100 protein-coding genes, 1 tRNA gene and 1 other annotated feature (1 of these 102 running past the window's edge) are annotated in these 115,343 nt (G+C 47.4%); of the genes, 25 read left to right on the forward strand and 76 right to left on the reverse strand.

The annotated features are described in order from the left end of the window. Nucleotides 1-544: 544 nt before the first annotated feature. On the reverse strand, nt 545-1,876 hold the full coding sequence (locus CZ502_RS00110) for a dihydrolipoyl dehydrogenase family protein (RefSeq protein ID WP_083673287.1): 1,332 nt from the start codon (nt 1,874-1,876) through the stop codon (nt 545-547). Between the two features lie 153 nt (nt 1,877-2,029). Beyond that, complete coding sequence (locus CZ502_RS00115) at nt 2,030-2,896, reverse strand: carotenoid biosynthesis protein (protein WP_076459105.1); 867 nt, start codon at nt 2,894-2,896, stop codon at nt 2,030-2,032. Between the two features lie 125 nt (nt 2,897-3,021). Between CZ502_RS00115 and CZ502_RS00120 the strand changes: the two genes are divergently transcribed. Beyond that, a complete protein-coding gene (locus CZ502_RS00120) occupies nt 3,022-3,555 on the forward strand; it encodes a TetR/AcrR family transcriptional regulator (protein ID WP_076459106.1) in 534 nt (177 codons plus the stop codon). A gap of 74 nt (nt 3,556-3,629) precedes the next feature. On the opposite strand, the gene lysS is transcribed toward CZ502_RS00120, so the two are convergent. The 11 genes from lysS to pth form a co-directional block, all read right to left on the reverse strand. Next, the gene (gene lysS / locus CZ502_RS00125) at nt 3,630-5,153 is read right to left on the reverse strand and encodes a lysine--tRNA ligase (RefSeq protein WP_076459107.1); all 1,524 of its coding nucleotides are present in this window, start codon (nt 5,151-5,153) and stop codon (nt 3,630-3,632) included. A gap of 21 nt (nt 5,154-5,174) precedes the next feature. Then, complete coding sequence (gene dusB, locus CZ502_RS00130) at nt 5,175-6,188, reverse strand: tRNA dihydrouridine synthase DusB (protein ID WP_076459108.1); 1,014 nt, start codon at nt 6,186-6,188, stop codon at nt 5,175-5,177. 98 nt (nt 6,189-6,286) lie between these two features. After that, nucleotides 6,287-7,186 (reverse strand): Hsp33 family molecular chaperone HslO, encoded by a 900-nt coding sequence (gene hslO, locus CZ502_RS00135; protein ID WP_076459109.1) that lies wholly within the window; start codon nt 7,184-7,186, stop codon nt 6,287-6,289. Nucleotides 7,187-7,269: 83 nt separating this feature from the next. Beyond that, nucleotides 7,270-9,390, reverse strand: a complete 2,121-nt coding sequence (gene ftsH, locus CZ502_RS00140) for an ATP-dependent zinc metalloprotease FtsH (RefSeq protein ID WP_076459110.1) — start codon at nt 9,388-9,390, stop codon at nt 7,270-7,272. 182 nt (nt 9,391-9,572) lie between these two features. Next, nucleotides 9,573-10,115 carry a hypoxanthine phosphoribosyltransferase gene (gene hpt / locus CZ502_RS00145; RefSeq protein ID WP_076459111.1) on the reverse strand — a complete coding sequence of 181 codons (543 nt, stop codon included), beginning with the start codon at nt 10,113-10,115 and terminating at the stop codon, nt 9,573-9,575. Beyond that, a complete protein-coding gene (gene tilS, locus CZ502_RS00150; RefSeq protein ID WP_076459112.1) occupies nt 10,108-11,502 on the reverse strand; it encodes a tRNA lysidine(34) synthetase TilS in 1,395 nt (464 codons plus the stop codon). Before tilS ends, hpt begins: the two co-directional genes overlap by 8 nt. Next, on the reverse strand, nt 11,502-11,996 hold the full coding sequence (locus tag CZ502_RS00155) for a S1 domain-containing RNA-binding protein (RefSeq protein ID WP_076459113.1): 495 nt from the start codon (nt 11,994-11,996) through the stop codon (nt 11,502-11,504). Before CZ502_RS00155 ends, tilS begins: the two co-directional genes overlap by 1 nt. A 190-nt stretch (nt 11,997-12,186) precedes the next feature. Further along, nucleotides 12,187-12,540: an FtsB family cell division protein gene (locus CZ502_RS00160; RefSeq protein ID WP_076459114.1), complete on the reverse strand. Its 354-nt coding sequence runs from the start codon at nt 12,538-12,540 to the stop codon at nt 12,187-12,189. 97 nt (nt 12,541-12,637) lie between these two features. Then, nucleotides 12,638-12,910 (reverse strand): RNA-binding S4 domain-containing protein, encoded by a 273-nt coding sequence (locus tag CZ502_RS00165; RefSeq protein WP_076459115.1) that lies wholly within the window; start codon nt 12,908-12,910, stop codon nt 12,638-12,640. Next, entirely contained in the window at nt 12,910-16,461 is a 3,552-nt protein-coding gene (gene mfd / locus CZ502_RS00170) for a transcription-repair coupling factor (protein WP_076459116.1), read from the reverse strand. The genes CZ502_RS00165 and mfd overlap by 1 nt, the downstream gene beginning before the upstream one ends. A 22-nt stretch (nt 16,462-16,483) precedes the next feature. Next, the gene (pth, locus tag CZ502_RS00175) at nt 16,484-17,044 is read right to left on the reverse strand and encodes an aminoacyl-tRNA hydrolase (RefSeq protein ID WP_076459117.1); all 561 of its coding nucleotides are present in this window, start codon (nt 17,042-17,044) and stop codon (nt 16,484-16,486) included. A 135-nt stretch (nt 17,045-17,179) separates the two neighbouring features. On the opposite strand from pth, the gene CZ502_RS00180 reads away from it, so the two are divergent. From CZ502_RS00180 to cbpA, 3 genes are all read left to right on the forward strand, one after another. Beyond that, the gene (locus tag CZ502_RS00180; RefSeq protein WP_159434541.1) at nt 17,180-17,611 is read left to right on the forward strand and encodes a MarR family winged helix-turn-helix transcriptional regulator; all 432 of its coding nucleotides are present in this window, start codon (nt 17,180-17,182) and stop codon (nt 17,609-17,611) included. A 71-nt stretch (nt 17,612-17,682) separates the two neighbouring features. Further along, entirely contained in the window at nt 17,683-19,074 is a 1,392-nt protein-coding gene (locus CZ502_RS00185) for a hypothetical protein (RefSeq protein ID WP_076459119.1), read from the forward strand. Between the two features lie 145 nt (nt 19,075-19,219). Next, the gene (cbpA, locus tag CZ502_RS00190) at nt 19,220-19,858 is read left to right on the forward strand and encodes a cyclic di-AMP binding protein CbpA (protein ID WP_076459120.1); all 639 of its coding nucleotides are present in this window, start codon (nt 19,220-19,222) and stop codon (nt 19,856-19,858) included. A 122-nt stretch (nt 19,859-19,980) separates the two neighbouring features. On the opposite strand, the gene codA is transcribed toward cbpA, so the two are convergent. The 5 genes from codA to acpS form a co-directional block, all read right to left on the reverse strand. Continuing rightward, nucleotides 19,981-21,219: a cytosine deaminase gene (gene codA, locus CZ502_RS00195; protein WP_076459121.1), complete on the reverse strand. Its 1,239-nt coding sequence runs from the start codon at nt 21,217-21,219 to the stop codon at nt 19,981-19,983. After that, entirely contained in the window at nt 21,213-22,547 is a 1,335-nt protein-coding gene (locus CZ502_RS00200; protein ID WP_438267727.1) for a cytosine permease, read from the reverse strand. Before CZ502_RS00200 ends, codA begins: the two co-directional genes overlap by 7 nt. 219 nt (nt 22,548-22,766) lie before the next feature. Further along, nucleotides 22,767-23,159 carry a type II toxin-antitoxin system PemK/MazF family toxin gene (locus CZ502_RS00205; protein WP_076459123.1) on the reverse strand — a complete coding sequence of 131 codons (393 nt, stop codon included), beginning with the start codon at nt 23,157-23,159 and terminating at the stop codon, nt 22,767-22,769. Nucleotides 23,160-23,172: 13 nt separating this feature from the next. Then, nucleotides 23,173-24,303, reverse strand: a complete 1,131-nt coding sequence (alr, locus tag CZ502_RS00210) for an alanine racemase (protein WP_076459124.1) — start codon at nt 24,301-24,303, stop codon at nt 23,173-23,175. 3 nt (nt 24,304-24,306) lie between these two features. Then, a complete protein-coding gene (gene acpS, locus CZ502_RS00215; protein ID WP_076459125.1) occupies nt 24,307-24,666 on the reverse strand; it encodes a holo-ACP synthase in 360 nt (119 codons plus the stop codon). A gap of 321 nt (nt 24,667-24,987) precedes the next feature. On the opposite strand from acpS, the gene dltX reads away from it, so the two are divergent. From dltX to dltD, 5 genes are read left to right on the forward strand one after another with little or no spacing between them, the layout of a single operon-like run. Further along, the gene (gene dltX / locus CZ502_RS00220; RefSeq protein WP_076459126.1) at nt 24,988-25,128 is read left to right on the forward strand and encodes a teichoic acid D-Ala incorporation-associated protein DltX; all 141 of its coding nucleotides are present in this window, start codon (nt 24,988-24,990) and stop codon (nt 25,126-25,128) included. Nucleotides 25,129-25,146: 18 nt separating this feature from the next. Further along, nucleotides 25,147-26,673, forward strand: a complete 1,527-nt coding sequence (gene dltA, locus CZ502_RS00225; protein WP_076459127.1) for a D-alanine--poly(phosphoribitol) ligase subunit DltA — start codon at nt 25,147-25,149, stop codon at nt 26,671-26,673. Continuing rightward, nucleotides 26,670-27,887: a D-alanyl-lipoteichoic acid biosynthesis protein DltB gene (gene dltB / locus CZ502_RS00230; RefSeq protein ID WP_076459128.1), complete on the forward strand. Its 1,218-nt coding sequence runs from the start codon at nt 26,670-26,672 to the stop codon at nt 27,885-27,887. Before dltA ends, dltB begins: the two co-directional genes overlap by 4 nt. Nucleotides 27,888-27,908: 21 nt before the next feature. Continuing rightward, complete coding sequence (dltC, locus tag CZ502_RS00235; protein ID WP_076459129.1) at nt 27,909-28,148, forward strand: D-alanine--poly(phosphoribitol) ligase subunit DltC; 240 nt, start codon at nt 27,909-27,911, stop codon at nt 28,146-28,148. After that, entirely contained in the window at nt 28,141-29,433 is a 1,293-nt protein-coding gene (dltD, locus tag CZ502_RS00240) for a D-alanyl-lipoteichoic acid biosynthesis protein DltD (protein ID WP_076459130.1), read from the forward strand. Before dltC ends, dltD begins: the two co-directional genes overlap by 8 nt. A 52-nt stretch (nt 29,434-29,485) precedes the next feature. Here the strand turns inward: dltD and CZ502_RS00245 are convergent, their stop codons facing one another. The 7 genes from CZ502_RS00245 to CZ502_RS00275 form a co-directional block, all read right to left on the reverse strand. Further along, on the reverse strand, nt 29,486-31,465 hold the full coding sequence (locus CZ502_RS00245; RefSeq protein ID WP_076459131.1) for an amidase family protein: 1,980 nt from the start codon (nt 31,463-31,465) through the stop codon (nt 29,486-29,488). Nucleotides 31,466-31,652: 187 nt separating this feature from the next. Then, a complete protein-coding gene (locus tag CZ502_RS00250; protein ID WP_076459132.1) occupies nt 31,653-32,777 on the reverse strand; it encodes a DUF8462 domain-containing protein in 1,125 nt (374 codons plus the stop codon). A 163-nt stretch (nt 32,778-32,940) separates the two neighbouring features. After that, on the reverse strand, nt 32,941-43,749 hold the full coding sequence (locus CZ502_RS10585; RefSeq protein WP_076459133.1) for a DUF1542 domain-containing protein: 10,809 nt from the start codon (nt 43,747-43,749) through the stop codon (nt 32,941-32,943). A 367-nt stretch (nt 43,750-44,116) separates the two neighbouring features. Beyond that, nucleotides 44,117-45,607, reverse strand: a complete 1,491-nt coding sequence (gene cshA, locus CZ502_RS00260; RefSeq protein WP_076459134.1) for a degradosome RNA helicase CshA — start codon at nt 45,605-45,607, stop codon at nt 44,117-44,119. 87 nt (nt 45,608-45,694) lie between these two features. Continuing rightward, a complete protein-coding gene (locus CZ502_RS00265; protein WP_076459135.1) occupies nt 45,695-47,077 on the reverse strand; it encodes a UDP-N-acetylmuramoyl-tripeptide--D-alanyl-D-alanine ligase in 1,383 nt (460 codons plus the stop codon). Nucleotides 47,078-47,277: 200 nt separating this feature from the next. Beyond that, nucleotides 47,278-48,174 (reverse strand): zinc metalloprotease HtpX, encoded by an 897-nt coding sequence (htpX, locus tag CZ502_RS00270; RefSeq protein ID WP_076459136.1) that lies wholly within the window; start codon nt 48,172-48,174, stop codon nt 47,278-47,280. Between the two features lie 2 nt (nt 48,175-48,176). Next, nucleotides 48,177-48,746, reverse strand: coding sequence for a LemA family protein (locus CZ502_RS00275; RefSeq protein ID WP_076459222.1), 570 nt, complete (start codon nt 48,744-48,746; stop codon nt 48,177-48,179). Between the two features lie 138 nt (nt 48,747-48,884). Between CZ502_RS00275 and CZ502_RS00280 the strand changes: the two genes are divergently transcribed. Continuing rightward, complete coding sequence (locus CZ502_RS00280; RefSeq protein ID WP_076459137.1) at nt 48,885-49,346, forward strand: low molecular weight protein-tyrosine-phosphatase; 462 nt, start codon at nt 48,885-48,887, stop codon at nt 49,344-49,346. Between the two features lie 33 nt (nt 49,347-49,379). On the opposite strand, the gene CZ502_RS00285 is transcribed toward CZ502_RS00280, so the two are convergent. The 8 genes from CZ502_RS00285 to CZ502_RS00320 all read right to left on the reverse strand — a co-directional run bounded on the left by CZ502_RS00285 (nt 49,380) and on the right by CZ502_RS00320 (nt 57,130). Beyond that, nucleotides 49,380-50,087, reverse strand: coding sequence for a class A sortase (locus CZ502_RS00285; RefSeq protein WP_076459138.1), 708 nt, complete (start codon nt 50,085-50,087; stop codon nt 49,380-49,382). A gap of 80 nt (nt 50,088-50,167) precedes the next feature. Next, complete coding sequence (locus CZ502_RS00290; protein WP_143457252.1) at nt 50,168-51,046, reverse strand: alpha/beta hydrolase; 879 nt, start codon at nt 51,044-51,046, stop codon at nt 50,168-50,170. Continuing rightward, nucleotides 51,039-52,334: a PTS transporter subunit EIIC gene (locus CZ502_RS00295; protein WP_076459223.1), complete on the reverse strand. Its 1,296-nt coding sequence runs from the start codon at nt 52,332-52,334 to the stop codon at nt 51,039-51,041. Before CZ502_RS00295 ends, CZ502_RS00290 begins: the two co-directional genes overlap by 8 nt. A 98-nt stretch (nt 52,335-52,432) precedes the next feature. Further along, the gene (locus CZ502_RS00300; RefSeq protein ID WP_076459140.1) at nt 52,433-52,678 is read right to left on the reverse strand and encodes a type B 50S ribosomal protein L31; all 246 of its coding nucleotides are present in this window, start codon (nt 52,676-52,678) and stop codon (nt 52,433-52,435) included. A gap of 93 nt (nt 52,679-52,771) precedes the next feature. Next, nucleotides 52,772-54,049, reverse strand: a complete 1,278-nt coding sequence (murA, locus tag CZ502_RS00305) for a UDP-N-acetylglucosamine 1-carboxyvinyltransferase (protein WP_076459141.1) — start codon at nt 54,047-54,049, stop codon at nt 52,772-52,774. A gap of 248 nt (nt 54,050-54,297) precedes the next feature. Then, the gene (pyrG, locus tag CZ502_RS00310) at nt 54,298-55,902 is read right to left on the reverse strand and encodes a CTP synthase (protein ID WP_076459142.1); all 1,605 of its coding nucleotides are present in this window, start codon (nt 55,900-55,902) and stop codon (nt 54,298-54,300) included. Nucleotides 55,903-56,071: 169 nt separating this feature from the next. Beyond that, complete coding sequence (gene rpoE, locus CZ502_RS00315; protein ID WP_200804203.1) at nt 56,072-56,629, reverse strand: DNA-directed RNA polymerase subunit delta; 558 nt, start codon at nt 56,627-56,629, stop codon at nt 56,072-56,074. A gap of 45 nt (nt 56,630-56,674) precedes the next feature. After that, nucleotides 56,675-57,130, reverse strand: coding sequence for a YwiB family protein (locus CZ502_RS00320; protein WP_234982424.1), 456 nt, complete (start codon nt 57,128-57,130; stop codon nt 56,675-56,677). Nucleotides 57,131-57,232: 102 nt separating this feature from the next. Between CZ502_RS00320 and CZ502_RS00325 the strand changes: the two genes are divergently transcribed. The 3 genes from CZ502_RS00325 to yidA are packed head-to-tail and all read left to right on the forward strand — an operon-like array spanning nt 57,233 to nt 60,255. Continuing rightward, nucleotides 57,233-58,060 (forward strand): lipoate--protein ligase family protein, encoded by an 828-nt coding sequence (locus CZ502_RS00325; RefSeq protein ID WP_076459145.1) that lies wholly within the window; start codon nt 57,233-57,235, stop codon nt 58,058-58,060. Nucleotides 58,061-58,062: 2 nt separating this feature from the next. Further along, a complete protein-coding gene (locus tag CZ502_RS00330; protein WP_076459146.1) occupies nt 58,063-59,424 on the forward strand; it encodes an HD domain-containing protein in 1,362 nt (453 codons plus the stop codon). 6 nt (nt 59,425-59,430) lie between these two features. Next, complete coding sequence (yidA, locus tag CZ502_RS00335) at nt 59,431-60,255, forward strand: sugar-phosphatase (protein ID WP_076459147.1); 825 nt, start codon at nt 59,431-59,433, stop codon at nt 60,253-60,255. On the opposite strand, the gene CZ502_RS00340 is transcribed toward yidA, so the two are convergent. From CZ502_RS00340 to trpS, 21 genes are all read right to left on the reverse strand, one after another. Further along, on the reverse strand, nt 60,252-61,124 hold the full coding sequence (locus tag CZ502_RS00340; RefSeq protein ID WP_076459148.1) for a linear amide C-N hydrolase: 873 nt from the start codon (nt 61,122-61,124) through the stop codon (nt 60,252-60,254). The genes yidA and CZ502_RS00340 overlap by 4 nt on opposite strands. A gap of 82 nt (nt 61,125-61,206) precedes the next feature. Next, the gene (locus CZ502_RS00345; protein ID WP_076459149.1) at nt 61,207-61,911 is read right to left on the reverse strand and encodes a hypothetical protein; all 705 of its coding nucleotides are present in this window, start codon (nt 61,909-61,911) and stop codon (nt 61,207-61,209) included. Between the two features lie 142 nt (nt 61,912-62,053). After that, nucleotides 62,054-63,040, reverse strand: coding sequence for a ribose-phosphate diphosphokinase (locus CZ502_RS00350; protein WP_076459150.1), 987 nt, complete (start codon nt 63,038-63,040; stop codon nt 62,054-62,056). A 72-nt stretch (nt 63,041-63,112) separates the two neighbouring features. Further along, on the reverse strand, nt 63,113-64,477 hold the full coding sequence (glmU, locus tag CZ502_RS00355; RefSeq protein WP_076459151.1) for a bifunctional UDP-N-acetylglucosamine diphosphorylase/glucosamine-1-phosphate N-acetyltransferase GlmU: 1,365 nt from the start codon (nt 64,475-64,477) through the stop codon (nt 63,113-63,115). Between the two features lie 2 nt (nt 64,478-64,479). Further along, a complete protein-coding gene (purR, locus tag CZ502_RS00360; RefSeq protein WP_076459152.1) occupies nt 64,480-65,328 on the reverse strand; it encodes a pur operon repressor in 849 nt (282 codons plus the stop codon). Nucleotides 65,329-65,484: 156 nt separating this feature from the next. Beyond that, nucleotides 65,485-66,282: a metal ABC transporter permease gene (locus CZ502_RS00365; protein WP_076459153.1), complete on the reverse strand. Its 798-nt coding sequence runs from the start codon at nt 66,280-66,282 to the stop codon at nt 65,485-65,487. 1 nt (nt 66,283) lies between these two features. Next, complete coding sequence (locus CZ502_RS00370; RefSeq protein WP_076459154.1) at nt 66,284-66,949, reverse strand: ABC transporter ATP-binding protein; 666 nt, start codon at nt 66,947-66,949, stop codon at nt 66,284-66,286. Continuing rightward, nucleotides 66,949-67,866: a metal ABC transporter solute-binding protein, Zn/Mn family gene (locus CZ502_RS00375; protein WP_076459155.1), complete on the reverse strand. Its 918-nt coding sequence runs from the start codon at nt 67,864-67,866 to the stop codon at nt 66,949-66,951. The genes CZ502_RS00370 and CZ502_RS00375 overlap by 1 nt, the downstream gene beginning before the upstream one ends. 154 nt (nt 67,867-68,020) lie before the next feature. Then, entirely contained in the window at nt 68,021-68,872 is an 852-nt protein-coding gene (gene ispE, locus CZ502_RS00380; RefSeq protein ID WP_076459156.1) for a 4-(cytidine 5'-diphospho)-2-C-methyl-D-erythritol kinase, read from the reverse strand. 139 nt (nt 68,873-69,011) lie between these two features. Next, nucleotides 69,012-69,260 (reverse strand): Veg family protein, encoded by a 249-nt coding sequence (locus CZ502_RS00385; RefSeq protein ID WP_076459157.1) that lies wholly within the window; start codon nt 69,258-69,260, stop codon nt 69,012-69,014. Nucleotides 69,261-69,350: 90 nt separating this feature from the next. Next, nucleotides 69,351-70,244 carry a 16S rRNA (adenine(1518)-N(6)/adenine(1519)-N(6))-dimethyltransferase RsmA gene (rsmA, locus tag CZ502_RS00390; protein ID WP_076459158.1) on the reverse strand — a complete coding sequence of 298 codons (894 nt, stop codon included), beginning with the start codon at nt 70,242-70,244 and terminating at the stop codon, nt 69,351-69,353. Beyond that, nucleotides 70,237-70,803, reverse strand: a complete 567-nt coding sequence (gene rnmV, locus CZ502_RS00395) for a ribonuclease M5 (RefSeq protein WP_076459159.1) — start codon at nt 70,801-70,803, stop codon at nt 70,237-70,239. The genes rsmA and rnmV overlap by 8 nt, the downstream gene beginning before the upstream one ends. A gap of 12 nt (nt 70,804-70,815) precedes the next feature. Further along, complete coding sequence (locus tag CZ502_RS00400) at nt 70,816-71,616, reverse strand: TatD family hydrolase (protein ID WP_076459160.1); 801 nt, start codon at nt 71,614-71,616, stop codon at nt 70,816-70,818. Next, on the reverse strand, nt 71,609-73,624 hold the full coding sequence (gene metG, locus CZ502_RS00405) for a methionine--tRNA ligase (protein ID WP_076459161.1): 2,016 nt from the start codon (nt 73,622-73,624) through the stop codon (nt 71,609-71,611). Before metG ends, CZ502_RS00400 begins: the two co-directional genes overlap by 8 nt. Before the next feature lie 77 nt (nt 73,625-73,701). Further along, nucleotides 73,702-74,550 (reverse strand): DUF72 domain-containing protein, encoded by an 849-nt coding sequence (locus CZ502_RS00410; protein ID WP_076459162.1) that lies wholly within the window; start codon nt 74,548-74,550, stop codon nt 73,702-73,704. Between the two features lie 60 nt (nt 74,551-74,610). Next, the gene (locus CZ502_RS00415) at nt 74,611-75,309 is read right to left on the reverse strand and encodes an NAD-dependent protein deacylase (protein WP_076459163.1); all 699 of its coding nucleotides are present in this window, start codon (nt 75,307-75,309) and stop codon (nt 74,611-74,613) included. A gap of 4 nt (nt 75,310-75,313) precedes the next feature. Then, entirely contained in the window at nt 75,314-76,273 is a 960-nt protein-coding gene (locus tag CZ502_RS00420; protein WP_076459164.1) for an IpaB/EvcA family protein, read from the reverse strand. Beyond that, entirely contained in the window at nt 76,266-77,528 is a 1,263-nt protein-coding gene (locus CZ502_RS00425; protein ID WP_076459165.1) for a hydroxymethylglutaryl-CoA reductase, degradative, read from the reverse strand. Before CZ502_RS00425 ends, CZ502_RS00420 begins: the two co-directional genes overlap by 8 nt. Then, on the reverse strand, nt 77,521-78,462 hold the full coding sequence (locus CZ502_RS00430) for a Ppx/GppA family phosphatase (protein WP_076459166.1): 942 nt from the start codon (nt 78,460-78,462) through the stop codon (nt 77,521-77,523). Before CZ502_RS00430 ends, CZ502_RS00425 begins: the two co-directional genes overlap by 8 nt. Before the next feature lie 150 nt (nt 78,463-78,612). After that, nucleotides 78,613-79,482, reverse strand: coding sequence for a hypothetical protein (locus CZ502_RS10825; protein WP_234982425.1), 870 nt, complete (start codon nt 79,480-79,482; stop codon nt 78,613-78,615). A 169-nt stretch (nt 79,483-79,651) separates the two neighbouring features. Next, nucleotides 79,652-80,674 carry a tryptophan--tRNA ligase gene (trpS, locus tag CZ502_RS00440; protein WP_076459167.1) on the reverse strand — a complete coding sequence of 341 codons (1,023 nt, stop codon included), beginning with the start codon at nt 80,672-80,674 and terminating at the stop codon, nt 79,652-79,654. Nucleotides 80,675-80,950: 276 nt separating this feature from the next. Here trpS and CZ502_RS00445 point away from each other — a divergent pair, with 276 nt between their 5' ends. Next, on the forward strand, nt 80,951-81,907 hold the full coding sequence (locus tag CZ502_RS00445) for a DNA-methyltransferase (RefSeq protein WP_076459168.1): 957 nt from the start codon (nt 80,951-80,953) through the stop codon (nt 81,905-81,907). Nucleotides 81,908-81,959: 52 nt separating this feature from the next. On the opposite strand, the gene ndk is transcribed toward CZ502_RS00445, so the two are convergent. The 3 genes from ndk to CZ502_RS00460 form a co-directional block, all read right to left on the reverse strand. Beyond that, a complete protein-coding gene (gene ndk, locus CZ502_RS00450) occupies nt 81,960-82,409 on the reverse strand; it encodes a nucleoside-diphosphate kinase (RefSeq protein ID WP_076459169.1) in 450 nt (149 codons plus the stop codon). 86 nt (nt 82,410-82,495) lie between these two features. After that, complete coding sequence (helD, locus tag CZ502_RS00455) at nt 82,496-84,814, reverse strand: RNA polymerase recycling motor HelD (RefSeq protein ID WP_076459170.1); 2,319 nt, start codon at nt 84,812-84,814, stop codon at nt 82,496-82,498. A gap of 14 nt (nt 84,815-84,828) precedes the next feature. After that, nucleotides 84,829-86,001, reverse strand: a complete 1,173-nt coding sequence (locus CZ502_RS00460; protein WP_076459171.1) for a cation:proton antiporter — start codon at nt 85,999-86,001, stop codon at nt 84,829-84,831. Nucleotides 86,002-86,138: 137 nt separating this feature from the next. Between CZ502_RS00460 and CZ502_RS00465 the strand changes: the two genes are divergently transcribed. Then, on the forward strand, nt 86,139-87,473 hold the full coding sequence (locus tag CZ502_RS00465) for a ClC family H(+)/Cl(-) exchange transporter (protein ID WP_076459172.1): 1,335 nt from the start codon (nt 86,139-86,141) through the stop codon (nt 87,471-87,473). 58 nt (nt 87,474-87,531) lie between these two features. Here the strand turns inward: CZ502_RS00465 and CZ502_RS00470 are convergent. The 3 genes from CZ502_RS00470 to CZ502_RS00480 all read right to left on the reverse strand — a co-directional run bounded on the left by CZ502_RS00470 (nt 87,532) and on the right by CZ502_RS00480 (nt 90,458). Then, nucleotides 87,532-87,605: transfer RNA gene (locus tag CZ502_RS00470), tRNA-Thr, on the reverse strand. 74 nt (nt 87,606-87,679) lie between these two features. Beyond that, entirely contained in the window at nt 87,680-89,020 is a 1,341-nt protein-coding gene (locus tag CZ502_RS00475) for an aspartate aminotransferase family protein (RefSeq protein WP_076459173.1), read from the reverse strand. After that, a complete protein-coding gene (locus CZ502_RS00480) occupies nt 89,004-90,458 on the reverse strand; it encodes an APC family permease (RefSeq protein WP_076459174.1) in 1,455 nt (484 codons plus the stop codon). The genes CZ502_RS00475 and CZ502_RS00480 overlap by 17 nt, the downstream gene beginning before the upstream one ends. A gap of 297 nt (nt 90,459-90,755) precedes the next feature. Between CZ502_RS00480 and nth the strand changes: the two genes are divergently transcribed. Both nth and CZ502_RS00490 read left to right on the forward strand, forming a co-directional pair. Beyond that, nucleotides 90,756-91,397 (forward strand): endonuclease III, encoded by a 642-nt coding sequence (gene nth, locus CZ502_RS00485; RefSeq protein ID WP_076459175.1) that lies wholly within the window; start codon nt 90,756-90,758, stop codon nt 91,395-91,397. A gap of 63 nt (nt 91,398-91,460) precedes the next feature. Beyond that, entirely contained in the window at nt 91,461-91,748 is a 288-nt protein-coding gene (locus CZ502_RS00490) for an FMN-binding protein (protein WP_076459176.1), read from the forward strand. A 22-nt stretch (nt 91,749-91,770) separates the two neighbouring features. Here CZ502_RS00490 and CZ502_RS00495 read toward each other — a convergent pair whose 3' ends face one another. The 5 genes from CZ502_RS00495 to CZ502_RS00515 form a co-directional block, all read right to left on the reverse strand. After that, the gene (locus tag CZ502_RS00495; RefSeq protein WP_076459177.1) at nt 91,771-92,958 is read right to left on the reverse strand and encodes an MFS transporter; all 1,188 of its coding nucleotides are present in this window, start codon (nt 92,956-92,958) and stop codon (nt 91,771-91,773) included. 266 nt (nt 92,959-93,224) lie between these two features. Beyond that, a complete protein-coding gene (locus tag CZ502_RS00500; protein ID WP_076459178.1) occupies nt 93,225-94,157 on the reverse strand; it encodes an L-lactate dehydrogenase in 933 nt (310 codons plus the stop codon). Nucleotides 94,158-94,293: 136 nt separating this feature from the next. Continuing rightward, nucleotides 94,294-94,560: a SemiSWEET family transporter gene (locus CZ502_RS00505; RefSeq protein WP_076459179.1), complete on the reverse strand. Its 267-nt coding sequence runs from the start codon at nt 94,558-94,560 to the stop codon at nt 94,294-94,296. A 19-nt stretch (nt 94,561-94,579) separates the two neighbouring features. After that, the gene (gene scrK, locus CZ502_RS00510; RefSeq protein ID WP_076459180.1) at nt 94,580-95,455 is read right to left on the reverse strand and encodes a fructokinase ScrK; all 876 of its coding nucleotides are present in this window, start codon (nt 95,453-95,455) and stop codon (nt 94,580-94,582) included. Between the two features lie 18 nt (nt 95,456-95,473). Then, the gene (locus tag CZ502_RS00515; protein WP_076459224.1) at nt 95,474-96,832 is read right to left on the reverse strand and encodes a glucose-6-phosphate isomerase; all 1,359 of its coding nucleotides are present in this window, start codon (nt 96,830-96,832) and stop codon (nt 95,474-95,476) included. Between the two features lie 255 nt (nt 96,833-97,087). Between CZ502_RS00515 and CZ502_RS00520 the strand changes: the two genes are divergently transcribed. The 5 genes from CZ502_RS00520 (at nt 97,088) to CZ502_RS00540 (ending at nt 102,272) form a co-directional block, all read left to right on the forward strand. Beyond that, nucleotides 97,088-98,071 (forward strand): LacI family DNA-binding transcriptional regulator, encoded by a 984-nt coding sequence (locus CZ502_RS00520; RefSeq protein ID WP_076459181.1) that lies wholly within the window; start codon nt 97,088-97,090, stop codon nt 98,069-98,071. A 95-nt stretch (nt 98,072-98,166) separates the two neighbouring features. After that, nucleotides 98,167-98,410, forward strand: a binding site (T-box leader). Between the two features lie 86 nt (nt 98,411-98,496). Further along, nucleotides 98,497-99,348 (forward strand): MetQ/NlpA family ABC transporter substrate-binding protein, encoded by an 852-nt coding sequence (locus CZ502_RS00525; RefSeq protein ID WP_076459182.1) that lies wholly within the window; start codon nt 98,497-98,499, stop codon nt 99,346-99,348. A gap of 11 nt (nt 99,349-99,359) precedes the next feature. Continuing rightward, nucleotides 99,360-100,424 carry a methionine ABC transporter ATP-binding protein gene (locus CZ502_RS00530; protein WP_076459183.1) on the forward strand — a complete coding sequence of 355 codons (1,065 nt, stop codon included), beginning with the start codon at nt 99,360-99,362 and terminating at the stop codon, nt 100,422-100,424. Next, the gene (locus tag CZ502_RS00535) at nt 100,399-101,106 is read left to right on the forward strand and encodes a methionine ABC transporter permease (protein WP_076459184.1); all 708 of its coding nucleotides are present in this window, start codon (nt 100,399-100,401) and stop codon (nt 101,104-101,106) included. Before CZ502_RS00530 ends, CZ502_RS00535 begins: the two co-directional genes overlap by 26 nt. A gap of 23 nt (nt 101,107-101,129) precedes the next feature. Continuing rightward, nucleotides 101,130-102,272 (forward strand): ArgE/DapE family deacylase, encoded by a 1,143-nt coding sequence (locus CZ502_RS00540; protein WP_076459185.1) that lies wholly within the window; start codon nt 101,130-101,132, stop codon nt 102,270-102,272. A gap of 108 nt (nt 102,273-102,380) precedes the next feature. On the opposite strand, the gene CZ502_RS00545 is transcribed toward CZ502_RS00540, so the two are convergent. The 6 genes from CZ502_RS00545 to CZ502_RS00570 form a co-directional block, all read right to left on the reverse strand. Further along, nucleotides 102,381-103,154 (reverse strand): (S)-acetoin forming diacetyl reductase, encoded by a 774-nt coding sequence (locus CZ502_RS00545; RefSeq protein WP_076459186.1) that lies wholly within the window; start codon nt 103,152-103,154, stop codon nt 102,381-102,383. Between the two features lie 434 nt (nt 103,155-103,588). After that, the gene (msrB, locus tag CZ502_RS00550) at nt 103,589-104,017 is read right to left on the reverse strand and encodes a peptide-methionine (R)-S-oxide reductase MsrB (protein ID WP_076459187.1); all 429 of its coding nucleotides are present in this window, start codon (nt 104,015-104,017) and stop codon (nt 103,589-103,591) included. A gap of 77 nt (nt 104,018-104,094) precedes the next feature. Beyond that, on the reverse strand, nt 104,095-104,730 hold the full coding sequence (locus tag CZ502_RS00555; protein ID WP_076459188.1) for an ABC transporter permease: 636 nt from the start codon (nt 104,728-104,730) through the stop codon (nt 104,095-104,097). Next, nucleotides 104,723-105,493: an ABC transporter ATP-binding protein gene (locus tag CZ502_RS00560; RefSeq protein ID WP_076459189.1), complete on the reverse strand. Its 771-nt coding sequence runs from the start codon at nt 105,491-105,493 to the stop codon at nt 104,723-104,725. The genes CZ502_RS00555 and CZ502_RS00560 overlap by 8 nt, the downstream gene beginning before the upstream one ends. Next, nucleotides 105,468-106,118, reverse strand: a complete 651-nt coding sequence (locus tag CZ502_RS00565; RefSeq protein WP_076459190.1) for an ABC transporter permease — start codon at nt 106,116-106,118, stop codon at nt 105,468-105,470. The genes CZ502_RS00560 and CZ502_RS00565 overlap by 26 nt, the downstream gene beginning before the upstream one ends. Nucleotides 106,119-106,137: 19 nt before the next feature. Beyond that, entirely contained in the window at nt 106,138-107,034 is an 897-nt protein-coding gene (locus tag CZ502_RS00570) for a glycine betaine ABC transporter substrate-binding protein (RefSeq protein ID WP_076459191.1), read from the reverse strand. Between the two features lie 130 nt (nt 107,035-107,164). Here CZ502_RS00570 and CZ502_RS00575 point away from each other — a divergent pair, with 130 nt between their 5' ends. From CZ502_RS00575 to CZ502_RS00580, 3 genes are all read left to right on the forward strand, one after another. Next, the gene (locus CZ502_RS00575; RefSeq protein WP_076459192.1) at nt 107,165-107,620 is read left to right on the forward strand and encodes an Rrf2 family transcriptional regulator; all 456 of its coding nucleotides are present in this window, start codon (nt 107,165-107,167) and stop codon (nt 107,618-107,620) included. Nucleotides 107,621-107,720: 100 nt separating this feature from the next. After that, nucleotides 107,721-107,852: a hypothetical protein gene (locus CZ502_RS10915; RefSeq protein ID WP_255372227.1), complete on the forward strand. Its 132-nt coding sequence runs from the start codon at nt 107,721-107,723 to the stop codon at nt 107,850-107,852. Between the two features lie 162 nt (nt 107,853-108,014). Continuing rightward, the gene (locus CZ502_RS00580; protein ID WP_076459225.1) at nt 108,015-109,823 is read left to right on the forward strand and encodes a heavy metal translocating P-type ATPase; all 1,809 of its coding nucleotides are present in this window, start codon (nt 108,015-108,017) and stop codon (nt 109,821-109,823) included. A 190-nt stretch (nt 109,824-110,013) separates the two neighbouring features. Here the strand turns inward: CZ502_RS00580 and CZ502_RS00585 are convergent, their stop codons facing one another. The 5 genes from CZ502_RS00585 to CZ502_RS00605 form a co-directional block, all read right to left on the reverse strand. Further along, the gene (locus CZ502_RS00585) at nt 110,014-110,808 is read right to left on the reverse strand and encodes a matrixin family metalloprotease (RefSeq protein WP_076459193.1); all 795 of its coding nucleotides are present in this window, start codon (nt 110,806-110,808) and stop codon (nt 110,014-110,016) included. Between the two features lie 98 nt (nt 110,809-110,906). Beyond that, entirely contained in the window at nt 110,907-111,602 is a 696-nt protein-coding gene (locus CZ502_RS00590; RefSeq protein ID WP_076459194.1) for a 3'-5' exonuclease family protein, read from the reverse strand. Between the two features lie 76 nt (nt 111,603-111,678). After that, nucleotides 111,679-114,528 carry a DEAD/DEAH box helicase gene (locus tag CZ502_RS00595; RefSeq protein ID WP_076459195.1) on the reverse strand — a complete coding sequence of 950 codons (2,850 nt, stop codon included), beginning with the start codon at nt 114,526-114,528 and terminating at the stop codon, nt 111,679-111,681. A gap of 51 nt (nt 114,529-114,579) precedes the next feature. After that, the gene (locus tag CZ502_RS00600; RefSeq protein ID WP_076459196.1) at nt 114,580-115,077 is read right to left on the reverse strand and encodes a phosphatase PAP2 family protein; all 498 of its coding nucleotides are present in this window, start codon (nt 115,075-115,077) and stop codon (nt 114,580-114,582) included. Continuing rightward, nucleotides 115,077-115,343, reverse strand: partial view of an aldo/keto reductase gene (locus CZ502_RS00605; RefSeq protein WP_076459197.1) — the 3' end only. The gene runs 687 nt beyond the window's last position; the window shows 267 of its 954 coding nt (coding positions 688-954); its start codon lies beyond the right edge, outside the window; its stop codon occupies nt 115,077-115,079. Before CZ502_RS00605 ends, CZ502_RS00600 begins: the two co-directional genes overlap by 1 nt.

The following is a 115,343-nucleotide window of genomic DNA, read 5'->3' on the forward strand; positions in this document are numbered from 1 at the left end:
TTCAAATCATAAATGATTGAAGACCCTACACATTTGATTCGTCGAAACTTTGTTCAGTTTTCAAAGGTCTACCTTGTTGGCTGATTAAGTAGCCAATCAACATTTATATTTTATCATAACGTTGATTGGCTTGTCAAGAAGAAATTTTAATTAATTTAGAATTTCTTTTGATTGATAACTCAATCAGCAACTTTATTAGAATATCATATCATCAACTTGATGTCAACAATTAATTTCAATTTTTTATTGATAACTTGTTAACAGCTTAGCGGTCATAACCGCCGTGACAACGTTTATTACTATACAGGCTTAAGCAAAAATAGTCAACACATTTTCTTAATAAATTTGAAATATTTTTGCAACATGAACTTTTTATTGTCTACTACTATTCCATGTTCGTTTGTACTACTCCATTCCTAGTTGATTAACGGTTCAGCCCGGATTAATGTTTGCCTTTACAAAAGCAAAAAGACTAAGCGTTTTGCTCAGTCTTTCAATCTGTCTTAATTAACCAGGATTTTCTCAGGTCCCTGCTGCTCATTTATTACGGTAACAAGCTCCCTACCTTATCACCTAAGGTCGGGTAAATCGCCATCAATTTCTGGCGATATTCTGCGCCGTCAATCGCTAAGCCAATAATTGGCAAGAAGTTATTAATGTCATCAGCTGCATAATCGCCAACTTCACTGGCACCGACTAATTGTTGATCCTTAAACACTAGCGTCAAACTACTAATTTGATCATTTTGCCCAGCATAAAGGCTACTGAATTTAAGTGGGAACGTCTTAACCTGGTACTGCGAATCGTTAACCACCTCGTCAGCATTAACCCCGACCCGGGCAACTTCTGGATAGGTAAAGGCCGCTTGCCCAATTGTTGGGTAGGTGATTGTTTGCTTTGTTTTCCCCAGTAAATAATCAACCAAGTATTGACCTTCGAATTCGGCAACTGGAGTTAACTTAGGTTCTTTTCGACTAACCACATCCCCGATCGCATAAACACCATCGACTGTGGTCATCAAATTACCATCAACTTGAATCCCATGACGATCATACTTAATGGCTGTGTTTTCGAGGCTCAACTTTGCAATATTTGGCCGGCGACCTGTTGCATCAAGGATGTAATCAGTTTTGACTTCACCATGATCTGTCGTTACCACCAAGCCATCTTTTTCTTGGGTTACCTTTTGCGTATTAGTATTAAAGCTGAACTTAATCCCCCGTTGTTTCATTGCCGCCACCAGGGCCTCATCTTCTGCCTTAGTAAATTCTCGCAAAACGCGTTCAGAATGAACAATAATCGTTACTTCAGCGCCAGCAGCGGCCACCAGGGTTGCTAGTTCTAAGCCAACAAAGCCAGCTCCGATAACGGTAATCCGTTTTGGCAGTTCTTTTAACGACAGGACGTCATAACTTGTATGCAAATACTCTTTCCCGGGGATATCTAAAACATTCGGCGTTTGTCCCGTTGCAATGATAATATGGTCTGCTTGATATTGATGACCGTTAACTTCCACCGTTTGATTGTCAATAAACTTTGCATAGCCATCTTCAATATCATGACTCTTCTTAATGATCTCGCGAGTTTCATTTGGCCACGGGTCAAACCGGTTAAGCTTAGTCTGCATCAATGTTTTCCAGTCTAATGTGGCTGGTTGACTAATCCCATGGCCAAGGAGTTGCTGCGATTGTAAAACAGTCCGGGCAGCCCCTTCAAGAAAAATTTTTGGTTCACAACCATAATTAGGACACGTTCCGCCATATTCAAAGCCTTCAATTACCAATACTTGATGGTCGGTTTGGGCTAATAAATTGGCCATCTTATAAGCAGCTGGGCCGGACCCAATCAGAATTTCATCATACTTTTTCATCTTCATCCCTCCAAAGTCGCACATTGTTAAAGTAAGTATAACTTAAATCCCGGATTGAGAATAAAAATTTGCCTTTAGCAAAAAAATGGCCACCAGCATTCACATTTAGAATGTTGATGGTCATTTGCAAAGCAGTCTAAAAACTCCCAACACCTATTTTCAATTAGGAGTATCGCCAACTTTCTCGAATTGCTTATTAATAAGATTTATAATTGCCAAAATAGTAACGAAGAACATTGTAAAAACACAAACAAGTGCGGTCGAACTATAGATCTGGACATTCGTATGCTCCATAAAAGCAGGTGCAATCAATGAAATTCCTTCAATCCCATATATAAATACGGGCTCAAGCCAAAAAGATTTACTAATTTTTTTAGAACTAGTATTTTGGGCAAACTTAGCTAGGTATATTGCAAAAGCTTGCATGAAAAGATAAACAACTAAAAACCACCCTGCATAGTTCGAAAGGGGCACACCAAAATAATTTCCACCATCGTGCCAAATCCATTGGTGATTAATCGTTGATGCTGCTGGGTCCATAACTACATCCCACATCACCATAATAAATGCTGCAATAAACGGAACAAAGAATGTCTGCATGCCTTTTAATTTCTTATCATACTGACCAATTAAAATCGTCGATAAGTTGTAAGACATATACCCCATTCCGAAATACGCAGGCATAATCACAAGCGGCACATTAACTAGCCTTGGTCCAGGCATCGTGTAGTGATAGTGCCCAAATGGAAAACCAGTTGCAATGCTTAATGATTCAAACGTGTTACTAACCAGCCAAGTAATGATAAAAAATATTATCATATTCCGCAAGCCAAATCTTTTATATCCATGAGCAAAAGCCAATACTGCAATAATTAACGCAAAGATTACATGAATGCTTGTCGTTACGCTCTCACTAGTAACATAAAAGAATGATAAGGACAGCAAAAACATCACTGCAATCAATCCCCAGCGGTAATAACCACTCTTATCCTTTGTTGCTAAAGAAACATTCTTTTTATCAGTCATTATTTTCCCCCGTTCCAAAAGTCATTAACTTCCGTTACACTTGTAACGTGGATATAATTATATCAACTGACACATAAAATAAAATGGTCGTCAGCCTTACTGTTACAAAAGGGGGTAAATTGTTTATGAAAAAGATAAAAAATACACAAAACGTTTTAGTCAAAGATTGGATATTTTCGGCACTAATGCTATTAATGCAGAAGAAGCCATTCCAAGAAATCACAATTACTGAAATAACAAATAAAGCTGGCGTATCACGGATGGCATATTATCGCAATTATAAGTCAAAAGAAGACATCATTATCACCTACCTTGACGAACTTTTTGAAGAGTATTCACAAGAACTTCTCGCCCATAAGTCGAATGACCCGTATAAAAATGCAAGATTATTTTTTGCTTATTTTAGGAAGCACGCGATTTTTCTCAAGAATCTGATTAATTCTAACCTTACTTTCCTCATCCTTGAGCGCTTTGATTCATACCTCTACGCGCTTTTTAAAGGGCCATTTTCGTCAAATGCATACTCTCCAGCAGAAGAAAAATATACCATTGCTTATACGGCAGGGGGGATATATAAAATCCTCTTGACATGGGCCAAGGATGGTTTCCATGAAAGTGACGAGAAAATGGCGACAATTATTACTAATCTTCTTCAATAACTTATGTCCATCAAAAAAAGCCACATCCCCTGCAGCAATCGCAGTGATGTGGCTTTTTTATCTCGTAGTCGTAACTACTTCTTCTTGTTCTTCTTCTTTGAATCAGCTTGGTCTTCCTTTTCCGGACGCATGGTTGGGAAGAGGATGACGTCGCGGATTGACTTTGCATCAGTCAGCAACATTACTAAGCGGTCAATCCCAATGCCGAGACCACCCGTTGGCGGCATCCCGTATTCCAGGGCTTGAACGTAATCGAGGTCAACTGGTTCGGCTTCGTCATTCCCGTTAGCCTTTTCCTTTGCTTGCATCTCGAAACGTTCCTTCTGGTCAATTGGGTCATTTAATTCACTAAAGGCGTTAGCTAATTCACTACCGTCAACGTACAATTCGAACCGGTCAGTCATCGCTGGGTTCTCCTTGTTCCGCTTAGCCAGTGGTGACACTTCGACTGGATACTCGTAAACAAAAGTTGGTTGGATCAGCGTATCTTCAACGAATTCTTCAAAGAAGGCGTTTAAAATGTGTCCCTTCGTCCAGTACTGTTCGTATTGAACGTGCTTTTCATCAGCCAACTTCTTTGCATCGTCGTCAGTCATTGATTGGTCGCCAAAGTCAATGCCCGTCTTTTCCTTAACGGCATCAACCATTGTCACCCGCTTAAAGTCGCCACCAAGGTCAATTTCCTTGCCTTGGTAAGTGATCTTCCCATCGTCAGAAACAACCTTGGCGGCCGCCTTAACGATTCCTTCCGTTTCATCCATTACATCACGGAAGTCAAAGTATGCCGCATAGGTTTCCATCGTCGTAAATTCAGGGTTGTGGTGCGGGTCCATCCCCTCATTCCGGAAAATCCGGCCAAGTTCGTATACCCGTTCAAAACCACCAACGATTAACCGCTTCAAGTACAGTTCAGTGGCAATCCGCAGGTACATATCAATATCCAAGGCATTGTGGTGGGTAATAAATGGCCGTGCATTGGCACCACCGGCCTGGGTATTTAAGATTGGGGTCTCAACTTCAGTAAAGTCATGGTCATCCATGTATTGACGAACAGCCTTGATGATCGCCGTCCGCTGGTGGAACCGCTTGAAGCTCTCTGGGTTAGAAATTAGGTCAAGATAACGCTGCCGGTAGATGGTCTCTGGGTCAGTAACCCCGTCCCACTTGTTTGGCAATGGCCGTAATGCCTTGGATAAGAAGGTAATCTTGTGGGCCCGGACGGTTAATTCACCGGTATCAGTCTTGATAACATCCCCTTCGATTCCCAGGAAGTCACCGATGTCGGCACGCTTAAAGACGTGGTATGGTTCGTCCCCCACCATGTCCTTTCGCGCGTACACTTGGATCTTCCCAGTCCGGTCAACAAAGTCCGCAAAGCCCGCCTTACCGCTGCTCCGCTTTCTCGTCATCCGGCCGGCAATAACTACCATGGCACCCTTTTCGTTTAATTCTTCCTTATCAAACTGGTCAAATTCGTCGTGTAATTGTTGCGCCAGGTGGTCCCGCTTAAACCGGCGACCAAAGGGTTCAATCCCTGCTTCCTTTAGCTCTTCCATCTTTTCGCGACGAACGCGCATCTGATCTAATTCTTGTGACACTTAACTTTTCCTCCTCGTTATCTAGGCTTCTTGCTTCCGTGCTGCCCGCTTGGCTTCACGTTCAGCAGTTTCTTCAGCAAAACGGTCAAAAATCTCATTCATCTCATCGAGCGTCTCCGCTTCAACCAGGGCAACCTTGGTCCGCGCTGCCCGTGGAATCCCCTTGATGTAGTATGTCGACAAACCACGGAATTCGCGGACACCAACGTATTCACCCTTCAAATCGACTAAGCGGTTAAGGTGGTCTTTAGCCATCTTAATCTTTTGCTCAGGGGTGGCCTCTGGCAAGAGTTCACCGGTTTCCAGGTAATGCTCGGTCCGGGTAAGCATCCACGGGTTCCCCATGGCGGCCCGGCCGATCATTGCGGCGGTCGCTCCAGTCATTTCTAATACTTCTTTAGCGTCTTCTGGCGTCCGGATATCCCCATTTGCCATGAACGGAATCTTTAGTTGACCTGCTACTTCTTTTAGTATATTCCAATCAGCGTGTCCCGTATACATCTGTTTTCTGGTCCGGCCGTGCATCGCAATTGCACTGGCCCCTGCCCGTTCAGCAGCGAGGGCATTTTCAACGGCATAGATGTGCTTGTCATCCCAACCAGTCCGCATCTTAACGGTCACCGGCTTCTTTACGGCATCCGTCACGTATGACACCATCTCATAGACTTTATTCGGGTCAAGCAGCCACCGGGCACCAGCATCGGTCTTCACAACCTTATTTACCGGGCAGCCCATGTTGATGTCAATCACGTCTGCCGCGGTGTGTTCATCAACGTACTTTGCGGCTTCGACCAAGGTCTCCTTCGTGCCCCCAAAGATTTGAATCCCCATCGGGTGTTCACTTGGGTCGACATCCATCATGTTTAGCGTCCGCTGGTTGTGGTACATAATTCCCCGGTCAGAAATCATCTCACAAACAACGTAACCAGCGCCAAATTTTTTGCAGATAACCCGAAAGGCAGAGTTCGTCACCCCGGCCATCGGAGCGACGACAACTTGGTTCGGAATTTCAATGTTACCGATCTTCCACTTCATTTTTTCACCTCATTAATTACTTGAAAAGCTGTGCTGGCCGTCCAACTTCTCGTTTTAACTCACCTATCATAGCATATCAAACCGCAAAGCACCAAAGACTAGTTCTGATTATCGGTCATTTCCGCATAAATCTTTTTCAGCTCATCCTCGTTAAATTCATACTTCTTCCCACAGAACTGACAAACCGTTTCCGCATGGTGGTCTTCTTCAATGATCTTCTTCATATCATCCTTGGCAATACTTGCGAGGGCGTGGGCAAAGCGTTCCTTTGAGCAATCACAGGCGTAGCGAACGGGCATCGTCTCCAGGATCTTTAAGTCATCCCCGAAAATCTTCTTTAAGATGTCTTCTGGTGTGTCCCCGTCGCGAAGCATCTCGGATACTAATGGTAAGCCCGCCAGTGTCTTTTCGAGCTTGCTAATTTCTTCATCGCTTGCGCCCGGCATAACCTGGATCATAAAACCACCCGCCACATCAATGCTTTCATCCGGGTTGACAAAAACGGACAGTCCCACTGCTGATGGAATTTGTTCTGACTGGGCAAGGTAGTAAGTAAAGTCATCCCCTAGTTCACCAGAAACCAGGTTAACTTCACCAGTGTACGGGGTCTTGTCACCAGGTGCCATCTTGGTAACGGCGAGGGTCCCCTTCTTCCCAATTGCCCCCGAAACGTCAATCTTCCCCTTATCATTAGCCGGTAAGGAAACGTGGGGGTTACCCATGTAGCCCTTTACCGTTCCCTGGGCAGTCCCGTCAGCAATGATAAAGCCAACCGGGCCATCCCCTTGAATCTTGACCGTCATCCCGGCTTCCCCCTGAAGGCCAGCCGTTGCTAATAAGATCGTCCCGACCAGGGTCCGCCCAAGCGCCGCCGATGATGCACTCCAGGTGTCATGAATCTCGTGGGCCTCTTCTACTAGCCGGGTTGCGTTAACCGCGTATGCCCGGAACTTACCATCCTTGGTCATACTCTTTACTAAATAGTCTGTTGATTGCATTTGTTCTTCCTCCTTAATTTGTCCTAACGAAAAGACGGAAGATCCGCCACCCATAGGTTTTGTCCCTTCCGTCTTTAATCAACTTATTCTTGGTGATCAGACTTATCTGGATCATCAGTCGATTGTGAATTGTTTGCACCGTCATTATTGTCCGCAGGGGAATCATGCTTTTCTTCAAGCTCGTTTTCCTTTGCTTCATCATGACGTTCATTTTCCAACCGTTCAAGTTCACGCTTTGATTCTTCGAATGTTTGGGCACGTGCCTCTTCATCTTCAGCAGCAACATCCTTATCAGGAATCTTTCCAGTCTTGTAAATACTGATAATTTGCTTTTCATCAAGCGTTTCGTACTTGAGCAATGCTTCCGCAATCAGCTTGTGTTGTTCACGGTGGGTCTCGATAATGTGTAAGGCAGTCTCATGCCCTTCCATCAAGATCCGGCGAACTTCTTCGTCAACCAGTGCGGCAGTCTTTTCAGAGTAAGGTGATTGGTCGAAGCCTTGACCAGTAAATACCTGGCCAGAACTTTGCAGTTCAACTGGCCCAATCTTGTCACTCATCCCATACTGGGTAACCATTGACCGGGCAATCTGAGTTGCCTGTTCAAAGTCATTAGAAGCACCTGAAGATTGGGACTTAAAGATAATCTCTTCAGCCGCACGACCACCCATCAAACCGGCAATCTGTTCTTCAGCATTCTTCTTTGACATCAGCATCTGGTCTTCCCGTGGCAACATGATTGCGTAACCACCGGCACGACCACGTGGCACAATCGTTACCTTGTGAACGACCCGGGCATCATTTAAGACTAACCCGACGATGGTGTGACCGGCTTCGTGGTAAGCAACCGTCTTCCGTTCTTGTTCGGATTGAACCCGGTTGTGCTTAGCAGGACCGGCAATGACACGGTCTTCAGCTTCATCAAGGTCCGCAGCGTCGATCTCAGACTTGTTACGCCGCGCGGCTAATAATGCGGCTTCGTTTAAGAGGTTGGCTAAGTCAGCACCGACAAAGCCCGGTGTTTGCTTAGCAATCTCCTTCAAGTCAACGTCACTTGCCATTGGCTTGTTCTTTGCGTGAACACGAAGGATCGCTTCACGGCCCTTAACATCTGGCCGGCCAACCAAGATCTTCCGGTCAAACCGTCCTGGCCGCAGTAAGGCTGGGTCCAAGACATCGGAACGGTTAGTAGCGGCCATCACGATGACCCCTTCATCACCTTGGAACCCGTCCATTTCAACCAGCAACTGATTCAGCGTTTGCTCACGTTCATCGTGGCCACCGCCCATGCCGTTTCCACGGCGCCGACCAACGGCATCAATTTCATCGATGAAGATAATCGCTGGTGCAGCCTTCTTGGCTTGTTCGAATAAGTCACGAACCCGGCTGGCACCAACACCGACGAACATCTCAACGAAGTCCGAACCAGAAATGGAGAAGAATGGCACACCAGATTCACCAGCAACGGCCTTGGCAAGCAAGGTCTTACCAGTACCTGGAGGACCCTCGAGCAAGACCCCTGATGGAATCTTTGCCCCCAGCTTAGTAAACTTCTTTGGATTCTTCAGAAATTCAACAACTTCGACAAGCTCTTGTTTTTCTTCTTCTTCACCAGCAACGTCGGAGAAACGAACCTTGTTCTTCTTGGCATCGGCCGGCTTGGCCTTTGTCTTCCCAAAGCTCATCACGCCACGACCGCCGCCACCTTGGCCAGCTTGACCCATCATCATATAAAAGAAGAAGATCAAGATAACCAGTGGCAAGACGGTGAGCAGTAAGTTAACCCAAATGCTGTTAGATTCTTCAGCCCGGGTCGATACCTTGACATCATGCTTATTAGCATATTTTTCAAGCTGACCAACAGTTACATCGCTTGCCAAAACAGAGCTTTGGAACTGGGTAACCTTACCGCTTCGTTGTGTAGCAAGAGCAAAACTATTATTGGCGGTGTCACTATTATTCTTTTGTGGCTTCCGGTATGTACCAGTAACCTTGTAAACACCACCGTTAGGTTGAAGTTGAACACTCTTAACTTTATTACTCTTCAATTCGGAGATAAACTCGCTTTGCGAAACTGTCTTACTTTGTCCCGTCGATGGATTACCACCGAAGAAGAAGTAGGCAATTCCCATAATGCACAAGAACATCACGGCGTAGAAGAGAACGTTATGAGTAAAATTGTTTCTTTTACGATTGTTGTTCATAACAACCTCCTATCTACCAACAACGATATTGTAGTTGTAGTCATTATCATAGCATACATGACAATCATTGACCATTAATTAAAAGCAAGAAATTAATGGTCACAACTTTAAGTAGCCAATAAAATTTATGATATGTTTTAGCGCTAACTATTGCAATAAATATGGCTCACTTTTGCAAAATTTTAATCGTTTTCATAAACTGATGGCTTTAAGATGCCGACGTACGGCAAATTACGGTAGTAACCCTTGTAGTCAAGACCGTAGCCCACCAAGAATTCATTTGGAACCTTGAAGCCGTAGTAATCAACCTCAACGTCGTATTCCCGTCCCTCTGGCTTATCAAGTAAGGAAACAGTCTTGACGCTCTTAGCTCCCCGTTCCTTTAATAAGTCAATCAAGTAACTCAACGTGTGCCCACTGTCGACAATATCTTCCATAATTAAGATATTGCGGTCCTTGACGTCCTTATTAAGGTCATGGATGAGCTTTAACTTACCGGTCGATTCTGTACCACCAAAGTAAGTGGAGACGTCGATAAAGTCTAATTGCGCCATGATATCCATCTTTTCAATCATGTCAACCGTAAATAAAATTGCTCCTGACAGGACTGAAATGATGATTGGCCGCTTATCCTTATATTCCTCCGTAAGTTGACTGGCAAGGCGGTCAATCGCCTCTGCAATATCCTGCTCACTGTATAACACACGCTCAATGTCGTTATTCATGCTTTTTCTCCTCTTCATCCTTGATTCCGATTACCACTGGCCGCCATTGTTGACGAAAGTCTTGCGGACGCGCAAACCAGCTCCACTTGCGGCCAAGCAGCCATACTACTTCGCCACGGGCATCGACTAATACCAGTTGCCGCTCCCGTGCTTGCTGGGAAACTTTTTGGTCGATCAACACCCGTTTAACCCGTTGATGGCCCCCGCCCTTTAACCGCAAACGGTCAGCTGGTTGCCAGCGGCGAAGGGTCAACGGCAACTGATCTGGTGAAAGCCACATCGCCATCACCTCTTCATCATCCGTAAAGAAACTTTCCCGGGTCGCAACGGCTAGTTTTCTTGTGTCACTAATGCGGTACCATTGTTCCAATTCTATCACATGGGGCTGAAACTTTTGTAGCTCCTGCGGTAATTTCTTATGATCTTTTACCAGGCAATACTGATAGTCCTTTACCAGGGTAAAATTCCCCGGTAATTCAACGGCCTGTTGCGGTGTTTGCTCGTTTACCAACAGCTGGAGGATCGCAGTCAGTTGACGATCTTTTAGGTCATAAACTCGCTGGCGGTTTAGCCATCGTTCGAGGAGTGGGCGCTGCGCTGGTTCAGGAGCGGCAAGGAACGGCAAGATTTTCAGCCGGTGATTACGGTCAACCACCTGACTGAGCTGGTGGCTGATTGCTTCTTCTTGCCATGCTAGTAGTTCTGTCAGCTGGCGGTGGTAGTTAGCTAAATGTTCACGGACGCGGGGATTTTCCTTTTCTAATAGCGGAAGGATCTCGTGCCGAAATCGATTACGTTGCACATCTAGCTCATGGTTAGTTTCATCTTCATACCATTTTAGCTGGCGGGTAGTCGCATACTCTTGCAATTGCTCCTTGCTAAACGGCAAGAGTGGACGGACAAGCTCGCCCGTGGCAAAAGGACGGCGGTCGCTGATCCCCACCAATTGGGAAAGGTCGCCGCCCCGGGTCATTTTCATCAGCATTGTCTCTGCCAGGTCATTTTGGTGGTGGGCGGTCGCTAGAAACTGCGCACGTTGATCAGCCATCACTGCCGCAAAAAAGCGGTAGCGGAACTGCCGGGCAGCATTTTCAACCCCGTGCTGTGGGTGCGTAGCTTGCGGCCAATGTTTTACCACCAGTGGAAGATGGTGGACGGTACAATACTGCCTAATGTAGTGCTCTTCCTCATCACTTTGTGCCCGCAGCTCATGGTTTACATGGGCGACAACTAACTGCGGCCGTTGGTGGTCAGGCACGGACTGCAACAGGTCAAGCAACACCATCGAGTCGACCCCGGTTGAAACCGCCACGACCAGCTTGTCATGGGAATTAAAAAAGCGACTCCTCTCAAGGTGCCGCTCAAATTGCTTTTGTAATGTCAGCATTAGCTACGCCGGCCGCCACGGCCACCGCGCTTACCATCTGTCTGCCGCTTCAAGGTTGATAAGCGTGATTCACTCTCTTTTAGGTATCCTGCTAACATGTCGTTAAAGTCTTCGTGTTGCTTCGTGTTACGGTGGTGGCCACCGTTAAAGCCGCCACGGAAGTTGTCACGGTGACCGCGGAAGTTATTATTCCGGTCATGGTGAAAGCCGTGGTGGTTATTATTATCCCGATGATTGTCGTGGTGATCTTGGTGTTCATGAGGAGCAGCAGCTTTGATCGATAGAGCAATCTTGCCATCATCACCAATCCGCGTCACTTTTGCCGTAACTTCATCCCCGACTGATAACACATCATGAACGTCCTTGATGTACTTGTCGGAAATCTGACTGATGTGTACTAATCCCGTTTGATCATCATCCAAATCAACGAACGCACCAAAATTGGTGATTCCTGAAACCTTACCTGAAACCTTTGCTCCAACTTCAATTGCCATGAAACTTATTGATCCTCCTCGAACCATCTTAAATATTTTGTACTTGAGTATACCATAACTTGCTTTCCGGACAAGCATGGAAATGCGATAAATTAGGTTAAAAAATAAGGGCTGGCCTTGCAGCACAGCCTCCTATTAATTTTAACATTTAAATCCGCCGGTCCTCCACTAAAAGTGGCTTTTTGCCCTGCTAGTTTAAATTATAAATTGTCTCGCCCTTCTTAGAGTAATTGTACTTTGCACGAATCACTTGTTGAACGTAGTCCGGATTATGAAGCATTTTAATCTCATGCTCCAACTGTTCATTCTTTTCTTTTTGCTTTGTTAATTGCGCCTGTGCTTGATTAATATTGCCATTAATATCCGCCAATGTCCGCTTGCTTTGGAAAATTTGGATGCCAAAAATGAGGAACACAACTAAAAAGACGGCAACGATTCGCTTGCATCGCCGCTTATGAACCTGCCGTCTCTTATTGCGGTCACCAGTAACCTGCCGGGCATAGGGGGTATCCAATTGTGAAACTTTATCAGACTGCGCTTTCATCTGACATTCCCCTCCATCCTTAACTTATCACGCTTTAAGTATAGCAAGTTGCCGCAAACAATGTCTAGCTAATTATTAACTTTTTTCATAAAAAAGATTATAGCTGATCAAATGACTCCGCGTAGCTTTCATCGAGGATTTCGTACATGTCCTCTGCTTCACTCTTCTTGGTCGTCTCAACGATCCGGTTGATCTTAACCGTCTCCGTCTTATTACCAAACTTTATCGTCAACGTGTCGCCAACACCAACCCGGCTAGAGGACTTTGCTGGCTGGTCATTAATTAGGATCCGCCCCTGGTCAGCAATCTCCTTTGCAACTGATCGACGCTTAATAATCCGTGACACTTTTAAAAACTTATCAAGTCTCATTATTCTGTTACTCCTTTTTTGTCCTGTTTCTCATCATCACTCTGGATAACTTCCCCCAGTGCCGTCACAAATTGCAATAGCTGGTGGAGCCAGTCATCCGTGGTCATCTTCGGTTGGATAACCAGTCGGATGGTCAGGCGACGGTCATCGTCACCAATCGTTGCCTTAAAGCGGGTCTTTGCGAGTTCCTTAATGATTTCCGGTGCCTTAATCAGCCGGCTCGCCCGTTCGTTAAAGACAATGTTGATGTTGTCGCGTTGTCGCTTGATTTCATTCATCATTGCCAAGTCCGCATGGTTCTTCAACTGACTAACTAGCAAGAGGGTGCCGACTGCTGCGGGGTAATCACCAAAGCGGTCAATCATGTCACCCTGGATATCGATCAACTCGTCATCCGTCTTCGCCTGACGAATACTCTTATACAGTTCAATCTTTTGCCGCTGGTCACTGACATAGTCATCAGGGAGATAGGCTTCAACCCCCAGTTCTACTTCGGTATCAGAGTGGATTGTCTGCTTCTTCCCCTGCTTTTTCGCAACGGCATCGCTAAGCATTGCCGAATAGAGGTCGTAACCGACGGAATCAATGAAGCCGTGCTGCTGTTTGCCAAGCAAGTTTCCCGCACCACGAATAGCAAGGTCGCGCATCGCAATTTTAAAACCGGATCCCAGCTCGGTAAAGTCACGAATTGCGGCCAACCGCTTTTCACCAAGTTCCGTCAGTACCTTATTGGGCTGGTACATGAAGTAGGCATATGCCACCCGGTTGCTCCGCCCGATCCGTCCCCGAATCTGGTAAAGCTGGGCCAAGCCCATCCGGTCGGCATTTTCCACAAAGAGGGTATTGGCATTAGGAATGTCAACCCCGGTTTCGATAATCGAGGTCGTCACTAAGACGTCATAATTCCCCTGGATAAACTCGTACAGGACCGTCTCCAACTCGTTTTCACTCATCTGCCCATTGATATAGGCAATCCGGGCTTCTGGAACCAGCTCTTGCAACTGGGCGACTGTCTCTTCAATATCGTAGACCCGGTTGTGGAGGTAGTACACCTGCCCACCCCGTTGGATCTCTCGCAGGATCCCATCCCGGATTGCCGCACTATTTTGTTCCATCACATAAGTCTGGATTGGGTAACGCCCAGCTGGCGGCGTCTCCAACACTGATAAGTCCCGGACGCCCAGCATCGACATGTGGAGTGTCCGGGGGATTGGCGTCGCCGTCAGCGTCAAAACATCAACGTTGTTTTTCAGCTGCTTTAGTTTTTCCTTATGCTTAACCCCAAAACGCTGCTCTTCGTCGACAATCAAGAGGCCGAGGTCCTTGAATTGAACATCCTTGGACAAAATCCGGTGGGTACCGACAACAACATCGACCGTCCCGTCAGCCAGTCCCTGCTCGGTTTCTTTCAATTCTTTATTTGTCTTAAACCGCGACATTAAGCTGATTGTAATTGGAAAGCCCTCAAATCGCCGTTGCAGGGTATCGTAGTGTTGCTGGGCAAGGACGGTTGTGGGCACCAGGAAGGCGACCTGCTTGCCACCAGCGACGGCCTTGAAAATCGCCCGCATGGCAACCTCAGTCTTCCCGTAGCCGACATCACCGACTAGCAAACGGTCCATCGGCTTGGCCTTTTCCATGTCTTCCTTAATTTCTTTAATACTGCGCAACTGGTCCCGGGTCTCACTATACGGAAAGTTAGCGTCAAATTGCTTTTGCAAGTAGTCATCGTGGGGGAAGGCATAACCCTTTTCCGCCTCCCGCTTCGCATAGAGGTCGACTAGCTCGTCCGCGATGTCTTCAATCTTCGACGAGACCCGCCGCTTGGTCTTAGCCCACTCATTGCCACCTAGTTTATTGATCCGGGGCGTCTTTGATTCTGAAGACACATACTTCTGGACCAGGTTTAACTGGGTAACCGGAACGAAAATCTGGGCGTTGTTGCGGTAGTTGATGATCATGTAATCCTGGTGGACACCATCAACTTCCATCGTCTTAATCCCGCTGAAAATTCCAATTCCGTGGTTGACGTGGACGACGTAATCCCCTGGCTTCAGGTCCGTATAGCTCTTTAACCGCTCAGCATTTGCCAGCTTCTGCGCCCGGTGGTGAACTTTTTTGACCTGCTTAAACATCTCTCCTTCAGTAATCACCACGATCCCCGCCAATGGCATCTCAAAACCATTATTGAGGTTGGCCGCAACTATCTGCACGATATTCGGTTTTAGGTTTGGCAATTCAGTCTCCGTTACCGGAATTGAAAAGTCCGCCAGGGTATTAGCGATTTGTTTCCGCCGTTCTGGACTGTTAGCCATGAGCACAACCGTCTGTCCCTGGTCAGTCCACCGCTGGAGTTCTGTTTTTAATAACGGCATCTGCCCGAAGAAGCGCTGCATCGTCCGGCTATTTAAATCGGTAATCCGCGCAAGCTTTAGGTTGCCCATCCCCTTTTTAAACAGGGCCCCGTACAACTGGGCATGGCTATCGGCCTTAATGAACTTGCTGACGTCATTGCTCAGTTCTGGCAAGCTAGTCCGCTGGTGGTGGGCGACCTTGTCCTTAAACCAGCCGCTGTCTTCTTCTTGCATCTGCTTAGCGGTCTGCTTAATCCGAGTTAGGTCGTCAAAAAAGGCCGCCCCTCCTGCTGGCAGGTAATCAAAGAGCGAGTGCTTACTAGGGTACACAAGGTCACTAAACTCAAGCAGGTCATTGGTCAGTTGCTGATTTTTGAGCGCATTGATCAGCGGTTCAAAGCGGTTCGCTAACTGCTGGTTAATATCCTCATCATTTTCGTCAAGTTGGCCCTGTAATTCCGTGTATTCCTGTTGCAAGGCCGTTAGTACCCGGGGAAAGTCAGCTGCTGGCAGGATAAAGTCCGTTGCTGGTAAGATCTGGGCCTCTTCGATATTGTCAATACTCCGCTGGGTACTAGCATCGAAGTAGCGCAAGGAGTCTACTTCGGTGTCAAAAAGGTCGATCCGCACCGGATTATCCGTGTTCAGTGCATAGATATCAATGATTGACCCCCGGATTGCAAAGTCGCCGGGCCGTAAAACCATCTTTTGCAGCTGGTAACCCATCGCGCTAAGCTGTGCCCGCATTTTTTCCGGGTCAAGTTCACTACCGGTCTTGACCGTCAGTGAAGCCCGGGCAAAGTCTGCTGGCGAAACCACATTGCGCCGCAAGCCCGCCGTCGAAGCGACCACGATCGCCGGCTGCTGGTTGACGAGGGCATTGAGGGCCAGCACCCGTTGCAAGCGGTAGTTTGGTGAACTAGTCGCCACTTCTGCTGCCAGGACTTCTTCAACCGGAAACTGGTAAACTGCGGTATCCGGCAAGAGATTTTCCAAGTCGCTTGCCAACTCTTCCATGTGCGCCAAACTATCCGTCACTGCTAATAGCGGTTGCTGAAGCTGATCGTGGACGGCACTTAAGAGGACCGTTCGCGCGGAGCCAGAAATCCCCGTAATTAGCTGGTGCTGCTTGGGCTGGATGCTTGCCGCAATCTCCTTAAATGATGGCGTCCTTTCAATTAAGTTTTCTAATTGCATCTGCTAACGCCACCTTCCTTTCCTAATTATAATCATTCATTAGCTTTGCAAAGTCTTCCCCGTTGATCCAGTCTTCTAATGCGTGTTCTGCCTGCTCAACCGCCTGGTCAAAGTGGGGCCGTTCTTCTTTGGAAAACTTTCCTAATACATGACTGACAACTGTTCCGTGTTGGGGATGGTCAATGCCGACCTTTACCCGGTTAAAGTTTTTCGTCCCCAAAGCGTTGATGATGCTCTTCAAGCCATTGTGACCACCAGAGGCACCATGCGTCTTTAAGCGAATCTTGCCCACCGGCATGTCGAGGTCATCGTTGACCACTACTAAGTCGTCAAGGTCGATATCATAATAGTCGACTAATGGCCCCACAGCGCGGCCCGAATCATTCATGAACGTCGTCGGCTTGACTAGCATGACCTTTTCGCCGTTGATTACCCCGGTCACTGCAACCGCCTCCTGCTTGAGGTGGGTAAAAGCTCCCAAATGGTAATCCAGGGCTAACTGGTCAACTACCATAAAGCCGGTATTGTGCCGTGTCTCATCATAGCGGGTCCCGATATTTCCTAAACCAACAATCATCTTCATGATTTTTTCATCCTTTCACGCAAAAAAGCTGCACGGCAAGCTAACCCGTCCAGCGTAAGTTATAATTAAGTAGTATTATACATTATGTCAGACCCATTCGCACTGAAAGGGACTCCGTATTTTGAGGTGATATTAATGATGAAAAACCGTTTTGACGACCTTGCACAGCTAATCGCCGAGTTCTCCCAGCTCTATGCCGACTATGCGAAAAAGTATAACCTTAACTTTAACGAACTACACTTTCTTTACTATATTGGACGCAATAAAACCGCCCACCCTAACGAAATCAGCAAGCGCTGGAGTATTCCGAAGCAAACAATCAACTCAATGATTAGAAAATTTCAGCAGGAAAAAATCCTCCAGGTCACCAACGACCCGCATGACGGGCGAAAAAAAGTTCTTTCGCTAACGGCAAGTGGGCAACAATTCATCACCCCCTTGCTAACTGAATTAACTGCTGCCGAACTCGCTACCCAGGGAGAAAACGAGGCTATCTTCACGCAGTTCCTTACTAGTTTCACCAAAATCAAACAAGACTTTGCCAAGGAGTTAAATCAGCAGGCCTAAAATTTTATCGCTTAGGCCTTTTTATTTATGGTATTATTAGTACGATATCATACTAATATACGGAGGCAGTTATGAAAAATAATAGTTATGATGATATTGGACTCGGTAAATACTCGTGGTCGTACGTCATCAAATGGTTAGTTGTTGTAATGATTATATACGGACTCGGTGGCTGGCTACTTGTTTCTCGCCCATTCGCTTTTTACACGGTCCGTGGTAGTGCGCTTAATTACTCGCGGATCTTCTTCTTGCATGGGTTGACCGTTGGCTTTGCCGGAATTACCGGCTTAATGGTTAGCCATAGTTTTCACCTCAACCAGACGATCAAAAAGCTAATCTTTTATCTGACGATCGGTTGTGTCTTGATCGGCGTTACTGGTGGGGCCATCAACCGGTCAATGGAGCATAAGATTACCCTTTGGTATCAAATCCTGAGCATGTTCTGCTTAGACATTATCTTGCTATCACTGGTAATTGGCTTTTTGATCGTCAAAGACCGGGCTTTCAAACGGACAAAAGCTTATTGGATTGGCTTGCTCGCTTCCGCGTCAGCATTAATTGCGGGCCTCTTTGGTGACCTGGTTGGTTTCATCCTCGACTTTGGCAATTGGCCCGGAATCTGTGGATGGTACGCGCACCAAATCGGCTATACCCTTGCAGAATGGCAGGACGCTTTGCTGCGGACCCACTCCGATATGATGGTCGTTTCTGTTCTTTCCTTGCTAATCGCGATCGCCAATTACCGCTTTGGCAGCTACCTGATTGGTAAGGCCCGCGCAGTTCGGAATATTGGTGAGTGGTGTTTAATCATCGGCATTATCCTAACCTTAATCATTTACTTAGTTGCCGGGTTAGGTGGTTCCGGTGTCCAGATTCCGCACATTTTCACGGAAAAAGGATTCTTTGAGCCACGTGGCCAAAGCGTTGCCGGAATCGACCTTGGTGACTTTGTTATCGGCACCTTCACCTTTATTGGTGCATTGCTAATTACTGGGGCAAGCTCTTTTGGTCAGCACGACGCCAACCATCAATTGTCACGCAATGAGCAGATCACAGCACGGGGGATCTTTACCGCGATGATCTGCATTTACCTTTGCGTTGGCGGCCTGGGCTTTTTGGAAGAATACCGGGCAGACCTCTATAATTCAGATGTGCCGACAACGCCGCGGGGAGACTTCGGTTTCATCTTCCGCTTGCTGCACGTTGATGTCTGCTTGCTCCTCTTCCCGGCAATAATGCTGATTATGTTGCTCGCCGAACATTCATTAAAAGAAAAGGACAATCGGATTGTTCAAATTTTGCTCCGGGTCGGCATTTTTGTTACCTTTATCGGTGCGCTGGTCTTTATGGTCGTCAATTACCACACATTTGGCCCTGGCACCGGGATCTTAGCGGTCGGCATTCTCATTTTGCTGATCGGGATGATTTACTATCTCGTAAAAGATCCAACAAAGAAACGTTAGTTAATCGGCATGGGATGGTTAGCCACTCTCATGCTTTTTTTATTCCTAATTAGCCGGCAAGCAATCTTTTAATCTTTTTCTAATCTTTTTAATAGAAATGTGTTATCATAATGAATGCATTTAGAACGATAAAAGGATGTTAACCATGATTTTCAATTCATTAATTAAACCTAAATCAACCTTAACAACGCTCGACGAGTCAGCGACCCTCAGCGAAGCCCTTGACGTTTTGGAGGAGACTGGCTACCGCTGTGTCCCGGTCCTCGATAAATCGGGGAAGATCTTTCGGGGAAACATTTATAAAATGCACCTTTACCGGCATAAGTCCCGTGGTGGCGACATGGACTTACCAGTAACCACCCTGCTAAAGAACGCGACCAAGTTTATTTCGATCAACGCCGCCTTCTTCACCATCTTCTTTGCCATTCGTGATCTCCCCTACATCACCGTCCTGGACGACAACAACCAATTCTACGGTATCCTTACCCATAACAGCCTGTTGCGGATGCTGGCTGCCGGGTGGAATGTCAAAAACGGGAGCTATGTCTTAACCGTCATCACCCCTGACGAGCGGGGGGCCCTTGTCTCCGCCGCAAAGGAGATTACCCGTTTTTGTCAGATCACCAATGTCATCTCTCTCGATCCTGACGAGGAGACGATGAAGCGGGTCCTCTACACCCTGCCCGCCGACGTATCGAAGGACCGGATGGAAAAGATCGTTAAGCGGCTGCAAAAGAAGGGATTTGAAGTTCCAGAGATTGAAGATTTGCACCAAAGTTATTAAATTCAAAAGGCCTGCGATCAAGCATTTAATGTGCGTTGATCGCAGGCCTTTTTTGCCGTTAAATATTAATCAAGCCTGATAATTTTACTTGCTTATTATTAGGCGCTTTTAATCTAACGGGATTACTTAATATTTACGTTTGTTTCCGCTGGCGTCGTCGTTGCTAATACCTTCCCGTGCCGGATGTTGTAGAGAACTTCGACGTGCTTGTTTAAGGCATTGTAGAAGTCACCCGCATTCAACATGATGCAGTTAGCTGGTTTTCCTTCTTCAATCCCGTACTTATCAGTAATGTGAAGGGTCTTAGCCCCGTTGTAAGTAACGTATTTAAAAGCATCTTGGAGCTGGTGGTAGCCCATCAGGTGGGCAATATAAACACCCATCGTCACTACATCGAGCATGTTACCGTTGCCCAGCGGGTTCCATGGATCTTGGACATCGTCTTCACCAAATGAAACATTGATGCCCGCGTTATCCAATTCCTTAATCCGGGTAACCCCCCGCCGCTTCGGGTAAGTATCAAAACGACCGCCGAGGTGAACGTTGACTAATGGGTTAGAAACAAAGTTAATGTCACTCATCTTAAGCAAGCGGAACAGCTTGTAGGTGTAGGCATCATTGTAAGAACCCATTGCGGTCGTGTGACTAGCAGTCACCCGGTCTTTTAACCCCCGCTCATAGGTCTCCGTTGCCAATACTTCGAGGTTCCGGGAAGCCGGGTCGTCGATTTCATCACAGTGAACATCCACTAGCCGGTTGTACTTATCTGCTAAGGCCATCAGGAAGTGGACCGACTGCCAACCGTATTCCGTCGTAAATTCAAAGTGGGGAATCCCGCCGACAACATCAAGCCCTTCCTTGACGGCCTGTTCCATCAACTCGCGGCCGTGGGGATAGCTCAAGATCCCCTCTTGTGGAAAGGCAACTAATTGCAGGTCAATCTGGTCGGCAAGCTCTTCCCGCAGCTCAAGCAACGCCTGGGCGGCAATCAGGTGCGGGTCGGTAACGTCAACGTGACTCCGGATGTGTTGGATCCCGTGGCCCACCATGTTTAAGATGGTCTGCTTTGCCCGCTTCTTAACATCTTCCTTGGTCAGGTCTTGCTTTCTTTCGCTCCAAATTCGGATGCCATCAAAGAGGGTTCCTGATTCATTCCATTCTGGTTGCCCGGCAGTAAGCGTCGCATCCAGGTGCACGTGGGAGTCGACAAATGGTGGTAGCAACAGGTTACCCTTACCATCAATGACTTCCTCACCCTTGTTGGCTGTTAAGCCGGCCTTAATCTCACTGAATTTGCTATCCGTAATCCGGACATCAACCATTTCTTCATGGTTATCTACATGTACATTTTTAATTAACATTTTTCCGCTCCTTTTCGGTCAACCAGTGACATGATTCCATAGTATAAGATTCCACTCAATGCCATATCAATAAACGTCGCCCCGACCGTCGCCGTAAAGAATGGTAACTGGTGGACGGTCAGGAAAAAGGCAACGCCGATGACAAAGACGAGGATTGCGACCCAATTTATGCCTCCATTATACCAGTATTTACCACCGATTTTCCCTAGTTGGTCAATATCATAATGCCGGTGCGCACGGAAGTAAAAATCCGTACAGATAATGGCAATTGTTGGGCCAAGCACCATCCCCACATAGTCCAGGAAGCTTTCAAAGGTCGCCAAGAAACTGCCGACAAACATCGGAATAAAGGTAACAATCGTGGCAAGCAGTACCACCACCCACAAGGAATACTTCAACTTCAGCTTCGTAAAGATGTTGGAAAGGGCTGACCCCGCCGCCAGGAGGTTGACGGCATTGGCGGTCATCGACGTCAGGATAATGACCAGGAGGGCAACGACCCCCAGTCCGAGCTTGCTGGCAATGGTCGATGGGTCAGAATTATTAGCATCGTAAACACCCGTTGAAACGGCAATACTAATGGTCGAGATCAGGCCAATAAAGGCAAACCAGATCACCCCAAGCAAGGCGCCGCCAAACGGGGTTAACGTGGCGTTCTTTTTACTAGCGGTGAACCGGGTGAAATCTGCCCCCGCCGTCACCCAGGCTAGGTTAAAGGCAGCCACATAATCAATTGCTGCGCCTAGGGCCATCTTAGAATGTGTTGGGACGTGCCAGTCAACGATTTGACTAAACGAAACGGTCCGAAAAACCGCAATCGACTCCCAGATAACGAAGACTAACACGAGGATAATTCCCAGGCGCTCAATCAGCTGCACTGACCGGGAACCACTGGAAACACTGATAATGTGAAGAACGCTCATCACGATAATCCCCACAACCAGACCCGTGGCACCACCACGTTGGCCCCATACTGGCCAGCCAAACAGCTGGTGGAACAAGAGGCTGACCGACTGCGCCGCAATAAAGGTATTGACCGCGGTCCAGCCGATAAACTGGGTAATGTTAACTAACGATGGCAAATAACTTCCCCGTTCCCCAAAGGATGCCCGGCTAATGCTCATCGTCGACACACCAGTCTTATAGCCGATGTAACCGATCAGACTTAAAAAGACGTAGGATAAAGCGGATGATAACACCAGCACCTTCATCGCAACGGCAAATCCACAAGCGGCGAGCACCCCGCCGACAAACCACGTTCCGTTGTTTGCGTTTGCCCCCACCCAGGTCGCAAACATGTCCCATACTGTTGTCCGCCGACTCTTCATTGGAATACTCAAGATTGTCGCATGCTCTTTTTCTTTCACAATGCATCCTCCTTAAAGATAAAAGCTCTAGGTCCCCATCGATGGTCCTAGAGCTTTTACAAAAGATGCACCCGTAGTGTCGACCTACGGCATGCGCTATATTTCTGTCGTCTTTTGTAGTCTCTCTGGGCCACATTAAAAGAACCTGGTTAAATTTATAGTGAGTATACGAGCTTTATACTAATTTGTCAAACCCGATTTACCACTAGCGTCATAGGCGGTATTGAGGCCAACACTGATCGTCAGTGCCCGGTCAACCTTAGTCATGATCACTGGTGACAGGTGGGCAATCTTGTCCTTTAGCCGTTGCTTATCGATTGTCCGCAACTGCTCCATCAAAATCACGGAATCATGGGTCAGCGGAGAGTCAGCACCCTTTAGCTGAACATGGGTCGGCATCTTCTTTTTCTGCATCTGGGCAGTGATCGCCGCGATGATCACCGTGGGGCTATAGTGGTTACCAACGTCATTTTGCAAAATCAACACGGGACGGACGCCGCCCTGCTCCGACCCAATGACTGGTGACAGGTCCGCATAGTAGACATCACCACGCTTTACTTTCCGCTGTACCATCTTTCTCGCTTCCTTATTCATTATCATCCCGGTAAACCCGGTAGACCCGTTCACTGATATTGGTCAGGATCTCATAGTTGATCGTCCCCGCCTGTTCAGCGAGGTCATCAGCTGTAATTTCCTTATCCCCGGACTTCCCCATCAAAACAACGGGGGTCCCTTCCGGGTAATATTTTGGCAACCGGACCATCAACTGGTCCATGCAGACCCGGCCGGCAATATCACAGAACTGTCCATCAACCAGTACCTTAAACCCAGTCATGCAGCGGGGGTAACCGTCGGCATAACCGATTGGCAACGTTGCTAACCACTCGTCTTCCTTCGCCGTGTAGGTAGCACCGTAACTCACTGACCGGCCAGCTTTTAACTTTTTGACAAAGCCAATTGATGAAACCAGCTGGGTAACTGGGCGAAGTTCAAAGGTCGGCTGCAACTCCCGGCCTGAGGGATTTTGCCCATACATCGAAATTCCCATCCGGACAGTATTAGCCGTGATCTTATCCTGGTGCCACAGACCGGTTGCTGAGTTGGCCATGTGGACGTACGGTGGCAAGGTATCCAGGCTATTCACAAAGCGTTGCCAGCATTCAACTTGCTTTTGGAAGTAGCGGTCATCAGCACTATCAGCAGTCGCGAAGTGGGTAAACATCCCCTCAAATTCAAACTCTGGTGCCGTTAGCAGTTCCACCGCTTGTTTAAACGTCGCCACGTCGGTAAAACCGATCCGTCCCATCCCGGAATCAATTGCCAGGTGAACCTTTAATGGTTGCGGCGGCGTATTAATCTGGGCAAACTGGTGGTACTTTTCGAGCCATTCAAGGGAACCGACCGTCAACGAGATGCCCGCCTCAGCTGCCACAACGGCATCTTCAACCGGGGTAACCCCTAAGACAAGGGTCATCGCGGTCATCCCGCTATCCCGCAAGGCCAGTCCCTCATCAAGGATTGCCACACAGAGGCCGGTCGCGCCGGCTTTGATTGCCGCTTGCCCGACCGGAATGAGCCCATTACCATACGCATTGGCTTTGACTACTGCCAAGATCTTACTCTCAGCTGGCAAGGCCTTCTTCTGTTCCTTGATATTATGGCGCAAAGCTCCTAAATCAACTATTAATGAAGTATTACGCAAACGACCACTAATCATAATTCAATTCTCGCTTTCTAAGATTACTTCTGTCATTACTAATGTCGCGGTGTGACTCACTGAGGCGTGAGCATTGCCCGTAAAGGGTGACTTGGTGATGATTGGCGCCCCATATTGGTTGTCAATGATCTCAATATCATGAAAAGCTAACTTCGTCCCGATCCCGGTCCCCATTGCTTTGGCAAAGGACTCCTTGAGTGACCACCGGCCCGCTAAGTATTCGGCTGCCCGGTGACCGCTAAAGTGGGCATACTGTTCTTGCTCACCAGGGGTCAAGATGCGCTGGACAAATTGTGAATGCTTGGCCGCAGCTTTTGCTACCCGGTCGATTTCTGTAATGTCCACGCCTAGTCCCTTTATCATCACACCGTCTCCTCATTGATTTTCTCCCGCTTAATCTTATCTAAAATCTTTTCGACATGCAATTTTTTCTGGTTAATTATTTTCAGCGAACCGCCTGCTGGATTTTTCCCAATTGCCTAGTTACAATCGGCGGTGAAACAGTTATAATTTTAAGTCAGTATGGCATCTTAGTTTTTGAAATTTTTGTTAATCATTTATTAAGAATTTACTGGGTATTTGCAACTTTTCCGACAATTCGGCAAAATTGTCGCAGACTGGTATTTTCATAACAATTATTTCAGCAATTAAGTACCAATAATCCGAGATGAGAGAAGGAGAAATATGGCCCAGATTATTCAGCGCCATCCCGCATTGCGGTTCATCTTGAAAACACTGTTCTACTTTGTCGTGCTCCTCTTATTGATCTACCTTTACGGGTACTTTGGGGCAGGACAAGAACCGTTTATCTACAATGAATTCTAGTGCGGAGGAAAATAATCGATGAGTAAAAATATTATTACAGTCTTTGAGCAAGTCGCCAGTGACAATGCAACCCGCATTGCCTATGATGAGATGGGAAAAACGACCAGCTACGGTGACCTCCACAAGGCGGTTGACACACTCGCCGCTTGGTTGAGCAGGCAGGACTTACCAGCCCACAGCCCGATCCTGGTCCACGGTGACCACCAGGTAGAGATGATCGTCAGCTTTTTAGCAGCGTTAAAGGCTGGTCACCCCTATATCCCGGTTTCAACCGGTTCAGCGCTTCCCCGGATGCAGTCAATTTTGGATACGGCTAATCCGGCCTTGGTCATTGCCGTTGATGACTTTCCGGCCGCAAAATTAAAATTTACTGCCCCGGTAGTTAATCACGCACAGTTAGCTGAGATCCTTGCGAACCCGCAACCATTTACAACAACCACGATGGTGAACGGCGATGAACTCGCCTATGTCCTATTTACCTCGGGGACAACGGGATCGCCAAAGGGGGTTGAGGTCAGCCACGACAACTTCATGACCTTTGTCGAATGGGTACTGAGTGATGCTTTTAACATCAAAGAACACGCGAACTTCTTAGGCCAGCCGCCATATTCGTTTGACCTCTCAAACATGTACTGGCTGCCGGCCCTCCTCTCCGGGGGAACGATCAAGGCTCTGCCACATAACGTGGTCGAAAACTTTGGGCAGATGTTTACTGCCTTGCCAAACCTCGACCTCAACGTCTTTGTCGGGACACCGTCGTTTGCGGACATGCTGATGCTCAGCCCGGCCTTTAGTGAAAAACAAATGGCCGCCCTGAAAACCTTTATGTTTTGCGGCGAGGAGCTAACGGTCAAGACCGCCACGGCCCTCCACCAACGGTTCCCACACGCAAAGATTTACAATACCTACGGCCCGACCGAAACCACGGTGGCCGTTTCCGGCATCGAAATTACACCGACGATTATCGAAAATAACGACCGGTTGCCTGTCGGCTATGCCAAACCCGGGGTTACCCTCTCGATTTGGGATGGCGACAAGCAAATCACTACCCCTGGAAAACAGGGCGAAATCGTCATTAGCGGTGATAGTGTTGCCCACGGCTACATGAATAATCCCGTTAAGACCGCCAAGTCATTCTTTAAGATTGCCGGCGTTCCGGCTTACCGGACTGGGGATGCAGGAACCCTCGATGAAGACGGTCTTCTCCACCACAAGGGACGGATGGACTTCCAAATTAAGCTCCACGGTTTCCGGGTAGAACTTGATGAGGTGCGGGTAAGTCTTGAAAAGAGCCCGTTAATCAAGCAAGCGGTGGCCGTACCAAAATACAATCAAGCGGGGAAGGTAACCCACCTGATTGCCTACGTGATTCCTAATGAAGCCAGCGATGATGAAGCAGGATTGACAAAGAAAATCCGGGAGAGTTTGCAGGGGCTAATCATGCCATACATGCTCCCAACACAGTTTATTTACCGGGACTCATTCCCGATGTCTGCAAATGGCAAGATTGCAGTTAAACAAATGATTGCTGAGGCTAATAAATGATCAACTGGATTGCGAGCCTGCCAAATTATAGCGCCTATGGCACCCCGGTATACTTTTTCTACTTACTTCTTGCTATCTTACCGCTGGGCATTGGCCTGTACTTTGGCAAACGGTTTAGCTGGTACGAAGCCTTAATCAGCTTTATCTTCATCTTTTTGATGTTTGATGGCTCCAGCTGGCAGCAGGGGATCTCGCTGATTGCTTACGTTATCTACCAGACCGTCATCGTGATGGGCTACCACCATTACCGGCAAAAGAAGAATGCCGCCGGGGTCTTTTACTTAGCTTCGGCACTATCAATTCTGCCGATTGTCATCGTCAAGCTCTCCCCGGCCATGGTTGGTCACAATTCACTATTGGACTTCTTGGGAATTAGCTACCTGACTTTCCGGTCTGTCGGCACCGTCATCGAGACCCGGGACGGGATGGTCAAGTCCATCACCCCCTGGACCTTTATCCGGTTCATGCTCTTCATGCCGACGATCACATCCGGGCCAATTGACCGCTACCGGCGTTTTGAACAGGACTACCAAAAAGTGCCCGACCGTGACAGCTACCTTAAACTAGTCAATACGGGAATCTTCTACCTATTCCTTGGTTTCTTGTACAAGTTCGTCATCGGGTACTTCTTTGGTCAGCACTTCTACCCCTACTTTGAACGGGCGGCGATGGCTGATCCCCACCTTTTATCGTGGAACCTCCTTGGCGTAATGTACACTTACGGTTTTTACCTCTTCTTTGACTTCGCTGGTTACTCCCTGTTTGCAGTGGCAATCAGTTACTTTATGGGCGTCAAATCGCCAATGAACTTCAAACAACCGTTTAAGTCAAAGAACATCAAGGAATTCTGGAATCGCTGGCACATCAGTCTGTCCTTTTGGTTCCGGGATTACATCTTCATGCGCTTCGTCTTCTTGGCAACGAAGAAACGCTGGTTTAAAAACCGCAACGCCTTATCATCAACTGCCTACATGCTTAACATGGTACTGATGGGCTTTTGGCACGGGATTACCTGGTACTACATCCTATACGGGTTTATCCACGGACTTGCCCTGGTCGTCAATGACTGGTGGCTACGGTTTAAGCGCAAGAAGCTGAAAAACATGCCCCACAATAAATTCACCACTGGTGTTGCCATTTTTATTACCTTTAACTTTGTAATGTTTACTTTCTTAATCTTCAGTGGTTTCTTAGATACTTACTTATTCAAATAAATCTTTAGGAGGATTTTTATCATGCAAGAACAAATTATCAACATTTTAGCCGACGCAACTGGTCGTGACACTGCCGATTTTAGTGACGCTTCACAAAACCTCTTTGATAGCGGCCTGCTAGACTCAATGGCAACGGTCAGCTTACTTTTAGGCCTACAAGATGCTTTTGGCATCCAAGTGCCAGTGTCCGAATTTGACCGGAGCCAATGGGACACCATTGAAAAGATCGAACAACGGGTAAAGGAGCTCCAAAATGCATAATGGCAAAAAGCTGTGGTCAATCTTTGGCCCGCTGATTGTCGCTTGTTTATTAGTTGTCGTTTTATTTTCGCTGCCGATAAGTAAAAAGCATTCAGCGGCAATTGAACACAAGGCTGCTGTCTCCCTTAGTCCCGTTGTCTTTAAGAACCAATCGATTAAGCAGCAGGCGCTAAGCGATAAACGGACTAACTATGTTCCCTTCTTTGGTTCGAGTGAATTGCGACGGATGGATCGCTTCCACCCGTCCGTGATGGCCGCCCGTTATCACAATTACACACCCTTTCTCTTCGGGTCTAAGGGAACCCAATCACTTCCCCAGTTTTTCAACATTAACTCGATGGAAAACCAGTTGGCCGACCAAAAAGCGGTCTACATCATCTCGCCACAGTGGTTTACCAAGCAAGGGGTACAAGCACCAGCGTTCAAGTTCTACAATGGAGAATTAGCCAACCTCACCTGGTTGAAGAATGCTAATCCTAAGTCACCATACGACCGCTACGTTGCCAAGCGCTTAATCGCAATGCTCGGTAGTGACGGGACCGTCTCTTCTTATGCGAAGAAGATTGCCAACGGGCAGGACCTATCTGGCTGGGACAAGGCCGTGGTGCGTTTCCGCTTAAACATGCTGGTCCACGAAGATGCCATTTTCTCTGGCTTCCAGCTAAGTGATAACTACGAGAAACACATTTTGCCAAACGTCGACCGCTTGCCACAGAAATATAACTACGACAAGCTCTACGACGAAGCAATGGCAACGGCAAAGAAGGCCACCGATAACAACGACTTTGGCATCAACAACCACTTTTACAACAAGCGAGTGAAGCCCCGCTTAACATCAACGAAGGGTTCGCAGAAGCACTTCAATTACACTGCTTCACCAGAATACGGCGACCTCGAAGTTGTCCTCAACGAGTTCAAGAACACTAATACCAACGTGCTCTTTGTTATTCCACCGGTTAACGAAAAGTGGGAAAAGTACACCGGGATGGACATGTCAATGTACTATCGTTCCGTTGATAAGATCAAGTTCCAGTTGAAGCAGCAAGGCTTTAACCACGTCTTAGACCTTTCCCACGACGGAGCTAAGCCAGGCTTCATGGAAGATACTATCCACATTGGCTGGGCCGGTTGGGTTAAAGTTGATCAGGCTGCTAACCAGTTTATTTCAACTAAGCAAGCACAACCGGACTACAAGATTAACGATGAGTTCCTGTCATCAACCTGGGCAACCCTAAACCCAACGCCAGCAAACCTCCAGAAGTTTGCGACAGATTATCTCAAGTAATAAAAACCGCCAATCAGCGTATTTGCTGGTTGGCGGTTTTCATTTAACTTCCTTACCGTTTTCTCTCCGACTTAACAAGACCAAGCATACTTAACAGTCCAGCTAGTGCTAGTCCGGCAATGCTCAATTCCGGTGAAGGTTTATTACCTGTTTGGGGTAATTGTAACCGTTCAGTAGTCCGCGATTGCCCCTTCGGCTGATTGCTATCCAGCGGTGCCAGGCTAAGAAGCGGCTGACCGTCTTTCGCCGTGCTGACTTGCACCGTCTTGGTTGATTGATCCGTTATTTCTTGCGTAGCTGCTTTAGTTGCTGCTACGGTATTTTCTTCACTTTCCGCTTGCGTTGCTTGTTGTTGCTCACGGTACTGATTGAGGAAAATGAATTGCTGCTTATCTTCAAATAGTTTACCAAGCGCAAGAATAAGGTAATCATCCCCCTGTGCTCCTTCTAACTGTACCCCAAGTGGTAACCCGGCAGCACTAACATATATCGGTAAGCTCAATGCTGGCTCACCACTGAGGTTTGCCAGTTGGGTGAATGGGGTCTTGCTTAAACCATGTAACCAAGAATCATAAATTAACTGCATCTGTTGGTCAAATGGTAATTCCTTGATCTTCAACATCTTTGCAACATTTTCAGGAAGGTAGGCTGGATCACTGTTTAGCGGTGCAACCGTGGCGGTCGTCGGTGTTAAATAAATCGGGTATTGCTCATGAAATGCTGTCATTTGCTGGTGGACAAGCTTTAATTCGTCTTTAAATTGCTGAGCAACATTTTGTGGTGCCTTCCGACTAGCTTCATATAAGGCATAAGTCATTGGACTAATTAAACCGGTTTGAACATCTGCAGCGGTTAAATTACGATGAAGTTTTTGATTGGCCAGGTAGTTTGCAACGGAGCCATCATCGAGCGCTCCCAAGTAGTAAGCCTGCATCATCTTTACCCCATCGACTGGACTATCCTGCTCAGCCACATTAAAGCCTTGTGCGCGCAAGAAGGAAACGGCTTTAAGAACTGCCTTTTTAGCATCCTGTGAAACCGGGGTACCAACCGGTGAAGTCAACGAATACGCAATCTTTAACTGTTTCAAATCTGTGGGAACCGGGCGGAGAAGCTTAGCTGCCCGCTGTGGATCCTGCAAGCCTTGAAGAAGGGTTACGGTATCAGTAATGTCGCGCGTATCCGCAAAATTAACCACGGACGGGGTCATTGAATCACCAGTGATTAGCCCCTGAGTTGGTTTGAGACCGATTACCCCAGACCAGGAAGCGGGAATCCGCAGTGAACCACCGGCATCATTTCCCGTCGCAATCGGCACAATCCCGGCAGCAACACTAGCAGTCGCCCCGCCTGATGAACCGCCAGGGTTGTGGTCAAGATTCCATGGATTATGGGCAACACCGTTTAAATTGGAGGTCGTAATGTTGATAAGGCCCAGTTCAGGATAGTTGGTCTGTCCTAGAATGATAAAGCCCATGTCCTGCAGTTTTTTAACGAAGTTCTTAGTATAGTGATACGTATTGTCCTTAAGATAGGGTAAGCCTTCAGTATTGGGGTAACCCTTGTAGGCCTGACCAAGCCCTTTTATTAAAAGCGGCACCCCATAAAAGGGCTTGTCATTCTTCTTGTCCGGTGGCAATTGGCTCAGTTGGTCGTGTGCCCCCTGTGGATCAGTATAGATAACATTATTTAATTGACTGTTTTGCTGGTCAATGTGCTGGTATACATGATCAACCAGCGCTTGCTTATCTATACTGCCATTTTTAATTCCGGCGGCAATCTCATGCGCCGACTGATTATCCGTTTGTTGCACAGGAGTTGCTGGTTGTTGCTCCTGCCCTTCTACGGTTGTTTGTTGTTCTGATTTATTTTCGCTATTTTGCTGTATTCCTGGTGTCTCCTGTACCTGGGCAGTCGATGGTGGCTGGGCGGATTGATCATCAGCTAATACAGGTGCCGCTAAACTAAGGTTACCGAACAAGAGGACAGCTACCGCTAGCCCTCTCGCCAGTCTCAAGTGATCCTTTATCATACAAAAACCTCCAAACTATCTAATTCGGTCTAAGTATAATACAATTGAAATCGTTTTCAAGAAATAAGCTAACGCAAAAGAGGGATACTAGCTCTATTAGGGTAGCGGTTCTGGTGATTCATGATCCTCATATAGTTATTAAATTTTTATGACTTTGTCAAAACCAACCTTCACTTTGACATCAAACTCACATATATAGTGAACCATGCTCCAAAATAAAGTCCTTGAAAAATGGCAGGTTGAACTGAACATACCCCCGCTGTGGCGCGATGATTAATTGATCTTCCAATAATCGTGCCCGGTAAACTGAAATGTAGCTTTTGTTTTTACCTAGTTTTTTGGCAATCCACTGGGTTGCAATTTCAGCTGACGGTGATTCTGCCATTGCCCTTAAAAATAGTCGGTCGGTCTTAGAAATATCATTATACATCCGCTCATAGGCATTCCGAAATAAGTCCTTTTTTGAAGAAGCAATTGCTTTGTCAACAACCGCTTGATCAATCACAAGACTTTCCTCACTATATCGCCAAGCATAATATCCAACTGTTTGAAAGGCATAAGCATAACCAGCAACCGCATTAGCCAATGCATCGATTTCTGGGACATCGATCTTCCGATTTCCCCGTCTAAATGCTTCAGCAAACGTATCAGTAACCGATAGTTCATCCAATGTTGCAAGATGAATACGGTGGCTACGAAGTAAAAAGGTCAGCATTTTATCATTTTGCACTTCAGAAATTCGACTTGGCAAGCCCGTCATCAAAAGAGCTAACGGGTAGTTTTCACCAATTAGTGTCTGGTATTCCGAGGCAAATGCCCGAATATCGTCATTGATTGCAATCTCATCAATACCAATTAAAACATGCTTACCTTTGTTCGCAAGCCGCGCCAATAACTTTGTTAAGTAGTAATGATAATCAATTTCACCAGAAGTTAGCAGCGAGCGTAATGTTATCCCGTTACCCATCACATTAACGCCCTGAATATTCTTAAACAGTTCGCTAAGCGTGACTCCCGTGGATAGCTGCAAAGCGTGCAATAGTTGAAAAAGCAAGTTGCCTTGGCCATTATTCAGCCGAATGAAAAGCCAGTTATCAAATTGCTTAATCGTCTGTTGAACATTTAACAAAAAAACTGTTTTGCCAGTTCCACGTGCTCCGTAAACTAAAGAAGTTTGGTATTTGGCATCATCCCCTAAAAGACGGCCAAGATAGTCATTAAGATTCTCTTGCTGGTCTAATAGGATTTTGGGGTAGCGACCAAAACTGGGCATAAAGGGGTTTGCAGGTAGGATATCAATTTTTGTCGCCATAAGATTTTGCTCCTTTTATACTATTTTTATACTTTCACTCTTTTATTTTATACTTCCTTTATACTTTCCGCCATTCACTCTATCCAAAAAAGCGGCTTGACCGTGGATTCTTCCACAATCAAGTCGCTTTTCTTTAGTGAATGAGATTAAACACTAGTTGCGATTAATCATTCTTCTTTTTCTTTCCGAGGATCAATGCACCCAAGATTCCGGCAAGGCCAGCAGTTGCTAAACCAACTACTCCTAAGCGATTGGTAGCATCGTTACCAGTTTGTGGTAATTGTGCTTGTTGCTTAGTAGCGGGAGCACTTGCGTTGGCAGTAGGGGTTTCAACCTTTTGCGTTGCTTGTGATTCTCCTGCATTGTTCGTTGCTTCCTGCTTACCCTCATTAGTGGTTTCTTCAGTCGTGTTGCCATCAATCGTTGCTTCGTCACTACCGTTGTTAGCAGCGTTGTCCTCATCAGTTGCTGGAACTTCTGCTGGTACCTTCACAGCGGCAATTGCCGTCAGCCCACTATCTTTGGCAGTTGCGACTGCTTCAACCGTTGCGGCAGCATTGATTGCATCCTTGGCTTCCTTAGCCGCAGTCGTGGCCTTGTAAGCTAAGGCCGCTTGTTCAGCAGCGGTTAAGTGACTAGCAGCACTGATTTCATCCTTCTTGGCGTTCAAGGCAGCGTCAATTGCCTTGTTTGCGGCTTCCTTAGCGGCTTGAAGCGCTGCATTTACTTCCTTAATGGTAGTAACACCGTCTTCTTCGGCAGCATTAATTGCATCTGCTGAAGAAGCAACGTTAACGGCCGCCTTGGCCTTGTCAGCAGCATCAGTCGCTTCCTTAATCAACGCAGCCTTAGCTTCATCGCTCAAGTCAGTAGCATTGATTTCACTAATCTTTGCTTGCAATTCTTGTTCGATAGCTTCAATTGCCGCAGCACGGACACCATCAAGGCTTGGTACTTCGACCGCTTCGATAGCAGCAAGCCCACTATCCTTAGCAGCAACAACCGCCGCGTCGTTGGTTGCCCCAGCAATTGCTTCCTTAGCCTTGTTAGCCGCATCTGTAGCTTCCTTAATCAAGGCAGCCTTGTCATCAGCAGCTAAGTAACTGGCAGCATTAACTTCAGCAACCTTCTTTGCCAATGCTTCATCAATTGCCTTGACTGCAGCATCCTTGGCTACCTGAACGGATGGAACTTGCACGCTCTTGATGTTAGTAATTCCTTCATCCTTGGCAGCAGTAACAAGTTCGTTCGTCGTTGCCTTCTTAATGTTGCTCTTGGCAGCATCCGCAAAGTCAGTGGCTTGCTTGCTCAATGCAGCCTTTTCGTCAGCAATTAAGTGGCTAGCACCGTCGATTTCGCTAAGCTTGTCCTTCAATGCAGCGTCAACATCGGCTAAGGCGTCCCGCTTCGTCTCATCTAAGCCTGGGACCGTGATTCCTAAAATAGTATCAACGCCATCCTTAGCAGCAGCCTTGGCTTCATCATTCGTTGTTGCCGCATCAATCTGCTTATTAGCTTCGTCAGCAGCACTCTTTGCCTTGTCAACTAACGCTTGCTTTGCTGAATCAGACAAGTTAGCAGCAGCATTGATTTCGTCAGTCTTGCTCTTCAATGCGTCAGCAACTGCTTGCTTTGCATTGTTCTTAACTTGGTCAAGGCTTGGAACGGTGACATTAATAATGTCTTCAATTCCGTTGTCACGCGCTTGCTTTGCTTCATCGTTAGTCGTTGCAGCTTCGATGTTCTTAATTGCGTTGTCAGCAATCTCATCTACTTGCTTCTTCAATGCGTCCTTTTCGTCAGCAGTCAAGTGCTTAGCGTTGTCGATTGCGTTCTTCTTCGCATCACGAACTTGGTTGATTGCTCCAGTAGCATTGTCCTTGGCTTCGTCTAAGCCTGGCACCTTCACATCAAGGATTGCTTGAACACCAGCATCACGAGCAGCATTGACAGCATCGTTAGTCGTGGCGTTCTTAACCTCAGCGACCGCCTTCGTGTACTCATCATTAGCCTGCTTCTTCAATGCGTCCTTTTCATCAGCAGAGAGGCTAGCAGCACCGTCGATTTCACTGGTCTTGTCCTTTAATGCTGCATCAAGGGCATTGATTGCATTTTGTTGCTGGTCATTAAGGTTTGGCACCGTGACACCGAGGATGTCTTTAACACCAGTTGTTTCAGCATCCTTTACGGCATCGTTAGTCGCCGCCTTATTGATGTTGTCGTGAGCCTTCGTTGCCTGATCGCCAGCTTGCTTCTTCAATGCGTCCTTTTCGTCAGCAGTGAGGTTGTCCGCAGCGTCAATTTCAGCAGTCTTTTCAGCAAGTACTTGGTCGATTACCTTGTTGGCATCTTTTCTTGCTTGGTCAAGACTTGGCACCGTGATATCTTCAATTGCCTTAACACCATCGTTTTCAGCCGTTAAAACATCATCGTTTGTGGCGGCATTATCGATGTTACCCTTTGCCTTTTCCGCAGCATCGTCAGCTTGCTTCTTTAAGGCATCCTTTTCGTCAGCAGTCAAGTTTGCGGCGTTATCGATTTCGGCCTGCTTTTGGTCGCGGGTCTTATCAATCATGTCCTTAGCTTGTGCCTTCGCATCATCAAGTGTTGGCACTTCAACGCCAGCGATGTCATTTACCCCAGCGGTAGTAGCGTTGTTCACATCAGCGTCCGTACCAGCATTGTCGATTGCTTCATGCGCCTTGTCAGCCTTTTCCTTAGCTTGGTCAAGCAAGTCTTGCTTCTGCTTATCAGATAGGTTGCCGGCGTTGTTAATTTCGTCCGTCTTCGTCTTCAAAGCATCATCAATTGCCTTGTTAGCCGCATCCTTAGCTGGAGAACTGATTGGCACTTCAATGCCCGCAATCTCGCTTACACCCTTGGCACTTTCCTTGTTAGCAGCTGGGGTGTCACCTGCATTATCAATTGCAGCGAATGCGTCGTCAGCGAATTGTTGCGCAAGATCTGATTTTACCTTCTTTTCATCGGCTGTTAAACCAGAAGCCGCGATTTCCTTGTTCTTCTTGTTTAACGCGTCTTGAACGGCTGCCTTGGCAACTTCCTTGTTGATGTCGGTTGCCCCGTTGTCATTAGCGGTCTTCACATCATCGGCAGTCTTGGCATTATCAATGTTCTTCTTCGCTTCATCAGCCTGCTTGTCAACGTTATCCTTCGCAGCCTGCTTTTCATCGTCTGTTAAGTTTTCGTTGCTATCGATGGCCTTCTTAGCATCGTCAGCTGTCTTGTCAATGGCATCCTTGGCTTCTTCCTTCGTCTGTGACTTTTCAGGAACCTTGATGTCATCGATGGCCTTAACACCGTCTTCAGTTGCCTGCTTAACAGCAGCATCATTATCGGCGTCGTTGATCTTGCCCTTGGCAGCGTCAGCTTCTTCCTTCACTTGATCAATCAACTCACCCTTTTCAGCTGGTGTGAGGTTCGGGTTGCTGTTGATGTCGTCAGTCTTCTGCTTGGCAGCATCGTCGATGGCCTTAATAGCATCGTCCTTAGCTGGAGAAGTGGTTGGAACCTTAACATTGTCGATGTTATTGATACCAGTGTTCTTTGCAGTCTCAACACCATCGTTAGTAGTAGCCTTCTTGATGTTGTCCTTAGCATCATTTGCTGCCTTAGTAGCATCGTCAACTAACTTAGTCTTTTCATCGTTAGTTAAGTCTGACTTATTGATTTCAGCAGTCTTCTTAGCTAATTCAGTATCGATAGCCTTGATGGCATCGTCCTTAGCCTTAGAGCCTGTTGGAATTTCTGTACCGTTGATGTCGTTAACACCGGTAGTCTTAGCAGTGTCGATGTCAGAAATTGACTGAGAGTCATCGACATTCTTCTTCGCCTTCTCGGCCTTGTCAGAAACTTCCTGCTTCAGCTTGTCCTTGTCATCCTGGGTTAAGTTAGGAGCATTATCGATGTCACTGTTCTTCTTAGCAGCAGCGTCATCAATGGCCGCCTTGGCAGTTTCCTTGTTGATGTCAGTGGTACCGTTGTCCTTGGCAGTCGCAACATCGTCGTTCTTCTTAGACTCATCGATCTTCTGCTTAGCTTCCTCAGCCTTCTTATCAACTTGGTCCTTAGCAGCCTGCTTTTCGTCATCTGTTAAGTGCTTGTTGCTGTCGATATCGTCCTTAGCCTTCTTAGCGGCATCGTCGATATCCTTCTTGGCTGCATCCTTCACTGGTGAAGTTGATGGAACTTCGACATCATCGATAGTCTTAGAACCGTCTTCAGATGCCTTCTTGACATCCTCATCGGAAGTGGCTTCCTCAACCTTCTTCTTGGCATCGTCGGCTTCCTTCTTAACCTTATCAGTTAAGTCCTTCTTTTCTTCCGCAGTTAGGTTAGGGTTCTTGTTGATGTCGTCAGTCTTCTGCTTAGCGGCGTCATCAATGTCTTTCTTAGCCTCTTCCTTCACTGGTGAAGTTTCTGGAACAGTTACCTTATCGATGTTTTCAATACCAGTGTTCTTTTGTTTTTCAACATCACCATTGGTAGTAGCCTTATTGATGTTTTCCTTAGCATCATTTGCTGCCTTAGTTGCATCGCCAACTAACTTATTCTTTTCTTCATCAGTTAAATCTGACTTGTTGATTTCAGCAGTCTTCTTGGCTAATTCATCATTGATGGCCTTGATGGCATCGTCCTTAACCTTGGAGCCAGTTGGAATTTCAGTACTATTGATGTCGTTAACACCATTATTCTTAGCAGTGTTAGTGTCAGAAGAAGTCTTAGCATCATCAATGTTCTTCTTAGCTGCAGTAGCCTTGTCAGAAACTTCTTGCTTCAACTTGTCCTTGTCTTCATTAGTCAAGTTAGGGGCATTATCGATGTCACTCTTCTTCTTAGCAGCGGCATCATCAATGGCTGCCTTGGCAGTATCCTTATCAAGGTTGTCCTTACCAGCGTTAGTGGCCTTATCAAGGTCTTCCTTGTTGCCAGCCTTGTCAATGTTATCCTTGGCTGCCTTGGCGTGATCGTCTACCGCCTTCTTAGCGGCATCCTTTTCATCCTTAGTTAAGTTCTCGTTGCCGTCGATAGCCTTCTTGGCTTCATCGGCAGCTTTATCAATATCATCCTTAGCTACGTCCTTGGCTGGTGAGGTTTCTGGAATAGTTACATTATTGATATTGTCCTTACCAGTGTTGGTTGCCTTTGTAATATCTTCTGGCTTATCAGCACCATCGATGGCCTTCTTGGCATCGTCAGCTGCCTTCTTGGTTTCCTCCTTCTTAGCTACCTTTTCTTCGTCAGTTAAGTTGGAAGCATCGATTGAATTATCCTTGGTCTTTTTGGTGTCATCGATGGCTGCCTTAGCAGTGTCCTTGTTAAAGTTGGTCTTGCCATCATTAGTTGCCTTATCAACAGCATCATTGTCCTTAGCACCGTCGATGGCGTTCTTAGCTGCCGTAGCATGGTCATCAACAGACTTCTTAGCTGCATCCTTTTCAGGTTGAGTTAAGTTCTTGTTGTTATCGATAGCCTTCTTGGCTTCATCGGCAGCTTTATCAATATCATCCTTAGCTGCTTTCTTAGCTGGTGAGGTTTCTGGAATAGTTACATTATTGATATTGTCCTTACCAGTAGTGGTTTGCTTAGTAACATCATCTGAAGTCTTGGCTCCATCGATAGCCTTCTTGGCTTTATCAGCTTCTGCCTTAGTGTCGTTCTTCTTAGCTGTCTTTTCTTCGTCAGTTAAGTTAGAAGCATCAATTAACTTATCCTTAGCCTTCTTGGTGTCATCGATGACTGCCTTGGCAGTGTCCTTATCAAAGTTGGTCTTACCATCATTAGTGGCCTTATCAACATCATCCTTGGCCTTAGCACTGTCGATAGCATCCTTGGCATCGCTAGCATGCTTATCAACATTATCCTTAGCTGCCTGCTTTTCTTCATCAGTTAAGTTCTTGTTCTTATCGATGTCGGCCTTGGCCTTATTAGCTGCATCGTCAATTGCTGCCTTGGCAACATCCTTATCAAGGTCGTCCTTACCAGCGTTAATAGCCTTATCAAGGTCGTCCTTGGTCTTAGCACTGTCGATATCGTCCTTAGCTGCTTTTGCATGCTTGTCAACATCGTCCTTAGCTGTCTTCTTTTCTTCGTCAGTTAAGTCCTTGTTACCGTCGATGGCATCCTTAGCCTTCTTAGCAGCATCATCGATATCTTTCTTAGCTGTGTCCTTTGATGGTGAGGTTTCTGGAATAGTTACCTTATTGATGTTGTCCTTACCAGTGTTGGTTTCAGTAGTAACATTTTCTGGAGTATTGGCATCATCGATGTTCTTCTTAGCAGCGTCAGCGGCTTTCTTGGTTTCTTCCTTCTTAGCTGCCTTTTCTTCGTCAGTTAAGTTAGAAGCATCAATCGAATTATCCTTAGCCTTCTTGATGTCATCGATGGTTGATTTTGCAGCATCCTTGTTAAGGGTGTCTGCACCATTAGTTGCAGCGTCCTTAGCAGCATCAGTTGTTGTTGCATCTGCAACTTTCTTCTTAGCTGCTGCAGCATCATCGTCAACCGTCTTCTTAGCTGCTGCCTTTTCTTCATCGGTTAAGGTTGGTAAATTATTGATGGCATCCTTAGCCTTCTTAGCGGCATCGTCGATATCATGCTTAGCAGTATTCTTCGCATTGTCAAGGACTTCATTAGGTGTGCTTACTGTCGCTTCTTTTGAAACATTTCCTGCAGTATCTGTTGCAGTAATCTTAATATCTTGGCCATTCAATGCTGATGCTGGAATGTCTACACTGAACTTACCATCTTCACCAACAGTGGCAGTCTTAGTTGTTCCATCTGGAAGGGTTACTGTTACAGTTGAACCATTTTCAGCTGTACCAGTAATCTTCTTGTTATCTTCACTTAAGCTTGCCGTTGGTGTGTCTGGGGCTACTGTATCTTTAGTGGTTAATTCCTTAGCTTCTGATTCCTTATTGTTGTTAGGATTCTTTGCTACAACACTAATCGTGTCACCTGTTTGCTTGTCGGCCGGAATTGTGTAGTCAATATTTCCATCCTTATCTGGCGTTACAGTATCGATGACGTTACCATCTTTATCCCTGACTTCAAGGGTTTCACCTGGCTTTACAGTACCTGTTACCTTATTGTCCTTTATAGTTACATTAGGTACTGCTGGTGTAGTTTCATCAGTGGTGGTTACTGTCGTTGGCAAAGATTCATTATTATTACCATCCGTGGCAGTTACTGAAAGTTGCCCACCATCTAAGTTTGCTTCTGGAATAGTTACGCTGTAATTACCATTGTCATCTGCAGTGGTAGTGGCAACTACCTTACCATCTTTGTCCTTAACATTGATGGTTGCACCCTTTTCAGTCTTACCAGTGATTGACTTCTTATCATCACTTAAACTTACGGTTGGTGCATCTGGAGCTACCTTATCTGGAGTGGTTGTAGTTAAGGTCTTTGTATCTACATTATCTTTAGTTGCTTTAACAGTTACGTTACCACCAGTTAATTGATCTGCTGGGATTTGAACAGTGAATTCACCCTTATCATCTGCAGTAACTGTCTTAGTTATGCCATCTGGAAGAGTTACTGTTACTGTTGAACCCTTTGGTGCTGTACCAGTTGCTTTACCATCATTACCAATTGTAATTGTTGGTGTGGTTGATTTTGTAGCTGAAGTTTGTAAGCCTGTTTTGGCTTCATTAATTGCCTTAACTGCATTATCGATTTGCTCTTGGGTTGGGTTTGGTGTCTTAGTCTTGTCTAAAAGATCCTTACCAGCTTGAACTGCATTATCGTATGCAGTCTTAGCAGTTTGATCAGCATCTGTATATGGTGAGCTAGTCTTTACACCATTTACAGTATCATCCTTGGTTGCTTCCTCAAGGTCGTGAGTTGATACGGTTGAAACATTATCGATGTTAGTCTTACCATTCTTAGCTGCTGTGACAACTTTGCCTTGATCAACAGCACCCTTGTCTGTCTTAGCATTGTCAACTGCAGTTTTAGCCTCAGCAGCTGCTGTCTTAGTTGCTTCTTTGGCTGCTATCTTTTCAGCATCAGTTAACTTAGATTTATCGATCTCAGCATCCTTTGCTGTTTTAGCTGCATCAATATCAGCCTTTGCTGTCTCCTTAAGATCATTGTTGATAGCAGTTACACCATCAGAAACAGCTTCATTAACATCAGTGACACTTGTTGCGGCATTTATCTTATCTACAGCTGTTTTGGCATCTTCATCAATTTTAGCCTTAGCTGAATCCTTTTCGTCTTTAGTTAAGGTTGGCAAATTATCAATTGCTTCCTTAGCTGCCGTAGCGGCATTTTTGATATCAGTATTAGCTGTATTCTTAGCACTCGCAAGACTAATAGCATTACCGTTCAATCCAGATACTGCGTTTTCAAGATTTGTCTTAGCAGTATCAATTTCAGCTTGAGTAAGTGGATTATCATCAGTTACTGCTGTACCATCACCATGCTTGCCTGACTTGATATTGTTAGCTGCTGTTAACGCATTATCTACAGCCATCTTCTTGTCGTCATCAGCCTTATTGTAGTTGTCAGTATCCTTAGCTGTGTTGGCATTAGTGATTGCCTTTTCCAAAGCAGAAGTGTCATTTGGTTGACCTTTCAAGTTACTAATTGCAGTCTGAATTGCCTCTACCGCAGCATTAACATCTTCCTGTTCAACTTGACCCTTCTTTGCTTTTTCTAGCACTTCTTTACCAGTAGTAATTGCATTATCATACGCAGCTTGATTCTCAGAATCATTGTAATAAGTAGGGTCTTGTTTTTTAGCTGATACAGCCTTGTCAGCAGTTAATTCTTCCAAAGTCTTAGTATTTAATGCTCGTAATTCATCAACAGACTTAGTGGCTGAATTTTCAACGAAGTCCTTAGAAGCAGTTACCGTTACAGAAGTAGTTCCTGGTGTAGTAGACGTAATGTATTTGCTTAAATCAATTGAGAATGAACCACCTGTTGCGTCATTTTTAGCTACATATTTAACATCTTCGCCCTCCGGCTCACCGTCATTAATCTTAGTATAAACCTTGTAATTACCGCCTGTTGGTACGGAGACTACCTCATCACCCACTTTAACAGTTACATAAATTGGTGAGTTTGAATCACTTGCTGCAGATGAAGTCTTACCAGTCAGAACATTATTCTTATTTAAGTGAAGATCTGAAAGAGTAACGTCTTGGCCAGCTAAAGTAAATTCAATTTTCTTCTTATCATTGTTAAGAGCGTTATAAATATCATTTGTAGCTTGTGCTTCTTCTGAAGTAATAGCACTACTCGTTATCTTACCCGTGCTATCATACTTTACAGAAACTTTGCCTAGAGGTTTGTTAGTATTACCTTCACCAGGTTGTCCGCTCTTAACACGAGTAAAGTCAATCGTACCATTTTTCACAGCAAGAGAATTATCGTTTTTATTTTGTGATAAATCAATTACAAAGCTTTCAGGTTGGTCGGAAGTAAATTTACCACTACCTAGCAATACACCTTGGATATTACCAGTACCGTCACCAGTAACCTTAAAGTTTGAGTGAGCATCAAGTTGGAAGTTACCGCTTGTTGAAATTAATGCACCGTTTGAATTACCAAGGTTTGATCCATCAACTTCAAAATTACCACCATTAGTAACTGTAACAGTTGCACCTGTACCAATATGTACAGGTTGCGCATTTCCCGAATTAAGTTTACCGTTTTGCGTTACTTTCAGGTCACCATCAACGTTAACCTTTGATCCTGAATCAAGGTATAAACCACCAACATCGCCTTTGGTTGTGTCAGCCTTTACGTTAAGTTGACCACCCTTTTTGACGTTTACTGTTGAAGTTGATGCTACAATTCCGTAATTATTACCGCCAGCACCTTCACCACCATTACCTTGTGGTACTAAACTGACAATTGCACCATCTTCAACATTAACAGTCGAAGATCCTGACTTCATTTGGATAACATTACCGTTTTCAGTTGTTAATGTTGTAGTACCTGGCTTAAAGTTGACTGTGTTTTTACTTGAAGTCAGTTCAAGTATTTGTTGACTGCCTTGGGGCTTTCCTGTTATTTCTTTACCAGCAGCATCCATGAAGGTATAGTTCGGTACAGTTTGAATATTGTTATTACCAGAGAAGTTAATAGTTGTGTCAACAGTATTGGACCATACTAACTGTGATCCAGTATAGTTAACATTATTAAAGTTATAGGTTTTGGCGTTTTTAAATAATCCCCAGTAAGTAGTGCCATAAACGTCAAGATCACTCATTGATACTTCGTTGATATTTTTCATAATCCAATATGTACCAGAAAAGTCAACTTTATGTTTTGTACCATCTGCAGACTTGATGGTAATATTTCGTGACTGATCACCACTTAAAGTAGATCCGCTACCCTTAGCATCCTTTAAAGTAAAGTCGCCGTTAACAATAATGGTAGTAGCTTTACCCTTTGTAATTGCATCGTAGAAGTCTTGCGCATTATCTACGGTAACCGTGCCGGCTTCATTATCCACAACTTTACTCTCAGCTAAAGTCTGTGGATCAACAGGACCGTTACCTAAAAGATCTGAAACACTAACATTTTCTGTCTCAGACTTCTTAGTTTCTTCACCAGCAGTTATTGAAGCAGAATTAGCTTTATCAGTTTCAGTACCAACAGGTGTTTCACTAGCTACTGAAGCTGACAAATTATTTGTTGCAATAGTTGCTTCTTCACTAGAAGGTTGAACAGCGGTGTCCTTAAGTACATGTTCATTACCTTCATTTACTGTTACTGTTGTTTTTGCATCAGTAACTTGGCCTTGAGAAACCTCGTTACCTTCACCTTGCGTCGCAGTATCCGCGTGGGCCACCATTTGGCCACCGCCGTAGACACTGAATGTGATCCCTAATAATACAGAAGCAACGCCGACGTTTAACTTCCGTAATGCAAAGCGTTGTTTTTCGTTCTTACGGTTCTTTTCTGAAATTAACTTATGGTTGTTCTTAGAAACCATGTAAAAATCCCCCGAATCTATTATTAAACTTTCTAGTGACAAAAAAAGTTGCTATCCATCCACCTATACAACATCAAATTAGGTTCTGTTAATTATCATCGGATTAGTTAACAGGATGAGCTTAATAAAATCCATATAGCTGATGAAAGCAACCATCTATCTTAATAAAAACTTGTTCGCAAAGATCCTCCCCGATAACGAATACTGAGAATTTTTGCTCACAAGTAACTACACGATAAGTTTAACTGATAAACCAGTTTACCGCAACAAAAAGACTTCCAATGCGACAAACGTCTTAAATTAGTTCACCTAAACAAAATAATAGAGCCACTCACCATTAATCATCAGTGAGTGGCTCTTTTTTTAATTAATCTTCTTTACGGTGACGAATATTGAATGAATGGCGGCTGGAGTGGCTCTTGCCGTGGTTATCATTCCGGTGACCGCCGTGGCGACGCCGGTAATTATTGCGGCGGTAGTGGTTACCACCGTGATAATTATTTCGCCCACCGTTCCGGTTATTGCGCTTGTTGCGCCGTGGAAGTGGCCGTTCTGGCGTAATCTTAACCGGCACTTCACTCGCTGCTTCCTTCGTCATGTTATTCAACAAGGCCGCAACAAGATCAGTCGCATTGTGGGTCTCCAGCAACTTCTCCGCTGCATCCCGGTACCGGTCCGTGGAGTCCTGGGCAACCAACTCGTCAATATCATTAAAGGCCGCCGCTACCTGTCCCTTGAAGGCTTCTTCAGCTGTTGGCGGCTTCAATGGCAGCATCCGCACCCGGGTCAACTTCTCGATTTCGTGTAAGTAGTCCATCTCATTAGGTGTCACGAAGGTCAAGGAAACCCCGTGGTGCCCGGCGCGTCCTGTCCGGCCAATCCGGTGAACGTAGCTATCCGGGTCAGATGGAATATCGTAGTTGTAGACGTGGGTAACACCTGAAATATCAAGTCCCCGGGCGGCGACATCGGTGGCAACTAAGATATCAAGTTCGTTGTTCTTAAACTTCCACATGATCTTTGACCGCTTATCCTGGGTCAAATCACCATGGATTCCCGCTGCGTTGTATCCACGGGCAATCAAGCCCCGGGATAACTCGTCAACCCGCCGCTTCGTCCGACCAAAGACAATCGTCAAGTCCGGATCCTGCACGTCAATCAGGCGCGTCATAATGTCGAACTTCTCGTAGTCCCGTGCCCGGACATAGTATTGGTCAACTAAGTCGGTCGTCAATTCCTTGGCCTTAATCCGGACTGTCTGCGGGTCAGTCATGAACTGGACCCCAATCCGCTTGATCTCTGGTGGCATCGTCGCGGAGAAGAGCAGGGTCTGCCGTTCCGCTGGCGTCTCCTTGATAATTGCTTCGATATCATCGAGGAAACCCATGTTCAGCATTTCATCAGCTTCATCGAGAACCAGGGTCTTGATGTGGTCGAGCTTCACCGTGTGGCGGTTGATGTGGTCACGCAGCCGACCGGGAGTCCCCACCAAAATCTGTGGGTGTTGCTTCAAACTCTTAATCTGCCGGCGAATGTCAGCACCACCGTAGACTACTTGCACCCGCACATGCTTGTCCCGACCGAGCCGGTAAAGCTCTTCCTGGGTCTGGATTGCTAATTCCCGGGTTGGTGAAATGATAATCGCTTGGATATTAGGATTATCCGTGTCAACATTTTCGATAATCGGCAAGCCGAACGCCGCCGTCTTCCCTGTCCCGGTCTGGGCTTGCCCGATGACGTCCTTGCCCTCAAGCACCATCGGGATTGTCTGTTCTTGGATCGGTGTCGCTTCTTCGTAACCGCTCCGCTTAATTGCTTTTAACAGGCTCTTTGATAAGCCTAATTCACTAAACTTCAAAAATTTTCCTCCTATAAAAATACCAGGGAGGAAGACGGAAGTCGCCAGTGACTCCCTTCTCACTCGACTGGTAGTCCATTACTATTTCTAATCTTCAGCCTTTAAGGCGGCGAGCACCTGCTCAAGGTGGATCCCGTGACTAGCCTTTAATAAAAGCAAGTCATCGGCCGTCAGCACCGCGTCAAGGTCTGCCGTCAGCTGAGCAAGCTGGTCAGTACCATAATGGTGGATGGCTTCTTGCGGATACCCTTCCTGGATCAGCTTATCCTGCAGGTACTTCATCTGGTCACCGACCAGGTAGACTGCATTAATCGTCGCTGGATCAATCTCCGTCGCCAGACTGGCATGTAAGCGGGGCGCTGCATCCCCTAATTCAAGCATATCGCCCAAAACAACAATCCGCTTACCGTCCGTCGGGGTTGCCGCCACCGTCTTTAACACTTCTTTGGCCGCTGTCGGGTTTGAATTGTAAACATCACTGAGGATCTGTTCACCCTTCTTACCAGCAACCCATTCGGCCCGGTTTTCCGTCAACTCGACATTCGCTAATGCTTGTTTCATGTGTAACGGCGTGATGTGCAAAAGCTTACCGACACCCATGGCGGCTAAGGCATTGTTCACGTTGTACTCCCCAACCATCGGAATCGTAAACTTTACGTCTGGCCATTCGTTGACCGTAAAGCCAATCTTCCGGGGGGCATCGTTAACACTCGTGGCGTAGATGTCGTTGCTCAACTGCCGACCAAAGCGTAATTGTTCTTGCGGAAGGTCCGTGACCCGTTCTTCTAGCAACGGCTCATCACCATCAAAGACTAGTGTCCCGTCTTCTTTTAAGCCGTGGGTGATCTCCATCTTGGCGTCGGCGATCTTGTCCCGGCTGCCAAAGAACTCAATGTGGGCTTCCCCAATCATTGTAATCACCGCAATATCTGGATTTACCAGCTTGCTCAAGAAGTCCAGCTGGCCGAACCGATCCATCCCCATCTCAACGACAACGACTTCCGTATTGGCCTCCATGTTTAAGAGGGTAACCGGAACCCCAATCTCGTTGTTGAAGTTGGCATAAGTCTTCGTTACGTTGAACTGCGTACTTAAAATGGACGCAATCATGTCCTTCGTCGTCGTCTTACCATTACTACCAGTAACGGCAACTACGATCGGGTTGATCTTATGTAGGTAATATTTTCCGAGCTGTTGAAGTGCCTTTAGCGGGTCGTTGACCACTAATAACGGGTGGGTGTGGTCAGTGATATCGTGGTCACTGGCCCACAGGCTAGCGGCCGCCCCGTTGGTAAAAGCACTTGGCACATACTGGTGACCATCTTGTGCTCCCTGAAGGGGGATGAATAAGCACCCTTCAGCTAGGTGGCGACTGTCGAATGACACACTCGTCACTTCAACATCTGCCCATTGTTCAATGTCATTTTGCGCGTTGATTGCCTTCGCAATTTCCGCTAATTTCATTTTCATGGAAAAGATACCTCTTCTTTTGATACTTTGGTCTAGCTTATTAATTATATCACCGTTAGCAGCCTAAGGCGATTAATATACCGAAACAAGCAACCGGAAAATCCAGTTCAAGAAGTCTGGCAGCAATTATCCACAGTGTTTTGCCCAGCAAAAAAGCCGGCGAAATTTCCCGGCTTTTTATATCGTTCAATTTTGTGGGCCTACATTTCCCGCAGGCGTTCAATCCGTTTATCCAGCGGCGGGTGGGTCGCAAATAAGTTGGAAAAATGGTGACGCTTAGCATTTTTCTCCGGATCACTGATGTACAGAGCCGAACTGCTTGGGTCAACGTGCTTCATTGGCACCGCCGTCTTTAGCTTTTCAAGGGCACTGATCATCCCCTGCGGATTACGGGTCAATTCGACCGCCCCGGCATCCGCCAGGTATTCCCGGTTCCGCGAGAGGGCCATCTGGGCAATGGACGCCGCTAATGGTGCCAAGATGATCAACAGGATTGAACCAATCATGGCAAAAATCGCCCCACCACTGTCACGGTCGTCACTATTGCTCCGGCCACCAAACCACCAGAAGTTACCGGCAAAGTTGACCAGCATCGCAATCGCCGACGCCAGCGCCAGGGCAATTGTCTGCAAGCGAATGTCGTAATTACGAACGTGGGTCATCTCGTGGGCCATTACTCCCTCAAGCTCTTCCCGGTTCATAATCTCCATTAGCCCGGTCGTTGCTGCTACCGCTGCATGTTCCGGGTTATTCCCGGTCGCAAATGCATTCGGACTCGGGTCATGGATGATGTACACCTTGGGCATCGGCACCTGGGCGACCATTGCCATATCTTCGACAACATGCCACAATTCTGGCGCCTCGCTTGCCGAGTGAACTTCCGTCGCGTTGTTCATCCGCATGACCACATCAGTCGATTGGCCGATAATGACTGCCATGTAGATAACCGCAATGATTCCAGCGATGATGATTCCCCCAACGGCAGTCCCAGCAAAAAGGTAGCCAACGGCCGCCCCAATCAGCGCCACAAGGAGGAGGAAGCCCGCCATTACGACGACTGTCTTCCGCTTATTGCGGGCTATTTGTTGATAGAGCATTATTAATCACCCAAATCATCAAATGACACTTTTGGCACAGCCTTTGCTTCTTCCGGCACTTGTAAGTAATCCATTTGCTGGAAGTGGTGAATCTTTGCCACAATGTTGCTTGGGAAGGACTGGATCTTTGCATCCAATGCAGCAACCGTGCTGTTGTATAACTGACGGGAGTAGGCAATCTTGTTTTCAGTGTTTGTCAATTCTTCCATCAGCTTTTGGTATTCGGCACTTGCCTTTAGGTCCGGGTAGTTTTCCGCCACGGCAAACAGGGTCCGCAGGGTCCCACTCAACTCGTTGGACACTTCCATCTTCTTGGCGTGGTCACCCTCGGGAACACTCGCTAACTCTGTCCGTAGCTTAGTAACCTTTTCTAGCGTCCCGGCTTCGTACTTACTGTAACCCTTAACGGTTGAGATCAAGTTAGGGATTAAGTCGTTTCGCCGTTGTAATTGGACGTCAATTTGACTCCATGATTCTTGGGCGTGTGTCCGCAGTTGAATCAGGCCGTTGTATAGTCCTGCATATACCGCAACGAGCAGAACTATCACAACGATAACGATAATTGTAATCATCATATCGGTTCCTCCTTATTAGTCTTTCCCCTAAATTCTACCAGAGTTATCAGGGCGCTGTCATTAACAATGTTTGCCTTTAGCAAATCGTAACAACTTCTTGTATGATAGAAGAAACGATTAAATGAGGTGTTAGTAATGAACGTTTTATTCGTCTGTTTAGGAAACATCTGCCGGTCCCCGATGGCCGAAGCGATGTTTAAACAAGAAGTGGCAACTGCCGGGCTGAGCGACAAGATCACTGTCGACTCCGCCGCTACTAGTCGCGAAGAAGAAGGAAATGGCCCGCACCCGGGAGCAGCGAAGACAATGCACGCTCACGGGCTATCAACGGCCGGCTTAGTCTCACGGCCAATTACCCGCCAGGACTTCGACTGGGCCGATTACATCATCTGCATGGATAACATGAACAAGTATAATCTCCAGCGGATGGCGCCAGCTGCTGACCGGGACAAGATCCACATGGCCTACGAGATCATCCCCGGCAAAGAACAGCAGGAAATTCCTGACCCTTGGTATACGCACCGCTTTGAAGATACTTATGCTAGTCTGGCTGAAACGCTGCCGAAGTGGCTAGCAAAAATGCAAAAAGAGGTATAAAAAAAACGGCAATCGCATTGATTGCCGTTTTTTTTACCGTCCCGTCGTGTATTTTTCAGTAAAGTTCTTTTGCACCTTCTGTGGCGCCTGGCTAAACTTCTCCGACTTGACAAACTTTCCGCGGATCATCAACCGGTTTGCCCCGGTTGCGTCACAAGTGATCAGGGTGATGATCTTTTCTGGCGTATTATCAACCACGTCCACCCGGGTCGCGGCGATGAACTGCCGCTGGTAAATCTTATACTCGTATACCCGGTCCATGTCGGTAATGTAGATCATTTGCCCGACCTTGGCGTGATAGTACAGTGGGGAAAAGAGGATCTTACTCCCGTTAGCCATGTTGTGTCCGGCTAACGCATAGTTTCCTTCCCCCATCTTCATGTCCGGCCGCAAGGTCCCCGCTGCCAGTGCCAACGTTGTGTTGTCGACCCCGTTGGCAATCGGAATCGTCATCTTGATCGCCGGAACCGTGATCGCCCCAATCGTGTTAATCGACTGTTTATCTGCCCGGGCCTTCGCCGCTGTCTGGAGGTTTAAGTCCTTGACGCTTTGAAAATCATAGGTTGCCTTCTTCTGTGAATTCTTCTGCACCGTCTGCCGGGTAATCTCTGGTTCATAACTCCCGACAAGGTACGATTTTATTTGCTGGTTAAATATTAGGACGACTGACACCAACAGTAAAATTACGACTGCTGTCCAGCGTAGCCATTCCCGTGAATGCTTTTTCTCTTTTTTCGCCATAATTGAACCCCTTCATCTTTTACTCTGCAATTAGTATAACCTGCTCAAGACACTTTTAGTAGGAAATTTACTCACTTTCATCATGGTGTCCGCTGCTTTTGCGGGGTCGCCGGGGTTGTCCCCATGTCCGTATCAAGCAGGTACTCTTCAATCAAGCGGACGATCTGCTTATTTTGCGGCAAGCTCGAGTGCTGGGCATCTTTCCCGGTGACGGTCATGCTGGTATAGTGGGCGACCTGCTTTTGGAAAATGTACTTCCCCGCATCAACGCTCCCTTCTGGTACCAGCCCATCCGAGTTGTAGGTTTCCGTCCCCGCAACGGAGTAGACCAGCAAGTTCTCAGGAATCTTCTTGCGGTGTTTGACGAAGCTAGAAAACATCTGTGTCGGGTGACTGACTGACGCCTCCGCAAAGTTATAGGGCGTGCCCAAGGTCATCAGCCGCTTAATCGTAATTGAATCCGCGTAGTTGGCATAGTAATGTTCCAGCCAGTAGGTCCAGATCAAGCCCCCGTTGGAGTGTCCAAAGGCCTTAAAGTTGTTGAAATTATAATCATCCGTCAGCTTGTTAAAGACCTTATCGACCATCGCGGCTTGTTTTTTAATATTATCGTAGCCATCATGATTGTTCTCAAAGCTAATCACAATAAAGGGTTCATTGTCACCCTGATTGATCCAGCCCTGGCGGACAATCTGCCCATTATTTTTAACTTCCAAGCGCAACACACTGTGTTTGTGCGGGCTGTCAGCGTTAAGCTTACGGATTAGGGGATTGAAGCGGTTCTTCGTCGCCGAGCTTCCCGGAATCATGATCACAGGTGACATCCGGGAATTATGCTGGGCCGCCAGGTATTCGTTGGTATCCTTCATCCAAAAATAGGCAGGGATTGCCAGCAGCACCAACACGACTACCAGGCCAACTAAGACTAGCTGACTATGCGTGGCCTTCTGTTTATTCATGACGCGCACCCTCTTCCTGTAGCCGTCTTTCCACCATCATGGCAAGACGGACAAATGGTAGGTAGGCCAATACATCCACCAGGAGCAAGGCAATGGCAAAGGCAAGGCTCACCCAGTTACCGTTTGAGCCTAAAAAGCTAATCAGTGGTCCCGGCGTCCCGAGTAAGACGGGGTACGGGGTTGCCGGAATAAGGTGGACGGCAATCGCCAGGCTGGCAAGGATGATATTGACAATCGGTAAGAAAATAAATGGAATTACCAAAACCGGGTTAAGGATAATCGGCAAGCCAATCATCGTCGCGTAATTAAAGTTAAAGAGGGTGGGAATCGCTGTCCACCGCGCCACCCGGTGCATAAATGAACCGCTTGGCGTCAGTAAGATTGCCACAATTAGGGCAAGGACTAACCCGTCACCACCAAAGTTGGCGAACGAGTTATAAAGCGAGCTACCGAGATACTTATAAGGAACGTTCCACGCCGAGCCATGAGCAAGGGCGTAATTAAGGTTGGCAGTAAAGGCAATCCCACTCGTCATTGTTGTGTAACTCGATGGTACCCCTAGCCCCAGCCAATCCATCGCGGTGACCGCCACTGATGCCAGGATTGTCAACCACAGTTGGTGGTGTTCCTGCGCAACGGTTACTAGCCCACTATAAGTAGTTGACCAGGCATTGTAGATGGGATAGGAATTAAGCACTAGCCCGCCGACTAAGGCAAGCAAACTGGCAATGGCTAGCGGTTTTAGCATCGCAAACACCCGCGCTTGTACTGCCGGGTAACTATCTTCAGTCGCTACCGGCGGGGTTAACCACCGGTACAACTGGCCGATTCCGTAGCCAATGATCAGCACCAGCAGCAGGCTATTACCATTTAGCAGGCGGGCATAAAAGTTAACGGGCCCACTAGCTGGCACTTTCCCGTAGCGATAAGCCAATACTAGCAGGGTCACGATCCCCGTAATCCCCGCCATATTAGCATCCCGCCGGTACAGTTTCGCGGTACAAGACGCCACCAGAAAAATAGTGTAGAGACCGATTATCCCCAGCGTCAACTGGCTGACATTTGCCAGGATAAACTGAATTACCCGCAACACGCTCTGTGGTATCACCTTGTAGAGGTTGGCAATGTTATAGATAAAGCCAGCTAGCTCAAAGACGGTTTTCAACAGCATCTTTGCGATCGTCCCCACCAGCACGACCGGAAAAATCATGATTAGGGTTTGCCGGACCACCTTAACAAACGAATAGTGGTTCAGTGCTTGGATTTGATTGATTATTTTTTCCTGCATCTCCATCCCCGCTTTCTCGATTACCCATATTATAATCACGTTTTTAAACGCAAAAAAGAGGCTGGATAAAAATCCAACCTCTATTAAACAAGGTACGATTACTTGAGACCGTACTTCTTGTTGAACTTGTCGACAGCACCGTCGGCTTGGGTAAACTTTTGCTTACCAGTGTAGAATGGGTGTGAATCTGAAGTAACTTCAACCCGGATTAATGGGTATTCATTACCATCTTCCCACTTAACAGTTTCACTTGAAGTGGCTGTTGAGCCAGAGAGAAACTTGAAACCAGTAGATGAATCTTCGAATACTACTGGATGATAATCTGGATGAATTCCTTGTTTCATAATTTATTACGCTCCTTTTGCCATGAATCATTGCCTGAAACATAGATAATCAACTCTAACAGAATACCACGATTTAAAGAACTACGCAACTTCCTAACTGATCTTTAAGGAAGAATCGTCTTCAATCGCGACATTCGCGTGGAGACGGTTGAGTTTCCACACGATCCGGTCATAACCCCGCAGGATATTACCGGCATTATTAATCACTGTCTGTCCTTCTGCCATTAAGCCAGCAATGGTCAGGGAAGCGCCGGCACGGATCTCCCCGGCAGATACTTCCGCCCCATGCAGCTCATCAGTATGCTGGACAACGATCTTCCCATCGTGGGCCTGGATCTTCATCCCCATCTTTTGCAATTCAGGGACATGCTTGACCCGCTTCGGGTAAATCGTATCAATAATCGTACTATCCCCATCAGCAAGCGACATTAACGGGGTTAATGGTTGCTGGAGGTCAGTCGCAAAGCCAGGGAACGGCATCGTCTTGACGGTCACTGGCTTTAGGTGGTCGGTCTTAGGAACATAAATCTTATCACTATCAATCTGCAGGTTAACCCCCATCTCGATCATCTTACTAGTAAATGATTCGAGGTGTTCTGGGATAACGTTGTGGATCATCACTCCGTCACCTAGGGCGGCGGCTAATGATAAGTAGGTCCCTGCTTCAATCCGGTCGGCGATAATCGTATGGGTATTCATCGACTGGAGAGCGCCGACGCCGGTGATCCGGATGGTATCGGTCCCGACACCCCGGATCTTTGCGCCCATGTTATTTAAGAATGTAGCTAAATCAATAATTTCTGGTTCACGAGCAGCGTTTTCAATAATCGTTGTTCCTTCAGCGCGAACGGCTGCCAAAATGGCATTAATCGTTGCCCCAACTGACACCATGTCCATAAAAATTCGCGCGCCATGAAGACCATTAGGAGCGTCTAAGTGAACGGTCCCGTTTTCTTCACTAACGGTTGCACCAAGTGCTTTAAATGCTTTTAAGTGTTGGTCAATTGGACGGGGACCGATGTTGTCGCCCCCCGGAAATGTTAATGTCGCGCGATGGAAACGACCTAATAATGCACCCATAAAATAATAGGAAGCCCGGAGACTCTTAATTGCCTTGCTTGGAAGTTCAGCCTCGACGATTTGTGTTGGATCAATATTTAAAACTCCGTGACTAAACTCGGACTTTACATTCATTGACTCCAAAATAATCATCAGATTGTGAACATCCAAGATATCCGGGACCGTATCAAATTCAACTGGTGTATCAGCAAGAATGGCAGCTGGAATTAACGCAACTGTACTATTCTTTGCGCCGCCGATCGTTACTTCACCAGAAAGACGGTTTCCTCCTTGAATGATCATTTTCTTCATTTCTGCGTTTCCTCACTTAAAAATATTAGTCTGTTTTTCATTTAAGCTAAGTTAATGATTATTTCAGTTACAAAACAGTCAATTGTAATGATAATGAAATATCAACCGAATTACAACCTTTTATAAACAATCTTAAAAAAAATCAAAATTTAAGACTAATTTTATTCATTTTTACTATCAAAAAACAAGGAACGGTGACGCTTGCCCCCATCCCTTGTCGTTTAACTTAATCTAATTATTTTACCACTTTACTTGTCAGCCGCTGCGGCCTTAACAAAGGCGGCAAATAAACCTTCTGGGTGGTTTGGCCGCGACTTAAATTCTGGGTGGTACTGGGCAGCCACGAAGAATTTCTTGTCTGGCAATTCAACAACTTCAACGAGGTTCCGGTCAGGGTTTACCCCGGAGATTACTAAGCCATGGTCTTCCATTGCTTGGCGGTACTTGTTGTTAAATTCGTAACGGTGCCGGTGACGTTCGCTAATCATCGATTGGTTGCCGTAAGCCGCCGCTGCCACGGTCCCTTCCTTTAACTTGCATGGGTAAGCACCAAGACGTTGCGTCCCTCCCATGTCCTCAACGTCTGCTTGGTCGGCCATCAAGTCAATAATGTTATGGGTCGTATTCGGGTCAAACTCAGTGGAGTTAGCGTCCTTGTAGCCGAGGACATCCCGGGCAAATTCAATACATGCTGTCTGCATTCCCAAGCAGATGCCCAAGTATGGCACGTCGTTTTCGCGGGCATACTTGATCGCGGTGATCATCCCTTCAACACCCCGGTTACCAAAACCACCAGGAACAAGGATCCCATCGTAATCCTTCAAGGTATCTGCAACATTGTCAGGGGTGATATTTTCTGCATTGAAGTGGTCGATTGCGACCTTCGCGTTTACTGGGTAACCGGCATGGCGCAAGGATTCGTTAACGGAAATGTAGGCATCTTGCAAGTCGGTGTACTTACCAACCATCGCAATCTTAACCGTCTTGGTCAACCCATTTTCAATGTGGTCCACCATGTTGGTCCATTCCCGCATGTCAGCTACCGGCACATCTAAGCCGAAGTGGTCAACAACGAGTTGGTCCATCCCCTGCTTTTGCAAGTTCAACGGAATCTCGTAAAGGGTGTTAACGTCCATTGATTCGATCACCGCCGCTGGATCAACGTCACAGAATAAGGCAATCTTCTTCCGCATGTCATCAGTGATTGGTTGTTCAGTCCGGACAACCAAGATATTAGGTTGAATCCCTAATCCCCGGAGTTCACGCACACTGTGCTGGGTTGGCTTCGTCTTCATTTCGCCCGCTGCCCGTAAGTACGGTACTAAGGTCGTGTGGATGTATAAGACATTTTCACTGCCAACTTCTTCTTTCATTTGGCGAATTGCTTCCATAAATGGTTGGGATTCGATATCCCCAACGGTCCCACCAATTTCAGTGATAACTACTTCCGCATCAGTACTTTCACCAGCCCGTTTGATCTTATCCTTGATGGCGTTGGTGATGTGTGGAATTACCTGCACTGTCCGGCCAAGGTAGTCACCACGACGTTCCTTGCGGAGTACTTCAGAGTAGATCTTACCAGTTGTAACATTTGAATACTTGTTCAAATCGTTATCAATAAAACGTTCATAGTGACCAAGGTCAAGGTCAGTCTCTGTACCATCATCGGTAACGAACACTTCACCGTGTTGGTATGGGCTCATGGTCCCGGGGTCAACGTTGATGTATGGGTCAAACTTTTGAATTGCGATCTTTAGGCCACGGTTCTTTAATAAGCGTCCTAAAGAGGCAGCAACGATACCCTTTCCTAGTGATGATACAACCCCACCGGTTACAAAAATGTATTTCGTCATTGTCGTCTACTCCTTTGATATTTTTGCGGGCGTAATAAAGAAAAAGCTCCCTATTTCACCAGAAACAGGGAGCTTGATTATTTACTACGTACTAGTTGGCCTGTAAGACAGGCGCCCAAGAAAGATAATACAGGCTCAGCGAAAAATAGTCAAGCACTAACCGCAAAAATTATTCTTCGTCCTCGTCATCATCATCTTCGTCGTGTAATTCTGATAATTGGCCTTCGATACCGTCATCAAGGTCATCATCGTCATCGCTGAAGTCATCGTTATCGTCATTGTAATCATCTTCAGCGTTATCTTCGTCGTCATCGTCTGCGAGATCCTCATCTTCCGGATCATCGTTGTCGTAGTCGATCACGTCATCGTCATCATCGGTGTCTGCGAGGAAGGCATTAACTTTACGCCGCTTCTTCTTTGGACGGTCCTCTTCTTCATCTTCGTTTTCACCAACAGTGGCTTCATCGATCGATTCAAATGGGTACCATGCCCGCAGACCCCAGGTGTTGTCACCAAGGGAAATAAAACTGCCATCAACATTCAAATCAGTATAGAACTGAGCGAGCCGTTCACGAATTTCCTCATCGCTCTTACCCAGATATTGTTGAACCTCGTTGGTCAAGTCTACAAACGCCATCGCTTCACCATGGTAAGCCAAAATAGCGTGTGCGACCTCAATCATTGAAAGCTCTGATTTGTCCTGGCCGTCAAAAACTTTTAAATCCAAATTGGTGCACATCCCTTCAAAAAGTCTAAACTAAATCATACAATATTACGCCATAAATTGCAATTCAAGTTGGTAACTTCCGACAATTTGCCCCGCATTTTTTAACCGGTAACTAACACGCAGGCGTCCGGCCGGGGTTGCCGGGTCTAACTGCAAGTCAAGCTTTTCTGTCGCCACTTCTAAGTTGATCAGCCCGTACTGGGTCCGGTAGCGCATCACGGTCGACCGGTGGGGATCAAATAATAGGTTGGTCTCCACCACGCTCTTCCGCCGCAAGCGAACAAGTTGCTCATCAAAGCGAACCTGCACGGGGGTTTCCTGGCCCTGTTGGTGTTCGAGATAACGTAAATAGTACTTCCCATTCATCTCGACAAAGCTCCCCGCCTCGGTAAAGCTGAAATGTTCTTGCTGGCCATCTTGGCTAATTGTCGTTGCTAATTTTACCTGTACTGGTACAACACGCTTGATCGTGAACTCCTCCTCTTTTTGCTTTGTCATCATTATACCTGCTTTTAGCGAGAAATACCGCCCTAAACACCCATTCTCTGCTGACTTCTTGTATAATGAAAAAAGAAAATCAAGTTTCAGAAAAGAAGAAGATTTATGCAAAAATTTTTTAATGACCTAGCTGTTCAACAATTTAACCAGCAATTGCAGCCGGCAAATAATCTTTCGTCCTTTGTCTACACCAACGCCCTCTTACAGCTGGCGGACAAGATGACGACGCCGATCATGCACTTTTGGACCCTCGAAGATACCGTTATCCTCGGCCTCAAAGACCAACGCCTACCCCACTTGCCAGCAGCGCTCAACTTGTTAACGAACCGGGGATACCACTATTTCATGCGCAACTCCGGCGGACTAGCCGTCGTTAGCGACAGCGGAATCCTCAATCTTTCCTTGTTCTTTCCCTGGCACGTCCTCGGCCACGAGTTAACAATTGACGAAGCCTACCAGCAAATGGTCGACCTGATCCAGGTGGCTTTCCCAACCCTGCAAATCGAAACTGGTGAGATTACCCACTCATATTGCCCCGGAACCTTTGACATCAGCGTCAACGGTCAAAAGATCGGCGGAATTTCTCAGCGGCGAAACGCGCGGGGGGTTGTTGTGATGCTCTACATTAGCGTTTGCGGTGACCAGCTCCACCGCGGAGAAGTTATCCGTGACTTTTACGATGCTGGTCTTAAGGATGAGGAAAACAAGTGGCACTTCCCCGATGTCTGGCCAACTGCGATGACCACTCTCGAACAGTTGCTTGGTACGCCCCTTACGATTGCGGACACCGTCAACAAGATCAAGCAAGTATGCTCCCTTACTGAAACAGCCAGCCTTGATAACTTAATGTGGTCGAGCGACTTCATCACCGCTCTCAACCGGGAGCTGACCAGTATGGACCGGCTCCAGGAACGCTTGCAAAAGGAGGATTGATAATGAACCACTTCAATGACGAAAACCTCAGTCACGAAAAGGTCTTCCGTGACCCGATCCACGGGCAAATCATCGTCGATAACCAGGTCATCATGGACCTTATTAACACGCCAGAGTTTCAACGTCTACGCCGGATTAAGCAGCTTGGCACTTCCTCTTTCACCTTTCACGGTGCCGAGCACTCCCGCTTCGGTCACTGCCTGGGTGTTTATGAAATCACCCGGGAGATGTGCAACTACTTCCAACGCAATTACCCCTCCCAACAAGCGGGCGACGGCTTATGGGACGACCGAGAACGCCCCGTGGCCCTTTGTGCGGCCCTCTTGCACGATCTTGGTCATGGTCCGTACTCGCACACCTTTGAACACATCTTCCATACTAACCACGAGCAAATCACCCGCCAGTTGATCACCAGCAGTGAGACCAACATTAACAAAATCCTCAAGCGGGTCTCCCCGGACTTCCCCCAGGAGGTCGCCAGTGTGATTGACCACACCTACCGCAATCCCCAGGTCGTCCAGATGATTTCTAGCCAGGTTGATGCCGACCGGATGGACTACCTCCAACGCGACGCCTATTATACCGGGACTAATTACGGCAAATTCGACCTTGGCCGAGTCCTCCACGTGATGCGGCCAGTCAAGGGCGGGATTGCCTTTGAGATTTCGGGGATGCACGCGGTCGAAGACTATATCATCAGTCGTTTGCAAATGTATCTCCAGGTATACTTCCACCCCGTTTCCCGGGCAATGGAAGTCATCTTGGACCACTTATTGAAGCGGGCAAAGCACATCTACCAGCACCCGAGTGACTTTGAGCCGGAGTTTACGCCCCACATGCTGATGCCTTTTTTCAATAACCGCTTTACCCTGGATGACTACCTCGCCCTCGATGACGGGGTGTTGACGACCTACTTCATCCACTGGACACATTCCCGTGATGATATTTTAAGTGACCTCGCCAGCCGCTTTCTTAACCGGCGACCATTCAAGTCTGCCGTCTATGACCACCGGACGCAAGACCTCTTACCAACACTGCGTGAATTGATCCAGACCGCTGGTTTCAACAGTGATTACTACACGGCCGTCAACGATAGTTTTAAGTTGCCATATGATACTTACCACCCCCAGGACTCCAATGCCCAGACGCAGATCGAGCTATTGCAACCAAACGGAGAGTTCATCGAGCTTTCCCAGGTCAGCACGCTGGTCGCCAGCGTTTCCGGTCGCGAAGCCGGGGACCAGCGGTTCTTCTTCCCGAAGGAAATGCTTGAATCGCGTGACAGCATTGAAATTTTTGAACCAATTTACGAAAAGTTCCAAAGTTACATTAAAAACAACCACATTATCAACCCAAAGGAGTAAATTATTATGTCAATCAAATTAGTAGCAATCGATATCGACGGGACCCTAATCAATGACCAACGTGAGATCACCCCAAAGACGGTCGAAGCAATCAAGGCCGCTAGTAAGCAGGGCGTAAAAATTGTCCTCTGTACTGGCCGGCCAATGACGGGGGTGCAGGCATACCTTGACCAACTCGGCCTTAACGATGCCGATGACCAATACGTTATCAGCTTTAACGGTGCCCTTGCCCAGTCAACCAGTGGCAACGTTTTAGTCAACTACACAATGTCTTTTGATGACTACGCCGACTGGCAATCATACTGCATCAAGGAAGGCGTGAAGTCACAGATTGAGACCCGTGACTTTATCTACACTATCAACCGGGACCTCAGCCCATACACCATCTATGAATCCGACCTAGTTAGCATGCCAATCCGTTACCGGACCCTTGATGAACTTTCCCGGACACAGGACCAATACATTATCGCCAAGGCAATGATGGTTGACGAAAAAGCCCGCATCGACCAAGCGTGGAAGGACCTGCCAAAAGACATGACCGACCGTTTCTCAATCGTGCGGAGCGAAGACTTTTATCTTGAATTTATGAATAAACAGGCAAGCAAGGGTAACGCCCTCCATGTCTTGAGTCAGGAACTGGGAATCAAGCAGGATGAGGTAATGGCCCTTGGTAATGCCCAAAATGATGACTCAATGATTGAATACGCAGGGCTCGGTGTCGCAATGGGTAACTCAATCCCTGAAACCATTAAGATCGCTGATGTCACCACCGATGACAACAACCACGACGGTGTTGGTACGGCCATCGAAAAATACGTTTTAACCGCCTAAAAACGGGTCGGCGCATCCAGCGTCTGCATCAACTCTGGCAAGCAACAGACTGTCACCTCGGTGGTGCGGCAGTCATAAAACTGATATTGCTTTTTTGAATAATCCACAACTGCTTCATAATGAGTGTAATTATGGGCATGTTGTGGATTTTTTGGTACCGCCAAACGATCAAGGATGGTAAATAACTGGTCGCTCGTTGTCGGCCGTTCTTGCCAGCGGGCAATCGCCGCCCGCTGAAAACGCTGGAGTGAGTTTGTCCCGGTAATCTTGGTCGTTACCCGGGCAATCCGCTGATCAAATGGCAGGTTGTCATAGCCAATGTAAGCATTGAGCTTATTAAGTTGCAGCGGGTAGGCAGGCGTGTTGGTCAACACCCCCACCTTGTTTTTACTAACGACCAATCGGCCAGCTAACGGCTCAATCGTGTAGGCCCCCGTTGAATCCACTAATAGCCAGTGAAAGGGGTAGTATTGACCGTCAAACCACGGATCGTCATTAACCGTTATCCGGGATAAGTCGGCAATCACCGCGGCCACTGTGGCGTGCTTCCCTAACACCCACATTATAAAGTCCTGCGGCGTCAACAGCTGACCATCTGTCTGCCGACCACCATAATCGGCCGCCACCGGGAAAAATAATTCCGCACAAAAAAGGCCCTGGTCGTTAACCCCGTCACCGATTAGGTAGTGCCCATCAGCGACGCGCATCCCGCCAATAATCGCATGGTGGTTAGTAATGTCCGCATCCCCATTCGCCGGTCGCCAGCGATAATTTACCGGCAAGTATGTCGGTCGCCATGGTGTCCGGGGTGGAAAGTCCATCGTCCGCCCCACTAGCGGTTGCCCAGCTGCCGTTAAAATTGTACACATTGCACTTCACTCCTAAATTATAAAAAAGAGGTGGCAGGGAAAAGCTTCCCCGACACCTCGTTAGTATTATGCGAATTTATCCCTAGGCAATCTTGGTTACCGCACCAGTTTGACTGTTGTATTGGTAAATCCCAATCAAGCTAGCAACAGTGTTATCACTGTTGTTTTGCCGTACTTCAAACTTGTAGACGTTACCGGTCTTGCCAGTTGGCATGATCTGGTAGCCTTGTGCACCGCTGAAGCCCATCTTGTTGGCAAAAGCAGTCACTACACTGTCACTCGTTGCATCTGATGCAACTTGGTTAGCTGCAGAAGATGATGATTGACTGCTGCTCTTGGCACTTGCTTGTGAGCTTGATGAACTGCTAGTCCCCTGTGCGGAGCTAACCTTGCTTTGCAAGTCAGCGTATGCGTTCCGCATTGCAGTACTAGTTGACTTTTGCCCCTTGAGGTTGTTGCTTGCGCTATCGTAGTCGCCGTTGTTGTAGGCCTTCTTAGCACTTAAGTAGCTTTGCAGGTCATTGGCAAGGGCTTCTGTCTGCGCATTGTGCTTGTCCAAGCTATTTAATTGGTCATAGGCACCTTGGTAGTCATGATCCTTGATTAACTTGTTGGCTGTGCGATAAACCTTCGAAGCTTTGCTTTCGGAAGAAACAGACGATGAGCTAGCAGCGGTTGTCGTGTCACTGCTAGAAGCAGATTGCTTGCCGCAACCGGCTAGTGCGATCACCGTTGCTAAGGCAGCTGTTCCAACCATTGCTTTTTTGAAAAACTTACTTGTTGTCATTTTTCTCCTCCTTATTTCAAATCGTATTATACCATGAAATGATATTAACGGAATTACTTTACCTTATCTTTAATTACTTTTAACTACCTTTATTATAAATCAAAAAACCTATGGTAAATCAGCTTGCCATAGGTTTTTATCATTACTTGTTCAACTTAACGCTTTGGAAAACTTGCTTAAATAATGGGCTAACTGGCCGATTTTCGTTGATCCGCTTGATCGCTGCCCCAATCAGTGGCGCAACTGAAACTTGTTTGATCTTGTCAATTTGCTTTTCTGCCGGCAATTGAATGGAGTCGGTCACTACGACTTCCTTCAGTGGCGACTTAGCGAGACGCTCAATCGCAGGACCAGATAAAACAGCGTGGGTACATGATGCATATACTTCTTCCGCACCGGCATCAATCAATGCTTGTGCCCCTAAAGTAATCGTCCCGGCGGTATCAATCATGTCATCAATCATGATACACTTCTTCCCCTTGACGTCACCGATGATGTTCATAATCTGGGCAACATTGGCTTTTGGCCGCCGCTTGTCGATGATGGCAATTGGTGACTTTAAGAATTCAGCTAAGGCCCGCGCCCGGGTGACCCCACCATGATCGGGAGAAATCACAACGGCATTATCAGCAACACCTTGGTTGATAAAGTATTCAGCTAACAATGGTGCGCCCATCAAGTGGTCAACTGGAATATCAAAGAAGCCTTGGATCTGAGCGGCGTGCAAGTCAAGGGCGATGATCCGGTCAACCCCTGAGTTTTGGAGCATGTTTGCAACGAGCTTAGCAGTAATTGGTTCCCGGCTACGGGCTTTCCGATCTTGCCGTGCGTAACCATAATATGGGATAACCACATTGATGGTCTTGGCACTAGCCCGGCGAAGGGCATCAACCATGATCAATAATTCCATCAAATTATCATTGACGGGAGCTGATGTTGATTGGATAACGTAAACATTATCCCCACGTACACTTTCTTCAATGTTAATCTGAATTTCGCCATCACTAAAACGATTAACAGATACTTTTCCTAATTCAACGCCGACGTGCTCAGCGATTTTTTTTGCCAAGGGGCGGTTTGAATTTAACGCAAAAATCTTTAAATTTTGGTCAAAATATTGCTGTGTCATTAGGTCCTCCGCTGGATAAATAAAAGTTATACTACCACTTATATGATATTAATTACTTAAGCAAAAAGCAAGTTACCAGGGTAGCTTCTTCGCATAATTTTCCTTGTTGACTTGACGTGCCCGGGCAATCGCCATGTCATATTGCTCAGTACTGTCCGTAATCGTTGAGCCAGCGGCAACAAATGAATCCTTTGCAATGTTAACTGGTGCGACCAAGTTACTGTTGCTACCAATGAAGGCGTGGTCACCAACGTTGGTGTGGTGCTTGTTCGTCCCATCGTAGTTGACAAAGACAACCCCGCAGCCGACGTTAATGTTCTTCCCTAACGTCGCGTTCCCGATGTAGGTCAAGTGACCAACCTTCGTGCCTTCACCGATGTAGGCCTTCTTAACTTCACAGAAGTTCCCAATGTGGACGTTTTCGCCGATTTCTGCTTCTGGCCGCAAATGGCTGTTTGGCCCAATATCACTGCCATTATGCATCTCAGCTTCTTGCAAGGTCGAGGAGATAATCTTGACCCCGTCGTGGATCTTTGAATCAATGATCCGGGAACCGGCACCGATGTAGCAGTCGTCGCCAATAACCGTGTTTCCTTTAATCACAACCCCGCCTTCGATAACCGTGTCACGGCCAATCTTAACATCAGCATCAATGTAGGTCGTGTCTGGGTCAATCATTGAGACCCCTTCACGCATCCAATGGGTGTTGATTCGCTTGCGCATTACCTTGTTAGCACGGGCAAGGGCAATCCGGTCGTTAACCCCCATTGATTCGTCAAAGTCTGCCATCCGGTAAGCAGTCACAATTTCATTTTCCTGCTTCAAGATGCCGATGACATCGGTAAGGTAGTATTCGCCCTGGGCATTATCATTTGTAATCTTATCAAGAGCAGCGAAGAGCTTCTTGTTGTCAAAGCAGTAAACCCCGGTGTTGATTTCCGTGATTGCTTGTTCTTCAACAGAGGCATCCTTTTGCTCAACAATCCGTTCGACAATTCCAACATCATTACGGACAATCCGGCCGTAACCAGTTGGGTCTGGCGCAATGGAGGTCAGGATCGTTGCGGCAGCGTGCCGTTGCTCGTGGTATTCAAATAGCCGTTTAAACGTGTCCGCCGTAAATAATGGGGTGTCACCACTGACGATGATTGTCTCCCCATCGACATCCCCAATCAAGTCCTTAGTCTGCATTACCGCATGACCAGTCCCAAGTTGTTGCTTTTGCAAAGCGTATTGTGTGCGGTGGCCTAATTGTTGTTCCACCGTCTCCGCACCAAAACCAACCACCGTGATGATGTTGTCAATCTTGGCTTTTTCTAATTGGGTCAAGACATGCTCGACCATTGTCTTACCACATACTTGGTGTAAAACCTTGTATAACTTGGAACGCATCCGCGTCCCCTTACCAGCAGCTAAAATAATTGCATTACGTTTCATTCTTACTTGTTCTCCGTTTCCTTATCAAATACGTTTTCCATAAAGGTTCCCGGTTGGGCAACGATCTTCTTTTCGGCGCCATCATCTGTCTCCACCTTAATCAGTGAAGTACAGTCATTGACAAGGCGTTGGCTATTGACTGGGTGTCCTTCCGCAAGCACCGTCACACCGACGAGGTGGGCATCAAACTCCTTAATCAAGGACTTCATCCCGGTGATAGTGCCGCCACCCTTCATAAAGTCGTCGACAACTAAGACGTTAGCCCCGGCTGATAGTGTCCGCCGGGATAGCTCCATCTTCTTGATCCGTTGAACCGAACCAGATACGTAATTAACGCTTACGGTCGGCCCTTCGGTGATGTGTGAGCTGTTGCGGACAATCACAAATGGCTTATTCATGTACATTGCCACACTCTGGGCGATTGGAATCCCCTTGGTCTCAACAGTCATGATCACGTCGACATCCTTATCAACATACTGGGTCGCAATTAATTTCCCCACCTGCCGCAAAATATCGGGTTGGCCGATCAAATCTGACAGGTAAACATACCCACCAGGAAGGAGCCGTGAATCATCATTAACCTTTTCGACCAGGTTGTCAATTGCCTTGGCCGCATTTTCCTGCGAATAAAAAGGGGTCAGCACCGCGCCACCACTTGCGCCCGGAATCGTCTCTAGCCGTCCCTGCCCCCATTCATTAAAGGTGTGCTTTACAATGCCGAGGTCTTCACTAATGGATGACTTGGCGGATTCGTAACGCTCCCCAAAGAACTTCAGCGATACTAATGACCGCGGGTGTTCAAGAAGGTACCGTGTCATGTCAACCAAACGATTGCTACGTCGAACTTTCATTATCTTTCTCTGCCTTTCAAAACGGATTAATTACCATTGATTTTACCATAAAATGTTCGTCTTTTCGGCAATAGATTTAAATTAAAAGATTTTACCACCGAACATAAAAAGGCGAAGGAAGTTTTTCATCCCTTCGCCAATGGTAAACTAACTGGATTAATCGGCCTCAACAAACTTGCTGTAAGCTAACGCCACTAAGTAAATAACAACTTCGATCACCGCGATAAAGAAACTGACAGGCCAGTCGGTCAAATAGCCCAGCAACAACCCTAACCACGTCCCCAATAGCGAGAACAAGATTGCAAGGATAATCATCCGGGCAACCCCATGGGTAAAATACTTTGCGCTAGCTGCCGGTAATGTCAGTAAAATAAAAATCAGCAACGAACCGACAATCTGGGCGGCCACGCTAACACTCAGGGCAAGCAAGAGTAAGAAAACTACCGACACAAGCATCTCGTTGACCCCGCTCACCCGGGCACCGATGGAGTCAAAAGAATCAAACTTGAGCCGCCGGTACATCAATAAGACAACTACGAAAACGAGGATTGACAAGCCGATTAGCTGCCAGACTTCATTCATGCTAATCCCGACAACACTCCCGAACAGGATACTGGTGGCGGAACTGGCCGACTGGCTACTGAGCGACAAGAATAAGATCCCGAGGCCGATAAACAAGGCCGACACTGCGCTGATTACTGCTTCGCGCCGGGACTCTTTGATGCTCATCTGGCCGACGATGACCGAGCTAAGCATCGTAAACAACAGCATCCCATCAAGCGCAGGCCAGCCAGCAAAGACCGCAAACGCACCACCGGCAAAGCCAATCTCTGAAAGGGTGTGGGTTAAAAACGACAGGTTGCGGGCAACGACAAAGACACCGATGATTCCGCTGATAATTGCAATAAAGGTACTGGCGACAAAGGCGTGCCGCATAAAACTTAAGGTTAACATCCTACTCCCCCTCTCCTAATACTGGCAACTCATCAATTGACCCCGTTTGATAGCCTGCTGGGGTCATGTGCAGGAAACGGGTACCGTACTTTTTTGCTAGGTCCCAGTCATGAGTAATGAACATGACGCTGAGACCGTTTTGCTGGAAACGGGTGACCAGGTCAAGCAATTCATACTTCATTTCGTTATCCAGGCTCGCCGTTGACTCATCAAGAATTAGCAGGTTGGGGGCTGGCAATAAGGCCTGTGCGAGATATGCCCGTTGCTTTTCCCCTCCCGAAGCAAGTCCTAATGGGCGGTCAGCAATCTTGGTCAGGTTATTTTCCCGGATCATCCGGTCAACCCGCGCCCGTTCCCGCTTGCTTAGCCACGGAACTAGGCTCGGCTTGGTATTTAAGGCAACAAAGTCCCGAATTGATAGCGGGTATTCAGCGTCGATGTTACGAAACTGGGGAACATAGCCAATCTTCATCCCCTGGGGAATATCAATTGACCCACTCTTCGGCTTTAAAAAGCCAAGCAAGGAACGGACAAGGGTCGTCTTCCCAACCCCATTTTCCCCGATGACTACGAGGAAGTCGCCCTCGTTAACCGTAAAGCTGAGGTCGTTGATTACCGGGTGGTTTCCGTATGCGACCGTTAAATTATCTACTGCTACGACTGCCACTAGCGCTGTGCCTCCTTTTCTTGAATTGCTGCGAGGGCCTGATACTGGTCCATCATCCACTGCAAGTAGTTTTTCCCGTTCGGCTTGGTTTCTGTCACTTCCAGGACCGGAACATCGTGTTGATGGGCCAGCTTAACCAGGTTATCGACAACCTTACCACTCGTCTGGGAGTTGACGACAAAAAAGGCAATCCGGCGGTTGATAATCGCCTGCTGTAACTCATCAATGTCTTGCGGTGACGGGTCATTGCCGTCCTCAATCGCCTTTTCAAAGTGCTTGTCCATGACTTCATAGCCCGCATTTTCCAGGGCATAGTCAAAAACCGGCTCACTGACGGCAACCTGGTTATTGTTCGGGTTGACCTGACGCTTGACCCTTGCAATTTCCGCATCCAGTGGCTTTAACGTCGCCAAGTATTGGCGGGCATTTTCCTGGTAATCAGCCGCGTGCTGCGGGTCAATTTTACTAAATTGCTTTGCCAAGGTAGTGGCGAGCTTTTTCACTGCAGCTGGCTGGTACCAGACGTGCTCATTATCGCCGTCTTTTTTATTCATCAAGGAGGCAACATCGACCACCTTGACCTGCTCACCATTGGCGTTTGACTTTACCAACTTATTGACCCAGCTGTCATAGCCAAGACCGTTTTCAATCACCACGTTCGCCTTGGCAATCTGCTGGGCCTGCTTTGTGTTCGGCTGGTAGTCGTGGGGGTCAACGGACGAGTTATCGATAAAAGTCGTCACCTTCCCGTGGTCACCGGCTACCTGCTGGGCAACCTCACCGTAAAAGTTTAAGCCGGTCACCACCTGAATTGGCTGCGGCGTTTTTCCCATCGTCTTCCAGGGAACAAGGGATAGGCCAAGGATTACCAACAAAGCGGCGACGAGCCCACTAACACCAAGCGCGTATTTCTTCACGTTCTAATTCTCTCCTCTTCGGTAAATCGTAATAATTACTATTAAGCAACGTAGAATATGATATCGAACTTGCTAACTAATTGCAATTAAAAAAAGACCCAATTCATAATGAATCAGGTCCAATTACTATCCTAACAATCCTTGCGCTAGCCTTTTATAATAACGTCACCACATGGACATCGCGGCAAAATCCGCGAATACTATTTTGGATTCGCTTTGCCCGGGACTCGGTATGGCAGATGGCAAAAACAGTTGGGCCCGTTCCACTCATCTGGGCCACATCAGCACCGAGGTCAATCATCTTCTGCTTTAACCGACCAATCTCGGGATAATACTGCATCGTCAAGGGCTCGAGGACGTTGCCCATGTACTTCACCGCCTCCTGCCAGTTTTGCTCCTTCAAACTAGCAATTAACTTGGCATTGTCGAGGTGGACGAGCTGTTCATAGTTGATCTGCCGCAAGATCTGGGGAGTTGAAACACTAATCTGCTGCTTAGCAATCACCGCCCAGTAATGGGGCTGCGCTGGCAGTAACTCAACTTTTTCCCCATGACCAGTCACATGGGCCAGTTTGTTATAAATACAATAAGGGACATCAGAGTCAATCGCTAAGGCAACCTTCGCCAGCTCATCAAGGCTCAATCCCAGTCGCCAAATATTATTTAACGCGCGTAAAACAGCCGCCGCATCAGATGAACCGCCACCGAGGCCGGCCGCCACGGGGATCTGCTTTTTAATATTAATCGTCACCCCATCCTTGCGGTGAAAGCGGGTCCGTAAAATATGGGCCGCTTGGTAGGCAAGATTTCGCTGGTCATTTGGCAAGAATCCGCTATTGGTATAAACCTTAATCGTGGCGGGTCGCCGATGGGTCTCAACAGTCACATAATCCGCAAGGTCTGCCGAAACCATTACCATGTCCCACTTAGGTAAGCCGTCTAAGTAACGCATCGGGGTATCCAAGCTGAGATTTAACTTTGCTGGTGCTTTCTCAGTAACTATCATCCGACAACCCTCCTTAATCGAAATGCTGATTAATTAAATTATACTAATGCTACTACAATCCTTGCAACAACTGTTTGTTTACAAAAAGAGAGAAAACGTCGCACAACGTGAACGTTTTCTCTCTTTTTAATCAGTCGCATTATGCTTCCTCGTCATCAAAGGCAAGCGAAATATTGCGGGTTAATAAGTCAGTATAGCTATATGATATCCGTTGCAGTGAACCCTCGTCATCACCATTTAGGTGGATCACAAACACCGCCGGATAGGTCTTGCTTAAAACCCCGTGATGGGTAGCAATCCGCTTCCGCCCTGCTTGTGCTTTAACCAGGACGTGAGAACCAATCCGGTCATCTAGCTTTTTCTTTATTTCTACAATGCTATCAGGCACGACTCCTTCACCTCACTGTAGAAAATCATACTCCTATTTTAGTTAAAAAGCAATATTTTACCACACCAGATAATGATGGTCAACTATCTTTTACAGCAAATCCTGCTGGTGTAGCCGGTTTGCCAGACTGATGAACTGCACTAGGGTCAACTTCTCCGGCCGAATTTGGGGAGAAATGGCTAATTCCGCAAGAATCGCCTGCATTTTTTCCTTAACCGCCGGGTCCTTGCCGATCACACTCTGCAAGTTATTCCACAAACTTTTCCGCCGGTGGGCAAAGCAGCCCCGGATAAAGCCAAATAATTTATTTTTATCAAAGGGCTTAACCGCTAGCGCCTGCTCCCGCGGTGATAGGACAACGATTGCGGAATCCACATTTGGTGACGGCACAAAGACCCGCCGGGAAACTTCGAACGCAATTTTTGCCTGCATCTGATATTCAATCGCCAAGGTTAACGAACCGTACTGCTTCGTCCCCGGCTTGGCAGTGAGCCGCTGGGCGACTTCTTTTTGCATCATGACACAAATCGTTGCCCATTGCACCGGACTGGCGAGCAGGTTCATTAAGATCGGGCTGGTGATGTAGTAGGGGAGGTTGGCAACAACCTTAATTGGCCGTGTGGGGTCAGTGAACTCCCGCTTAATCAATTCGGGTAAATTGGCCTGCAAAACGTCCTGGTTTATGACCTTCACGTTATCATAAGGCGCTAGTACTTCCCCTAACACCGGGATCAGGTCTTGGTCGATTTCCAGTGCCACGACCTCCCCTGCAGCCTGGGCAAGCTGTTCAGTTAGGGCACCGATTCCGGGACCAATTTCAATCACGTTGTCATTCTTACTGATTGCGGCGGCATCGACGATATTTTTCAAGACATTCAAGTCCGTCAGAAAGTTTTGCCCAAAGCTCTTCTTCGTGCGAATGCCATACCGTTCCATAATCGCCCGCGTACGGGTCCGACTACCGATTTCTGGTGAATTACTCATCCTTTGCCTCCTGGTTGATCTGCTGAATTGCCTGGTTAAAGTCATCACGGGTTATTTGAAACATATTAAGCCGGTGAACGAGCTGTTTACCGTTGCCATAACCAATCTTAAGCAACTGGCCGAGGCGCTCCCGCCGCTTACGTGAATCAGCCTGGCCAACTAGCCCCGCCGCTTGCAAGTCACGGGAGCTAAAGGTCGGCGCTGGGCTTGCTGCTTGAGTATAGACATGCGCTAATGACGCGCGAATAACCGCCGGAGACGCATGTTCAACTCCTAAACTGCCATGGGCTTCGGTCGGCACACCCTCATCACGTTTTATAAAGGCATGCTTAACCCCCGGAATCGCCTGGCTAATGATCTTGCGAATTCGTTCACCATTAAAGTCTGGGTCAGTAAACACGATCAAGCCTCGCCGCTGTTGGAGCTTCTGCAGGCGGGTAATGTCATCAGCTGAAATGGCCGAACCATTAGTCTCATACGTATCCGCGTCAACGGCCTTTAAGATTTGCTTCGTGTCATCTTTGCCTTCAACAACAATAACTTCTTTTACTTTTGTCATAAGTCTCTTTCTTTACTTCCGCAAAAATAATCGTTGCGCATTGTGGTAGGTCGTATAAGCGACCTTTTCCCAATCAAGTTGCTTCAACTCTGCGATTGCACCTACCGTAAACTTGGTAAAGCCGGGTTCGTTTTGCTTTCCACGGTACGGGCTCGGCGTCAAGTATGGCGCATCAGTCTCCACCAGCATCCGGTCAAGTGGCACCGCTAGGGCAGCCTCGTGAACGTCGGTTGCCCGCTTGAAGCTGACAACCCCACTGAAGGAAATCATCATCCCGAGGTCCATGAATTTTTCTGCCCATTCTGCCGACCCGCTAAAGCTATGCATTACCCCGCCAAATTCACCAACGTGGGCGTTTTTAAGGATCGCGTAGGTGTCTTCGATGGCATCACGGCAGTGAATCGAAACGGGTAAGTTGAGCTCCCGCGCCCACGCTAACTGTTCCTCAAAAATCGCTGCTTGCTGGTCATGTGGCGAGTGTTCGTCATTAAAATAGTCTAACCCGATCTCACCAACCCCCACTACCAGCGGGTCAGTTAGTTGCTCGCGCAGTTCTGCCTTGCTGTCATCGTTCCAGCCACTAATGTCTTCCGGGTGCCAGCCGACTAGCGGGTGGAGGTGGGGATACTGGTGACCAAGCTTAATTGCCCGGGTATTGAGAAGATGGTTAGAGCCAACGATGTTCATCTCATCAACCCCATAATGTGCCGCCCGGGCAATAAATGCCGGCACGTCACCATAGAAAGCATCATCGTTTAAGTGGGTATGGGAATCGTAAACCCTTGTCCAGTGTTGATTGCTCACGTTACTCAACGCCCATTCCTGGTTCAAGGTTGTCAGGAACTGTTACCACTTGGACCTTGCCATCTTTTTCAGCGGAAAGCAGCATCCCCTGGCTAAGTTCGCCCCGCATCTTCCGTGGCTTCAAGTTGGCAACAATCATAACCTTCTTCCCAACAAGGACAGATGGGTCTGGGTACCACTTAGCAATCCCGGAAAGAATTTGCCGTCCAGTTGCAGTTCCATCATCCATGTGGAACTTGAGCAACTTGTCAGCCCCTTCAACGTGACCGGCTTCGGTAATCTTAGCGATCTTTAACTCAACTTTATCGAAGGCATCGATCTTGATTTGCTTCTTGCCTTCTTTTTCCACTGCCTGGGCCTGTTGCTTAGCTTCTTCCATTGCCTTGCGACCCTTCTTCTTTTCGTTAGCAGTCATCTTACTCTTGATGAATTCAACTTCTTGCTTAACGTCCAGCCGTGGGAAAATTGGCGTTCCCTTAGCGACTACCTTAGCAGTTGCTGGGAAGTCATTAAATTGAAGGTCCGTAAGGTTAAGACTGGTCCCCTCAATCCCTAATTGGGCAACAATTTCCTTTGGTGCGTGGGTCATGATTGGCTGGATCAAGGCAGCGATTACCCGTAAGCTCTTGGCTAAGTGGGTCATCACATCTGATAAGACGTCCTTCTTTGTATCATCCTTAGCGAGGACCCATGGTTCAGTCTCATCGATGTACTTGTTGGCCCGGGAAACGAGCTTCCAGATTGTTGCTAAGGCGTCAGCAAAGTGGGTCTTGTCCATCAATTCCTTGTATTCAACGATTACGTCGGCGGCCGTTTGTTCAAGGTCAGCATCAAAGTCCGTCGTTGCAGCATTTGTCCCGGTAAGCTGACCATCTTGGTACTTGTTGATCATCGCCACGGTACGGTTTAAGAGGTTTCCGAGGTCATTTGCCAAGTCAAAGTTGACCTTGTCGACAAAGTCTTCAGGACTGAAAATCCCATCGTTACCAAACGGCATTGCCCGCAATAAGTAGTAACGGGTCGCATCAAGGCCGTAACGGTCGACCAGGGTCTCAGGGTAAATTACGTTCCCCTTGGACTTGGACATCTTCCCGTCCTTCATCGTCAACCAGCCGTGACCAATGACATGCTTTGGCAGTGGCAGGCCAAGGGCGTGGAGCATAATTGGCCAGTAAATGGTGTGGAAACGAACGATTTCCTTACCAACCATGTGAACATCAGCTGGCCAGAACTTCTTAAAGAGGCTGTCATCATCTGAGCCATAACCTAAGGCCGTAATATAGTTGGATAAGGCGTCGATCCAGACGTAAACCACGTGCTTTGGATCATTTGGCACCTTAACCCCCCAGTTGAAGGAGGTCCGGGTAACGGCAAGGTCTTCAAGGCCTGGCTTTAAGAAGTTGTTAACCATTTCGTTCATCCGGGTGTGGGGTTCGATGAAGTCCGGATGTTCTTGGTAGTAGTTCATCAACCAGTCGGCATACTTGCTCATCTTAAAGAAGTATGATTCTTCCTTAACCAGTTGAACCTCGTGACCAGATGGGGCCTTCCCACCGATCACCTTGCCATTGTCATCGCGGTAAACTTCGGCGAGCTGGCTTTCCGTAAAGTACTCTTCGTCATCAACAGAGTACCAACCAGTGTATTCACCCTTGTAAATATCACCCTGGTCAACAAACTGTTGGAAGATCTTTTGAACGGCCTTTTCATGGTCCGCATCAGTAGTCCGGATAAACTTGTCGTTGGTGATTTCAAGCTTCTTCCAGAGTTCCTTAATGTCTGCCGCCATCTTGTCGACATATTCTTGCGGTTGCATGCCGAGCTTTTCCGCCTTTTCTTCAATTTTAAGACCGTGTTCATCAGTCCCGGTAAGGTAAAAGACGTCATTGCCCATCAAGCGCTTAAAACGCGCTTCCGCGTCACAAGCGATCGTCGTGTAGGAGTTACCAATGTGGAGTTTACCAGATGGATAGTAAATTGGTGTTGTAATGTAATAAGTTGGTTTTTGTTCAGCCATATGAGGCCCCTCTTTCTAAGATATTACTAATTAAGATTTAACATTTAGTATAGCATTTTATTAGGGCGCGCTCCATCCTAAAACAGGTCGAGCTGTTCTGGTGATTTCGGAGCGAGGCCCGTGAAATTGATGCCCATCATTTTCTGCAGGCGCAAGGCATTCGGTGCGGCATCTTTGCCCGAGTTATTGTTGAAGATAATACATAGTTCCTTTGCTGGCGGTGTTAGCGCGGCAATCTTTTGCTGGAAAGCGGCGAGCTCTTCATCTGAGTAGCGGTAGAGCGTCCGCGTCTTTCGCCACTCTTTCCCCTGGTTATCCCAGCCCTTCCGGTTTCGCCCGTGAAGACGGAGCATTACCAGGGCTGGATTAGTCGTTGCCAGGTAAAAGGGGACGGACGTGGCGGTATCATGCGGCTCATCTGCAGCGACGAGGGTAAAGTTAAGCTCCCGGCAAAAGTCCACGACGGAATCAACCACTCCCGGCTTATACCAGGTCTGGTTACGAAACTCGACCGCCACCGGCAGGTTTCCCAGCCACATCCGCACTAAGCGCAAGTAATCAAAGTCCTTCACACTAGCATCAAAGTATGGCGGAAACTGGAACAGGATCGTCTTTAACTGGTCCGTCGCAATTAATGGGGCGATGGTCTTGCGGTACTGTTGAAAGACCTGCTCTAGTTCGCCCCGCTCCTGACCACGCTGGTGAAGCGTCATCTTTTGGTTTGCCTTGATAATAAACTGAAATTCCGCCGGCACTTCGTTAAGCCAGTTTTGAATCGTTGCCACTTGGGGCAAGGCATAAAAGAAAGTATCAACTTCAACTACCGGAAAGTGTTGCGCATACTCATTGAGGGTCACTGGGCGCTGTTCGTTATGAATCAACACCGGGTGTTCCGTCCAAGTCGTCATCCCCATCGTGATCTTCATTTAATCCATCCCCTTTACAGCAAAAAAAGCTGCCGGATCTGCCCACAGCTTTTTTCTAGCTTATACTTGTAATTCATCAAAGAACTTCGTCGCGTCTTCTTGGACCATTTGAAAGGCAAACGGAAACTGCAACAACTGCTGGTTAACCGCAATCACCTTTGCATTCGGGTTGCGATAATCGAGCAAGCCAGCAAACGGGTACACCTTCATCGAGGTCCCGACAATAACTACCAGGTCCGCTTCCTGCATCGCTTTAATTGAATTAACAATATCATCCTGCTTGATTCCTTCGTCATACAAGACAATGTCCGGCCGCAACGGTCCGTTGTCCTTCTGGTGAATCCGACTCTTAAGATATTCTTCTACCGGCACTGTTTCATGGCACTTTTCACAGTAGACATTGAAAAGGTTCCCGTGAAAATCAATCAGGTGTTTAGTGCCTGCTTCCTCATAGAGGTTATCAATATTTTGGGTGATTACGACTGCCCGGTCCTGTTGGGTCAGTGCCGCCTGCTTTTCGTGAATAACATTGGGCTTGGCATCTGGAAAATAGAGGTTTTTCTTGCAGAAGTCATAAAATCCCGCGGGGTCACTGACAAAGTAGCGGTGGCTAAGGTAGTACTCCGCATTCCGGTTTTGCGTGTAGAGGCCGTTTGCGGACCGAAAGTCAGGAATGCCTGAGGCCGTTGAAACCCCCGCACCAGTTAGAAAGACGATCTTTTGAGCATCATCAAATGTCTTTTGCGTTGCAGCATCCATCTAATCACTTCCTTACAATGTATGGAACACTGTTCTTCTCAAGGAACTCCTTGACCGGTTGCGCATAAATCTTTTTAAACGTTTCTGGGGTTTCCGCTGCCGGCGCCGGGAGGGTAAATGAATTTTGCCCGTCACTCCGGCGAATACCGACGTAGGCCCGCTTATCGGTTCCCCGTTCTTTCATATCAGAGTGGTAGATTTCAAAGACCTGCCGCATCTCTAAGCGCAATTGCCGTTCGCTCAGCACTGGGGACAGGGTCGTGTACTCGTTATTGTGCAAGGCTGGAAGGTTCCATTCTTGCATCTGCTGGTCAAATAGCGAATAAGTCTTGATGATCGTCCGCCGCATATCAAACGGGTTCTTAATCGGCTTCTTCGTAATTTCTGCATAGATCTTCTTGGCAGCGGCTAGGGCAAGTGGGTACTTTTCTGCCAATTGCTGCTCGTACTTTGGCAAGTTGTCACCAAAGAAGACGAGGGCATCAAGCAAGGTTAATAGGCGCAATGTCCGCTCATCGTCATCTTCTTTTTCCGGGGTCAAGGTATGGTCAATCCCCTTCAAGTAGAGCTCTTCAATCCGGTCATCAATTAACCCGTGCTTCCGCTGTTCAGCAACCACAACCCGGTGGATCGCAACATTATATAAGTCCGTCGCCATAATCATCATCTGTTCATCGAGCTGCTTATCACCAAGAGATAGCTGGAAAAAGATTTGCGGAAATCCTTTAAGGAGCATCAATAAGTGGAGCAGTTCGTGTGACGCAGTATAGTTTGGCGCCGTCAGGTCAGTAACGATAATTACCAGTGCTCCGGGAATCGTCTTTTGTGTCGCCTGGTCATGGCGGACGTAGCCTGACTTTTCACCATGAAACTGGACAAAGACTGTTCCTTCTGGGTAAAGCTGGTTTATCTGGTCCAATAGTTCCTGGTTGGTCTTATTTAGCTTAATCACTTCTTCACTCATCTGCCCCATCCTTTCTAATCGCTGCCAGGACTTGGCGAGCAAGGGCCTGGTCAACGTGTTTTTCTTTCTTTAGTTGCGCAACAACTAGCGGAATTTCCGCCGGGCTTGCGCCGACACTAGCTGCTAGCGAACGGTACTGGAGTTTCATATGACCGGCTTGAATGCCCGTCGTCGTTAATGCCCGCAAGGCCGCTAGATTTTGGGCCAACCCAACACTCGCAGTAACGGCAGCTAATTCTTCGGCCGACTTGATACCACTAATCTTATAGTTGAGCTTCGTCATTTTATTAAGGCCAATCGAACCACCGACAACCCCGACTGGCAGCGGTAAGCTAATCTCACCACGCAGGTGATCGCCTTCTACCGTCCAAGTACTTAGGCCCCGGTAATGGCCGTCACGCGTCGCATAGGCATGAGCGCCACTTTCAATTGCCCGCCAGTCGTTTCCGCTAGCAATCATTACAGCATCAATTCCGTTCATAATCCCCTTATTGTGGGTTGCTGCCCGGAACGGGTCCACCTGGGCAAGATCACTCAACCGGGCAATCCGGTGGGCGACCTCCGCTCCTGCCATCTCAGCTGTCGCCAGGTTGGCAAAGGCAATCTCACATTTCGCCGTCTGCAGGCTTTGGGTAGCCAAGTTGCTTAAAATGGCGACGATTACGTGATAACCCTGGTCACTCAACCAATTACCAACTGCCTCTGCCATCGTGTTGACACTATTGGCCCCCATTGCCTGGCAAACATCAATTCCAAGGTCAATGCTAATAAAGTCACCCGGGGTCCGGACCGTCATCGTCTTCGCACCACCACCACGTTTTTGCATCGATGGGTGAGCTTCATTAGCGATCGCTAAAATCCGGTCCTGTTGACTATTGAGCCAGGCCACCGTCTTGTCGACATCCGTGACCTGGTCTAAAACTACCTGGCCAACCAGGAGCCGTTGCTGATGGGGAGCGGTGAAGCCACCACTCCGGCTCACCCGGTGTGCACCATTACTAGCCGCCGCAATCACTGATGGTTCTTCAATCACCATTGGAACAACATAGGGCTTGTCATTGACCGTTAAGTTGAGGGCCACCCCTTCAGGAAGGGAGTAGTCCGTTAAGTAGTTTTCCACCAGCTCATCCCCGAGGTCTGAACTGGTATTGGCGAGAACCGTTGTATCATCCATCGACAACTGCCGTGCTTTTGCTAACCGTTGCCGCCGCTCTTCAGCTGCTAATTTGTAAAAGCCATGTTGCCAATCACTCATGTTTCTTCTTCCTTTGATTAACGTATTCCGTAATGATTCCTTCACGAACGCCGCTTTCCGAGAAAATAACCCGGCCGTCACTATTCCGTTGTAGTAATGATACCAATGGCAACATTCCACCAATAATGATATCAGCTCGTTCCGGCTCAAGGCCAGCCATTCGCTTCCGCTGCGATAAGTTACGGTTTAATAGTTCCCGGTATGTCGCAAAGACAACCCGCGAAGATAGCTGGTAACCATGAATCGAACCATTCCGGCGACGCTTGTGATGGTAAGACTGACTCATCCGCGCCAATGTCCGGTTCGCACCGCCAAGCAAGACAATCGGCACCCGGGTCGCGTAACGTAACCACGGGATCTTCGTCAGGCGTTCATTCATCGCTACCTGCGCCCGAAAAAGATCTGCCGAGCGAACATAGCCATTTAAGTGAAACTGTTCAGAGAGGTTAACCGCCCCTACTGGAATTGAAATAAGGTTGCGTGCCCGCCGCTGTTGGACTAAGACTAACTCACAACTTGCACCGCCAACATCTAAAATCAAACAGTGGTTAAGCCGCAACGTTCTGATTACGCCAAGATAGTCATAATATGCTTCTTTTTTTCCTGACAAAACTTGTAAGTGAATGCCTACTTCACGCTGAACACGATCTAGGAATTCTTGTCGATTACGCGCCTGGCGAACCGCTGCTGTCGTAATTGCCCGCACCTTAATGTTTGGGATTGCCTGATAGATTTTCTTAAATCTCTTAAGGGCAGCTATTGTCCGTTCCATTGCGCTCTCTTGTAAAAGCTTTTCCCGTCCCATTCCTTCAGATAACCGGGTATTTTCTTTTACCCGGCGGATTTCATGGAATCGTCCATCCGGGGCAATCTCCGTAATTGCCATCCGTGCCGAGTTCGAGCCGAGGTCTACAATCGCGAGGTTTTCCACCATTTTCACCTCCGCTTTATTAATTATTTTTCGTAAAATTACATCCCTTTTATGTTACCATGTTCTGTCTTTTGAAACACTTAAAAAAAGAGATTAAGCAAAAAAGCCTAATCTCCTTGTCTCGTTTAAAGGATCTTTATTTAATCAGTTAAATTAAAACCAACAACCAAAGCCAAGGGAAAATCCAGCAAAGCCGAAGTTATTCCAAAAGCCACCGCAAAAGGCTGGTTGGTAGTATTCATAGTGCCAAGCAATCACAACGACAACTGCTGATGAAGTTTGGGCTACTGGTGCCGTTGGAGCTACTGGTGCTGTTGGGGCTACCGGCGCTGTTGGGGCTACCGGTGCCGTTGGGGCTACTGGTGCCGTTGGGGCTACCGGCGCTGTTGGGGCTACCGGTGCCGTTGGGGCTACTGGTGCCGTTGGGGCTACCGGTGCCGTTGGAGCTACCGGCGCTGTTGGGGCTACTGGCGCTGTTGGGGCTACCGGTGCCGTTGGGGCTACTGGCGCTGTTGGGGCTACCGGTGCTGTAGCGGCTGTGCCAGCTGTGGCGGCTGTGCCAGCTGTGGCGGCTGTACCAGCGGTAGCAGCTGTACCGGCGGTAGCGGCTGTGCCAGCAGTAGCGGCCGTGCCAGCGGTAGCAGCTGTACCGGCGGTAGCGGCTGTGCCAGCAGTAGCGGCTGTACCGGCCGTGGCAGCTGTACCAGCAGTAGCGGCCGTGCCAGCGGTAGCAGCTGTACCAGCAGTGGCAGCAGCATTAGCAACTGGTGCAGTTACTGCCGGATTAGCTACAGGAGCGGTATTAGCAGCGGTGGCAGTATCTGCTGTAACAGCTACCTTTGCTACTGGCGCAAGGGTAACTGTGTTTGTCGTTGGTGCAACGTTGTTATTAACTGTTGCATCAGGGATTGGACTAACTGGCGTAGTCGTGGTTGCTTCTGTATCGGCGGAAGCACCGGTGGCAGTAAGCAAAGCAACACCAGCGACTACTGAGGCGACTAACGCCTTAAGATTATTTCTCAAAATAAACGCACTCTTCTTTCTCATAAACATAACGAGACATTTTAAACTTAATCAGTGATCAGTAAAATGTCAATATCATTTTTATCATTCTATAAATGTTAATACGAAAAATAAGGAATATTACACAAAGCTTGCCCAATATTCCTTATCATTCATAAAAATATTAATTTTAACCAAAGTAGTTAATGCCGATTGCATCCCGCACTTCTTTGAGCGTCTGGTTAGCTACTTCGTTTGCCCGTGCAGAGCCTTCTTTAAGGACCTTGTCAACATAATCCATGTTTTCAGCGTATTCTGCCCGCCGTTGCCGGATTGGGGCAAGTTCCGCTTCGAGGACTTCGTTTAAGTAACGCTTGATCTTCACATCCCCTAAACCACCGGCTTGGTATTGTTCCTTCAGCTTAGCTACTTGTTCCTTGTCTGGATCAAAGATATCAAGGTAAGTAAAGACCGTGTTACCTTCGATGTGTCCAGGGTCGCTAACCTTGATGTGGGTCGGGTCAGTGTACATCGACATTACCTTCTTTTGAACCGTATCAGCATCATCGGAAAGGTAAATGCAGTTACCAAGGGACTTACTCATCTTCGCATTACCATCAAGGCCTGGAATCCGCCCCTGGCCCTTTGGCGGGAATACCCCTTCTGGTTCAACAAGGATGTCTTGATCATAAATGCGGTTAAAGGTCCGCACAATTTCTCTGGTTTGTTCAAGCATTGGTTCCTGGTCATCACCAACCGGCACCGTATCAGCCTTGAAGGCAGTGATATCAGCCGCTTGACTAACTGGGTAGATGAAGAACCCTGCAGGAACACTTTCGCCAAACTTTTTCTGCTTAATTTCGGTCTTGACGGTTGGGTTCCGCTTCAGCCGGGAAACCGTAACCAGGTTAAGGTAGTGCATCGTCAACTCGCTTAGCGCAGGAATCTGTGATTGAACTAAAATCGTTGACTTTTGTGGATCAATCCCGACTGCCAAGTAATCGAGGGCCACTTCATGGAGACTCTTTTGAATCTTTTCCGGATCACGGGCATTATCAGTCAATGCCTGCTGGTCAGCGATCATGATGTAAGTATTATATTTACCAGTATTTTGCAGTTCAACCCGGTTCTTAAGGGAGCCAACGTAGTGTCCGATATGAAGCTTCCCCGTTGGCCGGTCACCAGTTAAAATAACATGCTTTTCTTCTGTCATCGTAATTCCTCCTTAAAATAAAAACGCCCTACTAGTTCAACCAAACTAATAGGACGCAAGATGCGCGGTGCCACCTAAATTGCAATTATCATTGCCACTCAAACGGTATTTAATTGTTAACCATTTCGCGTTTTGGGGACCTTTACACCAACCGTCCCTCGCTTTAACTCACGCTACTTAATACCCCTTTATTTTAATCCATCTCCCCCCAAAAAGGCAAGACAATCCCCTGACCAATCGGTATAATAGGGATAACTGTAAAAGGAGAGGTGCAACATGCGTTCAAAGAGGAATAAGACAATCGATTTCACGCTGGATGAAGCATCACCAGATTTACTGGCAAAGATTGTCAAGGCAGCGGATCAAAAGGACCTTTCGACCCTTTGCAACAAGGTAATTAACGGGGACTCGTTCAAGGTTATGCAGGGTCTCACTGCTGAGACGGTTGATCTCGCCCTGATTGACCCCCCATACAACCTTAATAAGAAGTACGATGGGCTAACTTTCAAGAAAATGACTGATGATGAATACCGCCAGTATACGCAACAGTGGATCGACCTCCTCAAGCCCCTCCTCAAGAAAAATGCAAGCATTTATGTCTTCGCTGACTGGGCGACCAGCATCTCCCTTGCCCCCGTTTTAGCAGAAAATTTTACGATCCAAAACCGTATCACCTGGCAGCGGGAAAAGGGCCGTGGTTCACAGCGCAACTGGAAAAACAGCATGGAAGATATTTGGTTTTTAACCGCCAATGGGGCCGACTATACCTTCAATGTCGACCAAGTCAAGCAACGGCGCCAAGTCGTTGCCCCGTATAAAAAAGATGGGGTCGCCCGGGACTGGCAAGCAACAAGCGCAGGCAATTTCCGGGACACCATGCCATCCAACTTTTGGGACGACATTTCGATCCCGTACTGGTCAATGCCGGAAAACACCGGCCACCCCACCCAAAAGCCAGAAAAGCTACTCGCTAAGATCATCCTGGCTAGTTCTAATCCCGGGGACTTCATCCTCGACCCCTTCGCTGGATCTGGTTCCAGCCTAGTGACGGCCGCCAAGCTCGACCGCCATTTTCTCGGGATTGAACAGAGTCTACTATACTGTGCGTGGGCGCAGTACCGGCTTGATCACGTTAGCGATGATAAAAGCATCCAGGGCTACACTGACGGCGTCTTTTGGGAACGCAACACCCTGGCCGCCCAGCGAAAGCTCAAGCGCCAAAATAATAGTTAATTAAAAGAGGCCGGAAAAAGCTACGTCTTTTTCCACGGCCTCTTGTTTTTGTTTATGCTTGTTGCTTATCTTCAATATTGAATTCTGGGAACCAGATGCCAATCTCACGGGTTGCAGTATCAACATTATCTGATGTGTGGATGATGTTCCGTAAGTTGCCGTCAGGCCATTCACGACCGTAGTCACCGCGGATCGTTCCCCATTCCGCTTCGCCAGGGTTAGTCGCGCCAGCCATATTATGAATAGCTTGGATGACGTTTGTTCCGGAAACAACGATGCCGACGATTGGTCCTTCCGTCATATACTCAAGCAGTTCTGGGAAGAATGGCTTGTCTACTTTATCGAAGTAGTGTTGGCGTAATTTTTCCTCCGTCGGGATAATCATCTTAAGAGCTTCAATATTGTAGCCCTTCCGTTCAATCCGCGTAATAATATCACCGATATGACGGGTCTTTACACCGTCAGGCTTTACCAATACTAATGTGAATTCGTCTTTAACCATGGCGAAACATCTCCTTTTCATTTCTCTCCACTAGACTATCATAAGTTAACTGGTGGTGAAAGCGTTTTTAAGGAAATGCTTCTAATTTACTGCTTATTCGGCAGCTGATATTCCATCGTCAATAAGCGGCTAGCTTGTTCATTGATGGCATCGCTCACCGGACCGTTACTCAGCAAGGTCAGCTCATGCATTGCCCGCGAGGCCATCGTGTAGATCATCCCCACTTCATCGGTCCCGGCAAGATTTTTAGCGGAAACATCAGCAGCAATTACCGCATCAAACTCAAGCCCCTTTGCCAAATAAATTGGTAAGATCAAGATTCCAGCTGGCAAGGCACTATCATGTTCATTTAACAGGTGAAGGTTGGCAATCTTTTGCCGGTGCAGCTCCTGGTAAATCTGGGTCGCTTGTTCCTGGTTCTTGGTTAAGATCGCAACTGTCTCATACTTTTCAGCTAAGGTAGTCGTTTCATCAAGCAACGCGCTGTTCTCCTCCGTGGTAGAATAGCGCACCAGCAACCGGGGCATCTGACCATGCCGCGTGAAGGCAACGATCTTATCGCCATCCGGCAAGAGGGCCTTCGCAAAGTTAGTGATTTCCGTTGTTGACCGGTAGCTCCGGCGAAGCGCAATCAGGTTGGGCCGCTTAGCCTGCAGAACTTTGCTCAGTCTATTGAGCAGCTCTTCTGGCAACTGCAACGGCTTAAACAGCGCCTGCTCACTGTCACCCAGCACTGTAAACTTTGCTTGGGGAAAGGCGTGCCGCAAGTACACCAGCATCGCTGTCGAGTAGTCTTGCATCTCGTCGATAAAGACATACTGGAAGGAGCGGTTTTGTCCTGTCCCGGACACGAGGTCCCGCAGGTACATCAACGGCGCCGCGTGCATCAGAGCTAAGCGATGGTATTCGATCTCCTCTTGAAATTCCAGGATCATTGTCGCCCATTCTCGCCGACTAATTGACTCTGGAATATCAACCCAGTGTAAGAAATGGTTGTACTGGTTGTAAAAGTCCAAGAAGTAGTTATTGTAGATTGCATCCGCAATTACCCGCAGCCGCCGCTTCGCTAACCGCCGTGACAAGTAGGCATACTGAGCATCCTCGTCTTTAAAATCATCGATTGTCTTTTTGCCGTAAAGGCTATGCAGCTGTTGGACGTCGAGATCGTCCAAGGCTTTGGCAACCCAGTCCTTCTTTGCCTCTTCCCGGACCCGGTGCTGCAACTCACGAATCAGCTTATTTTTCAGTTGGACCAACTTATCAGCGGCCGTCATCGTCGTTGGCAGTTGCTGGTACAAGTCCTTGATATGGGCGGCAGTAAAGAATACCTGGCCGTTGAAACGGATATCAGCAAACTGTAACTGAGCAACGGTTAGGTGTTTGACGTAGTTGGCAATTGACGTCATAAACTGGTCACTTTCCACGTAGTTGGCTAGCGGGTGATCCTTGTTCCCCTCTCGCTGACGTTTTTCATAACGGTCAAATAACGTCTCTACTTGGAGGCCTTCAAAGCGCCGCCGGACAAATCCTTCCAGTGTTACCTGTCGCATGTTACGTTCACCAAGGCTCGGTAAAACTTCCGAAATATAGTGGCTAAACAAGTTGTTGGGACTAAACAAGACGATCTGGTCGGCATTTAATTCTGTCCGGCTATGGTAAAGCAGGTAGGCAATCCGTTGTAGAATCGCCGAAGTCTTCCCCGAGCCGGCAACCCCTTGGACCAATAAGAGGTCACTGCGGGTGTCCCTGATAATGTCATTTTGTTCCTGCTGGATAGTAGCGACAATATTATGCATGTACTGGTCGTTTTGCTGACCAAGGGCGGCCTGGAGAAGTTCATCCCCCACCGTCTCATTAGTATCAAACATATTGGTAATCTTGCCATCCTTAATGGTAAACTGCCGCTTCTTTTTAAGGTCAGTTGTCTGCATCCCCGCCGGTGTCTCGTATTTAACCCGGCCAAGGGTCCCATTATAGTAGACCCCCGCAATTGGTGCCCGCCAGTCATAGATTAAAAAGTCCGTCTTATCATCATTCATTAACGATGAAGTCCCGATATACAAAGACTCTGGCTTTTCTTCGCCCGGATCTTGAATATCAATCCGTCCAAAGTATGGTGACCCCTGCAAATTCTTGAGGGTCTTTAACTGGTGCTTGAGGATTGTTTCACTCTCCGCCGCCCGGGAAACCAGTTGTCGTTGCTGCTCAATCATCGCGCGCGACTCGGCAATATCATCGACTTCGTAGCGGTTGATTGACGCGTTATCACTGTAGTTACGCTCAACTGCCCGTGTTTCGCGGTGGGCATCCTCGACTGCCTTCGCCGTTGACTTAATCTGTTGGTTGATCTGTTCTTCAACATGATCGACCCGTGCCTGTTCTGCTTGTCGTTCGCGATTTTCCATGGGGAAAGGACTCCTTACTCAAGTTCTTTTGCTGATACTTTTAATGAATGTTTCAAAATAAATGGTGCTAAAACAGTTGCTACAATAATCACGGTAATTACGTCGGAGTAATACATCGACGATAATAGGTGGGCATTGTACCCAATCTGGGCCGTAATCAATCCCATCTCACCACGAGCGACCATCCCACTACCAACAACATAGGAACTTGGCGTGCTAAAGCCAGAGAGTTTTGCCCCGGCACCACAACCAAGCAGCTTGGTAAGGCAGGCGAGAATCGTCATGATGATCACGAAGAAGATTGACTTGTCGATATTATCAAAGCTCATGTTTAACCCAACGCTGACAAAGAACAGTGGAATAAACATTGCGTAACCAATCGGTACAAATGAGCGGTCAACCACTTCTTTGTGCTTGGAGTTAGCAACAGCGATTCCGGCAAAGAAGGAACCAACCGCACCACTTAAGCCGACGTAATCAGCAATGGCGGCCATCCCTAAACAGATGATCATCGCCATCACGGAGGTCGACGCAACCGTCAACATCTTACTACTTGCGTGAATCAAGTATGGGGCAAGCCACCGAATCAGCAGGTATGTCCCACCAAAGAAGGCAACCTGCATCAATAGGATAATTCCCAGGGAGTGACCACCACCGTGACCGCTTGAAGCATTGCTCCCGTTGATCACACTGATCATCACACTCAATAGGATAACCCCGATGATATCATCGGCAACCGCGGCCCCTAAAATCGTGGCCCCTTCGCGACTATCGAGCCGTTTGAATTCCCGCAAAACCGCGACGGAAATACTAACTGACGTGGTCGCAAAGATTACCCCGATAAATAGTGACTCTAGCTTAGTGAAGCCAAAGGCATAACTCGCTGGTGCCATCACCGCAATCGGGATCACGACCCCGACGATCGCAACGATGACCGCTGGCTTCAGGTACTTTTTAAGTAGTGAAAGGTCACTTTCGAGTCCGGCGATGAACATTAGGATAATAACCCCAATTTCTTGGAACTCGTTCATCATCGTATTAAGGTGAACCCAGTCCAATACCGCCGGCCCGGCCACAATCCCGACCAAAATCTGCCCAATGACTTCGGGGATTTCTACCCGTCGACAAAAGTGGGCAACGATTTGGGTCGCGAGCAGCAAGCCCGCTAACACTGCAATAAATTCCATGCTTTTTCTCCCTTCATCTGTCTAAAAACTACATATAGAGTAAATTGTACCATAATTGTTTTTCCAATCCGCACTTCTTAATTGCTTCTTACTAGGATTATAATAATTGTGGAACTATTTACGTGGAGGAGAAGAAATTGAGTACCAATCAAGTAGCTGTTAAACGGGCAAGCGATATCTTACGTCGACCCAACTTCACCGCCTTTACCGGCATTATTTTTAAGGGAATCATTACTGGCTTGGTCACCGGTCTTATCGTCAGCGTCTTCCGCTGGATTATCGACCACACCATGCAGGGACTTTACATAATCTACCCGCTAATGGCAGGCCATCCCCTCCTACTGATCCCTTACATCTTATTGACCCTCTTAATCGTCTGGCTGCTCAGCCGGATCCTTAAGCCTGCATTGACGGACCTTGTCGGCTCGGGGGTGCCGCAAATTGAGGCCATTCTACTAAACGAACACCAGATGAATGCCCGCGATATTCTTTGGCGAAAGTTTATCGGGGGTCTCCTCGCTATCTGCCCAGGTCTCTTTCTCGGGCGGGAAGGGCCGTGTATCCAGATGGGGGCCTGTGTCGGGCAAATTTGCAGCGAGCAATTTAATAGTAGTCAGCGGGAAAAACGGCTCTTACTAGAATGTGGGGTGGCCGCAGGGCTAGCGGCGGCCTTTAGTGCGCCCCTTGCCGGGGTAATTTTTCTCGTCGAAGAAATCACCTTTGATTTCCACCCTAAGGCTTGTGTCACCGCGCTTGCCGCTGCAATCTCAGCTGACTTTGTGACCATCCTCTTCTTTGGCACTAATCCCTGCCTTTACCTCCCCTTGCAAGCAAACCTTCCCCGGGCAAGTTATGGCTGGTTATTGGTACTAGGAATTATAATCGGTGTCCTCTCGTTTGGCTACCAATATGTCTTGTTAAACCTTAAATGGTGGTTTAGTAAGCTGAAATTCCCCCACATCTACCACAGCGTTATCCCGCTCTTATTAGTCATCCCCATCGGGTTGTGGAATCCCCGGATCCTTGGGGGAAGCCATAACTTTGTCACCACGGTTACGACTTTGACAACAAATCAACCATGGCTAAAGCTGCTTGGCATTTTACTTATCTTTTTAATCATCCGCTTTGTCTTCTCAATGGTTAGTTACGGGGCTTCTGTTCCCGGCGGAATTTTCATGCCAATCCTCGTCATCGGTTCCCTTCTCGGGGCGATTGCGGCTACCGTGATGATCCACTATCACATCATCCCGGCGAGTTGCTATCTGAATGTCATTGTGATTACCATGGCCGCCTACTTTGGTGCAATTGAAGAAGCCCCATTTACCGCCATCACCCTCTTGACCGAAATGGTTGGCTCAGTCGACCAGGTCCTGCCAATGGCGATTTTGACCTTCGTCGCCTATGTCACCAGCAGCTTACTCGGTGGCGCACCGATCTACGAGTCATTGCGAAAAGAATCGTTTCCAAAGTAATGAAAAAGCCCTAGTACCTGACGAGATGGTACTGGGGCTTTCTATTTTCTCTTAACTAAGCCGCCTGGCGGACTCGAACCGCCGACCTCATCCTTACCATGGATGTGCTCTACCTAGCTGAGCTAAGGTGGCAATTGTAGTATAGCGAAGAAATCACGACAAAAGCAAGAAAAAGCAGGTAAACTTACCCGCTTTTTCTTGCTTTTTTACCAGCCCAATTCATCAGCGTTAGCCGGGGCAGCTAACTTACCAGCAGCTAACTCGATAAAGGCGCGATCCATTATTGAAAATGCCCTAGTCAATTCTTCTTCAGTAATAACTAGCGGTGGTTGGAAGCGCAAGATACTGCCCCGCAGGCTAATAATAATTGCGCCCAGTTCAAAGATCCGGTACATCAACTTGGTGGTGGCTACCGGATCACCCTTCCCTGTAGCGGGATCAATAATATCAATCCCCCCATCAAGGCCGTACATCCGAACATCCCCAATAAACGGAAACTTCTCTTGTTCTTCTTTAAAGAAGGCGGCAGCTTTTTGCCCAAGCTTTTGTGAACGCTCAAGTAAGTGTTCGTCTTGAATAACGTCGAGCGTCGCATTAGCGGCAGCGGTCGTAATTGGGTTACCGGCAGTCGTGTAGACATTTGCCGGGGCAGCAAGGGATTCCATAATCTCCTTACGCCCAATCATTGCACTCAGTGGCAAGCCAGATGCCAGCGATTTACCAACGGACATTAAATCCGGTTCAATGCCAAAGTGTTGGATTGACCACCACTTGCCTGTCCGCCCCATTCCCTGGTTGACCTCATCAACTGCAAAGAGAATTCCGTGCGCTTTAGCAAAATCATAAATCTTTTGCATGTAAGCAGGTGGCGTCTTGACAATTCCCCCATCGCCCTGAATTGGTTCGATCAAAATTGCTGCAACATCATCTGCTGGCAAGTAAGTTTCAAACGGCAGCTTAAAGTTCTTAAACATTCGGTCGACAAATTCATCTTCACTCTCGTTAGCGAGCCGTTCCCAGGGACTGGGGAATGGCACCTTGACTACTCCTGGTAGCATCGGCCCCATCTTCCGCGCCATGTTTAGCGAAACGGCGGACAAACTCATCGACCCGTAAGTTGAGCCGTGATAGGCTCCGGTAAAGGAAACAATATATTGACGGCCCGTATAGCCACGGGCAAATTTGATGATGGCATCATTAGCATCTGAACCGGAATTGCCCCACACAACTTCAACCGGTCCAGTCATCGGTGCCAGCTTCGCAAGTCGTGGTGCTAACCGCGCTGCCTGCGAATTGGCAAAGTATGCTGGTGTATATTGAATTAACTTGGCGGCCTGGTCCTGGATTGCCTTGACAATTTGTGGATGAGCGTGACCCGTATTGGTCGAACTCGCACTAGCAAGTAAGTCAAGATAGTCACGGCCCTCAATGTCAGTCACAATTGCCCCTTGTCCATGATCAAGAACGATATCATAGTATTTAATCCGTGCTGCGGTCGCGAACGCAGCGTTTTCTCTTTTTAGTACTTCATTATTGTTTTTCTCCATCATTTTGACCGCCTACTTTCTTTGCCATTGTCGAATGTCTCATCCCGTAGACAAAATAAATAATTAAGCCCAGGATGAACCAAATACCGGCATAAAGCTTTGCCTGGTAGTCAAGGCCCATAAAGACAAGCAGGGACGCAAGGAAGCCAAGTGCTGGTAAGACAGGGTAGAACGGCACCTTAAATGATGGATCGGGAATATCCTTTCCTTCCCGCCGTCGTAGTGCGTAAATACCAAGTGAAACGAACATGAAGGCAATCAATGTCCCAGCAGAAATCAATTGTGACAAGAACGCAAATGGGAAGAAAGCCCCGATCAAAACAGCGACAATTGTTAGTGTCCATAGCGCGTTATTCGGCCGCTCACTACTATCAAGCTTGCCCAACCACTTTGGTAACATTCCGTCCCGACCAAAGGAATAAATCAGTCGTGAACCGGCCATGCTCATCCCAATCAATGCGGTAAACATTCCCACAACCGCAATTGATTGAACAACCGCTGCAACCCCACCATGATGGGCAGCACGTAATGCAAGGCCAACCGGTTCAGCACTGTTAGCATATTCTTGGTATGGCAGAACACCGATTAACACCAGACTAACAGCGATAAAGAGGATAACTGCAATCAAAAGTGACCCTAAAATTCCGCGTGGCATTGTCTTTTGCGGATTGATCGCCTCTGCAGAATTAGCAGCAATCGAATCAAAACCGATGTAGGAAAGGAAAATCATCGAAACACCGGCATAAATCCCCTGCCAGCCCCCAAAGGCACCATTAGCAGTCTCATGGTATTGCGGGATAAACGGTGTGAAATTAGCCGCCTTAATCGCGGTCATCCCCACAAAGATAAATAGTAAGATCGCAAATACTTTTAAGATAACAAGGAGATTTTCAACCCGGGCTGCCCGTGAAGCGCCGCGGGAAATCAAGGCCGCAACCAACACAATCACAAGAACGGAAACTAAGTCGACAATCCCGCCATCAGTCCCGAAGGCATTAGATAATGCCGCCGGAAGTTTCAGTCCTAACGGTGCCAGCAACGCCCGAAAGTTTGCGGAAAGGCCGGAACCCACAAAGGCTAACGCGATGAAATATTCCGCCAGTAGTGCCCAGCCGGCAACCCAGCCAAAAAATTCCCCGAAAACAACATTGATCCAGGAATAAGCTGACCCAGCAAAGGGCATCGCCGCCGCCATCTCCGCATAGGCAAAGGCAACGAGTCCCGCAACTACCGCGGCGATTATAAATGAAATCACGACAGCTGGTCCGGTATGCATCGCGGCCACCTCACCTGGAAGAGTGAAAATGGAGGTCGACACAATTGTCCCCACACCTAAAGCTAAAAAGTCCCGAACCTTCAAAGATCGAACTAAGTGACCGTCTTTTTTGTTATAAACACGCGGGTCTTCTTTACGTGTGATTGTTTTCCAAAAACTCATAATCATCCTCCTTTTCTCTCCATAATTAAATTTTGATTAGAATTATAAGAAAATCTTTAATTCATTCTACCAAGCTGTTTCTTGTAGGTCAAACGATTATTTAAACTTTGATTAAGAAACCGTTTTCTTGTAAACAACGGGCGCACGCGCTTTTTTATTGCCATAATGCTAGCCTTAATTTGATAAACACCAGCCGTTAAATCACAAGGTAATGATTAAAAGCTCATTAGTAACCTTTCGTTCTCTCCCTCACCGGGAGTAGAATAAGGGTAACTACTTTCGAAAGGAATGATCCTAATGCTCTCACCCGCAGAAATTCGTTACGCGGTTAAGGTGATGCGGCAAAAATTTCCCGATGCTGGCACAACACTGGTTGCTGACACAAACTACCACTTCTTACTAGCAACCATTCTCAGTGCCCAGTCAACTGACCAATCCGTCAACGAAATCACCCCCGCGCTCTTTGCCCGTTTCCCGCTCCCTGCCGACCTAGCAAGTGTCGAACCCGCTGACGTTGAACCGTATATCAAGCGTCTCGGCCTCTACCGCAACAAGGCAAAGTTTCTCGTCAACTGTTCCCGCCAGCTTGTCACGGACTTCAATGGTGAAGTTCCCCATACCCTTAAAGAGTTGACCAGCCTGTCCGGGGTTGGGCGCAAAGTCGCTGATGTCGTCTTAGCGGAATGTTTTAATATTCCCGCCTTTCCCGTTGATACCCACGTCAGCCGGGTGGCTCGCCGGCTGCAAATGGTTGACCCTAAAGCTAGCGTACTGCAAATTGAAAAGAAAATGATGGCGTCTATCCCTGCAGAACACTGGCTTGATGCTCACCATAGCATGATCTTTTGGGGCCGTTACCAATGCATGGCACGTAACCCACGATGCGCAGATTGCCCCCTCTTATCAATTTGCAAGACAGGTCAAGACAATGTGATGTAACTCCTTACCCTTGGTTGCCCGTTTATGATATTCTTTGGGTAAATTTAATAAGGGGGCATTGAAATGACTGACTCACTTAAACCTCATCAATATGTTGGCAATGGCTTTAGTGCTTTCGGCGGGGAGTTGAAGGTGCTACTAACTTATGAGGATAAAGAGATTAAGGATCTTCAAGTCATTGAACAGCATGAGTCCGAAACGGGGAAATGGGCTCTTGACGACCTACCAGGCAAAATCGTGGCGGCAAACAGCGCTGACGTCGATGGGATTACTGGCGCCTCAGCAACAAGTCGGGCAATCAAAGAGGCGACTGCTGATGCACTAGTAAAAGCCCGCCAAAACAAAAAATGAGACTGAAATTCAGTCTCATTTTTTATTTTGGCGCCCGTTCACGACTAAGGACGTAAGTTATTACCCAGGAAATAATTAGGAAAACAATTACGACCAAGTATGGTAGGTGGTAGTTTACATCAAGCAGGTAGCCGCTCAATAGTGGACCAACAATATTACCGACACTCGTCAGCGACATGTTAATCCCGTTTAATAGTCCCTGGTTAGTTTTACTCATCTTTGTCAATAAGGTCGTAATTGCCGGGCGCAACAGGTCAAAGGCCTCAAAAACAAACAGGGTCGCAACAATAATTACCCAGTGCCGGCGGTCATAAATGATCATCACCGTTCCGATAACACTAAGTAAAAAGCTATAGCGAATTAGTTTAATTTCACCAATCCATAGGACTAAGCGGTCAAAGAGAAACACCTGTAAAATCAGAGAAATAATTCCGTTCAGTGTCAAGACAAGGGCAATCGCCCCGAGGTCAAAATTATGGACCTCATTTACGTACAGGCTATAAATGCTTTCAAAGCCGGCAAGGCCAAACGCCGCAACAAAGATCATCCCAAATAACGTTATCAACGTCGGCGTCATAATCTTTTTAACCTGGCCCCAGCCACTCTTAAGCAACTGCCGCTCCGGATTTTTCGTCTCGCTCTTAAAGCGGGCATCATCATCGCTTGGCAAAAAGCGCCAGGCAATTACCATGCTGATTAATCCCAGCACACCAGCAACCCAAAACGGGAACTTATAACTAACACTCGCTAGGATTCCTCCTAGTCCTGGGCCAAGAATCAAGCCCCCGCTAAAGGCAGCTGATAGCCAGCCAATCACTTTTGCCCGTTGTGCCTCGGTCGTAATATCAGCGGCTAAGGCCATCGAGGTCGGGACAAACATCGCTGCCGACAGGCCATCAACTGCCCGGGAAAAATCAAAGAGCCACAAGTGTTGGGCCGCCGCAAAAACAAACTCTGCTAAAGCAAAGATGAACAGCCCCCACACCAGCATCGGCTTCCGCCCAATCCGGTCTGACCACTGGCCAACAAGTGGCGATGCAACGAACTGTACAAAGGCAAAGAGTGATGACATTACCCCCATGTCAAAAGCAGTGAAGTGGTATTCATTTTTAATGAATGGCATGACAGGGAAGATAAGGCTCATCCCCAAGCAGATGAGGAACTCACAAAAAAGAACAACGCCAACGATCCGCTTAACTTCTTTTGTCATTTTCTTCTTTCCTTTCGTAATTTTTCCATAATAAAGAGGCTGGGAATAGACTCAGCCTCTTTGCTATTTTAAAGATATTAATGTTACAGCGCGGTAGCTGGCTGGATTCTGACCGTTGATAAATCAACGCTCAGAACACCTAGCCATCCTCGCGGGGGTTCGAAGACAAAGTCCAAAATCAAGATTTTGGACTTTTTTCTCACTCCCTTTTAACTAGCTGTTCTACTGTACCACGGAAAGATGACCATTGCCAACTTAATGCTTACTTAGTCGTTTGCTGTTAAGCTTTCCTGATACTTTTCCTTAATGAAGTCGGCAGAGGTCTGCAACTTCTTTAATTCTTCGGGCGTTAAGTCGAGCTGCGCTTGCTCAACGATCCCGTCACGACCAACGACCGCGGGGTATGACAAGTAAACGCCGTATTCTTCACGGTAATTCGATACTGGCATTTCAGTCAGTGAATCAGAAAGGATTGCGTTAACGAGCTTAACCGCTGCGGTTGCGACCCCATAGTTGGTGTACTTCTTCCCCTGGAAGACTGTCCACCCACCCATTCGAGCTTCCTTGTCTAATTCCTCTAGGTCCAAGCCCTTCTTGTCAGCAATTGCCGTTAATGGTTTGCCAAGAACCCGGACTGTTGACCACGCCGTAAACTGGGAATTTCCGTGCTCACCAAGGTTATAGCCCGCTACTGAACGAGGGTCTAAGTGAAGACGTTGGGCGACTGCCCGTTTCATCCGTGCAGAATCCAGCAAAGTCCCGGTGCCGATAACGTGACTCTTCGGTAAGCCCGTAATCTTCTGGTAGAGTGAGGTGATAACATCAACGGGGTTCGTGATGGCAACGATCTTCCCGTTAAAGCCACTATCCTTAATCTTTTGGGCAACCTCTTTGACTGCTTTCCGGGTAAATGGTAATTCTGCAAACCGGTCAGCATTAGGGTTATCCTGTAATTTAATGTTCCCAAGGGCTGAAACTACCACATCAGCGTCTTTCAATGCACCGTAATCGTTGACGGTAATATTTGTATGGAACGGCAAGTTCGCCATTGCATCATCAAAGTCGAGGGCATCAGCCTTAACTTTCGCTTCATTCTTATCAATCAATACCAGTTCATCTGCGAACCCCATTGCAACAATGTAGTGAGCAACTGTTGAACCCACATTACCCATGCCGATAACGCCTACTTTTCGTGTCATTTACCAAAACTCCTTTCAGTTGGTCTATCTTTCTCATTCGTTTTTAATGTTATCATAATTCATTTTTAATTACTAGTAGTAAAAAAAGCTGATGACGTGACGAAGCCATCAGCTTTTTTTGCAATAAATTTTTGATTTACCACGGGAAACAAGTTAAGAAGGTAGCAAAACTGAAGAAGATTCCGGGAAAGTTTGCCCAAAAGACTGGCCAATCCCGGTCTTTTTTAAAGTAAGCATAGATACTCCATAAGCTACAGTTAACACCGGCAACAAAGGGTTGCAGAGGTGCCGCGTAACTACCATGTAAGTTGTTGTAGATTTGCGCAATGTAAGAAATGTACATTAAAATGGCAATTACACTGGCGATTTTTCCTAACCAACTGATAAACTTCGTTTCATTCATTTTCTTAAACCTCTTTTTTCTATTCCGTTGCTGCTTGTAGTGCTAGTGCAAAGTCACCAATTGTGGCTGATCCGTTATTTTTAGCGAGGGGCATCGTGATGTATTCGTCAACATCACCAACATCAACATAATTATTTAATAGCTTCTTAAATTCATGGCGAACCTTCTTTAAGAATTCTTCACTTACAACCCCACCACCGAAGACGATTTGGCCGGGTCTAAACATCAAAGTTGCGTCAAGGGCCGCTTGGGCAACATAGTAAGCCATGATATCCCATACATGGTCGGTAAGCGGAACATCTTTCCCCTTCTTACCAGTCCGCGCTTCAAAGGTTGGGCCACTAACTAATCCTTCTAGGCAATCGCCATGGAATGGGCAAATTCCCTTAAAGTCAAGGTCGTCTGGGTGCCGCTTTAAGCGAATGTGTCCCATCTCAGGGTGGCCTAACTCACCGACAAACTTACCATCGATAACGCAGCCAGCACCGACCCCCGTTCCAATCGTGTAATAAACCAGGGAGTGGATCCGCTTATTAAAGAGGGTCGACAATACGTATTCCCCGTAAGCCGAACCATTAACATCCGTTGTCCAGGCAATTGGAATATTGAACGCCTTTTTCAACGTACCGACAAAGTCAACATCTTGCCAGCCCTTCTTTGGCGTGTTAGTAATGTAACCATACTTCGGGGAGCTCCGCCGAATTTCAATCGGCCCAAAGGAGGCAACCCCAATTGCACTTAAATTATCAAATTGCTTAAAGAAATCAATACACTTTTGCAGGGTTTCTTCGGGGGTCGTGGTTGGAATATGGATTGATTCTTGAACTTGATAGTTAATATTGCCAACTGCACAAACAAATTTGGTCCCGCCCGCTTCAATACTTCCTAATAACATATTATCGCCTCATTTTCGTTAATCGTTCTTTGCCATCTTTGTCCGTAATTGCTTACCAACTTCTTCATAGCCCGGCTTACCGAGCAGGCCAAACATGTTGGTCTTATATGCTTCAACACCCGGTTGATTAAACGGGTTAATCCCGTTTAAGTAGCCAGAAATACCCATGGCCACTTCAAAGAAGTAGATCAAATAACCGAGGGTGTATTCATCTTCTTGTGGGATGTGCACCGTCATTACTGGAACACCACCGTCAGTGTGGGCAGCGACAACCGCTTCATAAGCCTTAGTATTAACGTAGTCCATTGACTTCCCTTCAAGATAACCAAGGCCATCCAAGTTGTCTGGTTCGGTTGGAATTTTCACGTCATGGTTTGGCTTATCAAGCTTAACGACCGTCTCCATTAAGAAACGGCGCCCTTCTTGGATATACTGTCCAAGGGAGTGGAGGTCTGTCGTGAAGTTGGCACTTGATGGGTAAATTCCCTTTTGGTCCTTCCCTTCAGACTCCCCAGCCAATTGTTTCCACCATTCGGCAAACATCCGCATGTTGGGTTCGTAGTTTTCTAGCAGTTCAGTCTCGTAACCCTTGCGGTATAAGATGTTCCGGTAGGCAGCATATTGGTAAGCTTCGTTCTTACTCAAATCAGCGTCCGCAAAGTCCTTCTCCGCTTGGGCCGCCCCGGCCATCAACTTGTCAATATCGGCACCAGATGCAGCAATCGGCAACAGGCCAACTGGGCATAATACTGAATAACGACCACCGACACCATCAGGAATAACAAAGCTCTCGTAGCCGTGAGCGTCAGCCTCCGTCTTCAAAGCCCCCTTGGCTTTGTCAGTTGTCGCGTAAATCCGCTTATTCGCTTCATCTTCCCCGTACTTAGCGATTAATTTCTTCTTCAAAATCCGAAAAGCAATCGATGGCTCGGTTGTCGTCCCTGACTTGGAGACGATATTAATTGAGAAGTCCTTATCGCCAATCAGTTCAAGGAGGTCATGCACATAGGTAGAGCTTAGTGAATTGCCCGCAAATACTACCAGTGGGTACTGCCGATCTGCCGCCTTCTGTGCTTGATAGAAGGTATTATGCAAGAAATCAATTGCCATTTGGGCACCGAGATAAGAACCACCAATTCCAATAACAACTAAAATCTCTGAGTCTGCCTGGATCTTCTTGGCAGCCTGCTTAATCCGGGCGAATTCTTCTTTATCATATTCTGTTGGGAGATGCAGCCAGTCCCGAAAATCGGCGCCAGCACCAGTCCCATTACGTAGTTCATCATCAGCAGCGTTTACCATTGCTTGCATTTCGCCCAATTCATTATCATGGACAAATTGTTTTAACCCTTGTGTATCTAATGAAACATATGACATCATCAAAACTTCTTTCCTTCTTAATTTTCAATTCAAGACAGCGCTTACTTCATTTGACGGTTATATGTTACCGCTTCCAAAATATATGTCAACCGGTTAACATTTCACTTTTACTAAACCATTTTATTATCACAACGTTTTACTTTACCTATTTTTAGTAATTTAAATTGCAGACCGTTTTGCCAAAAAAATTTTATTTTTTGGTGAAAATGATATAATTTGACTAATATTAACCGGATTTTAAGTGAGTGAATTATGAAAAACAATATAAAGCTAGACGACGTTGCCAAAGAAGCGGGGGTGTCAAAAACAACCGCCTCCCGCGTCTTAAACCACCGTGGCTACCTCAGCAAAGAGACGATTGCCAAAGTACAACAGGCAATGATTAAGCTAAACTACCGGCCAAATACCATTGCCCGGCAACTGTATAAACAGCAGACGAAACTAGTCGGGCTAATTTTCCCCACAATTAATAACCCTTTTTTCGGCCAACTAGCGAACGAATTAGAGCAGTTGCTTTACCAGCAAGGCTATAAGGTCCTCGTCGGTAATAGTGGAAACGACCCCGCTAAAGAGGAAAGTTACCTTCATCAGCTCCTCGAAAGACAAGTTGATGGCTTAATCGTGGGGGCACATAATCAAGGATTGCCAGAATACCACCACCCCAACCTACCAATTGTGGCGATTGACCAAAAAATGAATGACGACATTCCAGTGGTTTCCTCGGATAATTATCAGGGCGGTGTGCTGGCGACTCAGCGTCTGCTTGACGATGGCTGTAAGTGCATCATCCACACCAACGGGCCGCTAAACTTTATCTCCCCTACCCAGAACCGCCGTCTCGCCTACCAGGATGTCCTCGCTAAAAATAAACTAACCCCCATCACCTACCGTACAGACTTTTGCTGGTCGAACGAAAAAAAGAAGGAAACTTTCCGCCAAATTTTCCGGGACCACCCAGAAGTTGATGGAATCTTCGCTGCTAACGATACTGACGCCTGCCTAATTATTAGTGTCGCCGCGGAGTTCCACAAGCAAGTCCCCACTGACCTCAAAGTTGTTGGCTATGATGGCGCTGCAATGACGACGGTGCTCGCCCCGCAGCTAACCACTATCCAACAGCCCATCAGCCAACTCGCCACCGTGGCTACCCAGATTTTGCGAGCAAAGATTGAGAAAAATGAGAATAGCAAATCCGTTACCTTGCCGGTGAAAATCCACAACGGGACGACTGCTTAGCGGCCGTTCCATTTTATTTTAAAAGAAAAATTAAAAAGTTGTTGACAAAAATGAGAGAATCATTATAATGAAATGCATAATAATTAATTGAACGTTAAAACATATCGAAAAGCAGAGTAAGTATTGAACCTTTTAAGAGAGCTCCTGGTTGGTGAAAAAGAGTAAGGATAGGTGCTGAAGATGGGCTTGGAATGGTATCGATGATTGTTAGTCGATAACGGGTTAGCACACGTTACTAGTGCTAGGTAATTCTAATATTTTTATTAGAGCTACCTACTGAGGTTAGGTCTGTGAGGGCCTAACAAACAAAGGTGGTAACGCGAAGCACTCGTCCTTTTAGTCAAAGGGCGAGTGCTTTTTATTTACTAACATTAACGTTCAATTAACAGTAGCAATTATTCATAAGATGAAAGGGAGAATTTATTATGAGAAGACGTAAAAAGAAGAGAACAATCATTTGGCTTATCGTTGCCCTGGTAATTATTATTGCTGGTTACTTCAGCTTTGTGCGCCCGCAACAGCAAGCAAAAAGAACGGTGACTGTCGGGATTATGGCGGGCTCCAAGCAAGATGACCGAATTTGGGAATCAGTAAGTAAAACCGCCAAGGACAAGTACAATGTCACGTTAAAATTCAAGCGGTTCACCGATTACAACCAGCCAAACAAGGCCTTGGAAAATGGCGACGTTGACCTTAACGCATTCCAACACAAGCTATTCCTCGATACCTGGAATAAGGCACACAAGACTGACATCGTTTCCGTCGGTGACACATTCATCACTCCAATCCGTCTTTACTCCAAGCAGTACAAGAGCGTCAAAGACATTCCTGATGGCGGAACAATTGCCGTCCCTAACGATGCGTCAAACGAATCACGGGCCTTATTCGCATTAAAGAACGCTGGGTTGATCCAATTAAAGAAGGGAACCAAGCTGGCCACCGTTAGCTCAATTTCGAAGAACCCAAAGGACCTTAAGATTAAGGAATTGGCTGCCGATCAAACTGCCCGTTCACTAGACAATGTCGATGCCGCAGTGATCAACACCAACTATGCCCAGGCTGCCGGGATCAACTACAAGAGCGCAATCTTCGTTGAACCAGTCAACAAGGACTCTAAGCAATGGGTAAACATCATTGCCGCCAAGAAAGACGAGCAAAACAACAAGATTTACAAGGATGTTGTCCGTGCTTACCAAACCGAAAAGACAAAGCAAGAAATTAAGAAGAACTACGGGACCGCGGAAATTCCTGCCTGGGACCTTAACTTCAATAAATAAGGAGGATTAATATGGCAGACCCAATTATTGATTTAAGTAATATCAGCGTAACTTTTAAGCAGGGCAAGCAAGTAGTCCACGCTGTCAAGGATGTAACCATCGAGATTAACAAGGGCGACATTTACGGCATCGTCGGTTACTCCGGTGCCGGCAAGTCCACTTTAGTGCGAACCATTAACCTCCTCCAGGCGCCTAGCGAAGGAACGGTGACGATTGACGGCACGACCTTTTTCAAGGACCACCGCCAGCAAATTTCCAACAAAGAGTTACAAGAAAAGCGACGGAACATCGGGATGATCTTCCAGCACTTCAACCTCTTAAATGAAACTTCGGTAATCGAAAATGTCCTGTTCGCCCTCAAGCACAGCAAGCTCGATGACGACGCGCAAGAAAAAAAGGCATTAGAATTACTCGACTTGGTAGGGCTAAAAGATAAGGCTGAGTTCTACCCCGTGCAGTTATCCGGTGGGGAGCAGCAGCGGGTTTCCATCGCCCGGGCGCTTGCTAATGACCCGGAAATCTTAATTTCTGATGAGGCAACCTCCGCACTGGACCCCCAAAATACTAACCAGATTTTGGACCTGCTGAAGGACTTAAATAAGAAACTCGACCTGACAATCATTCTTATCACCCATGAAATGGACGCCGTGAAGCGCGTTGCCAATAAGATTGCCGTGATGGAATACGGGCAGATTATCGAACGTGGCCCCCTGCAAAAAGTATTCTTGCAGCCACAACAAGAGCTTACCCGCCAATTCGTTGGTGGTTCGCTTGCCGCCATCGACACCTTGAAGGCATTTGACCTTGAGCACCTCGCTGACGACCAGGAGTTGCTGCAACTGGTTTATGACGCGGGAAATGTTACAAAGTCAATCATCATCGAGCTGTACAAGGAGCTGCAAGTAGAAGTAAGTATGCTCTACGGAAACGTCGAAGTCCTTGCTGGCTCACCCGTCGGCACCCTCTTCGTCGTGATTAAGGGCGCTCCTGATAAACGGCAGCAGGCAATTGACTTCTTGAGGAATAATAACGTTACAGTAACAAAGATTGATGATCGGAGGATTTGGAATGAATAATATTATACCGAACGTAATTCAACTTGGTTGGGGCGGCGACAACGGCTGGGGAACCTCAATTCTCCAAACCATTTACATGACCTTCTGGCCGGCCGTCTTTGGTGGCATCTTAGGACTAATCTTCGGGGTGGCGCTCGTTGTCACTGAACCAGGAGGGATTTTAGAAAACCGGATCGCCTTTAGCATCGTTGACAAGGTCGTCTCTGTCTTCCGAGCAATCCCATTTATCATCTTGCTGGCCTTCATTGCCCCCTTCACCCAGTTAATCGTCGGCACCCAGATCGGGACAACTGCCGCTTTAGTTCCCCTTTCAATCGGTGTCTTTGCTTTTTATGCCCGGCAGGTCCAAGTGGCATTAGAAAGTGTTGACCACGGGAAGGTTGAAGCCGCCCAGGCCATCGGTTCAACAAACTGGGACATCATCGTTGACGTTTACCTACGGGAATCACGGTCAGAGCTAATCCGGGTTTCGACCGTTACCCTAATTAGCCTGGTCAGTCTAACGGCAATGGCTGGGGCCATCGGTGCTGGTGGCCTCGGGAACACTGCCATTTCATACGGTTACGACCGCTTCAACAATGACGTTACCCTTGTCGCAACTCTGCTGGTCCTTTTATTTGTGCTAATTATCCAAGTAATTGGGGACCTACTCGCCAAGAAACTTAACCACCAAGACCGGTAATTAAAATCAAGGAGGGCTTACCAATGTTAGCAAACGAAAAGATTAAAGTACTGCAGGACCTGATTCAAATCAACTCTGTTAACGGGAACGAAGACAAGGTCGCTCACTATCTCCAATCCCTGCTGCAAAGTCACGGAATCGCAACGCGGGTTGACGAGTTTGGTGACCACCGTGCCAACTTAATTGCTGAAATCGGTCAGGGAACCGACTCCCGCGTGCTCGGGTTAACCGGGCACCAGGACACTGTCGCAACTAGTAATCTCGACGCTTGGCAATACCCTCCTTTCAGCGGGACGGTTGTTGGCGACCGGATTTACGGCCGTGGTTCGACTGACATGAAGAGTGGGCTCGCCGCCCAGGCATTAGCGCTGATTGAACTTGCTGAAAGCAACGAACTACCGCGCGGGAGAGTCCGCTTCATCGCGACTGCCGGCGAAGAATTAGGAACCCTCGGCGCCAACCGCTTAGAAAAGCAAGGAATCGCTAAGGACTTATCCGCCCTGATCGTCGGTGAACCAACCGGCGGTAACGTTGTCTTCGCTCATTCCGGTAGCATCAACTATCAAGTCACTAGTACCGGGAAAACGTGTCACAGTTCAAACCCCAGCCAAGGGATTAACGCTATTCAGGGCTTGATCAAGTTTGTCGAAGAAGAAGCCCACCTCTTTGATGACGGGACAGATGACCCGTACCTCGGCAAAGTCCAGCACAGCATTACTGTTTTCAATGGTGGGGACCAGGTTAACATGATCCCTAATAGTGCAACCCTTGAGGGAAATATTCGCCCAACGGCAGCCTTTAATAACGACCAAATCATTGCACGTCTTGAGGCCGCACTCGACTACCTTAACGCGACTACGCCTTACCAGCTTGAGCTAAATATCTTCCACAACTTCCGACCAATTGCGACGGCGCCGGATGACCGTTTTGTTGAGATTGCCTTTAATTCATCACAAGCAAATGCCCCGCAAGACGTTAAGAAGAGTATTATCAACGGCGCAACTGACGCCAGCATCTTTACCCTGCACCGGCCAGACCTCCCTGTCGTAATTCTCGGTTGTGACGCCTGGAACCGCGCGCATAAAATCAACGAATACACTACGGTTTCTAGTTATCTCGCCACAATTGATACTTACAAGCAAATTGCGCAAAATTACTTTGCCTAAAAACGACATAGCTACCGTGGTTGGGGATAAATACTAAAAAAAGAGGATGAGAAAAATGAACTTTTCTCATCCTCTTTTATTGTACTGCCAGCTAAGGGCGTGCTGTTTCTAATGGAATTGCATCCCACCATCGACAATAATTGTTTGCCCAGTAATGTAGTCAGAATCTGGACCAGCAAGGAAGCCAACCGCGTTAGCAACGTCTTCTGGTTCGGATAACCGCTTCAAGGCAATGTTCTTGGCGAAGGTTTCCATCCCCCATTCATCGCTCTTACCAGCGTTTTGCCCTACTTGGTGAGCAATGTCGAACATCATTGGGGTCTTAACAATCCCTGGTGCATAGGCGTTAACCGTGATCTTTTCTTCCGCAAGATCCCGTGCGGCCACCTGGGTAATCCCCCGGATCGCAAACTTAGTCCCGGAATAAAGGGCCAAGTTCGGGTTACCAACAACCCCTGCTTGTGAGGTGGCGTTGATAATCTTCCCACCGTGGCCCAACTTCTTAAAGGCCTGGTGAGCTGCTTGAATGCCCCATAAGACACCACCAACGTTAACACTGTAAACCTTGTCGAATTGTTCTGGCGTAATCGTATCAATCGGCGTCGTTGGTCCTAAACCGGCGTTGTTAACAATGACGTTTAAGTCACCCAGTTCATTAACCGTCTTGTCAACAGCAGCAAAGACCGCATCGCGATCAGAAACATCGGCAACGATTGGCAGGGCCTTAACGCCCTTCTTTTCAAGTTCAGCAGCGACTTCTGCTAACTTATCATTGTTTAATGCAACTAAGGCAATATCAAAGCCATCATTGGCAAGCCGTTCAGCAATTGCCTTTCCAATTCCTTGACTCGCACCAGTTACTAAAGCTACTTTATTTGCCATTGTGAAAAACCTCTTTCCAAGTTTAAACTTGCACATCGTCTTTAGTATACGGTTAAATGATCAGCACTTGCAAGAGCTTTCACAAAGCCTTAAAAAGATTAAGCTAAGGCCCCCTGCTTCATTAATTTCTCCTAAGTAATTTGGGCCGATTTCTTACTAAAATATAAGCTGAAAAATAGTTACTTTTTGCACAGAAATGTTATACTGGAGGTGTTGAAAGCGATAACAGAATTATTGAAAGGTAGGGTGTTTATCATGATGTCATTATTAAGTAACGTAATTGCTGTTGTTAGTTTTGTCGGACTCGTTTTAGCTTCAGCCGCTAATTTAATTGCTGGTGGTAAGCACCAGATGTAACGACTACCGATTAGATAGTAAAATGACTAGCTAACCAAATTCCTACGCCAAATAAGGATTTTGTTAGCTAGTCATTTTTATTTAAATAACGCGCGGTATTCGTCGTAGCCTTCTTCTGCCAACTGAGCAACTGGCACAAAGCGGAGCGCAGCGGAATTAATGCAGTAGCGCAAGCCACCCCGGTCAAGCGGCCCATCGGTAAAGACGTGGCCAAGGTGCGAATTAGCTTGCTTACTCCGCACTTCCGTTCGTTCCATGCCAAACGATTGGTCGCGTTTTTCTTTCAGAACCCGTTTTTCAATCGGCTTGGTAAAGGACGGCCAGCCACAACCGGCATCATACTTATCAAGCGACGAAAACAGGGGCTCACCACTAACCACCTCAACATATATTCCCGGCTCATCAAAGTGGTCATACTTCCCAGTAAATGGGCGTTCTGTTGCTGCCTCCTGGGTAACGGCATATTGAATTGGCGTTAGTCGTTTACGTAAGTTTTGCTCATCCATTAATCAGCGCCTCCCCGTCTATTAGTATTCTAAATTATACTGTTTTGACCGCGGTAGCGCTAATTTATTGCTTGGCCTTATGCAAGTTGCCCCTTCCACCGGTGGGTCATTTCCCAGGAAATAATTTGAACAACCCCTGCGCATACCAAGGTTAACCCCATCGTCAAAATGGTCCCCCATAAGATTGGGACTACCTGCTGGCTCTGCAAGCCTTCGAATAATAAATCACCGAGCCCGCCAGCATTAATGGTGGCCGCAATTGTTGCCATCGCCATTGTCGAGGCCAGGGCGACTTGGATCCCGCTAAAAACGGATGGTAAGGCTAGCGGTAATTGAACCCGCCAAAACACTTGCCGGTGGGTCATCCCCATCCCCCTTGCGACTTCCACGAGATTAGGGTCAACTTCTTGAATTCCCGTAATAAAGGACCGTAGCAAAACATACTCCGCATACACCGTCAAAACAATCACCGCTGTCCGCATTCCCAGGCCAGAAATGGGTAATAGCATCGCAAAGAAGGCAAAGCTCGGGACGGAATATAGCAGGGAAAAGAAATATACTAGTCCCTGCAACCACTTCTTCTTGCGCATAAAAACTAATACAATCACCATTGCAATCAAGAGAGCAAGCCCGAGTGATGTCAGGACCATGATTGCGTGTTGTTCGGTCTCATAAATCAAAGTGGGACCATTTTCTTGCCAATACTCAATCATGGTAATGCCCCCACAAGTTCTGATTTTGTTGGACGGTCCCTAAGAGATCGGCAACAAATTCAGTCGCCGGATGGGCTACTATTTCTTCGGGAGTCGCAAATTGTTCGATCTGTCCCTCATGCATGATTAATACCCGTTGACCGAGGAACAACGCTTCGTTAATATCATGGGTCACAAACATAAAGGTTTTATCGGCTAGCGATTCATGAATCCGTTTGACCTCTTTTTGTAGTTCTAACCGGGTAAGAGCATCGAGGGCCCCAAATGGTTCATCAAACAAAACATAGGGCGGATTAGTCGCCAGTGCCCGGGCAACCCCGATTCGCTGTTGCTGGCCACCGGAAAGCTGTTGTGGATAGCGATCGACATAATCTTTAGGCGCAAGTTGAACTAAGTTAAGCAGTTCGGTTACCCGCTGGTCAATCCTTTCTTGGTCCCACTTCAACATCTGTGGAACCACCGCAATATTTTGCCCGACAGTCATATGGGGGAATAAGCCGATTTGCTGAACGACGTAGCCCATATGACGCCGAAGCTTAACCAAGTCAAGGTCAGTAATTGTTTGTCCGTCAATCCGAATTGTCCCGGCGCTCGGCTTAATTAACCCATTGATCATTTTTAAGGTGGTCGTCTTGCCCGATCCAGATGAGCCAAGGATTGTTACTAACTCTCCCTGATTCACCGTAAAGGAAAGGTCTGGAATAACAACTTCATTGCCAAAGGCCTTCTTGACGTGTTCAAATTGAATAACTGCTTTGGTCATGTTGCTGAACCCTCCTAATCAATAAGTCAAAACTAAGCATCGCGATTAACGACAATAAGGCAACACTAACGCCACCGATTACCACATAGGTCATGTCGTAGAGGCCGAGGCCAGTAAAAATCAACGTGCCCAGTCCCCCGGCCCCGATATACGTCGCCAAGGTCGCACTCGCGATAATTTCTACTAACGCTAATTTAATCCCATTTAAAATATACGGGAGGGCGAGCGGAATTTCGATTTGCCGTCGCAACTGGCGCTGGTCCATCCCTAATGCGCGGCCGACCTCTTCATAAAGCGGGCTCACCTCGTTAAAGCCTAAAATGGTATTGACTAATAATGGCGGTAAAGCTAAGACCACCAAGGCAATCAAGGCGGGAACTACCCCCGTCCCGATAAAGGGAATTAACAAGAATAGTAATGCCAGGCTAGGGATGATCCGCAATCCCTGGGCAAAGGCAACACAAAAAGTCGCCACCGTCTTAACTCGTGAGCCAAGATAGCCAAGCGGCAGCGCAATTACCATTGAAATTAGCAAGGCCGTTGCGGAGAGAACAATATGTTGCCAAACATAGTGGAGGTATTGTCCCCCATCGCTTTGAAAATAATTAATTATTTGACCAAGCATCTAGTCACCTCCATCATAGTCACTTAAAGTTGCGGTTATACCAGTTTTTAGCTACCTGCTTATAGTTTTGCCCATCGACATCAACCTTTTTATTGAGACTGGTTAATTCCGTGGTCGTTAATTTCGCGTCGACCCGGTTTAACGTCTTTTCCATCTTTGGGTAGTTTTTTGCTGCCTGGCGGTTGACTAACGGTACTAGATTGTATGGCGGCCATAAGTGCTGGTTATCATCAAGCAAGCGAAACTTACCGGTCGCTAACTGGCCATCCGTCGTTGAAACAGGGGCCGCATCCCCCTTTCCCTGGGAAATGATCTTGTATTTCAAACTCGCATCATAATCGCGGTGCGTCTTAAAAGCAAACTTGCCGTATTTCTTTTCCATCCCCGGTAAGGCGTCGGCCCGTTTATCAAATTCACCCTGGGAAACAAAGCGGATCTTGTTAGCATTCTTCTGCAAGTCGCTTAGGTTCTTAAGGTGGTATTTTTTCGCCACCTTTTCGCTAACCGCGATCCCTTGCCGGTTATCACCAGGCGCATACTCAAAGGTCACCAGCTTATCCTTTGCAACACCGCGCTGGGCAATTCTGGCCATCTGCGCTGCTGTCTTACCACTGCCGTTTTTCTTCAGGTAGGTTTCCACGATCGTCCCGGTATATTCAGGGTAAACATCAATTTGCCCCGTTTTGACCGCTTGATACACGAACGAGTTGGCAATATTTGGTTTTCGAATCACGCTATAGCCCGCGTCAATTAAGGCAAGGGCGTAGATTTCACTGACTACCTTGCTTTCAGTAAAGTTTTTTGAACCGACGATGATCGGTCGCTGTCTAGCAGCCAGCGCATTTTGTGGCACCATCACGCTTAAGAATAGCAAGGCGACAGCTAATAACAAGCTTATCCGTTTTCGTTTTTTCATTTATCTGCCTCATTCGTAACTTGTTAAGTTTCATCATTAATGGTAAATATATTATTCTATTGCTTTCATGTCAAGTTCAGCGCATTTGAAATATGTAACTTTATTAGTTACAATTAAACTGGTGATGATTATGAAAGTATCAACAAGATTTAGTGATAGTATCCATATTTTAGCATTTATCAGTATCTACCAGGGAAAACTCGCCTTGACCAGTGACAACATTGCGGGCAGTATTGAAACTTCTCCGGTAGTTGTCCGGCGGTTAATGAGCCAGCTAAAAAAAGCCGGATTAATTAATACCACCCACGGGACAGCTGACCCCCAGCTAGCGAAGGAACCGTCGTCAATCTCCCTTTACGATGTTTTTCTCGCTGTCGAGGGCAATGTCCACCTGTTTGCGATTGATGAAAAGACTAATCCGCAATGCATTGTCGGTGGTAACATCCAAGCAACCCTCGATGAATTCTACCAGCAAGCGGAAACCGCCGCCGAAGCTAAGTTAGCTAAGGCCAGTATCCAAGACGTAATCGATACGATTCTTGTTAAGCAGGCTCAAAAAGACCATGCAAAGCAAGAAAAAAACTAATTTAACGGTTATTAGTGTCTTACGCATATTACTAGCTAGCAACTAACTGATATGCTAACCTAACTAAGAATTATTCCGCTTAATCAAAGGAGATCAGAAGATGTTAGTTCCGCCATTAGGTGTCGGCCAGATTCATGCAATCCATGAACTGTTCAAAGCGGACCCCCGCTTAGCAGCCCTCGTTTTAATTTTAATCGTGACAATTGCCTTTTATTTTCGTTATCGGCGTTAACCAAGAAGGTGACTGGTGAGTGTTTTGCCAGGCGCTTTTTTAGTTTTAAAGCTATTTTTGATAATCCCTCCCATTCTTGTTCGAATATCCCCACTTCTTTCCTAACTAAGCTTATAATGGAGTAAAGGAATGCTACGGCAATCAAAAATCGAGGGGATTTCAATGAAAAAACTTTCTAACAAGCAAAAACTAATCTTAATCATCGTCATTGCCGCAGTGGCCGTCATTTTACAATACGTCTGCCATCTGCAGCTCGCTGCACAGGTTCTCGTCACATTTGCTGGGGCCATCGTTGCTTTGTCAATGTTTATCGGGATGGTAAAAACTTTAAAGAGTGGCAAGTATGGGGTTGACCTGCTTGCCATCCTGGCTGTCGTTGCCACCCTGGCCGTTAGTGAATACTGGGCTGCAATGGTGATTCTCGTGATGCTTACCGGTGGTGACGCACTGGAAGACTATGCAGCTAAAAAAGCCAACACCGAGTTAAAAGCCTTGCTTGATAACTCACCACAAAGCGCCCACCTTATCACCGCTGATGGTAATAAGGATGTTGCCGTCAACGAAGTCCAGGTAGATGACCGAATTCTCGTCAAGCCCGGGGAACTCGTCCCCGTTGACGGGGTCATTAGGGTCGGAAGTGGGCTCTTTGACGAATCTTCGCTAACCGGGGAGTCACGGCCAATCGCCAAAGAAGTCGGCGATGAGGTTATGTCCGGGTCGATTAACGGGGATCACGCGGTTACCTTGCAAGTCACTAAGCTGGCAAAGGACAGTCAATACCAGCAACTGGTTAAACTAGTTAAGGAGGCGGAGACGACCCCGGCCCACTTTGTCCGCCTTGCTGACCGTTACGCGGTCCCATTTACGATCATTGCGATTATTATTTCCGCCCTTGCCTGGGCACTCTCTGGGCAGCCCGAGCGTTTCGCTGAGGTGCTCGTTGTCGCTTCACCTTGCCCGTTAATCCTTGCTGCACCGGTGGCAATGGTTTCCGGAATGAGTCGGGCCTCACGGAACGGGATCGTTGTTAAAACCGGGAGTGTACTCGAAAAGCTTGCGGCAGCTAAGACCGGGGCATTTGATAAGACCGGAACAATTACCAGCGGGCAACTCACCGTTGACAAGGTCTTTCCGGCAGATGGTATCACCATTGACCAGCTCCTTCATTACGCTGCCAGCGCTGAGCAGCAATCGACCCATATCTTGGCCCGGTCGCTACTGACCTATGCTAGCCAGCAAGGAACTGAACTATCGCCAGTTGATAACCTTGAGGAAACCACCGGTAAGGGGATTGCCGCCGTTGTCGATGGCCAGCAAGTAAAGGTTGGTAAATTAAAGTATGTGGCACCGGAAAACATGGCCGCTCTCCTTACCACTACCGCGATTTACGTCAGTGTCGGCGGACAGTACTATGGTGCGGTTTCCTTTACTGACCACTTACGGCCAGAAGCAAAGGAAACGATGGAAACATTAAAGCAACACGGGGTTGATAACCTAATGATGCTTACGGGTGATCAAGCTGCCATCGCTGACCAAATTGCTGAAGAGGTCGGCATTACGATGGTCAAATCAGACCTCCTTCCCCAGGATAAAATTGCTGCCCTCAAAGCGGTGCCTGCTGATAAACACCCAGTCTTCATGGTCGGTGACGGGGTTAACGATGCCCCATCGCTAGTCACTGCTGACGTTGGAATTGCAATGGGCGCGCATGGTTCCACTGCCGCTAGTGAATCAGCAACCGTGGTGATCTTGAAAGATGACCTCTCCCGGGTTTCAAAGGCCGTCATTATTTCCCAGGAAACATTGCGAATCGCCAAGCAGGCCGTCTTGATTGGGATTGCAATCTGTACTTTCCTAATGCTCGTTGCCAGCACCGGAGTGATTCCCGCCTTTGTTGGGGCGATGCTTCAAGAAGTAATCGATACAGTTTCAATCTTGTGGGCACTAAAAGCCCGCAAAGTTAATGATTAACTAAAAGGGGTTGGAAAGAAACATAGTTTCTTTCCAACCCCCTAGTTTTATCTCCGAATATTACATAGTAATCGCGGGAAAACAGCGAGCCCCTCAAGGGTAACTACGGACAACCGTCGGCCCGTGCCGTGCCAACGTCCATCCTAGGTTACCCCACCGGGGCTCCGAGAAGCTTTTTTCCCAGCTTATTTTAATTTGCACTACTAGTACTGGTCTTGTTTGCCGTTGTCGGCGAATTATTATTAGCAGTAGTTGAACTAGCAGAATATAGCTTGTTGACCGCTTGTACATCAGCTGGCTGAATCGTGTAGAAGGAGCCTGCCGGCTGCATAACTGATACCGCATCCGTGTGGTCAAGACCGATTGCGTGGCCTAGTTCATGTTCTGCTGTATTGATGATCCGTTCCTGGCTATAACCGTAGCTTGGATCTGTTAAGTAATATGTATTTAAGTAAACCGTCGCGTGAACATACCGCTGGGTCAACGAGTTGGACGACGTTTGCGTTAGCCCGGCCGCATCGGAATCTGACCGGTTCATCGTTGTGACAACGATATTTGCCTTATTCTTATCACTGACCCGCTTAAAAGTAAAGGCTCCTGTCTGGTTCCACGCCCGAATAGCTGCCTCGGTGGCAGAATCAAGGGTCGGATTACCGGTATTGACATACACCGTCGCCGTATTTGACGCCCACCGGCCAGCCGCGGGCATCGTTGTCTTTGCGCTTGCCTGCTGCTGGGTGGTTGGTTGCTGTTGGTCTGTCTGCGCCTTGTTATTATCATCATCTAAGTGCAGGTTTTGTGAATCATCACTTGTCCCGCTTCCGTTACCGACTAGCTGGGCTACCCGCTCACGGATGTTCCATGCTGCCTGGTTACTCACTGCCTGTACTTGGGGATTATGGAAATAAAGCCATCCTCCACCTACTAAAAGCCCGAGAAGAAAAAGTCGCTTAAGCAGTCGAAAAATGAATCTTATCTCGTTCACCTTCCTTCAATTTTTATATTATAGAAAGCTAATCGGGATAATTCATGAACGAAAGTTTAAGGTTTGGTAACGATTAGCCTCATCAACTAGCCGCTTCATCAACTTAGTTCCCGACCAAGGTCTAATGCATAGAACTTCAGGATCTGCTCAATTGCTTTTACATCATTTTGTGCACGGTGATGCTTCACCGCTGGCAAATGTAATAACGTGCACATCTTTTCTAAGCTAATCGCTTTTTTGTTGTTCCAGACTTCCTTGGCAACGAGCTTTTCAAGGTCCAGGGGACGGATTGTCCGCCAGGGCCGTTGGTCTTTGGGAAGGCCCATCCGGTTTGCTTCGCGGTTGAGGAGCGAAAAGTCCGTGCTGTTGTCCCAACTCACAATATAGTCCGGCTGTTCAGTCTCAACAAAGGCCATAATGCGCCGGATTACCTCCGCCGCTTGGTAACGGTCGATCTCCGAAAAGCGCAGGTCATACTGACGCAAGAAGGCAACTTGTCGTTCTGCCGGCATATTGGTCCCAAATAAATGATAATTGAAGCTCGCGTGGCCTTCAAACATTTTTCCGGCAATCTGCGCCGGGCAATTTTGATTTTTCTGCGGGTCCTGGTAAAACTCCAGGTCCATGATTAACAACCGGGCGTCGCTGCGGAGCACATTCCGTAACTGGTCAAAATTTTTAACTGCTGACGCCCGGGACTCTCCCTCACCAGCGGTCTGCTGATCGGCCTGCATAATCATCTCCGTGATCGGCAGGAAGGAACTAAAACTAATAATCGGTGTAACCTGGTCCATGGCATGCCCTCCCTAAACATATGTTCGGTAAGATTATACCATGAACCGCCTGCCAGCGGAAGCAAAATTTTCCCGGCTACATTTCAAGCATATTCAACATCACCGGTGAGAGGGGATGGTCAAGGACGAGGTCCATCCCCACTGCCGGCTTTTTCTTGGGGCCAACCAGTTCCTCTTTAACCGTCGCTGGCTCAACCTTCGCCGTTCCAAGATAGTAAAATTCCTTGCCAACCGCATCACTTTGCTTCACAAACAAATGTAGCTTTACCCGGGGATGGCCCTCTTTAACTCCCGCCAAGAGTTTCTGGACTTCTGCCGAGGTCAGGTGGCGCGGCGACCGCGTGTACCAGCGAAGTGACCGGCCGTCTTGTAGCTGGTTATTATAAACGGCGTTACGCTTCTTCGCTGAGTCCTTATGGTATGTTATAAAAATCGGGCAAACATCATCGGCCACCCGGTAGCCATACATCGGCGCACTCACGTCTAGCGGCCAGTTTAACAGGCGGCAGACATCTTTCCGGTCATACTGCTGGTATAAGGTAAACTGGGCTGCCGGATCATACTTCTTGCTTAGTGCCAAACCGGTCATGACAGCATCCACAAATAGGTGACGAAAGTCGTTATCCCCTGTTAAGGCAGCCTGTACTGCCGGATTAAGCTGGTAGGTTAGCAAGTCAACTTTTTCCACAATCGCCCGTCCACCATACTGGTCCCTTTTCACCTGCTTTCCCGCCTTCACAGCAAAGAAGCGCAAGCTAAGGATATCATCAACCGATTGTAAAGTGGCAGCGGACACCGTTGCCCCCATTTTCTGAAGGGCCTTGCTATACTCGCCTTGCGAACACCGACCGTTTTCGAGAAGCAGTTTTAGCAGCACCAATTCGTGGGGCCGTTTCCCATTCAGCAGTTCTTTTGTTACAAACGACAAAACTTGCCCCTCATACTTCGTCAATTTCACCGTTTCGCCCATTTTTACTAAAAACTGGCCGTAGTGTGCTAGTTGGTTATTTTGGGCAAAGACCAGTGGGGAAATTGACCCATAGCGGTAAAAGTCCAGCAGTAGTGGTGGCCGTCCCAATTGATGAGCAAGATCGTGATATCCCTGACGAAGCTCTTTCATTGCGTCTAGTTTTACCTTCTCTAATGAAGCAAGAATCTGCTCAGTTGCGACCCGGCTAAAGTTAATTGTTGAAACGCCCAGATTAAGGGGAAGCTTAGTCTCCTGACGGGCACGATCCTTACTACGACTATTATCCTGGTTAAGCGCCAAGGGAATCATGTAATTATGCTGATAGTTACCGATGAAGTCAATCACCGTCACAAAATCCTTGCCAGGGTACTTCCGCAAGCCCCGCCCCAGTTGCTGGGTAAAGACAATCGGTGACTGCGTGTTGCGCATCATTACGATTTGGTTTAACGACGGAATATCAATTCCCTCATTAAACAGGTCAACGGTCACGATATATTCAAGCTCTCCAACGGTCAATTGCTGAACCGCCCGCAACCGTTGCTTGCCACTATCGGCATTGGTCAAGGCAACTGCGCGGTGTCCCGCGGCGGTAAATGCCTTGGCAAGCTCGCGTGCCTCGTCTTGCCGACTACAAAAGACAAGCCCCCGTGGCTGTTCACCACAATAGCCATAATAATCTAGCTGGTCGAGCACGTACTTAACCCGGGCCGGTGCAGCTAAGTGCGAAAGCTTACTCGTCTCGTCAATTAGCTGCCCATCAACCGTATAGTCCGTCACCCCCACGTAATGAAAGGGCGCTAACATGTCAGCAGCCAGGGCATCCTTCAAGCGGATCTCATAGGCAATGTGGTAGTCAAAGATTTTAAACACGTCCTGGTTATCCATCCGCTCAGGCGTCGCCGTCATCCCCAGGCAAAAACGGGGCTTAAAATAAGCCAATACTCGCTGGTAGCTTGGGGCGGCGGCCCGGTGCGCCTCGTCGATTAGGATATAATCAAACTCCGCAGGGTTAAATTGCTGCAACGTCGCCGGCTGGCTAATGGTCTGAACGGTCGCAAAAAGGTACTTAGCGTTGACCGCCCGCTTACTGCCAGTTAATAGGCCAAAGTCCTGCGGGTCACCACCAATTACCCGGGCAAAGCTAGCCAAAGATTTTTTGGCAATCTGCTCCCGGTGAACGATGTACAAAAAGCGGTGTGGCTGGTACTTCTTGACAGCAAACGCTCCAAGGTAGGTCTTCCCCGTCCCGGTAGCGGAAACCACTAAGCCACGTTTCGCCCCTGTGTCAACCAAGGACTGCAACTGACCGAGGGCGGCCGTTTGCATCGCGTTTGGGACAAGCTTTTCTTGCTGATGGCGGAATGGTTGAGATGTCGGTGCCTGCCAGCGGCCGCGATAATCAGCCAGCCACTGTTCATCTAAGGGGATACTGTGGCGGTTGATCTCTTCAAGGGTCGCCTTTACTTGCTGGAATAGCCCGCCTTGCTGGCGAGAACTTAATTTGACACTCCACTCCGTATTCACTAGCAAGGCCGCCCGGGTAAAATTAGCACTACCGATAACCATCGTTTGGTAATCACCATGATCAAACAGGTAGCCCTTCGCATGAAGGCCGTTGACCGCAGCAATCTTAACTGTTAGGTTCGGGATCTTGCGCAATTCGGCAAAAACCGCCGGCCGGTTAAAGCCCAGGTAATCACTCGTGATAATTGTCCCCGTGATCCCCTGCTTAGCAAGGTCAGCCAAGACCGCTTTGAACGGCACCAGCATATCGGCAGTAATAAACGCCACCACCCAGGTAAAGTGCTGGCAGGTCACTAGTTCGTGGCGAAGGGTTTGCCAAATCGTTCCCGTTTGATCGTTAGTCAATAGTTGCGGCCCGACCAGCTGGTGACCATGGTAGTCGGTGCTAACCAGGCCATTGAGGACAGCCGCTTTTAATACTGAATCGTTCACCTAATTCCTCCTACAAAAAACCGGTGGGCGTTAACTACCACCGGCTAGTTCTCATAAAAACAATAACAGGCCGCAGGCGACCCCGGCAAGCATGCCTACCAAAACATCCTTAGGAAAATGAACCCCGCCAATTACCCGGGTAATCGCTGAAATAAGGGTTAAGAGAAGTAAGAAAATCCCCAACAGCAGGTTCAATTGCAGACCACACATGGCAATTAGGGCTGCCGAGAAAACGTGCCTGCTCGGCATTGAGTCCCCCTTCTTTTCCCGGGAAATAAGGGGTACAATTGCCCACTTTTCGTATGGCCGGGGGGCATTAATCCACTGGCGGACTAGCGATAGGGCCACAAATGCCACGCCGGGGATCACAATAAATTTCCATAGTTGGTGAAAATCATTTATCCCCACCGATAATAGGATCAACAGGTACGCAACATACATCGTCCACACGACCATGCGATTACTGACCCGCAACGCCCTTAAGGCCACCGGGTGATGGTTAAATTTAGCAGCTACTTTCTGATAGCGTGTTTGGTAATTATCCTTCATTACGGCAAATCATTTCCCGCCGCAAAATAGATATCATACCACTCCTGCTTAGTTAGCGTGATATCACTTCCTGCAGCGCTATCCATAATATGCGCCGGCGTCATCGTTCCCAATAAGACTTGCATATGGGCCGGGTGGCGAAGAATCCAGGCAACCGCAATGGCGTTCTTACTTACCCGGTACTTAGCAGTTAGGGTCGCCAACACGTCATTTAGCTTGGCAAACTTTTCATTATTGATGAAGGTTCCCGCAAATGTTCCGTATTG

The organism is Limosilactobacillus caccae, assembly GCF_900156885.1.
In the GTDB taxonomy this organism is placed as follows: domain Bacteria; phylum Bacillota; class Bacilli; order Lactobacillales; family Lactobacillaceae; genus Limosilactobacillus; species Limosilactobacillus caccae.

Excerpts from the sequence above, each read along its gene's own strand:
- mfd (WP_076459116.1), bottom strand. The coding sequence starts at position 16,461 with ATGCAATTAGAAAACTTAATTGAAAGGACGCCATCATTTAAGGAGATT.
- CZ502_RS00425 (WP_076459165.1), bottom strand. The coding sequence starts at position 77,528 with ATGAGTGATTGGCAACATGGCTTTTACAAATTAGCAGCTGAAGAGCGG.
- CZ502_RS00185 (WP_076459119.1), top strand. The coding sequence starts at position 17,683 with ATGAAAAATAATAGTTATGATGATATTGGACTCGGTAAATACTCGTGG.
- metG (WP_076459161.1), bottom strand. The coding sequence starts at position 73,624 with ATGGCTGAACAAAAACCAACTTATTACATTACAACACCAATTTACTAT.
- CZ502_RS00320 (WP_234982424.1), bottom strand. The coding sequence starts at position 57,130 with ATGATGACAAAGCAAAAAGAGGAGGAGTTCACGATCAAGCGTGTTGTA.
- CZ502_RS00245 (WP_076459131.1), bottom strand. The coding sequence starts at position 31,465 with ATGATAAAGGATCACTTGAGACTGGCGAGAGGGCTAGCGGTAGCTGTC.
- dltA (WP_076459127.1), top strand. The coding sequence starts at position 25,147 with ATGAGTAAAAATATTATTACAGTCTTTGAGCAAGTCGCCAGTGACAAT.
- CZ502_RS00155 (WP_076459113.1), bottom strand. The coding sequence starts at position 11,996 with ATGGCAATTGAAGTTGGAGCAAAGGTTTCAGGTAAGGTTTCAGGAATC.
- glmU (WP_076459151.1), bottom strand. The coding sequence starts at position 64,477 with ATGAAACGTAATGCAATTATTTTAGCTGCTGGTAAGGGGACGCGGATG.
- CZ502_RS00545 (WP_076459186.1), bottom strand. The coding sequence starts at position 103,154 with ATGGCAAATAAAGTAGCTTTAGTAACTGGTGCGAGTCAAGGAATTGGA.
- CZ502_RS00365 (WP_076459153.1), bottom strand. The coding sequence starts at position 66,282 with ATGTTAACCTTAAGTTTTATGCGGCACGCCTTTGTCGCCAGTACCTTT.
- CZ502_RS10915 (WP_255372227.1), top strand. The coding sequence starts at position 107,721 with ATGTTAGTTCCGCCATTAGGTGTCGGCCAGATTCATGCAATCCATGAA.
- CZ502_RS00300 (WP_076459140.1), bottom strand. The coding sequence starts at position 52,678 with ATGAAACAAGGAATTCATCCAGATTATCATCCAGTAGTATTCGAAGAT.
- CZ502_RS00330 (WP_076459146.1), top strand. The coding sequence starts at position 58,063 with ATGAACCACTTCAATGACGAAAACCTCAGTCACGAAAAGGTCTTCCGT.
- pth (WP_076459117.1), bottom strand. The coding sequence starts at position 17,044 with ATGAAGATGATTGTTGGTTTAGGAAATATCGGGACCCGCTATGATGAG.
- CZ502_RS00520 (WP_076459181.1), top strand. The coding sequence starts at position 97,088 with ATGAAAAACAATATAAAGCTAGACGACGTTGCCAAAGAAGCGGGGGTG.
- CZ502_RS00590 (WP_076459194.1), bottom strand. The coding sequence starts at position 111,602 with ATGGACCAGGTTACACCGATTATTAGTTTTAGTTCCTTCCTGCCGATC.
- hpt (WP_076459111.1), bottom strand. The coding sequence starts at position 10,115 with ATGAATAACGACATTGAGCGTGTGTTATACAGTGAGCAGGATATTGCA.
- msrB (WP_076459187.1), bottom strand. The coding sequence starts at position 104,017 with ATGGATGAGCAAAACTTACGTAAACGACTAACGCCAATTCAATATGCC.
- CZ502_RS00575 (WP_076459192.1), top strand. The coding sequence starts at position 107,165 with ATGAAAGTATCAACAAGATTTAGTGATAGTATCCATATTTTAGCATTT.
- CZ502_RS00570 (WP_076459191.1), bottom strand. The coding sequence starts at position 107,034 with ATGAAAAAACGAAAACGGATAAGCTTGTTATTAGCTGTCGCCTTGCTA.
- CZ502_RS00410 (WP_076459162.1), bottom strand. The coding sequence starts at position 74,550 with ATGAAGATCACGATGGGGATGACGACTTGGACGGAACACCCGGTGTTG.
- CZ502_RS00560 (WP_076459189.1), bottom strand. The coding sequence starts at position 105,493 with ATGACCAAAGCAGTTATTCAATTTGAACACGTCAAGAAGGCCTTTGGC.
- cbpA (WP_076459120.1), top strand. The coding sequence starts at position 19,220 with ATGATTTTCAATTCATTAATTAAACCTAAATCAACCTTAACAACGCTC.
- CZ502_RS00205 (WP_076459123.1), bottom strand. The coding sequence starts at position 23,159 with ATGGTACAGCGGAAAGTAAAGCGTGGTGATGTCTACTATGCGGACCTG.
- CZ502_RS00120 (WP_076459106.1), top strand. The coding sequence starts at position 3,022 with ATGAAAAAGATAAAAAATACACAAAACGTTTTAGTCAAAGATTGGATA.
- CZ502_RS00495 (WP_076459177.1), bottom strand. The coding sequence starts at position 92,958 with ATGACAAAAGAAGTTAAGCGGATCGTTGGCGTTGTTCTTTTTTGTGAG.
- murA (WP_076459141.1), bottom strand. The coding sequence starts at position 54,049 with ATGAAGAAAATGATCATTCAAGGAGGAAACCGTCTTTCTGGTGAAGTA.
- CZ502_RS00180 (WP_159434541.1), top strand. The coding sequence starts at position 17,180 with ATGATGAAAAACCGTTTTGACGACCTTGCACAGCTAATCGCCGAGTTC.
- CZ502_RS00530 (WP_076459183.1), top strand. The coding sequence starts at position 99,360 with ATGGCAGACCCAATTATTGATTTAAGTAATATCAGCGTAACTTTTAAG.
- CZ502_RS00555 (WP_076459188.1), bottom strand. The coding sequence starts at position 104,730 with ATGATTGAGTATTGGCAAGAAAATGGTCCCACTTTGATTTATGAGACC.
- CZ502_RS00430 (WP_076459166.1), bottom strand. The coding sequence starts at position 78,462 with ATGGTGGAAAACCTCGCGATTGTAGACCTCGGCTCGAACTCGGCACGG.
- rnmV (WP_076459159.1), bottom strand. The coding sequence starts at position 70,803 with ATGACAAAAGTAAAAGAAGTTATTGTTGTTGAAGGCAAAGATGACACG.
- dusB (WP_076459108.1), bottom strand. The coding sequence starts at position 6,188 with ATGAAGTGGAAGATCGGTAACATTGAAATTCCGAACCAAGTTGTCGTC.
- CZ502_RS00500 (WP_076459178.1), bottom strand. The coding sequence starts at position 94,157 with ATGACACGAAAAGTAGGCGTTATCGGCATGGGTAATGTGGGTTCAACA.
- CZ502_RS00515 (WP_076459224.1), bottom strand. The coding sequence starts at position 96,832 with ATGTCATATGTTTCATTAGATACACAAGGGTTAAAACAATTTGTCCAT.
- htpX (WP_076459136.1), bottom strand. The coding sequence starts at position 48,174 with ATGCTCTATCAACAAATAGCCCGCAATAAGCGGAAGACAGTCGTCGTA.
- CZ502_RS00115 (WP_076459105.1), bottom strand. The coding sequence starts at position 2,896 with ATGACTGATAAAAAGAATGTTTCTTTAGCAACAAAGGATAAGAGTGGT.
- dltX (WP_076459126.1), top strand. The coding sequence starts at position 24,988 with ATGGCCCAGATTATTCAGCGCCATCCCGCATTGCGGTTCATCTTGAAA.
- CZ502_RS00480 (WP_076459174.1), bottom strand. The coding sequence starts at position 90,458 with ATGAGTTTTTGGAAAACAATCACACGTAAAGAAGACCCGCGTGTTTAT.
- ftsH (WP_076459110.1), bottom strand. The coding sequence starts at position 9,390 with ATGAACAACAATCGTAAAAGAAACAATTTTACTCATAACGTTCTCTTC.
- CZ502_RS00460 (WP_076459171.1), bottom strand. The coding sequence starts at position 86,001 with ATGGAATTTATTGCAGTGTTAGCGGGCTTGCTGCTCGCGACCCAAATC.
- CZ502_RS00540 (WP_076459185.1), top strand. The coding sequence starts at position 101,130 with ATGTTAGCAAACGAAAAGATTAAAGTACTGCAGGACCTGATTCAAATC.
- CZ502_RS00285 (WP_076459138.1), bottom strand. The coding sequence starts at position 50,087 with ATGGCGAAAAAAGAGAAAAAGCATTCACGGGAATGGCTACGCTGGACA.
- CZ502_RS00350 (WP_076459150.1), bottom strand. The coding sequence starts at position 63,040 with ATGACACAGCAATATTTTGACCAAAATTTAAAGATTTTTGCGTTAAAT.
- CZ502_RS00290 (WP_143457252.1), bottom strand. The coding sequence starts at position 51,046 with ATGAATAAACAGAAGGCCACGCATAGTCAGCTAGTCTTAGTTGGCCTG.
- CZ502_RS00565 (WP_076459190.1), bottom strand. The coding sequence starts at position 106,118 with ATGCTTGGTCAAATAATTAATTATTTTCAAAGCGATGGGGGACAATAC.
- rsmA (WP_076459158.1), bottom strand. The coding sequence starts at position 70,244 with ATGAGTAATTCACCAGAAATCGGTAGTCGGACCCGTACGCGGGCGATT.
- codA (WP_076459121.1), bottom strand. The coding sequence starts at position 21,219 with ATGTTAATTAAAAATGTACATGTAGATAACCATGAAGAAATGGTTGAT.
- ispE (WP_076459156.1), bottom strand. The coding sequence starts at position 68,872 with ATGATAGTTACTGAGAAAGCACCAGCAAAGTTAAATCTCAGCTTGGAT.
- dltC (WP_076459129.1), top strand. The coding sequence starts at position 27,909 with ATGCAAGAACAAATTATCAACATTTTAGCCGACGCAACTGGTCGTGAC.
- dltB (WP_076459128.1), top strand. The coding sequence starts at position 26,670 with ATGATCAACTGGATTGCGAGCCTGCCAAATTATAGCGCCTATGGCACC.
- CZ502_RS00110 (WP_083673287.1), bottom strand. The coding sequence starts at position 1,876 with ATGAAGATGAAAAAGTATGATGAAATTCTGATTGGGTCCGGCCCAGCT.
- CZ502_RS00165 (WP_076459115.1), bottom strand. The coding sequence starts at position 12,910 with ATGAGACTTGATAAGTTTTTAAAAGTGTCACGGATTATTAAGCGTCGA.
- CZ502_RS00325 (WP_076459145.1), top strand. The coding sequence starts at position 57,233 with ATGCAAAAATTTTTTAATGACCTAGCTGTTCAACAATTTAACCAGCAA.
- CZ502_RS00445 (WP_076459168.1), top strand. The coding sequence starts at position 80,951 with ATGCGTTCAAAGAGGAATAAGACAATCGATTTCACGCTGGATGAAGCA.
- CZ502_RS00265 (WP_076459135.1), bottom strand. The coding sequence starts at position 47,077 with ATGAAAATGAAATTAGCGGAAATTGCGAAGGCAATCAACGCGCAAAAT.
- CZ502_RS00345 (WP_076459149.1), bottom strand. The coding sequence starts at position 61,911 with ATGACAACAAGTAAGTTTTTCAAAAAAGCAATGGTTGGAACAGCTGCC.
- alr (WP_076459124.1), bottom strand. The coding sequence starts at position 24,303 with ATGATTAGTGGTCGTTTGCGTAATACTTCATTAATAGTTGATTTAGGA.
- yidA (WP_076459147.1), top strand. The coding sequence starts at position 59,431 with ATGTCAATCAAATTAGTAGCAATCGATATCGACGGGACCCTAATCAAT.
- pyrG (WP_076459142.1), bottom strand. The coding sequence starts at position 55,902 with ATGACGAAATACATTTTTGTAACCGGTGGGGTTGTATCATCACTAGGA.
- CZ502_RS00490 (WP_076459176.1), top strand. The coding sequence starts at position 91,461 with ATGACTGACTCACTTAAACCTCATCAATATGTTGGCAATGGCTTTAGT.
- ndk (WP_076459169.1), bottom strand. The coding sequence starts at position 82,409 with ATGGTTAAAGACGAATTCACATTAGTATTGGTAAAGCCTGACGGTGTA.
- CZ502_RS00420 (WP_076459164.1), bottom strand. The coding sequence starts at position 76,273 with ATGAGTGAAGAAGTGATTAAGCTAAATAAGACCAACCAGGAACTATTG.
- CZ502_RS00535 (WP_076459184.1), top strand. The coding sequence starts at position 100,399 with ATGATCGGAGGATTTGGAATGAATAATATTATACCGAACGTAATTCAA.
- CZ502_RS00250 (WP_076459132.1), bottom strand. The coding sequence starts at position 32,777 with ATGGCGACAAAAATTGATATCCTACCTGCAAACCCCTTTATGCCCAGT.
- tilS (WP_076459112.1), bottom strand. The coding sequence starts at position 11,502 with ATGCTGACATTACAAAAGCAATTTGAGCGGCACCTTGAGAGGAGTCGC.
- dltD (WP_076459130.1), top strand. The coding sequence starts at position 28,141 with ATGCATAATGGCAAAAAGCTGTGGTCAATCTTTGGCCCGCTGATTGTC.
- CZ502_RS00600 (WP_076459196.1), bottom strand. The coding sequence starts at position 115,077 with ATGAAGGATAATTACCAAACACGCTATCAGAAAGTAGCTGCTAAATTT.
- purR (WP_076459152.1), bottom strand. The coding sequence starts at position 65,328 with ATGAAAGTTCGACGTAGCAATCGTTTGGTTGACATGACACGGTACCTT.
- CZ502_RS00580 (WP_076459225.1), top strand. The coding sequence starts at position 108,015 with ATGAAAAAACTTTCTAACAAGCAAAAACTAATCTTAATCATCGTCATT.
- acpS (WP_076459125.1), bottom strand. The coding sequence starts at position 24,666 with ATGATAAAGGGACTAGGCGTGGACATTACAGAAATCGACCGGGTAGCA.
- CZ502_RS00475 (WP_076459173.1), bottom strand. The coding sequence starts at position 89,020 with ATGGAGAAAAACAATAATGAAGTACTAAAAAGAGAAAACGCTGCGTTC.
- hslO (WP_076459109.1), bottom strand. The coding sequence starts at position 7,186 with ATGCAATCAACAGACTATTTAGTAAAGAGTATGACCAAGGATGGTAAG.
- trpS (WP_076459167.1), bottom strand. The coding sequence starts at position 80,674 with ATGACAGAAGAAAAGCATGTTATTTTAACTGGTGACCGGCCAACGGGG.
- CZ502_RS00275 (WP_076459222.1), bottom strand. The coding sequence starts at position 48,746 with ATGATTACAATTATCGTTATCGTTGTGATAGTTCTGCTCGTTGCGGTA.
- helD (WP_076459170.1), bottom strand. The coding sequence starts at position 84,814 with ATGGAAAATCGCGAACGACAAGCAGAACAGGCACGGGTCGATCATGTT.
- CZ502_RS00295 (WP_076459223.1), bottom strand. The coding sequence starts at position 52,334 with ATGCAGGAAAAAATAATCAATCAAATCCAAGCACTGAACCACTATTCG.
- CZ502_RS00525 (WP_076459182.1), top strand. The coding sequence starts at position 98,497 with ATGAGAAGACGTAAAAAGAAGAGAACAATCATTTGGCTTATCGTTGCC.
- CZ502_RS10585 (WP_076459133.1), bottom strand. The coding sequence starts at position 43,749 with ATGGTTTCTAAGAACAACCATAAGTTAATTTCAGAAAAGAACCGTAAG.
- CZ502_RS00415 (WP_076459163.1), bottom strand. The coding sequence starts at position 75,309 with ATGGATGCTGCAACGCAAAAGACATTTGATGATGCTCAAAAGATCGTC.
- scrK (WP_076459180.1), bottom strand. The coding sequence starts at position 95,455 with ATGTTATTAGGAAGTATTGAAGCGGGCGGGACCAAATTTGTTTGTGCA.
- CZ502_RS00340 (WP_076459148.1), bottom strand. The coding sequence starts at position 61,124 with ATGTGTACAATTTTAACGGCAGCTGGGCAACCGCTAGTGGGGCGGACG.
- nth (WP_076459175.1), top strand. The coding sequence starts at position 90,756 with ATGCTCTCACCCGCAGAAATTCGTTACGCGGTTAAGGTGATGCGGCAA.
- CZ502_RS00505 (WP_076459179.1), bottom strand. The coding sequence starts at position 94,560 with ATGAATGAAACGAAGTTTATCAGTTGGTTAGGAAAAATCGCCAGTGTA.
- CZ502_RS00280 (WP_076459137.1), top strand. The coding sequence starts at position 48,885 with ATGAACGTTTTATTCGTCTGTTTAGGAAACATCTGCCGGTCCCCGATG.
- CZ502_RS00200 (WP_438267727.1), bottom strand. The coding sequence starts at position 22,547 with ATGAAGAGTCGGCGGACAACAGTATGGGACATGTTTGCGACCTGGGTG.
- CZ502_RS00160 (WP_076459114.1), bottom strand. The coding sequence starts at position 12,540 with ATGAAAGCGCAGTCTGATAAAGTTTCACAATTGGATACCCCCTATGCC.